The 115,343-nt window shown below is 41.4% G+C and carries 111 protein-coding genes and 1 riboswitch (1 of these 112 only partly in view); of the genes, 91 read left to right on the top strand and 20 right to left on the bottom strand.

Going from position 1 to position 115,343, the window contains the following annotated elements; all coding sequences use genetic code 11:
- Positions 1 to 871, bottom strand: the 5' portion of a protein-coding gene (locus Ga0466249_RS09625) for a LytS/YhcK type 5TM receptor domain-containing protein (protein ID WP_215829224.1). 821 nt of this gene lie to the left of the window's left edge; only the first 871 of its 1,692 coding nucleotides appear in the window; it begins with the start codon at positions 869 to 871; its stop codon lies off the left edge, out of view.
- Positions 872 to 1,138: 267 nt separating this feature from the next.
- Positions 1,139 to 1,328, top strand: a riboswitch (cobalamin riboswitch).
- On the opposite strand from Ga0466249_RS09625, the gene Ga0466249_RS09620 reads away from it, so the two are divergent.
- From Ga0466249_RS09620 to Ga0466249_RS09610, 3 genes are all read left to right on the top strand, one after another.
- Positions 1,286 to 1,429, top strand: a complete 144-nt coding sequence (locus Ga0466249_RS09620) for a hypothetical protein (RefSeq protein WP_215829223.1) — start codon at positions 1,286 to 1,288, stop codon at positions 1,427 to 1,429. Its footprint overlaps the riboswitch before it by 43 nt.
- Positions 1,430 to 1,485: 56 nt before the next feature.
- Positions 1,486 to 2,544, top strand: coding sequence for a nicotinate-nucleotide--dimethylbenzimidazole phosphoribosyltransferase (gene cobT, locus Ga0466249_RS09615; RefSeq protein ID WP_215829222.1), 1,059 nt, complete (start codon positions 1,486 to 1,488; stop codon positions 2,542 to 2,544).
- Positions 2,537 to 3,622, top strand: a complete 1,086-nt coding sequence (locus Ga0466249_RS09610) for a nicotinate-nucleotide--dimethylbenzimidazole phosphoribosyltransferase (protein WP_215829221.1) — start codon at positions 2,537 to 2,539, stop codon at positions 3,620 to 3,622. The genes cobT and Ga0466249_RS09610 overlap by 8 nt, the downstream gene beginning before the upstream one ends.
- Here the strand turns inward: Ga0466249_RS09610 and Ga0466249_RS09605 are convergent.
- Genes Ga0466249_RS09605 through aroA form a run of 3 tightly spaced genes read right to left on the bottom strand, consistent with a single transcriptional unit; the run spans position 3,619 to position 6,487 of the window.
- A complete protein-coding gene (locus Ga0466249_RS09605) occupies positions 3,619 to 4,161 on the bottom strand; it encodes a shikimate kinase (RefSeq protein WP_215829220.1) in 543 nt (180 codons plus the stop codon). The two genes, Ga0466249_RS09610 and Ga0466249_RS09605, sit on opposite strands and share 4 nt — an antisense overlap.
- Positions 4,161 to 5,228, bottom strand: a complete 1,068-nt coding sequence (gene aroC, locus Ga0466249_RS09600) for a chorismate synthase (protein WP_215829219.1) — start codon at positions 5,226 to 5,228, stop codon at positions 4,161 to 4,163. The genes Ga0466249_RS09605 and aroC overlap by 1 nt, the downstream gene beginning before the upstream one ends.
- Positions 5,225 to 6,487 carry a 3-phosphoshikimate 1-carboxyvinyltransferase gene (gene aroA, locus Ga0466249_RS09595; RefSeq protein ID WP_215829218.1) on the bottom strand — a complete coding sequence of 421 codons (1,263 nt, stop codon included), beginning with the start codon at positions 6,485 to 6,487 and terminating at the stop codon, positions 5,225 to 5,227. Before aroA ends, aroC begins: the two co-directional genes overlap by 4 nt.
- A 532-nt stretch (positions 6,488 to 7,019) precedes the next feature.
- Between aroA and Ga0466249_RS09590 the strand changes: the two genes are divergently transcribed.
- From Ga0466249_RS09590 to Ga0466249_RS09550, 9 genes are all read left to right on the top strand, one after another.
- Complete coding sequence (locus tag Ga0466249_RS09590; RefSeq protein WP_215829217.1) at positions 7,020 to 7,727, top strand: GntR family transcriptional regulator; 708 nt, start codon at positions 7,020 to 7,022, stop codon at positions 7,725 to 7,727.
- Between the two features lie 296 nt (positions 7,728 to 8,023).
- Positions 8,024 to 9,310, top strand: a complete 1,287-nt coding sequence (locus tag Ga0466249_RS09585; protein ID WP_215829216.1) for an MFS transporter — start codon at positions 8,024 to 8,026, stop codon at positions 9,308 to 9,310.
- Between the two features lie 28 nt (positions 9,311 to 9,338).
- On the top strand, positions 9,339 to 10,781 hold the full coding sequence (gene uxaC / locus Ga0466249_RS09580; RefSeq protein WP_215829215.1) for a glucuronate isomerase: 1,443 nt from the start codon (positions 9,339 to 9,341) through the stop codon (positions 10,779 to 10,781).
- A 1-nt stretch (position 10,782) separates the two neighbouring features.
- Positions 10,783 to 11,859, top strand: coding sequence for a mannonate dehydratase (uxuA, locus tag Ga0466249_RS09575; RefSeq protein WP_215829214.1), 1,077 nt, complete (start codon positions 10,783 to 10,785; stop codon positions 11,857 to 11,859).
- 35 nt (positions 11,860 to 11,894) lie between these two features.
- Positions 11,895 to 12,911 carry a Zn-dependent oxidoreductase gene (locus tag Ga0466249_RS09570; protein ID WP_215829213.1) on the top strand — a complete coding sequence of 339 codons (1,017 nt, stop codon included), beginning with the start codon at positions 11,895 to 11,897 and terminating at the stop codon, positions 12,909 to 12,911.
- A 173-nt stretch (positions 12,912 to 13,084) separates the two neighbouring features.
- On the top strand, positions 13,085 to 14,338 hold the full coding sequence (locus Ga0466249_RS09565) for an MFS transporter (RefSeq protein ID WP_215829212.1): 1,254 nt from the start codon (positions 13,085 to 13,087) through the stop codon (positions 14,336 to 14,338).
- Positions 14,339 to 14,485: 147 nt separating this feature from the next.
- Positions 14,486 to 16,102 (top strand): mannitol dehydrogenase family protein, encoded by a 1,617-nt coding sequence (locus Ga0466249_RS09560; RefSeq protein ID WP_215829211.1) that lies wholly within the window; start codon positions 14,486 to 14,488, stop codon positions 16,100 to 16,102.
- 210 nt (positions 16,103 to 16,312) lie between these two features.
- Positions 16,313 to 17,314 (top strand): TRAP transporter substrate-binding protein, encoded by a 1,002-nt coding sequence (locus tag Ga0466249_RS09555; RefSeq protein WP_246588595.1) that lies wholly within the window; start codon positions 16,313 to 16,315, stop codon positions 17,312 to 17,314.
- Positions 17,315 to 17,513: 199 nt separating this feature from the next.
- A complete protein-coding gene (locus Ga0466249_RS09550) occupies positions 17,514 to 17,933 on the top strand; it encodes a thioesterase family protein (protein WP_246588594.1) in 420 nt (139 codons plus the stop codon).
- A gap of 51 nt (positions 17,934 to 17,984) precedes the next feature.
- On the opposite strand, the gene Ga0466249_RS09545 is transcribed toward Ga0466249_RS09550, so the two are convergent.
- Positions 17,985 to 19,313, bottom strand: coding sequence for an acetyl-CoA carboxylase biotin carboxylase subunit (locus Ga0466249_RS09545; RefSeq protein WP_215829210.1), 1,329 nt, complete (start codon positions 19,311 to 19,313; stop codon positions 17,985 to 17,987).
- A 339-nt stretch (positions 19,314 to 19,652) separates the two neighbouring features.
- Positions 19,653 to 20,780: an efflux RND transporter periplasmic adaptor subunit gene (locus Ga0466249_RS09540; RefSeq protein WP_215829209.1), complete on the bottom strand. Its 1,128-nt coding sequence runs from the start codon at positions 20,778 to 20,780 to the stop codon at positions 19,653 to 19,655.
- Positions 20,781 to 20,955: 175 nt separating this feature from the next.
- On the opposite strand from Ga0466249_RS09540, the gene Ga0466249_RS09535 reads away from it, so the two are divergent.
- The 12 genes from Ga0466249_RS09535 to Ga0466249_RS09480 all read left to right on the top strand — a co-directional run bounded on the left by Ga0466249_RS09535 (position 20,956) and on the right by Ga0466249_RS09480 (position 33,584).
- Positions 20,956 to 21,402, top strand: a complete 447-nt coding sequence (locus Ga0466249_RS09535; protein WP_215829208.1) for a CBS domain-containing protein — start codon at positions 20,956 to 20,958, stop codon at positions 21,400 to 21,402.
- 237 nt (positions 21,403 to 21,639) lie between these two features.
- Positions 21,640 to 22,224 carry a TetR/AcrR family transcriptional regulator gene (locus tag Ga0466249_RS09530; RefSeq protein WP_215829207.1) on the top strand — a complete coding sequence of 195 codons (585 nt, stop codon included), beginning with the start codon at positions 21,640 to 21,642 and terminating at the stop codon, positions 22,222 to 22,224.
- A gap of 29 nt (positions 22,225 to 22,253) precedes the next feature.
- Entirely contained in the window at positions 22,254 to 23,432 is a 1,179-nt protein-coding gene (locus Ga0466249_RS09525) for an efflux RND transporter periplasmic adaptor subunit (RefSeq protein ID WP_215829206.1), read from the top strand.
- Between the two features lie 12 nt (positions 23,433 to 23,444).
- The gene (locus Ga0466249_RS09520; protein ID WP_215829205.1) at positions 23,445 to 26,600 is read left to right on the top strand and encodes an efflux RND transporter permease subunit; all 3,156 of its coding nucleotides are present in this window, start codon (positions 23,445 to 23,447) and stop codon (positions 26,598 to 26,600) included.
- Positions 26,601 to 26,798: 198 nt separating this feature from the next.
- Positions 26,799 to 26,996: an ABC transporter permease gene (locus Ga0466249_RS09515; protein ID WP_512699362.1), complete on the top strand. Its 198-nt coding sequence runs from the start codon at positions 26,799 to 26,801 to the stop codon at positions 26,994 to 26,996.
- A gap of 259 nt (positions 26,997 to 27,255) precedes the next feature.
- Positions 27,256 to 28,005: a sulfite exporter TauE/SafE family protein gene (locus tag Ga0466249_RS09510; protein ID WP_215829244.1), complete on the top strand. Its 750-nt coding sequence runs from the start codon at positions 27,256 to 27,258 to the stop codon at positions 28,003 to 28,005.
- A gap of 346 nt (positions 28,006 to 28,351) precedes the next feature.
- Positions 28,352 to 29,635 carry an FAD-dependent oxidoreductase gene (locus Ga0466249_RS09505; RefSeq protein ID WP_215829204.1) on the top strand — a complete coding sequence of 428 codons (1,284 nt, stop codon included), beginning with the start codon at positions 28,352 to 28,354 and terminating at the stop codon, positions 29,633 to 29,635.
- Positions 29,632 to 29,937, top strand: coding sequence for a ferredoxin family protein (locus Ga0466249_RS09500; RefSeq protein ID WP_215829203.1), 306 nt, complete (start codon positions 29,632 to 29,634; stop codon positions 29,935 to 29,937). The genes Ga0466249_RS09505 and Ga0466249_RS09500 overlap by 4 nt, the downstream gene beginning before the upstream one ends.
- A 225-nt stretch (positions 29,938 to 30,162) precedes the next feature.
- Positions 30,163 to 30,855, top strand: a complete 693-nt coding sequence (locus tag Ga0466249_RS09495) for a response regulator transcription factor (protein ID WP_215829202.1) — start codon at positions 30,163 to 30,165, stop codon at positions 30,853 to 30,855.
- Positions 30,833 to 31,981, top strand: a complete 1,149-nt coding sequence (locus tag Ga0466249_RS09490) for a sensor histidine kinase (protein ID WP_312889743.1) — start codon at positions 30,833 to 30,835, stop codon at positions 31,979 to 31,981. Before Ga0466249_RS09495 ends, Ga0466249_RS09490 begins: the two co-directional genes overlap by 23 nt.
- 144 nt (positions 31,982 to 32,125) lie before the next feature.
- Entirely contained in the window at positions 32,126 to 32,971 is an 846-nt protein-coding gene (locus tag Ga0466249_RS09485; protein ID WP_215829201.1) for a pyridoxamine kinase, read from the top strand.
- 73 nt (positions 32,972 to 33,044) lie between these two features.
- Positions 33,045 to 33,584: an ECF transporter S component gene (locus Ga0466249_RS09480; RefSeq protein WP_215829200.1), complete on the top strand. Its 540-nt coding sequence runs from the start codon at positions 33,045 to 33,047 to the stop codon at positions 33,582 to 33,584.
- A 210-nt stretch (positions 33,585 to 33,794) separates the two neighbouring features.
- On the opposite strand, the gene Ga0466249_RS09475 is transcribed toward Ga0466249_RS09480, so the two are convergent.
- Positions 33,795 to 34,736 (bottom strand): LysR family transcriptional regulator, encoded by a 942-nt coding sequence (locus Ga0466249_RS09475; RefSeq protein ID WP_215829199.1) that lies wholly within the window; start codon positions 34,734 to 34,736, stop codon positions 33,795 to 33,797.
- Between the two features lie 121 nt (positions 34,737 to 34,857).
- Here Ga0466249_RS09475 and Ga0466249_RS09470 point away from each other — a divergent pair, with 121 nt between their 5' ends.
- The 13 genes from Ga0466249_RS09470 to Ga0466249_RS09410 all read left to right on the top strand — a co-directional run bounded on the left by Ga0466249_RS09470 (position 34,858) and on the right by Ga0466249_RS09410 (position 48,171).
- A complete protein-coding gene (locus Ga0466249_RS09470; RefSeq protein WP_215829198.1) occupies positions 34,858 to 35,241 on the top strand; it encodes a CidA/LrgA family protein in 384 nt (127 codons plus the stop codon).
- Complete coding sequence (locus tag Ga0466249_RS09465) at positions 35,225 to 35,920, top strand: LrgB family protein (RefSeq protein WP_215829197.1); 696 nt, start codon at positions 35,225 to 35,227, stop codon at positions 35,918 to 35,920. The genes Ga0466249_RS09470 and Ga0466249_RS09465 overlap by 17 nt, the downstream gene beginning before the upstream one ends.
- A 169-nt stretch (positions 35,921 to 36,089) precedes the next feature.
- On the top strand, positions 36,090 to 37,805 hold the full coding sequence (locus tag Ga0466249_RS09460; RefSeq protein ID WP_215829196.1) for an ABC transporter ATP-binding protein/permease: 1,716 nt from the start codon (positions 36,090 to 36,092) through the stop codon (positions 37,803 to 37,805).
- Between the two features lie 42 nt (positions 37,806 to 37,847).
- Positions 37,848 to 38,537 carry an HAD family hydrolase gene (locus Ga0466249_RS09455; RefSeq protein WP_215829195.1) on the top strand — a complete coding sequence of 230 codons (690 nt, stop codon included), beginning with the start codon at positions 37,848 to 37,850 and terminating at the stop codon, positions 38,535 to 38,537.
- Positions 38,538 to 38,625: 88 nt separating this feature from the next.
- Positions 38,626 to 40,098: a CYTH and CHAD domain-containing protein gene (locus Ga0466249_RS09450; protein ID WP_215829194.1), complete on the top strand. Its 1,473-nt coding sequence runs from the start codon at positions 38,626 to 38,628 to the stop codon at positions 40,096 to 40,098.
- Positions 40,099 to 40,121: 23 nt separating this feature from the next.
- The gene (gene larAH10, locus Ga0466249_RS09445; RefSeq protein WP_215829193.1) at positions 40,122 to 41,414 is read left to right on the top strand and encodes an NPN-dependent 2-hydroxyacid racemase, LarAH10 family; all 1,293 of its coding nucleotides are present in this window, start codon (positions 40,122 to 40,124) and stop codon (positions 41,412 to 41,414) included.
- A 157-nt stretch (positions 41,415 to 41,571) separates the two neighbouring features.
- Positions 41,572 to 42,582 (top strand): ABC transporter substrate-binding protein, encoded by a 1,011-nt coding sequence (locus tag Ga0466249_RS09440; protein ID WP_215829192.1) that lies wholly within the window; start codon positions 41,572 to 41,574, stop codon positions 42,580 to 42,582.
- Between the two features lie 92 nt (positions 42,583 to 42,674).
- Entirely contained in the window at positions 42,675 to 43,478 is an 804-nt protein-coding gene (locus Ga0466249_RS26570; RefSeq protein ID WP_215829191.1) for an ABC transporter permease, read from the top strand.
- On the top strand, positions 43,478 to 44,263 hold the full coding sequence (locus Ga0466249_RS09430) for an ABC transporter ATP-binding protein (RefSeq protein ID WP_215829190.1): 786 nt from the start codon (positions 43,478 to 43,480) through the stop codon (positions 44,261 to 44,263). The genes Ga0466249_RS26570 and Ga0466249_RS09430 overlap by 1 nt, the downstream gene beginning before the upstream one ends.
- Positions 44,264 to 44,279: 16 nt before the next feature.
- Positions 44,280 to 45,449, top strand: coding sequence for a pyridoxal phosphate-dependent aminotransferase (locus Ga0466249_RS09425; protein ID WP_215829189.1), 1,170 nt, complete (start codon positions 44,280 to 44,282; stop codon positions 45,447 to 45,449).
- 115 nt (positions 45,450 to 45,564) lie between these two features.
- Complete coding sequence (locus tag Ga0466249_RS09420) at positions 45,565 to 46,323, top strand: tRNA threonylcarbamoyladenosine dehydratase (protein WP_215829188.1); 759 nt, start codon at positions 45,565 to 45,567, stop codon at positions 46,321 to 46,323.
- Positions 46,324 to 46,461: 138 nt separating this feature from the next.
- Entirely contained in the window at positions 46,462 to 46,659 is a 198-nt protein-coding gene (locus Ga0466249_RS09415; RefSeq protein ID WP_215829187.1) for a DUF3311 domain-containing protein, read from the top strand.
- Between the two features lie 30 nt (positions 46,660 to 46,689).
- Complete coding sequence (locus Ga0466249_RS09410; protein WP_215829186.1) at positions 46,690 to 48,171, top strand: sodium:solute symporter family protein; 1,482 nt, start codon at positions 46,690 to 46,692, stop codon at positions 48,169 to 48,171.
- Positions 48,172 to 48,276: 105 nt separating this feature from the next.
- Here Ga0466249_RS09410 and Ga0466249_RS09405 read toward each other — a convergent pair whose 3' ends face one another.
- Positions 48,277 to 49,449 (bottom strand): M20 metallopeptidase family protein, encoded by a 1,173-nt coding sequence (locus tag Ga0466249_RS09405; protein ID WP_215829185.1) that lies wholly within the window; start codon positions 49,447 to 49,449, stop codon positions 48,277 to 48,279.
- Positions 49,450 to 49,671: 222 nt separating this feature from the next.
- Here Ga0466249_RS09405 and Ga0466249_RS09400 point away from each other — a divergent pair, with 222 nt between their 5' ends.
- The 6 genes from Ga0466249_RS09400 to Ga0466249_RS09375 all read left to right on the top strand — a co-directional run bounded on the left by Ga0466249_RS09400 (position 49,672) and on the right by Ga0466249_RS09375 (position 57,239).
- Positions 49,672 to 50,085: a VOC family protein gene (locus tag Ga0466249_RS09400; RefSeq protein ID WP_215829184.1), complete on the top strand. Its 414-nt coding sequence runs from the start codon at positions 49,672 to 49,674 to the stop codon at positions 50,083 to 50,085.
- Positions 50,086 to 50,125: 40 nt separating this feature from the next.
- Positions 50,126 to 51,805: a glutamine--tRNA ligase/YqeY domain fusion protein gene (locus Ga0466249_RS09395; RefSeq protein ID WP_215829183.1), complete on the top strand. Its 1,680-nt coding sequence runs from the start codon at positions 50,126 to 50,128 to the stop codon at positions 51,803 to 51,805.
- Positions 51,806 to 51,808: 3 nt separating this feature from the next.
- Positions 51,809 to 53,023, top strand: a complete 1,215-nt coding sequence (locus Ga0466249_RS09390) for a metallophosphoesterase (protein WP_215829182.1) — start codon at positions 51,809 to 51,811, stop codon at positions 53,021 to 53,023.
- Positions 53,024 to 53,114: 91 nt separating this feature from the next.
- The gene (locus Ga0466249_RS09385; protein WP_246588592.1) at positions 53,115 to 54,101 is read left to right on the top strand and encodes a beta-ketoacyl-ACP synthase III; all 987 of its coding nucleotides are present in this window, start codon (positions 53,115 to 53,117) and stop codon (positions 54,099 to 54,101) included.
- Positions 54,102 to 54,121: 20 nt separating this feature from the next.
- Positions 54,122 to 55,537 (top strand): sodium:solute symporter family protein, encoded by a 1,416-nt coding sequence (locus Ga0466249_RS09380; RefSeq protein ID WP_215829180.1) that lies wholly within the window; start codon positions 54,122 to 54,124, stop codon positions 55,535 to 55,537.
- A 106-nt stretch (positions 55,538 to 55,643) separates the two neighbouring features.
- Complete coding sequence (locus tag Ga0466249_RS09375) at positions 55,644 to 57,239, top strand: ABC-F family ATP-binding cassette domain-containing protein (protein ID WP_215829179.1); 1,596 nt, start codon at positions 55,644 to 55,646, stop codon at positions 57,237 to 57,239.
- A gap of 55 nt (positions 57,240 to 57,294) precedes the next feature.
- Here the strand turns inward: Ga0466249_RS09375 and Ga0466249_RS09370 are convergent, their stop codons facing one another.
- Entirely contained in the window at positions 57,295 to 58,851 is a 1,557-nt protein-coding gene (locus Ga0466249_RS09370; protein ID WP_215829178.1) for an ABC-F family ATP-binding cassette domain-containing protein, read from the bottom strand.
- 184 nt (positions 58,852 to 59,035) lie between these two features.
- Here Ga0466249_RS09370 and Ga0466249_RS09365 point away from each other — a divergent pair, with 184 nt between their 5' ends.
- Genes Ga0466249_RS09365 through Ga0466249_RS09355 form a run of 3 tightly spaced genes read left to right on the top strand, consistent with a single transcriptional unit; the run spans position 59,036 to position 59,710 of the window.
- On the top strand, positions 59,036 to 59,230 hold the full coding sequence (locus tag Ga0466249_RS09365; RefSeq protein WP_312889742.1) for a spore coat associated protein CotJA: 195 nt from the start codon (positions 59,036 to 59,038) through the stop codon (positions 59,228 to 59,230).
- Between the two features lie 30 nt (positions 59,231 to 59,260).
- Positions 59,261 to 59,512: a spore coat protein CotJB gene (locus Ga0466249_RS09360; RefSeq protein ID WP_215829177.1), complete on the top strand. Its 252-nt coding sequence runs from the start codon at positions 59,261 to 59,263 to the stop codon at positions 59,510 to 59,512.
- 24 nt (positions 59,513 to 59,536) lie between these two features.
- Entirely contained in the window at positions 59,537 to 59,710 is a 174-nt protein-coding gene (locus Ga0466249_RS09355) for a manganese catalase family protein (protein ID WP_281422619.1), read from the top strand.
- Between the two features lie 13 nt (positions 59,711 to 59,723).
- Here the strand turns inward: Ga0466249_RS09355 and Ga0466249_RS09350 are convergent, their stop codons facing one another.
- Together Ga0466249_RS09350 and Ga0466249_RS09345 are read right to left on the bottom strand one after the other, a co-directional pair.
- Positions 59,724 to 61,193, bottom strand: coding sequence for a recombinase family protein (locus Ga0466249_RS09350; RefSeq protein ID WP_215829176.1), 1,470 nt, complete (start codon positions 61,191 to 61,193; stop codon positions 59,724 to 59,726).
- A 246-nt stretch (positions 61,194 to 61,439) separates the two neighbouring features.
- Entirely contained in the window at positions 61,440 to 61,976 is a 537-nt protein-coding gene (locus Ga0466249_RS09345) for a hypothetical protein (protein ID WP_215829175.1), read from the bottom strand.
- A gap of 188 nt (positions 61,977 to 62,164) precedes the next feature.
- Between Ga0466249_RS09345 and Ga0466249_RS27155 the strand changes: the two genes are divergently transcribed.
- Complete coding sequence (locus tag Ga0466249_RS27155; protein ID WP_281422618.1) at positions 62,165 to 62,296, top strand: hypothetical protein; 132 nt, start codon at positions 62,165 to 62,167, stop codon at positions 62,294 to 62,296.
- A 99-nt stretch (positions 62,297 to 62,395) separates the two neighbouring features.
- Here Ga0466249_RS27155 and Ga0466249_RS09340 read toward each other — a convergent pair whose 3' ends face one another.
- The gene (locus Ga0466249_RS09340; protein ID WP_215829174.1) at positions 62,396 to 62,542 is read right to left on the bottom strand and encodes a hypothetical protein; all 147 of its coding nucleotides are present in this window, start codon (positions 62,540 to 62,542) and stop codon (positions 62,396 to 62,398) included.
- A 239-nt stretch (positions 62,543 to 62,781) separates the two neighbouring features.
- Entirely contained in the window at positions 62,782 to 62,946 is a 165-nt protein-coding gene (locus tag Ga0466249_RS09335) for a hypothetical protein (RefSeq protein ID WP_215829173.1), read from the bottom strand.
- Between the two features lie 182 nt (positions 62,947 to 63,128).
- On the opposite strand from Ga0466249_RS09335, the gene Ga0466249_RS09330 reads away from it, so the two are divergent.
- On the top strand, positions 63,129 to 63,350 hold the full coding sequence (locus Ga0466249_RS09330) for a hypothetical protein (RefSeq protein ID WP_215829172.1): 222 nt from the start codon (positions 63,129 to 63,131) through the stop codon (positions 63,348 to 63,350).
- A 201-nt stretch (positions 63,351 to 63,551) separates the two neighbouring features.
- On the top strand, positions 63,552 to 63,938 hold the full coding sequence (locus Ga0466249_RS09325; protein WP_215829171.1) for a hypothetical protein: 387 nt from the start codon (positions 63,552 to 63,554) through the stop codon (positions 63,936 to 63,938).
- Between the two features lie 72 nt (positions 63,939 to 64,010).
- Here the strand turns inward: Ga0466249_RS09325 and Ga0466249_RS09320 are convergent, their stop codons facing one another.
- The 3 genes from Ga0466249_RS09320 to Ga0466249_RS09310 all read right to left on the bottom strand — a co-directional run bounded on the left by Ga0466249_RS09320 (position 64,011) and on the right by Ga0466249_RS09310 (position 65,501).
- On the bottom strand, positions 64,011 to 64,403 hold the full coding sequence (locus Ga0466249_RS09320) for a DUF2968 domain-containing protein (protein ID WP_215829170.1): 393 nt from the start codon (positions 64,401 to 64,403) through the stop codon (positions 64,011 to 64,013).
- A 51-nt stretch (positions 64,404 to 64,454) separates the two neighbouring features.
- Positions 64,455 to 65,093 (bottom strand): GGDEF domain-containing protein, encoded by a 639-nt coding sequence (locus tag Ga0466249_RS09315; protein WP_215829169.1) that lies wholly within the window; start codon positions 65,091 to 65,093, stop codon positions 64,455 to 64,457.
- Positions 65,094 to 65,288: 195 nt separating this feature from the next.
- On the bottom strand, positions 65,289 to 65,501 hold the full coding sequence (locus Ga0466249_RS09310) for a hypothetical protein (RefSeq protein WP_215829168.1): 213 nt from the start codon (positions 65,499 to 65,501) through the stop codon (positions 65,289 to 65,291).
- Positions 65,502 to 65,864: 363 nt separating this feature from the next.
- On the opposite strand from Ga0466249_RS09310, the gene Ga0466249_RS09305 reads away from it, so the two are divergent.
- The 10 genes from Ga0466249_RS09305 (at position 65,865) to Ga0466249_RS09260 (ending at position 77,104) form a co-directional block, all read left to right on the top strand.
- Positions 65,865 to 66,041, top strand: coding sequence for a hypothetical protein (locus Ga0466249_RS09305; RefSeq protein ID WP_215829167.1), 177 nt, complete (start codon positions 65,865 to 65,867; stop codon positions 66,039 to 66,041).
- Between the two features lie 59 nt (positions 66,042 to 66,100).
- Positions 66,101 to 66,604 carry a manganese catalase family protein gene (locus Ga0466249_RS09300; protein ID WP_215829241.1) on the top strand — a complete coding sequence of 168 codons (504 nt, stop codon included), beginning with the start codon at positions 66,101 to 66,103 and terminating at the stop codon, positions 66,602 to 66,604.
- Positions 66,605 to 66,785: 181 nt separating this feature from the next.
- A complete protein-coding gene (locus tag Ga0466249_RS09295; RefSeq protein WP_215829166.1) occupies positions 66,786 to 67,811 on the top strand; it encodes a LacI family DNA-binding transcriptional regulator in 1,026 nt (341 codons plus the stop codon).
- 336 nt (positions 67,812 to 68,147) lie between these two features.
- Positions 68,148 to 69,557, top strand: a complete 1,410-nt coding sequence (gene uxaC / locus Ga0466249_RS09290) for a glucuronate isomerase (protein WP_215829165.1) — start codon at positions 68,148 to 68,150, stop codon at positions 69,555 to 69,557.
- Between the two features lie 86 nt (positions 69,558 to 69,643).
- Positions 69,644 to 70,966 (top strand): S-layer homology domain-containing protein, encoded by a 1,323-nt coding sequence (locus Ga0466249_RS09285; RefSeq protein ID WP_215829164.1) that lies wholly within the window; start codon positions 69,644 to 69,646, stop codon positions 70,964 to 70,966.
- Between the two features lie 108 nt (positions 70,967 to 71,074).
- Positions 71,075 to 72,112 (top strand): mannonate dehydratase, encoded by a 1,038-nt coding sequence (uxuA, locus tag Ga0466249_RS09280; RefSeq protein ID WP_312889746.1) that lies wholly within the window; start codon positions 71,075 to 71,077, stop codon positions 72,110 to 72,112.
- Between the two features lie 19 nt (positions 72,113 to 72,131).
- Positions 72,132 to 72,989 (top strand): SDR family oxidoreductase, encoded by an 858-nt coding sequence (locus Ga0466249_RS09275; protein WP_215829162.1) that lies wholly within the window; start codon positions 72,132 to 72,134, stop codon positions 72,987 to 72,989.
- 60 nt (positions 72,990 to 73,049) lie between these two features.
- Entirely contained in the window at positions 73,050 to 75,539 is a 2,490-nt protein-coding gene (locus Ga0466249_RS09270; RefSeq protein ID WP_215829161.1) for a glycoside hydrolase family 31 protein, read from the top strand.
- Between the two features lie 83 nt (positions 75,540 to 75,622).
- Complete coding sequence (locus tag Ga0466249_RS09265; protein ID WP_215829160.1) at positions 75,623 to 76,894, top strand: MFS transporter; 1,272 nt, start codon at positions 75,623 to 75,625, stop codon at positions 76,892 to 76,894.
- Positions 76,895 to 76,930: 36 nt separating this feature from the next.
- Positions 76,931 to 77,104: an isochorismatase family protein gene (locus Ga0466249_RS09260; RefSeq protein ID WP_215829159.1), complete on the top strand. Its 174-nt coding sequence runs from the start codon at positions 76,931 to 76,933 to the stop codon at positions 77,102 to 77,104.
- A gap of 74 nt (positions 77,105 to 77,178) precedes the next feature.
- Here Ga0466249_RS09260 and Ga0466249_RS09255 read toward each other — a convergent pair whose 3' ends face one another.
- On the bottom strand, positions 77,179 to 77,904 hold the full coding sequence (locus tag Ga0466249_RS09255) for a gamma-glutamyl-gamma-aminobutyrate hydrolase family protein (protein WP_215829158.1): 726 nt from the start codon (positions 77,902 to 77,904) through the stop codon (positions 77,179 to 77,181).
- Positions 77,905 to 78,128: 224 nt separating this feature from the next.
- On the opposite strand from Ga0466249_RS09255, the gene iadA reads away from it, so the two are divergent.
- The 8 genes from iadA to Ga0466249_RS09215 all read left to right on the top strand — a co-directional run bounded on the left by iadA (position 78,129) and on the right by Ga0466249_RS09215 (position 88,343).
- On the top strand, positions 78,129 to 79,304 hold the full coding sequence (iadA, locus tag Ga0466249_RS09250) for a beta-aspartyl-peptidase (RefSeq protein ID WP_215829157.1): 1,176 nt from the start codon (positions 78,129 to 78,131) through the stop codon (positions 79,302 to 79,304).
- 351 nt (positions 79,305 to 79,655) lie between these two features.
- Positions 79,656 to 81,221, top strand: a complete 1,566-nt coding sequence (locus tag Ga0466249_RS09245) for a glutathione ABC transporter substrate-binding protein (RefSeq protein ID WP_215829156.1) — start codon at positions 79,656 to 79,658, stop codon at positions 81,219 to 81,221.
- A 69-nt stretch (positions 81,222 to 81,290) separates the two neighbouring features.
- A complete protein-coding gene (nikB, locus tag Ga0466249_RS27530) occupies positions 81,291 to 82,214 on the top strand; it encodes a nickel ABC transporter permease (RefSeq protein ID WP_215829155.1) in 924 nt (307 codons plus the stop codon).
- Positions 82,215 to 82,234: 20 nt separating this feature from the next.
- Positions 82,235 to 83,104, top strand: a complete 870-nt coding sequence (locus tag Ga0466249_RS09235; RefSeq protein ID WP_215829154.1) for an ABC transporter permease — start codon at positions 82,235 to 82,237, stop codon at positions 83,102 to 83,104.
- A gap of 13 nt (positions 83,105 to 83,117) precedes the next feature.
- Complete coding sequence (locus Ga0466249_RS09230; protein ID WP_246588590.1) at positions 83,118 to 84,116, top strand: ABC transporter ATP-binding protein; 999 nt, start codon at positions 83,118 to 83,120, stop codon at positions 84,114 to 84,116.
- Positions 84,103 to 85,074: an ABC transporter ATP-binding protein gene (locus tag Ga0466249_RS09225; RefSeq protein WP_215829153.1), complete on the top strand. Its 972-nt coding sequence runs from the start codon at positions 84,103 to 84,105 to the stop codon at positions 85,072 to 85,074. Before Ga0466249_RS09230 ends, Ga0466249_RS09225 begins: the two co-directional genes overlap by 14 nt.
- A 36-nt stretch (positions 85,075 to 85,110) precedes the next feature.
- Positions 85,111 to 87,180: a sigma 54-interacting transcriptional regulator gene (locus Ga0466249_RS09220; RefSeq protein ID WP_215829152.1), complete on the top strand. Its 2,070-nt coding sequence runs from the start codon at positions 85,111 to 85,113 to the stop codon at positions 87,178 to 87,180.
- Between the two features lie 47 nt (positions 87,181 to 87,227).
- Positions 87,228 to 88,343 carry an aminopeptidase gene (locus Ga0466249_RS09215; protein WP_215829151.1) on the top strand — a complete coding sequence of 372 codons (1,116 nt, stop codon included), beginning with the start codon at positions 87,228 to 87,230 and terminating at the stop codon, positions 88,341 to 88,343.
- A 179-nt stretch (positions 88,344 to 88,522) separates the two neighbouring features.
- On the opposite strand, the gene Ga0466249_RS09210 is transcribed toward Ga0466249_RS09215, so the two are convergent.
- The gene (locus Ga0466249_RS09210; protein ID WP_215829150.1) at positions 88,523 to 89,941 is read right to left on the bottom strand and encodes a GntP family permease; all 1,419 of its coding nucleotides are present in this window, start codon (positions 89,939 to 89,941) and stop codon (positions 88,523 to 88,525) included.
- A gap of 451 nt (positions 89,942 to 90,392) precedes the next feature.
- Here Ga0466249_RS09210 and Ga0466249_RS09205 point away from each other — a divergent pair, with 451 nt between their 5' ends.
- The 7 genes from Ga0466249_RS09205 (at position 90,393) to Ga0466249_RS09175 (ending at position 97,562) form a co-directional block, all read left to right on the top strand.
- On the top strand, positions 90,393 to 91,157 hold the full coding sequence (locus tag Ga0466249_RS09205; protein ID WP_215829149.1) for a hypothetical protein: 765 nt from the start codon (positions 90,393 to 90,395) through the stop codon (positions 91,155 to 91,157).
- Complete coding sequence (locus tag Ga0466249_RS09200) at positions 91,154 to 92,680, top strand: hypothetical protein (RefSeq protein ID WP_215829148.1); 1,527 nt, start codon at positions 91,154 to 91,156, stop codon at positions 92,678 to 92,680. Before Ga0466249_RS09205 ends, Ga0466249_RS09200 begins: the two co-directional genes overlap by 4 nt.
- The gene (locus tag Ga0466249_RS09195; protein ID WP_215829147.1) at positions 92,677 to 93,303 is read left to right on the top strand and encodes a hypothetical protein; all 627 of its coding nucleotides are present in this window, start codon (positions 92,677 to 92,679) and stop codon (positions 93,301 to 93,303) included. Before Ga0466249_RS09200 ends, Ga0466249_RS09195 begins: the two co-directional genes overlap by 4 nt.
- A 5-nt stretch (positions 93,304 to 93,308) precedes the next feature.
- Complete coding sequence (locus tag Ga0466249_RS09190) at positions 93,309 to 93,836, top strand: hypothetical protein (RefSeq protein ID WP_215829146.1); 528 nt, start codon at positions 93,309 to 93,311, stop codon at positions 93,834 to 93,836.
- A 14-nt stretch (positions 93,837 to 93,850) separates the two neighbouring features.
- Positions 93,851 to 94,180: a DUF4280 domain-containing protein gene (locus Ga0466249_RS09185; RefSeq protein WP_215829145.1), complete on the top strand. Its 330-nt coding sequence runs from the start codon at positions 93,851 to 93,853 to the stop codon at positions 94,178 to 94,180.
- A gap of 9 nt (positions 94,181 to 94,189) precedes the next feature.
- A complete protein-coding gene (locus Ga0466249_RS09180; protein WP_215829144.1) occupies positions 94,190 to 96,223 on the top strand; it encodes a contractile injection system protein, VgrG/Pvc8 family in 2,034 nt (677 codons plus the stop codon).
- A 670-nt stretch (positions 96,224 to 96,893) separates the two neighbouring features.
- Entirely contained in the window at positions 96,894 to 97,562 is a 669-nt protein-coding gene (locus Ga0466249_RS09175; RefSeq protein WP_215829143.1) for a hypothetical protein, read from the top strand.
- 60 nt (positions 97,563 to 97,622) lie between these two features.
- On the opposite strand, the gene Ga0466249_RS09170 is transcribed toward Ga0466249_RS09175, so the two are convergent.
- Both Ga0466249_RS09170 and Ga0466249_RS09165 read right to left on the bottom strand, forming a co-directional pair.
- On the bottom strand, positions 97,623 to 98,537 hold the full coding sequence (locus Ga0466249_RS09170; protein ID WP_215829142.1) for an alpha/beta fold hydrolase: 915 nt from the start codon (positions 98,535 to 98,537) through the stop codon (positions 97,623 to 97,625).
- A 157-nt stretch (positions 98,538 to 98,694) separates the two neighbouring features.
- Positions 98,695 to 99,258 (bottom strand): TetR/AcrR family transcriptional regulator, encoded by a 564-nt coding sequence (locus Ga0466249_RS09165; RefSeq protein ID WP_215829141.1) that lies wholly within the window; start codon positions 99,256 to 99,258, stop codon positions 98,695 to 98,697.
- Between the two features lie 431 nt (positions 99,259 to 99,689).
- Here Ga0466249_RS09165 and Ga0466249_RS09160 point away from each other — a divergent pair, with 431 nt between their 5' ends.
- The 17 genes from Ga0466249_RS09160 (at position 99,690) to Ga0466249_RS09080 (ending at position 115,258) form a co-directional block, all read left to right on the top strand.
- On the top strand, positions 99,690 to 100,007 hold the full coding sequence (locus tag Ga0466249_RS09160; RefSeq protein ID WP_215829140.1) for a DnaJ family domain-containing protein: 318 nt from the start codon (positions 99,690 to 99,692) through the stop codon (positions 100,005 to 100,007).
- A 317-nt stretch (positions 100,008 to 100,324) separates the two neighbouring features.
- Positions 100,325 to 101,077, top strand: coding sequence for a 2-oxo acid dehydrogenase subunit E2 (locus tag Ga0466249_RS09155; protein ID WP_215829139.1), 753 nt, complete (start codon positions 100,325 to 100,327; stop codon positions 101,075 to 101,077).
- Positions 101,078 to 101,168: 91 nt separating this feature from the next.
- Positions 101,169 to 101,540, top strand: coding sequence for a DUF1847 domain-containing protein (locus Ga0466249_RS09150; protein ID WP_215829138.1), 372 nt, complete (start codon positions 101,169 to 101,171; stop codon positions 101,538 to 101,540).
- 144 nt (positions 101,541 to 101,684) lie between these two features.
- Positions 101,685 to 101,942, top strand: a complete 258-nt coding sequence (locus tag Ga0466249_RS27760) for an RES family NAD+ phosphorylase (RefSeq protein WP_215829137.1) — start codon at positions 101,685 to 101,687, stop codon at positions 101,940 to 101,942.
- Positions 101,943 to 102,187: 245 nt separating this feature from the next.
- A complete protein-coding gene (locus Ga0466249_RS09140; protein WP_215829136.1) occupies positions 102,188 to 102,577 on the top strand; it encodes a secondary thiamine-phosphate synthase enzyme YjbQ in 390 nt (129 codons plus the stop codon).
- 75 nt (positions 102,578 to 102,652) lie between these two features.
- On the top strand, positions 102,653 to 102,952 hold the full coding sequence (locus Ga0466249_RS09135) for a nucleotidyltransferase family protein (RefSeq protein WP_215829135.1): 300 nt from the start codon (positions 102,653 to 102,655) through the stop codon (positions 102,950 to 102,952).
- A complete protein-coding gene (locus tag Ga0466249_RS09130) occupies positions 102,939 to 103,337 on the top strand; it encodes a nucleotidyltransferase substrate binding protein (protein ID WP_215829134.1) in 399 nt (132 codons plus the stop codon). Before Ga0466249_RS09135 ends, Ga0466249_RS09130 begins: the two co-directional genes overlap by 14 nt.
- A gap of 616 nt (positions 103,338 to 103,953) precedes the next feature.
- The gene (locus tag Ga0466249_RS09125) at positions 103,954 to 105,522 is read left to right on the top strand and encodes a sigma 54-interacting transcriptional regulator (protein ID WP_215829133.1); all 1,569 of its coding nucleotides are present in this window, start codon (positions 103,954 to 103,956) and stop codon (positions 105,520 to 105,522) included.
- A gap of 206 nt (positions 105,523 to 105,728) precedes the next feature.
- Positions 105,729 to 107,114: a tyrosine phenol-lyase gene (locus tag Ga0466249_RS09120; protein ID WP_215829132.1), complete on the top strand. Its 1,386-nt coding sequence runs from the start codon at positions 105,729 to 105,731 to the stop codon at positions 107,112 to 107,114.
- A 122-nt stretch (positions 107,115 to 107,236) separates the two neighbouring features.
- Positions 107,237 to 108,649, top strand: a complete 1,413-nt coding sequence (locus tag Ga0466249_RS09115) for an amino acid permease (protein ID WP_215829131.1) — start codon at positions 107,237 to 107,239, stop codon at positions 108,647 to 108,649.
- Between the two features lie 277 nt (positions 108,650 to 108,926).
- Positions 108,927 to 109,601 (top strand): CPBP family intramembrane glutamic endopeptidase, encoded by a 675-nt coding sequence (locus Ga0466249_RS09110; RefSeq protein WP_215829130.1) that lies wholly within the window; start codon positions 108,927 to 108,929, stop codon positions 109,599 to 109,601.
- 169 nt (positions 109,602 to 109,770) lie between these two features.
- Entirely contained in the window at positions 109,771 to 110,901 is a 1,131-nt protein-coding gene (locus Ga0466249_RS09105; protein WP_215829129.1) for an ornithine cyclodeaminase family protein, read from the top strand.
- A 20-nt stretch (positions 110,902 to 110,921) separates the two neighbouring features.
- Entirely contained in the window at positions 110,922 to 111,269 is a 348-nt protein-coding gene (locus tag Ga0466249_RS09100; RefSeq protein WP_246588589.1) for a (2Fe-2S)-binding protein, read from the top strand.
- Positions 111,256 to 112,845, top strand: a complete 1,590-nt coding sequence (locus Ga0466249_RS09095) for an FAD-dependent oxidoreductase (RefSeq protein WP_215829128.1) — start codon at positions 111,256 to 111,258, stop codon at positions 112,843 to 112,845. The genes Ga0466249_RS09100 and Ga0466249_RS09095 overlap by 14 nt, the downstream gene beginning before the upstream one ends.
- Positions 112,838 to 113,173 carry a (2Fe-2S)-binding protein gene (locus tag Ga0466249_RS09090; protein ID WP_215829127.1) on the top strand — a complete coding sequence of 112 codons (336 nt, stop codon included), beginning with the start codon at positions 112,838 to 112,840 and terminating at the stop codon, positions 113,171 to 113,173. The genes Ga0466249_RS09095 and Ga0466249_RS09090 overlap by 8 nt, the downstream gene beginning before the upstream one ends.
- Complete coding sequence (locus tag Ga0466249_RS09085) at positions 113,166 to 114,296, top strand: NAD(P)/FAD-dependent oxidoreductase (RefSeq protein ID WP_215829126.1); 1,131 nt, start codon at positions 113,166 to 113,168, stop codon at positions 114,294 to 114,296. Before Ga0466249_RS09090 ends, Ga0466249_RS09085 begins: the two co-directional genes overlap by 8 nt.
- Positions 114,297 to 114,418: 122 nt before the next feature.
- The gene (locus Ga0466249_RS09080; RefSeq protein ID WP_215829125.1) at positions 114,419 to 115,258 is read left to right on the top strand and encodes a helix-turn-helix domain-containing protein; all 840 of its coding nucleotides are present in this window, start codon (positions 114,419 to 114,421) and stop codon (positions 115,256 to 115,258) included.
- Positions 115,259 to 115,343 lie beyond the last annotated feature (85 nt).

Here is a 115,343-nt window from a genome sequence, read left to right as displayed (position 1 = left end):
CTCTTTCTTCTAGAGAACTGCTAATAAGTACCTGGCCCTCACTGATGGTTCGTTTTGTTGAACTTGTCATAATAGGTTCGCCAACCTTATGATGATCGTCACCAAGGCCGATATAGGCGAGAACGACTTCGCGATTGGTTATGGAGACGGATGCGACTTTGGTGAGGTTGAAAATGATTTCAGCTGTTTTCTGCGCCGATTCTGTTGTTAAACCGTGGCGCAAGTAGGGCAGGGTACGACTGGCAATTTCGAGAGATAGTTCGGCTGCGTTAGCACCGTAATTGTCTTGTTCCAATTTGATGTTTTCCGTAATAAGCATAAAAACGATAGTTCCTATAACCGTGACAAGTGTTGTTGGAACCGCACTGATTTTTTCGAAGGCCCAGGCTGTTTCAGCGGGTTTGGCGAAGGTAATAATCATGAATTTTTGTGTGATTTCAGCTATCAGAGCCACAAGAGCGCCTGTTTTCCAATTGAGATGATTTAATCCGTATTTTTGGCGGATCATTCCTGCGAATAAACCACCTAGTACCGTGGCAACGGCACAGATACTTGCTGTGAAACCGCCAAGAAAAAAACGATGGGTGCCACTAATGATCCCGGTACATAATCCGACAATAGGCCCTCCTATGAAGCCGCTCATTAATGTACCGATCAGCCGCGTATTAGCTAAGGCTCCGTCAATAGGGATTCCTGTATAGGTCCCAATGATGGAGAGCAGAGAAAAAGCGGCACTTAAGGTAACCCAGGAACGGGGCTGAAAAGGATGTTGAGCACAATGAATAATAAATTGGCTGCGTCCAATCAAATAGGCTGTCATGGCGATAAAAGACATGTGACTAATTAAGTGCAGGAGTAGATCGAGATACATAGTAAGTCCTCACAATCATGCAGAAACTTTTATAATTCACTGAATTTTACAAGTAAAGCCTAATTATTATTATAACATATTCTATGGTCATTTTTTTTATCATCCGTAATAAATACACGGATACATTGACTTCGTAACGTTTGTTAAAGTGGACAATCTCATTTGGAATAAACAAAAAGATTGGCTGAGAAGGAAAAATTTTACTGACTATTATAGATTCAGTCTGTATTGACGCATGTTTGTTTGCCTGCTATAATGACATCAATTAGATAAGTATACGGTTAAGGTGCCACCCAGAGTGATGGGGGGATAATAGGAAAGTCAGAGCATCTTTGTTATGCATAAGCGCGGGCCCGCCACTGTACTGGGGAGAACTTACAAAGCCACTCAATTAGGGGAAGGGGTAAGTTGTTGATGAGCCAGGAGCCAGGAGACCTACCTTTTACCGCTAAAATATCCTTCATGGAAAAGAAGGCTTTTCGAGCTATTTGCTCAAAAGGCCTTCTTTTTTTAATCTATGCAGATGTCTTTTTATCATTACAGGAAGAATATTTTTGATCCAGAGGGTAGACTAAAGACTAAATTTATCCGTTCATTTTATATTGGAGGTTGTCATGAGTTTATTACAAGAAACATTGCTAAAAATTACGGCTTTAGATGCAGTTGTTATGGAACAGGTCAAGGTTCAATTGGAAATTTTTAACCAAACCGGCCGAAGCCTGGGGCGTTTGGAAAGTATGATAGAACAATATGCAGGGATTTTGGGAAAATTACATCTGGAGCTGCCTCGTAACTGTATGATTATTGCCTCTGCCGATCATGGTGTTGCTAAGCAGGGAATTAGTGCCTATCCAGTGGAGACAACACTTCACATGACGGCGAATTATTGTATTTCGAAAGGTGGTAGTGCCAATGCATTTGCTAATTTTTGTGGCGCTCATTTAGTTGTTGTTGATATGGGAGTAGCCGGAGATTTATCACATGTCCCCGGACTTTTGCATAAAAAAATTGCTTATGGTACGCATGATTTTACTCAAGGACCGGCCATGACATGTGAGCAGGCTTTGTTGGCTATTGAAACAGGCATTGCCATTGTAAATGACTATGTACAGCAGGGTTATACCTGTTTTAGCCTAGGTGAAATGGGTATTGGTAATACGACAGCAAGCGCAGCCATTGTAGCCGCTTTTACGGGATTGCCTGCCGATGTGGTGACTGGACGAGGTACAGGTATATCCGATGCTCGATTAGAAGTTAAAAGAAAAATTGTTCGCCAGGCACTTACAGTCAATCAGCCTGATGTCACAGATGGTATAGACGTGCTGGCCAAGGTGGGCGGTTTTGAGCTGGGGGCGCTAGCAGGCGTTATTCTAGGTTGTGCTGCCAATCGCTGTGCCGTCATTATTGATGGACTGAATACAACTGCGGCGGCGTTAATTGCCAGCACGCTGCACCCACTTGTGAAAGATTATTTATTTGCATCTCACTTGTCGACAGAACCAGCCCATCAGATTGCTTTGCAGTTTTTACATTTAGAAGCCTGCGTAGATATGGGCGTTCGTCTAGGCGAAGCCATTGGAGCATCTATTGTAGTCGATATGTTAACACTTGCTGTAAAATTACTCAATCATAGTAGAAAATTGGGTCAGGCAGGAGGAATGAATCATGCTTGACCAGGTTATTACTTCGATAAAACCCTTAGATGAAGAAGCCATGGAAAAATGTCAGTTGCGACTGGACAACTTGACCAAGCCGCTAGGCAGTCTTCATTCATTTGAACACCTTGCTAAGAAACTAGCAGGCATCACAGGTACCCCACGGCCACACGATTTAAAGAAGAGTATTATTATTATGGCAGGGGATCATGGCATAACCGAGGCCATTCCCCCCGATTTACGTGAATCAACAGTGCAAAGAATCAATGATTGTTGTACAGGCCGTGCAGCTATCAAGGTTTTTGCGGATCATGCAGCGGCTAAGTGGGGTGTTGTTGACGTCGGTGTAGCTGCTGATTTGCCAACTTCTCAGTTCGTTTATCATGAGAAAATTGCCTATGGAACGAAAAACATTCTCAAGCAAGCGGCAATGACTCGAATTCAAACGGTACAGGCCATCGAGGTTGGCATCAAAATAGCTCAGATAGAAAGGAGGCAGGGAACGCATATTTTTGGCTTAGGTGACATCGGCAGAGCAAATAATCTGTCAGGAATGGCTCTTGTTGCTTGTTATAGTGAAAAACCGCTGAGTGATCTTGTAAACTCCAACACAGCAATCAATTTATCTGGAAACAGACAAATTGAGCTGCTAAAAACAGCGCTGACAGTCAATTGTCCGGATAAGCAGGATGCTCTTGACGTGCTAAGCAAGGTCGGTGGTTTTGAAATTGCTGGTTTAGTTGGAGTCATACTTGGTGCAGCTGCTGGCGGTGCGGCAGTTGTGCTTGATGGACTCGTAACAAGTGCCGCAGCGCTTATTGCCGTACAATTGGCTCCGACTGTTCAAGAATATCTGATTGGATCACAGTTTGCTATGGAGCCTGCACATCAGGAAGCGCTGGAATGTTTACATATACCAGCTTATTTACAGCTGCAGATGAATTTAGGTGAAGGAACAGGGGCAGCTTTAGGCATGTCTCTCATAAATGCATCTTTACATGTTTTAAATGATATGAAAACTTTTGGCACTGCGCAGGTAGCTGTTGCTCAAGATGGCCCAGGCGCTTTAAAACAAGACAAGAATGTTAAAGATTAACATTCTTGTCTTGTTTCTATTTGTATGTGCTCCAGTAACTTTGCTTGGATCTTTTCTACAGCCGCTTGGCAAGATTCGTTGTTTGAAATTCGATAGTGACCATATTTTTCGTAAAGATGTTTTCGCTGTTCATATAAGGTGTAAATGCGCTGAACATTGCCGGCAAGTAAGGGGCGATGTTCAGCTGCACCAAGGGAATCGATAATCATCTCAATGGAACGTTCAATATAAAAAATAATGCCTTGTTGTTGCAGAAGTACCATATTTTGATGTCGTGTCACAACACCGCCGCCTGTTGCGATAACAATCGAGGACTTGTTGTAAATGTCGAAAATGGCCTGACTTTCGATTTGACGAAAATGATCTTCGCCATGTGAAAAAAGTTCAGCAACGCTTTGCTGTTCTTTTTTTTCGATATAACGGTCTACATCATAAAATTTCATTTTGAGTGCCGGAGCGAGCAGCGAGCCTATTGAAGATTTACCACAGCCAGGCATGCCGATTAATACAACGTTATTTGCATACAAATTCATTTTCATTATATCATCTCCCAAAGCGCGAGTGCCGTTACAGCTTCTACAACAGGGACCGCTCGTGGAACAATACATGGATCATGACGGCCAATGGTAGAAAGAAGAATGTTTTCACCCTGCGCGTTGACTGTGTGCTGTTTTTGGCTAATAGAAGGTGTGGGTTTTATAGCTACGCGGAAAATAAGAGGCATGCCATTTGTAATACCGCCTGTAATGCCACCATTGTGATTGGTAGTTGTCTGAATCCTGCCATCTTGGCACTGCATGGCGTCATTTGCTGTACTGCCGTACATTGCAGCAAATTCAAAGCCTGCCCCAAATTCTATGCCCTTTACAGCGGGAATGGAAAAAAGTAGATGAGATAAAGTGCTTTCTAATGAATCAAAAAAAGGATCTCCCCACCCAGCTGATAAATGAATGGCTGCTGTTTCAATGACGCCTCCCACGGAGTCATTGTCTGCTTTTGCTGCGAGAATAGTATTTTGCATCTCTTCTCCGATTATTGGATCTAGTACAGCAAATTTTTGTTGGTTCAGCCTTAAAAGTGACTTTTCATCTACAGTAACAGCATCAAAGCGGGGTTCGGAAATGCTGCCAATACGTTCGATATGTGAGCCAATGATAATCTTTTGTTGGAGTAGTAGCTGTTTGATAATGGCGCCGGCAAAAACGAGCGGCGCCGTGAGTCGTCCGGAAAAATGTCCTCCGCCACGTGGATCATTATAACCTTTGTATTTGACATGACCGGCATAGTCGGCATGGCTGGGACGGAATTTTTGGATAGCCGTTTCATAATCTGCCGAGTGCTGATTGTGATTTTCAATCATAGCGCATAAAGGCGTGCCTGCTGTTTTTCCCTGGAATAAACCGCTCAAGAGGATAAAATGATCCGTTTCACGGCGTGACGTGGCAAGAGGACTGTTTCCGGGGGCGCGTCTCGCTAGTTCTTTTGTTACGTCATCCCAGTTAATCATGAGTCCCGGCGGTAATCCATCGATAGTCATGCCGATGCCTTTGCCATGGCTTTCACCAAAAATAGTATAACGAACTTTTCTACCCCATGTAGCACTCATTTAATTTTCCCTCCTAGCTCCGCAAAGTCTTTCCAAAAATCAGGATAAGATTTATTAACACAGCTGCTGTTTTGAATGGTTACTGACTCATGGCAGCGAAGCGAAGCAATGGCAAGGGCCATGGCAATGCGGTGATCATTCCAGCTATCCACAATGCCCCCAGTCAATTCTTTGCGACCCTGGATAGTGAGAAAATCACTGCCTTCATGAATATCAGCGCCAAGTTTATTGAGTTCTTGTGTAATGGCATGCAGCCGATCTGATTCTTTTAACCGCAGTCGGCCTGCTTGAACAATATGAGTCGTTCCCTCGCTGACTGCGGCTAATACAGCTAAAATAGGCACTAAATCAGGACACTGAGCCGCATTGATTTCGATTCCTGACGTTTTACTAGGTGTGGCGGTTATTGAATTTGTACCAAAAGTAATATTTCCGCCTAGTTTGTTTAAAATATCAATAATGACTTTGTCACCTTGCACGGAATGCGGATTTAGATCTAAGCAACAGACAGAAGAACCTATAAGTCCGGCTGCCAGCCAGAAGGCAGCTTGCGAATAGTCTCCCTCAACATGGTAATTTTGGCTAGTATAGCGCTGATTGCCTGGAATGATAAACTCTTGGTAGTCATTATTTGTTACGTGAATACCAAACCGTTCTAGCATAGTTAACGTTAAATCAATGTAACCTTGCGATTCTAAGGGCGTTGTAAGATTAATTTTTGAATTGCTTTCAAGACGCGGCAGGGTGAATAATAGTCCAGTAATAAACTGAGAACTAATATCTCCGCGTAACCGAAAGTATCCGGGTTTTAGTTGTCCTGTAACAGATAAGGGAAGGTTGCCTTGTGTCGTTTGATAAGCAATCTGTTGCTCGTCAAATATTTTGTAATAAGTATCTAAGGGGCGTTCAATGAGTTTGCCTCGCCCAGTAAATGTGATGGAATGGTTTGTCAGAGCAAGAGGAATGAGAAAGCGTAACGTAGAACCTGATTCACAGCAATCAATAATGTCTTTTTGCGGTGTTAGGCTTCCGTTGGAACGGATGAGGACACTGTCCTTTTCTTGGGAGATTTCCGTACCCAGGGCTTTCATTGCATCGATTGTTGCAGTAATATCATCGGAAAATATAAGACCTTTAATACAGGATGTCCCATTTGCCAGGGCGGCACAAATTACTGCACGGTGCGAAAGACTTTTGGATGGGGGAATGTGAATATTTCCGCTTAACAAATTGGGGATGATTGTTATAGTAGCCATCATAGAACCCTCTTTCTATCGTTCGATTATGTTATTATTTTCTACCATGAATATTTTATAGATAAAAAAAGAGACTCACATGAGTCTCTTTTATATAGCGCTTTTCTATTCTGTTTTGTTTACGCGTATATTATATTGCTGAGGCCTCACTTAACGACAATCTATTCAATTTTTTCCAACCAAAATAGCCAGCGCTAAAAAAGTAGCCCCAGCTAAAAAAGTAATAATATTGTTTTGTAATTGTTTTGTTTAAGTGAGTAATCATCGGGGAATAGCCTCCTGCACAGAGAAAAAATCAATTTATTCACCTTATTATATGAAAAGAAGCAATCTCTGTCAAGCAGTAACGAAACATTTTTTTATATAAACAGGTGAAATATATTAAAAAGTGTTAACAATTGTTCTAGAAAAAATATTTAAAAGAACAATTGTTGTCTGGTAGTGGCGTGCATATTTTGCCTGGAGCCGTTGGTTGACATATCGATGAATTCTATAGTACATTTGATACAAATATGTAAGGAATCGGGGAACAAGCATGGATGTGGATATGATTGAACCAGTAGCACATGAATCAACTCGCGAGTACGTCTATCGGGTTTTAAAAGCCAATATTATGCAGTTAAAACTTTTACCAGGTAGTGCTCTATCTGAAAAAGATATTGCTGTTTTATTAAATGTCAGTAGAACGCCGGTGAGAGAAGCTTTTATTCGATTGTCTCAGGAATATTTATTAGATGTCGTTCCCCAGAAAGGAACCTATGTATCGCTCATTGATTTGGAACATGTTAAGGAATCAAAATTTTTGCGTGAAACTGTTGAAAAAGAAGTGATTAAACTAGCTTGTAAAGAATTCCCCAGCGATCAATTAGTGAAGTTACAAGCGTGTCTTGCATTGCAAAAAGAATGTATTGAAGATCAAAATCCTTTGAAATTTTTTGAACTCGATGATGCATTGCATAGTACCATTTTTGAAGGTTGTAAAAAAACACGCGTTTGGTCTGTCATTCAGCAATTACATACCCATTATAATCGTGTACGAATGTTGAATGTGGCTAACGGACATGATATGCCGCGAATTTGGCAGCAACACAGCGAACTGATTCGTGCTATTCAAGAACAGGATGTTCAGCTTGGAAGTGAGATGATTTATCTTCACATTAATAAAGTGACTTTTGATTTAAATGAACTTTTAAAGGATTATCCCGATTATTTTAAACAGAAGAAATTGGTGGAAAAAATATAAGGAAAAATGAGTCGCAATTGAAGCTAGCTAGTCCCGATGGTCTACGTAGATCATCGGGACTATCTATAATATCTCGTTCGATAATTCAGATTTGATGAAATTAATTGAAAACAGTATTGATTACTACCATACTAGTATGGTAGTATGTAAAAAGAAAGATGATTTAACCCTTAATATTATCATATAAGTACGTTATTTTTAGCTCAATGCTTCAAGAAGGGGATGGTAATTTTGAATTGCTTAAATTCAATAAAATTGGACTAAAATGATTCTATGAATTGGAGGAGAGAAAAATTATGTTTAAAGGTTATCGATGGACTATTGTTCTTTTCCTTTTTTTAGCGAATGCTATTAATTATGTTGATAGGTCTGCGATGTCTGTAGCATTGCCAATTTTATCGAAAAAATTTGAGCTTAGTCATTTTGAGTCTGGGTTGATTTTGAGCAGTTTTTTTGTTGGATATGCGTTGTTTAATTTCGTTGGCGGATATATGTCTGACAAGATTGGACCTAAGAAAGTTATGGGAGCGGCTATGGGGGTATGGTCCATTTTTTGTGGCCTTACAGCTGGTACTTTCAATTTTATCTCGTTATTTCTTTGTAGGGTAATATTTGGTCTTGGTGAAGGGCCTATCACTGCGACAACTAACAAGACCATGAACAATTGGATTCCATTAAAAGAAAGAGCAACGGCTGTTGGTATCTGTAATGGAGGAGCTCCTGTCGGCGCTGCTATATCCGCACCATTAGTGGCATTTATATCATTATGGTGGGGCTGGGAAGCTTCGTTCATCATTTTAGCAGTAGTTGGGATAATATGGACCCTTATTTGGTGGAAAACGGTTACGGATAAGCCTAGCGAACATCCATCTGTAACTCCGGAAGAATTGGCATTGATCAATGAAGGTAAAGAAGAATTGATTACTGTAAATTCAACGATCCATGAAAAGGTTTCTTTACTGTCCGTTATTAAGCAGGGTAAAATATTAGCCTTATTAGTAGGTCTTTATGGCTATAATTACACTTTGTTTTTCTTTTTGACGTGGTTTCCTAGTTATCTAGTTGATGTTCGACAGTTGAGCATCAAGGAAATGGGAATTGCTGCAATGATTCCTTGGATTGCAGGTGCTGTAGGACAGATTGCCGGCAGTTTTCTTATCGATTATATTTACAAAAAAACAGGTAAATTATTATTTTCCCGGAAAGTTGTGTTAGTAGTCTGTTTAAGCTTTGCTGCAATTTGTGTTGCTTTGACTGGCTTGGCTAATACCTTAATGAGTGCGGTTGTTCTTATGACCCTGGGAATTTGTTTCCTATATTTGCAAGCAACAACTTATTGGGCTATCATTCAAGATATTGTTCCACCGGAAAGAGTGGGTGGCACTAGTGGATTTATTCATGGGGTAGCAAATATTTCTGGTATTATGGGCCCAGCAATTACAGGATGGATCGTACAGACAACCGGGCAATATACGCCGGCATTTTTATTGGCTGGCGGGTTAGCCATTATCGGTGCATTGGCAGTAGCGATCTTTGTAAAACAAGATAAAGTAATAAAAAAAGATAGTGAAATCTTGGCATAAAAAAATTTAGGAAGGATGTGTGATGCTCATGAAACAGTTTATGGATGATGACTTTCTATTAGAAAATGATTCGGCAGTAAGGCTTTATCATGAATACGCAAAGACGATGCCAATTATTGACTATCATTGTCATTTAGATGCGAAAGAGATATTTGAGAACAAACAGTTTAAAAACATTACTGAAGCATGGCTTTATGGTGATCATTATAAATGGCTGGCCATGCGTAGTAATGGTATAGATGAACGGCTTATTACGGGAGATGCCAATGATTATGACAAGTTTTTAGCATGGGCTCAAACGCTAGAAAAGTGTATTGGAAATCCGCTTTATCATTGGACACATTTGGAATTGCAACGCTTTTTTGGAATATATGGACCCTTGACTGTACAAAATGCGCCTGCTGTTTGGGAGAAAATAAATTCATTATTAGGACTTAAAGAATATAGTGCGCGAGCCATGATCTCAAAATCCAATGTCAAGGTCATTTGCACAACAGATGATCCGGTAGATTCGCTTGAGTATCATCGTAGAATTCGCGAGGATGCAACGATTGCAGTTCAAGTATTGCCTACGTTTCGTCCCGATAAAGGCCAGGAACTGGGTTCATCAGATTTTATTCCATGGGTGGAACAACTTGGTAAAGTAACGGGCTGTCACATTACTACGTATGGCGAGTTTTTAGCGGCTTTAGAGAGGCGCATGCAGTTTTTCCACGATATGGGCTGTCGGAGTGCAGATCATGGTTTACAACGAGTTCCTTATTTAGAAAGTTCACAAGATATAATTGCTGAGATTTTTCAACGCGCTTTACAAGGTGCAAACATTTCTGAGCATGATGTTGAATGCTATCAAACAGCTTTTCTTCAATTTTGTGGCAGAAAGTATGCCCAATTAGGTTGGATCATGCAACTTCATATTGGGCCTATGCGCAATAATAATAGTCGAATGTTTCGATGCGTGGGGCCGAATAGCGGTTTTGATGCTATGAATGATTGTTCTATGGCCTATTCGCTGGCTAAGTTGCTGGATTCTCTTGAGCGTGACAAATGTTTGCCCAAAATCATTTTATATGCGATTAATCCAAAAGATTATTATGTTTTAGGTACGGTAATGGGGAATTTTCAAACAGGAAACGTTCCAGGAAAAATTCAGTTTGGAACAGCTTGGTGGTTTAATGATAATAAAAAGGGCATGATTGAACAAATGTCTGTTTTGAGTAGTGTAGGGTTAATCAGCCATTTTATTGGCATGGTGACGGATTCTCGAAGCTTTTTATCTTATACACGTCATGAGTATTTCAGAAGGATTCTTTGCAATTTGTTTGGTGAGTGGGTAGAAAACGGCGAAGTGCCGGCTGATTGGGACATTATTGGTGGAATTATACAAGATATTTGTTTTAATAATGTTAAAAAATATTTTGGATTTCAAATAACAAAAATGAAGCAAGAGAATTTATTGGGAGGTAAATGATATGGAAATGACATTTCGGTGGTATGGTAAAGAAAATGATAAGATTACATTACAGGATATTCGACAAATTCCGGGCATGCGTGGTGTAGTGGGGGCTTTATTTGATATTCCTGTTGGGGAAGCTTGGCCGCTGGATAAAATTATGGCATTAAAGCAAGAAATAGAGAGTGTGGGCTTGTCTTTTGAAACAGTAGAGAGCGTGAATGTTCATGAAGACATTAAACTGGGAGTTCCAGCACGTGATGAATATATTGAGAATTACAATACTTCATTAAGAAATTTGGGAAAAGCGGGCGTTAAAGTAGTCTGCTACAATTTTATGCCTGTTTTTGACTGGACTCGGACAGACTTAGCGAAAGTGTTACCTGATGGTTCCACAGCGTTAGCATTTGATGCGCGAATTATTCGTGATAAAGACCCGCAAAAGTTAGTAGAAGAAATGAAAGCCAACTCAAATGGATTCGAACTTCCGGGCTGGGAGCAAGGGCGGTTAACGGAACTTCAGAATTTGTTCGATGCATACAAAAATGTGGACGAAGAACAGCTATTTAAAAACTTAGAATACTTTTTAAAAGCCATAGTACCTGTAGCGGAAGAATGTGGTATCAAGATGGCTATTCATCCCGATGATCCCCCGTTCTCCGTATTCGGACTTCCTCGTATTGTAACAAGTAAGAAAAATCTAGAAAGAATTATCAATTTAGTGGATAGTCCTAGTAATGGTCTAACTCTTTGCAGTGGTTCCTTGGGATCAAACTTGGAAAACAATATACCGGAAATTATTCGTTACTTTGGTAAGATGGGCCGCATTCATTTTGGACATGTACGAAATGTACAAGTGCATGAACCAGGCATCTTTAATGAGACGGCTCATAAGTCTGATGAGGGTTCTTTCGATATGTATGAAATTATGAAGGCTTTTTATGATATTGGATTTACCGGCCCCATTCGCCCGGATCATGGCAGAATGATTTGGGGAGAAGAAGGAAGACCTGGCTACGGACTTTATGACAGAGCTTTAGGAGCTAATTATTTATGTGGTCTTTGGGATGCCATTGAGCGAGGCGCGAAGTCGTAATTAAAAATATAGAATGAACAGTGGGGGGATTCAATATGAAAGCGGTAGAGATTGTTAAACCTGGTACAATACGTATTGTAGAACGGAATATCCCGAAAATAAAGGAAAATGAAGTATTGGTTAGAGTGAAAGCTGCAGGAATATGTGGGTCAGATGTTCATATTTATCATGGCAAAAATGCTTTCGCTACCTATCCTAGAGTTGTTGGACATGAATTTGTTGGTGAATTGGTAGAAATCGGCGCACAAGTGAATGATTTACAAGTTGGCGATCGAGTAGCCATTGATCCTGTAGTTTCTTGTGGACAGTGTTATCCTTGCCGTGTTGGACGTCATAATGTTTGTAAAAGTCTTAATGTATTGGGTGTACATCGGGATGGTGGTTATCAAGAATATATTGCTGTAGCGGGTACTCAAGCTCATAAGTTGCCTAATACTATTCCATGGAAAATTGCTGCTCTTGTCGAACCTTATACGATTGCTGCTCAAGTCATGGAGCGTGGTCGGTTAGTTGTGGATGATACTGTTCTGATTTGTGGTGCAGGGCCGATTGGGCTGATTATTTTACAAGCGGTCAAAATGATAGGGGCCCGTGTTGCTATCATGGATATTGTTGAAACTAGGCTAAAGTGGGCAAAGGAAATGGGTGCTGATCTTGTGATTAATGCTAAGACCAGTGACTTGGCAAAAGAAATGATGGCCTTTACTAATAATGAAGGTGCAAGTCTCATTTATGAAGCCACGGGAAATATCGAAATACTTGAAACGTGTATTCATAATATTGCTTCAGCTGCTGGCAGAGTGGTTGTATTAGGTTTTAGTACTGAGGTTGTTAAAATACCACAGGTGGATATTATGAGTCGTGAACTTGAAATTATAGGAACCCGATTAAATAATAATAAGTTTCCCCAGGTTATTGAATGGTTTACTAAGAGGCTTGTACAACCCGCGAAAATTCTTACTCATACTTTTTCTTTTGAAGAAACGCAAAAAGCTTTTGAATTGGCAGGTACAAATCCGCAAGATGTGTGTAAGATTGTTCTTGAATTTTAACAAGGTTTAGGACAGATTAATAGTAGATTTTTAATTTTAAACTTCGTGGAAATTATTGTAAAGTATATGGGGGAAGAAAAAGCAAGATAAATTTTCCTCCATAATATTTTTATATAAGATAACATAATATTTCGAATGATTATTACAATACAATATTTTAAGGAGGGTTACAAATGCTTCATAAGCGTCGATGGCAAATTATTTTGTTGATTTTCATGGCTAGTTTTATAAATTATATGGATAGAACTGCCTTTTCTGTAGCGGCTCCATTTATTACTCAAGAATATGGACTTACTCCTGCTCAATTAGGTATATTATTTAGCGGTTTTTTTATGGGATATGCAGTTTTTAATTTTGTAGGTGGCTATTTTTCAGATATTTACGGACCCAGAAAAGTATTTTCTGTTTCGATGAGTGTTTGGTCTGTTTTTTGTGGGCTCATTGCAGCTGCGTATAGTTTTGTATCTCTTTTTATTGTACGTGTTTGTTTCGGTATTGGAGAAGGGCCAATTTCAGCTACTACTAGCAAAGTTGTAAGTAGTTGGTTTCCGGCAAAAGAACGTTCCAGTGCCATGGGCATTGCTAGTTCTGGAACTCCATTAGGTGCTGCTGTTGCTGGACCGATTGTAGGAATTATTGCTTTATATTTTAGTTGGAAAGCTTCATTTATAATTATGGCTATTATTGGTTTAATATGGGCAATGTTTTGGTGGCGTATTGCCAGGGATTTGCCATCTGAAGATCCGAGAATTTCACAGGATGAATTAAATGAAATTAATCAAGGTAAAATGATGGCAAATTCCATTAGTAGTGATAGCAAATTACCATTGAGTTATTTTTTGAAACAACGGACAATATTATTAACGGCACTTGCATTTTTCGCCTACAATTATAATCTTTTCTTTTTCTTAACGTGGTTTCCAAGTTATTTGACCATGGCCAAGGGACTTAGTATTGCAACGATGAGTATTGTAACTGTACTTCCTTGGTTTACTGGTTTCATTGGATTGGCATCTGGTGGTTTTATTTCTGATTTTGTATTTCGTAAGACTGGAAAATTAATGTTTTCGCGTAAAATTGTATTGGTAGTTGGCCTAGGCGTTACCTCAATTTGTATTTGTTTGACTGGTTTTGTAGAATCTGTTGTATGGGCTGTTATTTTAATGGCGATTGCTATTTTTACTCTTTATTTAACTGGATCAACATACTGGGCACTGATTCAGGATACGGTTAGTGAAGAAAATGTTGGTGGTGTTAGCGGGTTTGTTCACTTTCTTGCAAATCTATCCGGTGTAATTGGTCCTGCTGTCACAGGTTTTATTGTACAATCAACGGGTGTTTTTACTAGTGCGTTTGTTTTAGCAGGTTCATTGGCATTGATAGGTTCTTTAGCGGTGGCATTCTTTGTTCGTCCTATTAAAGTATAATTTTTGGAGTGGTCATATTAAATACTGTACAAATATTCTTTGAAAAGTGTAAATTTATTATATTTTAATAGAAAAAATTTAAATCCGTTTTAGCTGTAGGGTCATTAAGTTTATTCCGTTTAATTAGTCAAGAAGGGGGAATTTATAATGTTAACATTAAGTCAGTCTAGTATCAAGAACAGCCAATTATGGAATCAAGCAGGGATTGAAACGCTGAATTTTGATTATGATCAGATGGTAGCTTCCACAAGAGAAAATCCGACGTGGGTACATTTTGGGGCAGGAAACATTTTTCGCGGTTTTATCGCGACATTGCAGCAGACTCTTTTAAATCAAGGTAAAGCAAGTACAGGTATTATTGCTGTCGAGACCTATGATCAGGAAATTATTGAAAAAATTTATGATCCTTATGGTAATTTGAGCTTGCTGGCCATTATGAACCAAGATGGCAGCTTGGAAAAAAAGCTGATTGGAAGCATTGGCGAAAGTTTAGTGGGCGATCCGGCGCGGGAAACAAACTGGCAACGACTCAAAGCGATATTTTGTAAGCCTTCCTTGCAAATGGCTAGTTTTACGATTACTGAAAAAGGCTACGGCCTAAAAAATATGTCGGGACATTATTTGCCTGCGGTGGAACAGGACATGAAAACTGGGCCCAAACAGCCTCAAAGTGTGATGGCGATTATTACAGCTTTAGTTTATAAACGTTTTAAGCAGGGTGAGCTCCCTATTGCTCTTGTCAGCATGGATAATTGTTCTCATAATGGCGAAAAATTGTATCAAGCTGTTCGGACAATTGCGCAAGAATGGCTTGAGAATGATTTTGTTGAAAAGGCCTTCCTTGAGTATATCAATAATCCAGACAGGGTTTCTTTTCCTTGGAGTATGATTGATAAAATTACACCGCGCCCTGCCGAAAGTGTCAAACAGGCTCTAAATGATAGCGGTTTTAGTAGCACAGAGTTGATTTGTACGACGAAGAATACTTATATTGCACCTTTTGTGAATGCTGAAAAGCCGCAGTATTTAGTTATTGAAGATCAATTTCCTAATGGACGCATGCCGTTAGAAGCAGCAGGTGTCATGTTTACGGATCGTCAGACAGTGAACAGAGTGGAAAAAATGAAGGTTTGTACTTGTCTGAATCCTCTTCACACGGCCCTGGCCATTTTTGGCTGCTTGCTGGGATATACGCTCATTGCTGATGAAATGAATGATCAAGATTTAAAAAAATTAGTCCAAAGGATTGGTTATGACGAAGGAATGCCTGTTGTCGTTGATCCGAAAATTTTAGATCCAAAGGATTTCATTAAAGAAGTCATTGAAGTAAGATTGCCTAATCCCTATATACCCGATACACCGCAAAGAATTGCGACAGATACATCGCAGAAAGTTGGTATCCGTTTTGGTGAAACTATCAAAGCTTACTCCGAGCGATCTGATTTGGATAGTAAGACATTAGTCTATATTCCATTGACTATTGCCGGATGGTGCAGATATGTAATGGGCTTAGATGATGAAGGTAAAGCGATGAAGTTAAGTTCTGATCCTTTATTGGAAACTTTGCAAGGGGCTATTTCTCAAGTCAGATTAGGCGAACCACAATCAGCTCGGAAAAGTTTACAATCAATTTTGTCGAATGAAGAATTGTTTGGAATAAATCTTTATCAGATTGGTTTGGGAGAAAAAATTGAAGGCTATTTTCAAGAAATGATTGCTGGAAAAGGTGCTGTGCGGAATACCTTGCACAAATATTTGGGCTAATAGTTAGAAAGTGCTTTTGAGTTATTTAGGAAGAGCATGATAGATGAATCAGGTGTTTACGGGCTGCGATGGATACTTCCATCGCGGCTTTTTTAGTTAGTTGGATAACACAAGAATGAATAATCGGATTTATTTATTCAAAATAATGGTAAAGATGATAGGCTAGTATGGTAAAATAAGGAATAGATAGTTAATATAAGGAGGATGAATATGAGAAGACTAAAATGGATGACCGTAGGTTTGTTAGGCTTATTTGCAGCTACCACTTTTCTTGTTGGTTGTGGCAGCTCCTCGCAAGCACCAGCGGCGAAAAAGGAGATTGTATTGAAAGCTGCTGATAATCAGCCAGAGGATTATCCAACTGTTATGGGACTAAAGAAAATGGCACAATTGCTTGATGAAAGAACGCAAGGCCGCATTAAAATGCAAGTTTATTCGGGCGGTCAATTGGGCGGTGAAAAAGAATCCATCGAAATGACACAAATGGGCACGATTGCTATTGATCGTGTAAATTCGGCACCTCTAGCTAGTTTTTCTCCTCAAATGGGTGCACTTTCCATGCCTTTTCTTTTCCGTGATGCCACTCATCTTTGGAAAGTTCTTGACGGAGATATTGGCAAAGGCATGCTTAAAGAATTGGAAAAAAGTAATCTGATTGGTTTGACTTACTATGATTCGGGCTCACGTAGCTTTTATACTAAGACAAAAGCCATTAATTCACCAGCAGATGCGCAGGGACAGAAAATTCGCGTACAACAAAGTAAAATTTTTGTCGACACAGTAAATACCTTGGGCGCTTCTGCTACAGCTATGGGCTATGGTGAAGTGTATAGTGGACTTCAAACAGGTATTATTGATGGTGCTGAAAACAATCCGCCGAGTTTATGGTCGGCTAAGCATTTTGAAGTATGTAAATATTTCGCGCTTGATGAACATGCTATGGTTCCTGAGACAGTTATCATGAGTAAAAAAATCTGGGACACACTGTCACCGGACGATCAGAAAATTGTCATGCAGGCTGCTATAGATTCCGGTGTATACCAAAGACAGGTTTGGGCTGAGTATACGACTAAATCGCTTAATGATTTAAAAGATAAAGGTGTCATTATTTCCAACCCCGATAAAGCAGCCTTCCGTAAGGCCGTTGAACCCATGTATGCCAATTATCCTGAATATAAGGATGTAATTGCTCAAATTCAAGCGGTTCAATAAGAAGGGCTGTGGAGAGGCGGCATAGAGTTAGAATAATTTAAGTTAAAAAAAGACTTCAAGGAAGATTTTCCTGGAAGTCTTTTTTTTATAGATTTAGTAGATAAAGTAAGAAATTCCAGCATAATTTTATTGCCAGGTACTAATAATAAGTGATATAATTAGGTCGTAAGTTTTAATTCAAGCAAGGAGGAAGAAAAAAATGATGTTTGACGTTAGGACTGTGTTAAATCCGGGGATGAGTTTTATTATCGATAGAATGTTAGATGAATCAGATACAGCTGCTTATTACGGTAGTAGACAATTAGGACAGTTGATTGCATCGCCTGCATATGTGGGACTGATGATTGATGCGGCTGTAAAAGCCGTTGATGAGCGTTTACCTGCAGGGCTTGTAACAGTTGGGCGTACCATGGAGTTTACTCATGATGCACCTACTTCTTTAGGCATGAATTTGCGTATCAAAGCTTCGTTAAAAGAGATCGTAGGTGACAGACTGTTTTTTGATATTACAGCTTGCGATGATTGTGGTGTTATTGGTTATGGAAAACATGAACGTGCCGTTGTGAACAAGCAAGAGTTGTTTGAACGCGCGAATAAACGTTTGTTACACCAAGCATAGGCGTAAGAAAAAGGAAGGGGCTGCCATTCATTAGGCATGCCCTTCCTTTTTTTATAAGGCCATTTTATTTTCTACGAATTGTGTATCAACATCTCCTGAGCAAAACAGGGGATTTTTCAGTATTTCCTTGTGAAAAGGAATGGTTGTGTGAATCCCTTCAATGAGGTATTCCGAGAGGGCACGTTCCATAATATGAATCGCGTCTCCGCGTGAACGGCCATGAACCATGACTTTGGCAATAAGAGAATCATAGTAGGGCTGAACAATCGATTCGGCCATGATGCCGCTATCGACGCGAACGGCGGGACCTCCTGGTTGGTGGTAACGAGAAATTTTACCGGCGGAAGGGAAAAAGTTATTATTTGGATCTTCAGCATTTATGCGGCATTCTATGGCATGACCTTGAAATAAAATGTTTTCTTGTATGAGATTTAGGGGTTTTCCTGCAGCAATTTTGATCTGATTTTTAACTATATCAATACCTGTGACTAGTTCAGTGATGCCATGCTCCACTTGGATACGAGGGTTGATTTCCATAAAATAAAAATTACCGCCGTGATCCATGAGAAATTCGACTGTTCCCACACTGGTATAGTGCAAGGCTTTCATGGCACGAACAGCTAATTCGCCTACTTTGGCGCGCAGCCAGGGTGTCAAGGCGCTTGAAGGACATTCTTCAAGCAATTTTTGATTGCGACGCTGCAAGGAACACTCTCTTTCCCCTAAATGAATGATTTGGCCATAATGGTCAGCTAATATCTGTACTTCAATATGGCGGGCTCCTGTTACATACCGTTCTAGATAGAAATTTTCAATGGATGCCAAGTCTTCAATACGCTTGTAGCTTTTTACAAACTCCGCTTGATTGTTGAATATGAGCATTCCCTGGCCACCACCCCCTGATAAGGGTTTTAAAATGACAGGATAACCAATTTCGGCGGCTAACTCGCAAGCTTTTTCTTTATTCGTCAGGGGCGGCGTTCCCTCAATAAGGGGAATCCCAATAGCCTTCATGGCGCTGCGTGCGCCATCCTTGTTGCCAACTTGCCGGATAACCTCGGCAGTAGGACCGATAAAGTTGAGTCCGGCCTTTGTGACGGCCTCGGCAAATTCAGCATTTTCCGAAAGAAAACCATAACCAGGGTGAATAGCATCAGCCTGGACAGTTTTAGCTGCGTGAATGAGTGCATCGCTGTTCAAATAACTGTCCGAAGCATCCGCAGAGCCAACGCGGCACGAGTAGTCTGCCAATTGAACGTGCAGTGAATCGATATCGGCGTCGGAATAGATGGCAACGGTTTGAATGCCAAGCTCCTGGCAGGCGCTAATAATTCTGACGGCTATTTCACCGCGATTGGCAATAAGCAGTCGATTGAACATCGTTTAAACCTCCAAATTTTAATATCAGGTATTAATACCTGATGTTAAATACAATTATATAACAAAAGTATAAATTTGCAACCCTCTTTTTTAATTCAAGTAAAAAAAGATGACAACCACAATTACAACTTATGGTAACCAGAGTGATTAGGGATTTTTTGAAAGGATAGCATTGTTTTCTATTTGGTATCGAAAGTCATAAAAAAAACTACAAAGATTTGATTGTAAAAGTCAAATCTTTGTAGTAAACAGCGCAGATTCTTTATGTCGAATCTGCGCTGTTTTTATAAAAAAGTAAATATTACAGAGCTCCTTACTTATTTATATTTTTGCGTCATATTATTGTGTGATGATGGCATCGCCATCATGCAGGCTGTCCATATTGCTTGTGATAACTAATGCCTGATCAGGCAAAGAGGTAGTGAGTTCAAGTAAGTCACCAATGGCTGTTCCAATATCGACTTGTTGACGAACGGCCTTGCCATCGACTGCAAGGTACACATAATGGAGTCCTTGATCCTCAAAAACGGCTGTAGCAGGAACCGTAGGCACAAAGGCTGATGTACCTGTATTGATGTGAGCTGTAATTTTCATGCCGGCTTTTAACATTCCGCTTGTGTTGTCAATTTTGATTTGTGTGCGAAATAACTGATTGCCGCCGGGATAAATGCTTTCTACTTGACCTGTAAGGATTGGATCAGTGGTGTTTTCAACGGTCACTTCGACAGGTGTTCCTGAATGAACAAGATAGAGATCTTTTTGTTGCAGTTGTACGCCAGCACGGACTTCATTGCCGCTTTCCAGCAGCATCAGTTGCTGGCCTGTTTGTACATCCATTCCAGGAGATGCAGCTAAGGCAGATACGACACCATCGGCAGATGCAAGAAGAGGAATAGCATCTGTCGTTGTATTAGGCTGTGTTATATCTGTTGTGACAGGTGGCGGCGTACCTGCGAGCGCATCCTGTGCTGCTTGTAGGCGCGCAGCTGACTCTTCTAATTTGCGGCGTGGAATGGCGCCTTGATCATATAGCTTTTGGTAACGATTGTATTCTTGAAGCAGGCTATCATACCGGGATTGTGCTGCGGGGTCATTGCTATCTGTTGGAAAAGCCGCTTTGCCGACGCTACTACTTGATATAAGATGCTTGATGCTGACAAGGGGCTGACCCGTTTTGACTGCCTGGCCTTCTGTTACATAAACTTCGCCGATACGTCCTGACATTGCCGTAGTAACAGCGGCGGATGCCTTGCGGCCTTCAACAGTACCGGTAAGGTTAACCTGAATTACTTTGTCTGTTAGCGCCACAGGTTCCACAGTGACAGTTACAGGCGGACGTGTATGAATGCCTGCAAAATGATTAGATGGCGGGCGAAGCAAACGGGCAACTAAAATGCATGTAAGTGCGAGGCCGATTGCTAATACGATAAGGATAATTTTTCGATGTTTTAGCCAATAATTTTTCATGTTACATCCTCTCCCAAAAGGATAAATTCATTTAATATTATGTTCCCACTTTTTTCTTTTTCCGTCAAGACAATAAGTTCATTAAGTTAACATAAAAATAAAGGAATTCAACCTGCTTGAAAGCGAATTATTAACAATAATGGAGAAGTTATACGATAAGTGAGGAGTGATGGTTATGAAAGCTCAAGACATTATGAAAAAAGAAGTCGTTACTGTGAATGAACACGCGACCATTCGAGAAATCGCCCAGATACTTCTTGATCAAAAAATTTCAGGTGTACCTGTTGTAGACAATGAAGAGAATCTTGTGGGGATTGTCACGGAGGGAGATCTTTTACATAAGGAGACAAATCCCAGAATTCCTCACTTTGTAAATATTTTGGGAGCCATTATTTATTATAATGGCGTACAGCGTTACGATGAAGATTTCAAGAAACTTATGGCTGGAAAGGCCTGCGAAATGATGACAGCCAAAGTGATTACGGTTGGAGAAAATGCTGATATGGATGAAGTCGTGAAGCTGATGATTGCACATGGCATTAAACGAGTACCTGTGGTGAAAGACCATAAGATATTGGGGATCGTTAGTCGTGCCGATATTATAAGAGCATTGCTTGGGTGATATCCTGTTGATTGAACAAATGTTAGACTACTTGTCGTTTTGTCCGGCGAGTAGTTTTTTTATTGTTTTTATCTTAAATAAGACCTATTTATGTTTTGCTTTCGAGATTAATTTATTTAATAATAAATTAAGTTGACATGAAATATTTTACATCGTACAATAAAGTCATTGGTACCAGAAGCACCGTTTTGGTATCACTGGTTTTATTTATAGCGGATCACAGGTGGAGGTGAGAGCATGAGAGAACGAATTATGATGGGTGCAGTGGAAGAGATTCGCGAAAAAGGAATGAAATTTACGATGAGTGCTTTAGCCCGCCGAGTTGGTGTAAGTAAGCGTTCGCTTTATGAACATTTTGAATCTAAGGAAGCCTTAGTTTATTCAATTATTGAGGCTATATTAGAAGATGCGAACAAAAAAAGATTGGCTGTGATTGCTGATGAGCAATTAACTTATCAGGAAAAACTCAAGAAAGTCCTTACTACACAGTCAACGTTGTTTTCTCCTCTCGATGACAAAAAATGTATTGAAATTAAACGATTTTTTTGTACGCGGTCTATCAAAAAGCTTGATGAAATTTTTGAAAAACAATATTTAATTGTTACGGATTTTCTGGAATTAGGTGTCAAGACGCGAGAAATTCGTTGGGTTTACTTACCGGTATTTGAGAAGATGATTAGAGGTACAATGAATGAAATTGTGGATTATCAGTTTTTAGCTGAGAATAATGTTTCTGTTGATAAAGCCCGCGATTATATGATTGATATCTTAATTTATGGTTTGATTCCTCACGAATCAAATAACATAGAAATCAATAATTAGGAGGGAAAGAGCACGTTTAGTGTGCATGAATGGAAGAAATTTTGGAGGTGGAGAAAATAGCTTACTTTAATTTCAATCGAAAATGGTATTTAGTTTGTTTGTTATTAGTTGTACTTTTAGTTAGTGGCTGTGGTCAGAAGCCTCAGATGGGTCCTAAGACAGTAGAAGTGAAGGCCATGCAGGTGATTCAACAGGATACGCCTATTACATATGATTTTGTCGGTCAAGTCGTGGCTAAAAACGAAGTGAAAGTTCAAGCCAAGGTTTCTGGTAACATTGTTGCCAAAATGGTGAATGGCGGAGATTTCGTGCAACAAGGTCAGAGTTTATTTGAAATTGACAATCGTCAAACAAATGCAGCTTTGCTTACGGCGCGTGCTCAACTGGCTCAGTCTCAAGCCGCGTTAAGTAACTCCCAATTAGATGCGCAGCGTTATCAGCAATTAGCCGCGCAAAACGCCATCTCGCAGCAAACAGCGGATCAGTCCGCCTCAGCAGCCACGCAAAATGAGGCAGCTGTAGAAGCCAATCAAGCCAAAGTACAGCAGGCTGAGGCTGATTTACAGGATTCAGTCATCGTGGCACCCATTGATGGCCGAATTGATACGAATGATTTAAGTATTGGCAGTTTTGTAACAGCCGGAGCAACGACGATGGCGACGTTATCATCTATTGATCCTGTTTTTGTACAATTTAGTATGAGTGAAAATGAATATTTGAAATTTGCCCAGCGTGGCAATGGCGGTTCACCAAGTGAATGGTTTGGTGAGCTTACCTTAGTGCTTAGTAATGGGACGCAATATCCCTTGCGTGGCAGAGTAACGCAAGTGGACAGAGGAATGGCACAGGATACAGGGACCTTGACGATTAAGGCAACATTTGATAATCCGCAGCATATGCTTGTTCCAGGCATGTTTGCCCGTATTGTTGCACAAGGTGAAACAATTCCCGGGGCTTTGCTTGTACCTGAGCGTGCTGTGCAGCAATTGTTAGGTAAATCCTTTGTAACAGTTGTCGGTGAAGGGGATAAGGCAGAGTCTCGTCCTGTTACCTTAGGACAAAAGGTCAATGGTTACTGGGTAGTTCAAGAGGGACTGACGGCCGGAGATCGTGTCGTTGTAGACGGAACCCAAAAAGCGCAGCCGGGAACTTCTTTAAGTATAACAATGATTGGACCGGAAGAATTACAGGCTCCGGCTCAACAGTAGGGGGCGTCTCATTTGTCGAAGTTTTTTATTGAACGTCCTATATTCGCTATCGTATTAGCGATTATTATCTCTGTCGCAGGTCTTGTTTCAGCGTTTAGCTTGCCTGTGGCTCAGTATCCGCAAATTACGCCGCCTCAGGCGACAGTCAGTGCGACGTATGTGGGGGCCAATGCTCAGGTAGTAGAACAAACGATAGCCCAATTAATTGAACTCAAGGTTAATGGTGTCGAAAACATGATATCCATGTTGTCTACCAGTACTGATAATGGTTCCTATTCACTCAATGTTAAATTTGATTTAGGGACCAATGGGGACATTGATGCCGTAGGAACACAAAATAGGGTGGCTCAGGCTAATGCGTCCTTGCCATTGTCTGTTACGCAGTACGGAGTTACTACAACTAAAGTATCACCGGATATGGCGATGGTCTTCTCACTTTATTCACCGAATAGTTCTTATGACAAGGTTTTTTTGAAGAATTATGCTAGCCTGTACATGATTGAAGATCTCAAGCGTATCAAAGGCGTCGGCGATATTACCGAATTCGGCACTGACTTTGGTATGCGTATTTGGCTCAAACCGGATAAAATGGCACAGCTTGGCTTGACTGCAACGGATGTTTCTAATGCCATTAACGATCAGAATGTACAGGCTCCGGCAGGAACCATTGGTCAGCAGCCTTCACCAGATGACCAACAATTTCAATATACCGCGCGGGTGCAGGGACGTCTGTCTGATCCGGAAGAATTCAAGAAAATCATTCTTCGGTCCAAAACAGACGGTACATTAGTTCGTCTGGGTGATGTAGCAGATGTCAATTTAGGTGGCAGGAGTTATTCCTTTGATTCAGAACAGAATGGGAAACCAGCTGCAGCTTTTGCGATTCGGCTGACAACGGGTGCGAACATTTTGGATACTGTTACCGAATGCAAACGGGTTATTGCCGAGGCTGCTAAAAAATTTCCTAATGATTTGCAGTATAAAGTGGTTGTTGATACTACTGAATTTGTTCGCGAATCGATGAAGGAAGTAGCCATTACTTTTGTTGAAGCCATGTTGCTAGTATTGATGGTAGTCTTTCTGTTTTTGCAAAACTGGCGAGCAACGCTTATACCCATGCTGGCTGTGCCTATTTCGTTAATTGGTACTTTTGGTGCCTTCGTGGTGTTAGGCTTTACTATTAATACCTTAACTTTGTTTGCCATGGTGCTTGCAATTGGACTCGTAGTGGACGATGCCATTGTTGTCATTGAAGCGGTGGAACATCATATTCGTTTTACAGGACTGAGTCCCCGTGACGCTACGATTCGAGCGATGGAGGAAGTTTCCGGACCGGTTATTGCAATCGCCTTTGTTTTGGCTGCGGTGTTTATTCCGGTGGCTTTTTATGGCGGAACAACGGGTGTGCTTTATAAACAATTTGCTTTGACGATTACTGTGTCCATGGCTTTATCAGCACTGGTAGCAATATCTTTAACACCAGCTCTGTGCGCTTTAATTCTGAAGCCTTATAATCCAGATGCTCATTCAGGACAATTAGCGAAGTTTTTTGATAACTTTAATGACTGGTTTGAACGGCTTGTCGAGAGTTACGGTAACGGCGTCACTCGACTGTTGAAAAGGTCGATACTGGGTCTTGTATTCGTAGGAATCCTGTTTGTCTGCATTCTCGGGCTTTATCGTGTAATTCCTTCATCTTACGTTCCGAGTGAAGATCAAGGTTACTACATTTCGCAGATTAATTTGCCTGAGGCGGCAAGTTTGAACCGTACTCATGACGCGGGTACTAAAATTGCTAGCCTTATTCGTTCGCAGCCAGGTGTTGAGGATACGATGCTTGTTGACGGCTATGATATTTTGGCCGGTGCAGGTAAGTCCAATGCGGCGATAGTTTTTACTCGACTGAAGCCGTGGGCTGAACGCCAAACAGCCAATTTAAAAGTGGATCATCAAATCTTAAATACCATGATAGAGGGCAGTCATGTTCCAGAAGCGACGACAATGGCATTTGATCCACCCGCATTGCCTGGCATTGGATCAACAGGTGGTTTTACTCTGATGCTGGAAGATCGCGGCGGACATACGGACGAAGAGATTGATCAAATATCTAAAGCCTTTATTGCGGCGGCGCATCAGCGGCCGGAGATAGGAATGATTTATTCGAACTATAGCATCAATACTCCTAGCTATAAATATGTCGTTGATCGTGAAAAGGCTAAAACATTAGGGATTGCTGTTGATGACGTTTATAATGCTTTGCAGGTTTTCCTTGGTGGGATGGAAGTCAATGATTTTAATAAATTTGGCCGAACCTATAAAGTGACTATTCAAGCTCAACCGCAATTTAGAAATAATGCTGAAGATATTCGTTACTTCTTTGTTCGGACGTCATCAGGAACGATGGTGCCATTAAATACTTTGGTTAAATCCGAAAAAACAACAGGTCCTTCTGTTATTCAGCGGTATAATGGATATCGGGCCGTTAAGCTTGGTGGCAATCCGGCATCAGGCTATAGTTCCGGGCAGACGATGACGGCATTAGAAGAAGTCGCCGCTCAAACGCTGCCGGCTAATTTTAGTTATGAATGGGAAGATCAAAGTCGTGAGGAAAAAATTTCCGGCGGCCGGGCTCCAATTATTTTTGGTTTTTCGCTGTTTTTCGTATTTTTGTGTTTGGCAGCGCTTTACGAGAGTTGGAGTGTTCCGCTGGCGATTCTTCTTTCCGTACCGACAGGAATATTTGGAGCCTTCTTATTCCAGTATGTTCGTCATTTAGAAAATAACATTTATATGCAGATTGGGTTAATCATGCTCATTGGATTGGCTGCAAAAAATGCCATTCTTATTGTTGAATTTGCCAAGGTGCGTGTCGATAAGGGAATGAATCCGGTTTCAGCTGCTATTGAGGCGGCGAAGCTTCGTCTCAGACCGATTATTATGACATCGTTGGCGTTTATTATCGGATGTATTCCTCTGGCAATTGCAACAGGTGCTGGTGCTGGGGCAAGAAATTCTATGGGTACAGCGGTTGTCGGCGGTATGCTTATGGCTACGACCCTTGGTATATTTCTTATTCCAATGCTTTTTGTTTTCGTAGAACACTGGATTACGGAAAAACTGCATAAACCGAAGAAAGATGTAAGTCCTTCCGAACCTTCTTCACTGTAAAAAAACAAAGATAACCGGACGAAAACGATTTTGTTTTCGTCCGGCTATTTATATATGAACAGTTAGTTGTTGTACATCGCTTGCTTGTAATGTTGTTGGTACCATGACGACGACAACACTGCTTCTTGCTTATTCTGGATCGTTTACGGCACTCATGATGATTTTTATGGTTCAAGTGAAGTCATTCCCATTAGTGGTATGCTTGTGGGTAATTCCATGGTTGCGCTGGGATTACTTTATAAAAATCTGTACAGTACCTTACCTGACGCAGCGATTAAATATCAGATAATGGTCGCTTTTATGTTGGCAGGTAATGTATCTGCTACGGTTCTTTTCGCCAGTTATTGGGCTTATCGTAGCTTTTTTACCAGATTAGCTCAGCTGAAGGATATTTAGCATAACAGGCGGTTTGCAAATAAAAATTGAAAAAAAATAACCATTTTTAAAATGACCATGTATAATAGAAATGTCTGTGAAATCTTTAAGAATTCTTGTCGAAAGCTGTTATCGCAATAAGACTAGGATGTTCTGAGTGTCTGAAATGTTTTTAGGTTGGTTTAGCTAGTTTAATTATGCGGAAACTGGAGGCGACAGGCATTAGGAGAAAGGAAAATATTACGCTGAACGGATTTTAGGAGGGTTATTTGTGGTATCGATGTTAGCATATCTTGTTTTAGGTTTTGCAATAGGGACATTTGGAACGCTCGTCGGTATTGGCGGAGGAGTTATTTTAATTCCTATTTTTTTATTGATTTTTAACTGGGCACCGCAGCAAGCCATTGGTACGTCGCTCACTGTCGTATTTTTAAATGCCCTTTCGGGGTCAATCGCTTATATTAGACAAAAAAAAGTATATTATGATGCAGCCATTCGGTTTAGTTTGGCTACTCTGCCAGGGGCTATTATTGGTAGTTATTTAGCAGAATATTTTACTGGCTCTGGTTTTCGTATTACTTTTGGTATTCTTCTGATGATTATGGCACTTTTGATGTATTTTCGCCCGTCAAAGAAAGGTGAGCAAGAGGATTTTGATAAGGCTACCTTTACTTATAATCGAACTTTGGGTGTTATTCTTAGTGCTTTTGTCGGGTTTTTATCGAGTATTTTAGGAATTGGCGGCGGTATTATTCATGTGCCTGCAATGATATTCCTGTTGGCTTTTCCTACACATATTGCCACAGCCACCTCGCATTTTGTTTTGGCCATATCTAGTTTCTTTGGCGTGGCTGTACATTTTTTTCTTGGAAATATTTTAATGGGACCTGCTTTATTTATTGGCGGTGGAGCTGTAGCGGGTGCACAATTCGGCGCCTTTTTGTCTGTCAAAGCTAAATCAAAGCTGATTTTGACTTTGTTGTCACTAGCACTTTTTGCACTTGGAGTGCGCTTGCTTTTTGCAGCTTAGCAGGGCTATAGCTGAAATTATGATAAAAAACAGACTGAATTTATCTTGTAAGATAAATTCAGTCTGTTTTTTATCATGAGTAAATTCCTCAATCTTAAAAATTGCATAATTTCTTCACGAGATATTCATAGTTTAATGTTAAATTAATATTGTACAATAAAAATTTAAAAAGTATTTTTTGGATTGGTTGCTATTTAGGCGGGATACGATCTGCGATACAAGTAAAAGCGTTTGAAACGTTTAAGGTTGGAACCATCATCTTTGATGAAGTTGATAGAACATTATCTGGTTTTTGATTACAGCAGGTAATCAAGCGGGCATAAACCACAAAGGAGATTGATTATTTATGAGCGATGAAGAAAAACTGGACGTCATCATTGTTGGCGGTGGACTAGCTGGACTGGCTGCAGCTTATGTATTGGCGAAGGCGGGTAAAGAGGTTGTCCTTATTGAGAGAGGTACAGCTTGCGGGAATAAAAACATGACAGGTGGAAGATTATATGTCTATTCCTTGCTCAGCTTGCTCGGTCCGGAATTGCTGGCTGAGGCACCTCTTGAACGGGCCATTGTGAAAGAACAGATTACCATGGTCAGTGCAACAGGTGGCATGACGCTGGATTATACAGACTATAGCTTTAAAGAAGGAATTCCCCAGTCTTACTCAATTTTACGTTCTGTTTTTGATGATTGGTTGGCAGGAAAGGCAGAAGAGGCGGGTGCGATGATTGTCACAGGAATCCATGTGGATAAAATCATGGAGAAAAATGGTAAAATCGTCGGCGTTGATGCGGCTGGTGAAGAAATGTTCGCTGACACAGTTATTGCAGCCGACGGTGTGAATAGCTTTATGGCCCAACAGGCCGGACTCCGCAATGATTTAACCAGTCGTGAAGTCGGCGTGGGTGTGAAAGAAATGATTGAACTGCCTGAAGAAGTCATTAATTCCCGCTTTGGACTGCAAGCGGGTGAAGGTGCGACCCGTCTCTTTGTTGGTGTTTCCAATGGAATTAGTGGCGGTGGCTTCCTTTATACAAACAAATCCAGCCTATCATTAGGACTGGTAGTTAATTCCCGAGGACTGGGTAACCAGCGGAAAAAACTTCATACTCTGATGCAAGAATTTAAAATGCATCCTGCTGTCTACCCGCTCCTGGACGGTGGGAAAACGGTCGAATATGCAGCTCATCTTGTTAACGAGCTGGGCTTTGTTGGTCTTCCCCAACAACTATATCGTGACGGGTTGGTCGTCATTGGTGATGCCGCAGGCTTTGTGATTAATATGGGAAATACCATACGCGGTATGGATCTGGCTATCTGGAGTGGGATAGCAGTGGCCAAGGCGATTCTTGAAGCGCGTACGTCCGCCGAAGTAGGACCGAGATATATGGAAAATATTGAACGAGATCTCATCCCCACTATGAAGGTGTATCAGAGCTATCCGAAGTTACTGGAAATTCCACGGATGTTTACGGAATACCCTAAGTTAGCAAATGATATGATGCATTATCTGTTTGCTGTGGATGGAAGCGTTCCCCCAAAATTGTCGAAGGCTATGCTTGGCATCGTTAAAAATAACGTCAGTTTAGGCTCTCTGCTATCTGACGGCTGGAAAGGAGTGACATCTCTATGACAGTAAAAAAACAAAGTGTGGAAGATTTACTAGGTTATAATAAATTTAACGCGGATGAAAAAAATCCCCATATTGTTATTGATAAGGCCCTTTGTGCTCAGTGTACGGATAAGCCCTGTCTTGTGGCTTGTCCAGCTGTGCTTTATCGGCAGAAAGGCGAAAATTCTGAAGTAACTTTTGATCATCTTGGTTGTCTTGAATGTGGAACCTGCCGCATTGTATGCCATAATCACGGGAATAAAGGCATTGTCAAATGGGACTATCCTGTTGGTACATTTGGTATTAGCTACCGCTATGGTTGAGGGGAAGATAAACTAGCATGGGCTTAGTAGCAGTAGCACGAACACGTAATGTGAAGATAATATTTGATAGTGAATAGATCAGATTTATCCTATAGCGATAATAATCTGGTCTTTTTTTATTTTTTTGATTCATCCAGCTGGACTTTCCCCTCTATTCTGGATTTTGTTAGCGAAAAATGGTATGGTGTAGTTGTAATTTGCTTGTTTTAGTTGGGAGGCAAGTGTATGGCTTATTCTGTTTTCATTGTGGATGATGATGTAAAATTGGCGGCTTTGTTAAAAACTTATTTTGAACAGGATGGGTTTGTTGCTCATGAAGTGCATGACGGCAGTCAAGTTCTTTCACTTGTAAAGCAATTGAAACCTGATATTCTTGTGCTTGACGTCATGTTGCCTGGAGCGGATGGTTGGGAGATTTGTCGTAAACTGCGTAACGAAAGTGATATCCCTATTATTATGCTTACAGCGCGCGACGAAGAGGCTGATCGATTGAATGGTTTGGCCATTGGTGCTGATGATTACGTGACAAAACCATTTAGTCCACGTGAAGTTGTGGCTAGGGCCAGAGTAATTCTTCGGCGCACAGGCAAATTGTCGAAAACAGAGCCACTCTTGAAATATGGCGATTTGACCCTTTCTAGTGAACGTCACCAGGTACAAAAGGGAAGTGAAACACTTGATTTGACCCCCACAGAGTTCAAGATACTTGAGCTGTTTTTTGAAAATCCCGGTCGTGTATTTAGCCGTTTACAAATCGTTGAGCGAGTACAGGGATATGCTTTTGAAGGTTATGAACGGACCATTGATGCTCATGTGAAGAATTTGCGTCGTAAAATCGAAGAATCTCCGAAAAATCCGCAGTATGTCCAAACTGTGTATGGGGTGGGATATCGCTTTGCTACAGCAGAAATTCAATAGCATTACTTATCGCATTACGGGGCTCATGTTTCTATTAGTTGGTTTCACAGTTGTTTTGCTTATTTATCTGGCGAATGTGCAAATGGCGCATATCTTTCAGGAATATCTAACAGGCCAGAGTCAAGGCATGAATGGGCATATGATGGGGATGGTCTCGCGTGGCATGATGGGAGCTCATGAAGAGTGGTTTTTGTCTTCTGTTCATGAATCTTTAAAATGGGTTGGCTTCGGAATTATGATTGGAGGACTAGGTATTAGCTATGCTTTTGCGCGTAGCATTACCATTCCCTTGCGAGAGCTTGGTCAGGCCGTGAAAGAAATTGAACAAGGCCATTTGGGCAAGAAGGTAGCCGTGAAATCAAAAGACGAAATTGGTCAATTAGCTGCAACCTTCAATCATATGAGTGAAGCCCTTTCTGTTAATAACCGACTTCGTCAGCGATTTTTGGCTGATGCCGCCCACGAATTGAAAACGCCGCTCGCTATTATTCAGGGGCATTTGGAAGGTATGCTTGAGGACGTTATTGCGGTGGATAAGGAGCAACTTTCTTCTCTTTATGATGAAACAGTTCATTTAAATGGATTAATTAAAGATTTACGTGATTTGTCTTTGGCAGAGACAGGGCAACTTACGCTTGAAAAATGTCCAAGTGATATCAATCAGTTAATAAGTAAGATTCTTTACATGATTCAACCCCTTGCTGATGAAAAACAGATTGTTCTCCAAGCCGTTCTGGAAGGTCAGCTTGAAATTTCCGTTGATGTGGGTAGAATAACACAAGTGTTGTATAATTTGCTGACAAATGCCTTGCGTTATACGCCTGTTAGTGGTCAGATTAAGATTGCAACAAGCAGCATCCAGTTACCTGATCAAGGCGGCGTGAAAATCACTATCGAAGATAGTGGGCAAGGAATTTCGTCCGATGATTTACCGCATATTTTTGATCACTTTTATCGGGCCGATTCATCGCGTGATCGGCGGAGTGGTGGATCGGGTATCGGACTCGCTATTGTTCGACAATTAGTTGAAATTCATGGTGGCAAGGTTGAAGTGGACAGCATTCTTGGGCAAGGAAGCCGTTTTACTGTTTATTTGCCTGCTCATGAATCGATTACGAAAGCATAAATTTACAGGCTTGATTCTTATTGACAAGGCTTAGCATTTGTTATATCATTTAAAAAACTTTCCAATTAGGATTTTGATGAGCTTACTGAAGGCAAAGGAATTATTATGCTTCCTTGCTTTCGTTTTTTTATGAGGAGGAAAAAAATGAAATCCTTTGTGCCACGCGTTGCGGCTATTCAAGATATTTCCTGTTTAGGTCGCTGTTCGTTAACAGTTATTATGCCGATCTTATCTGCCATGGGGATACAAGTTTGTCCTTTGCCAACGGCAGTGTTTAGTACTCATTTAGGCGGATTCGGAAGACCAGCCTGTTGTGATTTTACAGATTATATGGAAAGTTTTGTTCAGCATTGGCAACAACAAGGCATGACATTTGATTGTATTTATAGCGGTTTTCTTGCTTCAGAGCAGCAAATTGACATAGTCGAAAGAACAATGAATGTATTTTCAGCGAATCATCCATTTGTTCTTGTTGATCCAGTCATGGGTGATGGTGGAAAATTGTATACAACCTATACAAAGCATATGCAAGAGCGAATGAAGCAGCTCGTTGCTAAGGCCGATGTGATTACACCCAATTACACGGAAGCCTGTTTTTTATTAGGAGAACCTTATGATGAGGCTGTTTGCGATCTGGGAAAAATGACGGATTGGCTTGCTCGGTTAAGCGATCTTGGCCCTGAAAGAGTCGTGATTACTGGTATATTCATTTCACAAGAAAAGCTGCTTACCCTAGGTTATGATCAAAAAAACGCTGCTGTTTATCAAGTGTTTAGTGATTATATTCCGGCCAAGTATCCAGGCACAGGCGATGTTTTTGCCAGCGTGTTATTAGGTTCATTATTACGCGGTGCTAGCTTGCCTTGCGCCATGGAACAAGCAGCAGATTTTGTGGCAGAGGCTATTCGAGTGACATTAGCTTTCAATACACCGCCAAGGGAAGGCATATTATTAGAAACAATTTTATCCCGATTATGTCTTAGTGAATGAGTTGCCTGTTAGCGACGACACTGAGCCTTTATTGGAGGTCTAATAAGGACCCATTATATGAGGAGGATTTATAATGAAGAGACAACGCAATTTTACAACTAGAGATATTATTTTTATTGGTGTATTTTCTGCTTTATGCGTCATTGCAACAACTGTGAAGATTCCCTTAGTAACAGGAGGAATGGTGCATTTAGGCACAGCCTGTTTGTTTACGATTGCTATTTTATTCGGCGGCGTTTATGCGGGGCTGTCCGGAGCCATTGGTTCGGCTTTTTTTGATTTGCTTATAGGCTTTTCGCCTTATACCATCTGGTCTTTTGTTATTAAGGGAATTGCAGGGTTTATTGCCGGTATCGTTGTTAAAGGTCTATGGCCCGAGACGAAAGTCGGTCAGCATCCTGTGACAAATAAGGTGTGGATGGTCAAAGCTATTTTTGGGTGTCTCTTAGCGGCTCTTTGGACACTTGGCGGTTATATTTTGGCTTGGTGGCAAGTGACTGGCAGTCTGAGTGTGGCTATTGGCAATATGCCCAGTTCTTTAATTACATCGGGCGTAGGAATGATTGTGGCATTCTTTTTAACAGTCAAGTTACATAATGTCATCAAAATGTAAATTTTGGCTTTGTATATGAAAAGCGGCTTGAAATTCTATCAGATAGGGTTTCAAGCCGCTTTTTTGTGTATTATAAGCAAGTAACAGTTGAAACGGTACAAAAATCGTATTACTAACGCTTCACCGTTCTACTTGACTTCCGCTTATAGTAATACGATTCCTGTACCTGCTGGGTGTACACCAAGATGCATTAGCGGTTTTTCTTATTTATCATATCAGAGTGTGATTATTGAACTCTTTTTGTTTAAGTTTTTGCTCTGTGTCATAAGAAACTTGAAAAAAGTTTTTGGTGAATTTGATCCATTCACGGGCAGCAAAGGATAGATATTTATTTTGTTGCCAGACGACTGCTAAATTCCAGGGGATAATAGGATCAACAAGGGGAACGAATTGAAAACGCTTCGGCTCCAGTTCGTGGCAGATTGTTTCAGGTAAGAGAGCAATACCCAGCTTCGCAGAGACCATTTCGGCGATAAAGTCCCATTGGGAACTTTGGCAGACGATGTTTGGCATAAATCCGGCTTGGTCACATTGACTGAGAATAGCATCGTAGAGTGAAAAATCATTGCGAAATAAAATAAAAGGTTCATTTCGCAAGGTATGTAGACTTAATTGGGATTGGCTGGCCAGGGAATGGCCGGGATAAAGTACTACTTGGAGAGATTCTTTCATAATGGGGAAAGAATCAAAGACGCCATTTTCCACAGTTTGGGCGACGACACCTAAATCAAGTGTACCTGCTTCGATGCTTGATTCGATTTGTTTGGAACCAACTTCAATAAGTTTTAGTTCAATACCTGGATAACTTTTTTTAAAGTCACCAATGACTTTTGGAAAAAATCGGGAGCCAATCATCGGGGGCAAACCGATAATGAGCCGTCCTGTTTTGAGACCCACAATGTCGGACAGTTCAGCCGTAAGATTTTCCATTGCCAAGAGAACGTGCTGTGCCCGTTGAAAAAGAGCGTACCCAGCGTCCGTAAGTTCGACGTGTTTTCCTGAACGTTCTAAAAGCAGGACATTTAACTCGTTTTCCAAAGTTTTAATCACTTTACTTATCGAGGGTTGCGAAACATGAAGTGTTTGTGAGGCTTTTGTAAAACTTTTCTGGCGGGCTACTTCGGTAAAATAGGTTAAATGAAGAATATCCATGCATAAACCTCGCTTTTTTTTGTTTTGTAGCATAACTTTAGGGAATAGAACTTATATACAACAAGTATTGTTGTATTCCTGCGAAAAGTTGTAAACTAGTACAAATAACGGAGGTGAGGTTGTGAGAGCGTTTACAATTGTGTTGCAGATTATTTTACTATGTGGTGTGAGTATGCTTGGCAATGAACTTTCTAGGTACTTTCGCCTGAATATTCCTGGTAATATTTTGGGGCTTATCTTGTTGCTTTTCCTTCTGCAATGCAAAGTCGTCTCCGTAAAATGGGTTGAACATGGAGCGGATTTTTTGATTGCTGAATTATTGCTGTTTTTTATTCCCTCAGCTATTGGTGTTATGCAATTTCAAAGTGCACTGATAAATCAATTCTTCCATCTGGGGGCCGTCATTGTTTTAAGTACAATAGCCGTCGTTTTGTTCGTTGGCCTGCTTACAGAGGGAATTTTAAATGTTCATCGGAAGGAGCGGGAACATGACAGCATTGTATAGTTTGTTTTTAACACTCTGTGTTTATTTTATTTCACAGCGGTTTTATCGTTATACGGGAAATGTTGTCTCGTCACCGCTCATAGTTTGTCCAATTGTGTTAGTTACTTTGTTGCTCCTCTTTCATGTTTCTTATAATACGTATAATGAAGGTGGGCAAATTCTGAGTTTTATGCTTCAGCCGGCAACGGTCGCTTTGGCTGTACCTATTTATAAATATCGGGCATTGCTCAAGAAATATGGTTGGGAGATTTTTATCAGCATTACCTCAGGAGCGGCGCTGGCTGTTGTTACTTCCATGGGGTTTGCTAGTTTACTGGGATTAAGCCCGCAAGTTATCGATAGTTTAGCTCCTCGCTCGATTACAACGCCCATGGCAATGAGTATTTCAGAAATGCTTGGCGGCAATCCCGCGATGACAGCTGTATTTGTTATTATTACAGGAATTGTCGGCGTTGTCATTACGCCCTTACTGTTTAAAATCCCTATGATTCAGAATCCCGTTACAAAGGGACTGATGCTTGGTGTTGGGGCTCATGGTACAGGGACAGCCAAGGCTTATGAGATCGGTCCATTAGAAGGAGCGATGGCGAGTTTGGCTATGACTTTTATGGGAATCGTTACGACACTGATAGCGCCGCAACTGGTCCCTTTTTGTTTTTATATGCTGAGTACGATGTAACTGTTTTGATAAAACAAGTAAGTCACTCATCCTTTGGGATGATGCGGGCTTACTTGTTTTTCTATTTGGAAGAAATGGATGCAATAAGTAAAAAAAAGTGGTATTCTGAAATGAATACGATATAAAAAACTTCATGTGAAGATGAAACTGTTACATAGGGGAGGAAAAAATGCCTGGATTACGTTTGCTTTTTTTGAAAGAAGTTTGGAAACTTACCCGCGCTTATTGGTATTCTGAAGAAAAAAAAATCGGAAGACTCTTACTTGCTGTCATTATTGGTTTAAGTCTTGGTCGTGTTTACCTTCTTGTATTACTGAATCAATGGAATAATGAATTTTATAATACTCTGCAAAATCATGACAAGGATGGCTTTTTTAGTGCTTTCGGCGACTTTACCATCTTGGCTACTTGTTTTATTATTGTTGTAGTTTATGAATTTTATTTACAGCAGATGCTAGAAATAAAATGGCGACGCTGGATTACAGAACATTATCTAAAAACCTGGCTTAAAAAACGGACTTATTATCTTATGGAACTTAAAAATGATAGCACCGATAATCCTGATCAGCGAATTAGTGAAGATTTAAAACTATTTGTTTCGTCGACGTTACAACTTTCGCTGGGGCTTCTGAAAGCGACGGTTACACTGATTTCTTTTGTATTTATTCTTTGGAATTTATCAGGAGAAATATTACTGCCGTTTGGTGAAAAAAATATAACTATTCACGGCTATATGGTCTGGATGGCCATCATTTATGCTGTTATCGGGACCTGGTTGACGCAAAAAATCGGTCATCCTCTTGTCGGTCTTAATTTTATGCAGCAACGTTATGAGGCCGATTTCCGGTTTAGTTTAGTTCGTTTGCGCGAAAATAGTGAAGGCATTGCTTTTTATCATGGTGAAGCGCAGGAGCAGACGAATCTGCTCCTGCGCTTCAAAGGGGTTTTTGAAAACTTTATGGCCCTGATGAAGCGGCAAAAAAAGCTGACGTGGTTTAGTTCAGGTTATGGTCAGGCGGCGATCATTTTTCCTTATCTTGTTGCAGCGCCACGCTATTTTAGCAATCAAATTCAATTAGGCGGACTCATGCAGACGGCATCCGCTTTTGGACGCGTGCAAGATGCTTTATCTTTTTTTGTTGACAGCTACTCAGCATTGGCGGAATGGAAGGCCGTAGTCAATCGGTTGACTGGCTTTTCTGATCATATGGAACGTATCACTGAGGTTGAAAAGACCGCAACAGTCAAAGTGAATTTTATGCCAGACTCCACACTTACTGTTCAAAATCTCTGTGTTAATTTGCCAACAGCAAAACGTTTAGTAACGGATTTAGAACTTCAGATTCATGCTGGGGATACTGTGCTCATTACCGGTGATTCTGGCTGTGGAAAAAGCACGTTAATGAGAACTTTAGCAGGCATTTGGCCTTTTGGCACCGGTCACATTGTGATTCCTGAAGGGAAGAGCAGGCTGTTTTTGCCGCAGAAATCTTATTTGCCTTTGGGTACTCTGCGGGACGCACTTCTTTATCCTTATGGTGCGGCTATGATAACTGATGAAGCGATTCAAGAAGTCATGGTTCAGTGTAAATTAGATAGCTTTAGCGATAAACTGCATCAAACAGAAAATTGGTCGCATATTTTATCGCTTGGTGAACAGCAGCGCATTGCTTTTGCCCGGGCGATTTTACAACGGCCAGACTGGTTGTTTCTTGATGAAGCAACATCGGCCCTTGATGAAGCTACAGAACAGGTTCTTTATCAATTACTGCGGGCATTACTGAAAGACTCCACGATTATTAGTGTCGGACATCGCAGTACACTTGCTCAGTATCATAAGAGAAAGCTCCATCTTGAGTCTACAGGCAGTTGGCAAATGGAATAGAATAGTAAAAATTAAATAAAACAAGCTAAAAGGAGAATGAATTTGAATATACTTTTTTGGGATATTGATGGAACGTTAATTAGAACTTCACGAGCAGGATTATTTGCTTTTAATCAGGCTGTAGCAGAGCAATGGGGAACGCAAGTCGATTTTCATGACATCAAAACATCGGGTATGACAGACTATTCTATTGGGGCTCAAATTATTCAAAAAATAACAGGTCGTGAGCCTTTATCACAAGAAATATCGGCTCTTACAGATCGCTATGAGCAGCTTTTGCCAAGTCATCTGACACAAAGAGAAGGTCGAGTTATGCCTTCTGTTTTTACTGTTTTAGATGAACTAAAGCAGCGACCGGATTATCAGTTATTGCTATTAACAGGGAATAGCCGCCGCGGGGCAGAAATCAAGCTTAAGTATTTTGATTTGATGCAGTATTTTGATTTTGATCAGAGCGCTTTTTGCGAGTGTGCTTTAAAACGTACGGATATTTCTAAGCTGGCTGTTCATAAATTATCATTAGCCTATGAGCAAATGAGTGATTTGCGTATCTTTGTTATTGGCGATACGCCCAACGATATTCATTGCGGCAAAGATATTGATGCCTATACCATTGGTATTGCTACAGGCAATTATTCTGTGGAACAATTAAGTTCTTATTCGCCTTGGTGGGCAGTAGAACAACTTCCTGCAGTGGATGTTTTTACGAAAAAGATTGCACAAGTCTGGTAAAAGAGTAGGAAGAAAAAGCATCTTTGTGTAAGCAGGTGGATGATAGACAAATACTTGAATTTGAAGGACAACAAGAGGAGGTCGACTGATGCATAGGAAAAAAATATTCTTAAGAGTATCAAGTAGCAAAGTATATGAACAATTGATGGTCGAACCACTGTTGATTCAATTGATTCAGGAGAGTTTACTACCTGTTCAGGTCAATGAAGTTTATTATGATACGCCGCAGGGTGATTTGAGTAAACAGGGAGTATTGTATCGTGCTTGTCGGCTTAGGACGCTTAAGAAAAGCAACAGAATAAGCAGTACGAACGGGCAAGCTAGGCCACGCATCAAAGCTTTTCGCTTTTCGTGTTTAGGCCGGAGGTTAGCCGGAATTTCTGGAGAGCATCGTTTAGTGAGGTCCTTTTTGACCTGTCATGTGGAGCGCAAGGCGTTTCACTTAGTCCTGCCTGAGGGTACTTTAGCGGATCTTGTCGCGGAAAACGGCGTATTTGTTGCCGAAAGACGGAGACGACCTTTTTTTCTAATCAGTCTTTCCTTGCGACAGGGGGATATAGCAGCTGTTTTTCATTTGGCAACAGCATTATCGAAACTCTATCCCTTGATGCTTGAAAATCAAGGACGACCTATTTGGGCATTGAATTTTTCCTGTCCCATTGAGGAAAAAAACTTACAGCCTATTAGGGGAATTAAAAGTAAGGATGAAGCAACTAAGAGTTTGCGGAGCATTTTATTGTTTTATTTGCAGCTCGTTCTTATAGCTCAGCAGTCATTTCTAGGGGCTCCTGATAATTTCGAAAGTCTTCATCAATTGCGTGTGAGATTGCGACAGCTTCGGTCAATTTTATCCTTTGGCAAGCCGTTGTTTAACCAAGTCGTTTTTCTTGAGTGTCAGAGTGGCTTGCGTCAAATGGGACGCGAATTGTCTTATGTAAGAGAACTCGACGTTTTAGCTTCTCAATGGGAGGAAGTGTTGGCAGATTACTCACAGCAATTTCCAGGTCAGACACAACTTGCTGATCTTTTGGCACAGGAAAGAACGAAAGGCAGAAAACGCTTACTCACGAAATTGCGCAAAGGTAAGTTTACACCGGTCTTGCTTACTTTGTGGCAAAGACTATTGGAATCACCTTGGAATTATCAATATCAATCTCTTGTGTCCACAGCTGACTTTACAGAGCGCCGGCTTGTTTTGTGGCTGAAAAAATTTCATAAGGCTTGGCGAAATACGCCTTTGGCTGATAAAGAGTCCTTGCATAAATTGCGCATCAAGGGAAAAAAGCTGCGCTATGTTATAGAAGGACTCGCTTGGCATACTAAACGGGATAACAAGCGTGTGCAAGCTAGGCTCAAGAAAATTCAAGAACTGTTAGGCTTATTAAATGATGCCTATCGTTCGAATATACTTATTAAAAAATTAATTAGTCACTTAGATGGAACTGCTTTGCATGTTGAAGCAGGCGTTTTGATGGGGTGGCAGGCTGGACGCGCTGCTCACGTACAAAAAAAATTGCAAGAATATCAAAAACAGTCGCTGCTAAAGAAAACCTGGCAGTAATGATTGTTATGGGGGTACAAATCATGGATAAAAATTTTTCACTTGCTTTTGGTGAAGAGCAGGTTACATTTGCTATTCCTGAAGAACAAATGCTTGATATTGTTGAGGGAAAAGAGATTTCTCCGATTTTTGATGTTCCGGGAGCCATTCATCAGGCTTTGGCGAAGCCGATTGGTTCACCGCCACTGTCCAATGTTGTAAAGTCTGGTGACCATGTGGTTATTGTTGTCTCGGATATTACGCGGCAATGGATTCGATATGATTTAATTTTGCCGACTCTCATTGCCGAGCTCAATGCAGCGGGTATAGCAGATCAGGATATAACCTTGATTGTTGCCCTTGGTGCCCATCGTCCGCATACGGACCAAGAAAATGCTGAAATCTACGGCAAAGGAATCGTGGATAGAATTGTTATTAAACAAAGTTATGCCTTAAATGATGAAGACTTCGTGTCTGTCGGCAATACGACGCGCGGTGTCAATGTGCGCCTTAATCGTAAGGTAGTTGAAGCAGACAAAGTTATTCTAACGGGTGGGATTATTTATCATTCCATGGCTGGATTTGGTGGCGGGCGTAAGTCTGTTTTGCCGGGTATTGCGGCCTATGACACTATTCAAGGGAATCATCGGTTTTGCTTAAATAAGATTGAAGGTCAGGGCTTAAATCCTTATTGTTATGCAGGAAGCTTAGAACATAATGAGATGCATCAAGACATGCTGGAAATGGCGGAGAGGCTACATCCCGATTTTTTGTTGAACGCCGTTTATACGTCGAAAGGGGAATTTTGCCGTTTCGTGGCAGGTCATTGGTATGACGCTTGGCTAAGCGGGTGTAAGACAGTGGAAGAACTTTATGGTATTCCCATTTCGGGGAAGGCAGACATTGTTGTCACGTCATCAGGCGGTTTTCCCAAGGATATTAATTTTTATCAAGCTTCAAAGGCTATTGAAAATGCCTATGAGGCTGTCAAAGACGAGGGTGTCTTGATTACGCTTATGGAATGTCGTGAAATTGGTGATCCACCGGATTTTAGTCAGTGGTTTGATTACTCTTCCCTTATTGAATGCGAGGCAGAGCTGCGTAAAGCCTTTACTGTACCGGGATTTGTGGCACTAAAAATGGGGCTGATTGCTAAGAAAATGAAAGTTATTGTCGTTACTTTACGGGAAAATCGGGCGTTTATTGAGAAAATGGGCATGATAGCGGCGGAAAATATGACGGAAGCTTTTGTTTTGGCGAACAAAATTGTTGGTAAGAAACTGCCGAGTGTAACGGTTATTCCTCATGGCGGTATTGTTTTTCCTATTGTAAAATGAATTTTTAATGCATATTTTATTATGATAAAGTAAAAAAAGAAAGTCGATTTTTATTAAAAAAAGCGGTATTTTAGCAGGGATTTTGCGTGCTCTACTGAATATATAATAATTATTGATGTAGAGAAATTTATATTTGTGTATGAACAGGAGGATAATTATGCATAAAAGAATCTTGGCATGCTTGCTTATTGCCATGTTTGCTGTCAGTGCCGCAGGGTGTGGTTCGAGTACTTCCAATTCGTCACAGCCCAAGGCTGAGAAAAAGTCGCTTGTCATTGCTTACACGCCGTGGACAGGCTATGGTGCATTATTTATTGCGAAAGAAAAAGGAATGTTTAAGAATAAGGGCATAGATGTGGAATTGCAATCCATTGAAGGCGTCGGTGACCGTAAACAGGCATTTGTGGCTGACAAAATTCAGGCTATGGCAACTTCTATGGATGTTTCCGTTTCGGCCATTGGCGAAGGGGTGCCAATGAAACTACTCTGGGCCTTTGATTCTTCGAATGGTGCCGATGGACTCATTGTAAAAAAAGGTAAGGGAATTGAAAAAGTTGCTGATTTAAAAGGAAAAGAAATTGCTTTTCATAAAGGGTCGACATCACACTTTTTCCTATCGAACATATTAGAAAAAGAAGGCCTCAGTGATAACGATGTGAAAGCCATTGATATGAAAGCGAGTGAAGCAGCATCGGCATTTATGGCTGGTAAAGTGGATGCCGCTGTAACGTGGGAACCTTATTTGAGTAAAGCCAGCGCTGCCGGGGACATCGTTTTATCAACAACGAAAGATACACCCGGACTGATTGCGGATGTCTTAGCTTTTCGTGAGGATTTTGTAAAAGATAATCCTGAAACAGTGCAAGCTATTATTGCAGTTCTTGCTGAAGCTACGGATTATATGAATAAAAACCCTGAAGAATCTAATAAAATTTTAGCTGATGCTTTTAAAATGAAACCGGAAGAAATTTCATCTGATATTAAAACAATTAAGTTTTATGATTTAGCTGGCAACTTAGAATTCTTCGGTACGAAAGATCAGCCCGGTCCTATTTATGATATTGGTAAAAAAGCCGGAATCTTTTACGTGAACCTGAAATTGTTATCGCAGGCTCCCGATCTTACCAAAAGTATTGATGACTCTTTTATGACGAAATTAAAAAAATGATGAAGTCATAAGTCGTAAAGAGAGGCTGTAAAGAAGCGTAGGCTTCTTATACAGTCTCTCTTTACAGATTTTTAAAGTTGGATGGTGTTATTGTGGTAAAATACAAATTTTTAACGCCCAAAGCGGAAATTCCCAAGGGACTACATTGGACCTTATCAATTTTGGCTTTTGCGGTGCTGATTGCCGTTTGGTCGCTGCTCACATATACTGAATGGATTTCGCAGCTTTTTTTGCCTACGCCTGATAAGACCGTTCGCGATGGATGGTTGCTATTTACGAATTTTGGCTTGCTGCAAGATGTTTGGGCCAGCGTTTTCCGTGTGACAACGGGATTTTTGATTGCGGCTCTTGTAGCTGTGCCGTTAGGTATTTTAATGGGGAGTTTAAAAATATGTGAAGCTTATGCTGAACCTATTATGAGCTTTATTCGTTACATGCCTGCGTCTGCATTTATTCCGCTCTTTATCTTGTGGTTAGGAATAGGTGAAAGTGAGAAAATTGCAGTCATCCTATTTGGTACATTTTTTCCGCTGACCCTCATGATTATGGATGTTACTAAAAATGTTGCCCATGATTTAATTGATACAGCCTATACGCTTGGTGTATCACGGCTGGGTGTATTCCGGCGGGTTATTTTACCGGCCAGTTTGCCTGGTATTGTAGATAGTCTACGCATTGCTTTTGGTTGGGCCTGGACTTATTTGGTTGTGGCTGAAATTGTTGCGGCTGGCTCGGGTCTTGGCTATATGATTATGCAGTCGCAGCGTTTTTTGAAAACATCTCATATTATTGTTGGGATTATCGTCATTGGTGTGATTGGAATTATTATTGATCTGGTGTTCAAGTTTTGGTATGCCCGGATGTTTCCCTGGATGGGGAAAAGGGGAGGTCGCTGATGGATAAATTAATCATTGAGGGAGTAAGCAAAATTTATGCCGATAAAAAGCGCCAGGTGACGGCGCTGCAAAATACGAGTTTTACTGTAAAACCGAGTGAATTTGTGACTTTACTTGGACCGTCAGGCTGTGGAAAATCAACATTGCTCAAAATTGTTGCCGGCCTCGAGGAACCTTCATCAGGGCGTGTTTTGCTTGATGGACAAGAAGTAGAAGGGCCGAACCGTGATCGAGGCATGGTTTTTCAGACCTATACGCTTTTTCCATGGCTTACGGTCAGACAGAATATTGAATTCGGTTTAGATGTTGCTGGGCGGTCAAAAAAAGATCGTCACGATGTCTCACAGCACTATATTGAAAAGATTGGCTTAAAAGGATTTGAACAGGCCTATCCCAGTGAACTGTCAGGTGGGATGAAACAGCGAGTCGCCATTGCACGGGCTCTTGCCAATGATCCGAAAGTATTGCTTATGGATGAACCTTTTGGCGCCCTTGATGCTCAGACCCGAACAGTTATGCAGGAATTACTGCTTGATGTATGGGATGAATCGCATAAGACCATTATTTTTGTGACCCATGATGTAGAGGAAGCCGTTTTTATTGGCGATACCATTTATGTTATGACTGCTCGGCCCGGAAAAATCAAAGCCCGTATTTCCGTTGATTTGCCGCCCAAACGGACGTATGATTTAAAAGTTTCGGAAAAATTTCTTGATATAAAAAAAGACGTATTGGCACTGATACGTGAAGAAGCTTGGAAAGCAGCTAATGCTGTAAACATCTAATTGAAGGAGAAATACGATGAAAAAATTATCAAATGTTACCGAACTTTTTTCAGAGTCCGTTATTCGCGAAATGACGCGGATTTGTGATAAAGTAGGTGGCTATAATTTATCTCAGGGGTTTCCTGATTTTGAAATTCCTAAGGCCATTCAAGAAGCAGCCAACCGTGCTGTCACAGCTGGTTACAATCAATATCCTGTTACATTTGGCGAACCTGTCTTGCGCGAGGCGATTAGCCGTAAGGCTTATGAATATAACAAGATTGACTGTGATCCTGTGACAGATATTACAGTCACATGCGGCGCTACAGAAGCCATGATTGCAACGCTTAAGTCGCTCATTAATCCAGGCGATGAAATTATTATTTTTGAACCGTTTTATGAAAATTACGGTCCTGATTCCATTTTGTCAGGCGCAGTACCTCATTATGTGACACTGCATGCACCTGATTGGCATTATGATTTCGCTGATCTTGCGGCGGCTTTTAATGAAAAAACGAAAGCGATTATTATTAATACACCTAATAACCCGACAGGAAAGGTCTTTACGCGGGACGAACTGGCTGAGATTGCTGCTTTGTGCGTCAAATGGGACACTTATGCTGTAACAGATGAAATTTACGAGCATATCCTATATGATGGCACCAAGCATGTGTCACTGGCATCGCTGCCGGGCATGGCTGAACGTACCGTTACAATCAATTCGATTTCTAAGACCTATTCGGTGACAGGCTGGCGTGTCGGCTGGGCTATTGCTCCGGAAAAAATTACGCAGCGTATTCGTAAAGTCCATGACTTTTTTACAGTCGGTGCGCCTACACCTTTTCAGCATGCTGCAGCAGAAGCACTTCAATTTGATGAAGTCTATTATGATTCGGTACAGGAACATTATCAAAAGGCGGGACATTTTATGTATGATGCTTTGCATCAGGCGGGGTTTGAATGTAAAATGCCTCAGGGTGCTTATTATATTCTGGCTGATGCAACGAATTTGATGGATCGTTTAGGCATGACAGATGATACGTCTTTTAGCCGGAAGCTGTTGGAACTAACCAAAGTAGCCACTGTTCCAGGATCGTCCTTTTATTCAGATAAACAAAAAGGCAATCATCAAGTAAGATTTTGTTTCTGTAAAAAGTGGGAAACCTTGTATGCTGTAGAAAAAGCCTTAAAAACACTTGCAAAATAGAGTTGGTTTTGATTTTAAAGACCAAGCATGGGAGAGCCTAGTAATAGGCTCTCTTTATATTGACTGAAACACTCGATTTTGGTAAAGTGAATAAAAACTAAAAAAAGGTGAGAACATGTTACATAAATTTTCGCGGACAGAATTATTGATTGGTACGGAAGGCTTACAAAAATTGGCTCAGGCGAAAGTGGCTGTATTTGGGATTGGCGGCGTGGGTACCTATGCTGCGGAAGGCTTGGCCCGCAGTGGTGTTGGTCATATCGTGCTTATTGATGATGACCGGATTTGCCTTACCAATATTAATCGGCAGATTCACGCTACAACGAAGACTGTTGGCAAGTTCAAGGTGGATATGATGCGTGAACGTATCTTAGACATTAATCCTGAGGCCGATGTAAAAACTTTTCAGACCTTCTATTTGCCTGAACAGGCAAATGAATTGATTGCAAATGATTATGACTATATTGTTGATGCCATTGACACAGTAACAGCAAAAATTGACCTTGTGATGCAGGCCTATGAGAGACATATCCCCATCATTAGCAGCATGGGGGCAGGCAACAAATTAGATCCTACCCGATTTGAAGTAGCCGATATTTATGGTACATCTGTGTGTCCTTTAGCGAAAGTCATGCGCAAGGAACTAAGAAAACGCGGCATTCCGGCTCTTAAAGTAGTTTATTCTAAGGAACAGCCTCTGGAACCGATCGTAACGGAAAACTCCAGTTGTGCGACAGGATGTATTTGTCCTGCCGGTACCACACGAAAATGTACGGCGCGTAATCAAATTCCTGGCAGTATTGCGTTTGTTCCCTCTGTTGTAGGGCTGATTATGGCGGGTGAAGTTGTAAAAGATATTGTATATAATCGTTAATGTTTATTATACAGAGAAAAAAATTCGTTGTGATAACATACGTTTTTATAAAATAACTTGCTTGGAATGTAATAATGTAATAAAATAGACGGAAATAGTAGGTGGTAGCTATAAATCCATTACACAGAAGGAGGTGCAATGATGTTGGCAAAAATTATTTTAACGGCCATTCCCTTTATATGGACGATTGGAATGGTTCCTTTTGTTAATCAGGTAAAACCGCTTGTTCTTGGTGTACCTTTTTTTGCTTTTTGGATGATCGCGGGAATTTTTGTTTGTTTTCTTTGTATTCACGGCTTGTATTATATTGATAGTAAAAAAAATAGAGCAGGATAGCTCCATAAAAAAATAACGAGGTGATTTGTTATGTCGGATCAAACATCAGCCCTGCTCATTATTTTTTTGTTTGTTATAAGTGTGACCATTCTTGGCATGATTCCGGGTATGAGAGATAGTACCAAAGGCGGGATGAAATTAGAAGACTGGGCTGTTGGCGGCCGAAATTTTGGACGTTGGCTCAATTGGTTTATTTTAGCTGGTGAGATTTATACAGCGTTCGCTTTTCTCGGTGCCAGCGGTTGGGCCTATGCGCGTGGCGGTCCAACTTTTTATATTTTAGGTTATGGTGCTCTTGCTTATTTAGTTGGTTATTATATTTTGCCAGCCATGTCGCCTGTTGGGCGTAAGTACAATCTGATGACTCAGCCGGATTTAATTGAGCACTTATATAGTAGTAAAACATTGGGTATTTTAACGGCAGTCATTGGTATTGCCTTTTTGCTTCCTTATCTTCAACTTCAGCTTACTGGGCTTGGCTTAATTATTGAGACTTGTTCTTATGGACAAATTACCCGCGTTCCGGCCATGCTCATTGCTTTCACGATGGTTGCTGCTTTTGTTTATTTAAGTGGTCTGAAAGGTGTGGCAACAACAGCAGTCGTGAAAGATGTCATTATGATTGTTGCTATTATGTTTTTTGGTATTTATTTGCCTACCCATTATTTTGGCAGTATTGGAGGTATGTTTGAGGCTCTTGATGCCGCCAAGCCTGGGTTCCTATCCTTACCAGGGGGCACAAAGAATCTCGATGTGTCCTGGGTTATGTCCACGCTTGTCGTGACAAGTCTTGGGTTCTATATGTGGCCCCATTTTGCAACGAACAGTTTTAGCGCGAAAAATCCCGAAGTATTGCGGCATAATGCTGTTTATCTTCCTCTCTATCAAATCTGTTTGCTATTTCCGATGCTTGTTGGATTTACAGCACTTTTAGTATTGGCTACACCACTCAAAACACCGGATATGGCCTTTATGGTTATCGTTCAGCAGCTTTTTCCAGGCTGGGTGTTAGGCTTAGTCGGTGGTGCAGGTGCTTTGGCTTGTATGATTCCTGCCGGGGATTTACTGCTTTCTACATCCATGTTGTTTACACGGAATGTCTACGGGCGGACTTTGGGTAAAGAGCTCACTGCTCATGAACAGGGACGTATGGCGCGATTTGTTGTGCTGGCTCTTACGGCCATTGCCCTCAGTTTGGCTATTTTCCTGCCGAATATGCTGGTCAATTTGCTTCTTACTGGTTATTCTGGTGTGACGCAATTTTTCCCGATGATTGTTTTAGGATTATTTTGGAAAAAAGCAACTCGCATTGGTGCCTATAGCGGACTTATTGTGGGCGAAATTCTTGTGTTTGGTCTAATCTTAGGAAAACTGGATCCTTTGGCTGTGGGCGGAATGAATTTAAATGCTGGTTTTGTAGCCTTGTTTTTCAATCTTATTACTTATGTTGCTGTTTCTTTGGCAACTTGTTCAGCTGAACATCCCGTAAGTGCTAAAGCACGGGATTTATAAGGAAAACAATTACCTTGTAATCGTTTATTAAAAAAGTTCTTGACTGTTCCATAAGGAATAGTCAAGAACTTTTTTGTGTATCCTAGTATAATTAGGGTGAATGGATTATTTTGTTGCAGCTAAGTGAACAGCTGCGCGGGCCATGACTTCCGTGCCATAAGCTAAGGCATCTTCGTCAATATCATATTTGGGATGATGTTGAGGATAGATAATGCCCTTGGTATCATTGCCAACACCAACGAACATGAAAGCACCCGGAACTTTTTCAAGATAATAAGAAAAATCTTCGCCGCCCATACTGGGATTAACGACAAAAATTTTGTCTTCACCAAGCGATTCTTTTACAGCTCTCATGACGGCATCTGTGCAGTTCGGCTCATTAATAACCGGGGGAAAACCGAAAATTTTATCAAATTTATAGGTGGCGCCTGCCGCTTCGCAGATACCCTTAGTAATGGTTTCAATGCGCTCAAAAATAAGCTGCCGAACACTTTCTTCAAAAGAACGCACCGTTCCTTTGAGAATGGCCGAATCAGGAATAATATTAAATGTATCACCACTATGTAAGTAACCAATAGACAGCACAGCTTGTTCTAGGGGGTCTATGTTGCGACTAATAACTGTATTTAAAGCAACCGCTATTTGTGAAGCTGTAAGCAGGGCATCGACTGTTTGGTGGGGCATGGAACCATGGCCACCCCGCCCTTGAATAACAATAGAGAATTCATCAGGTGAAGCCATGAATCGTCCGGATTTAATTCCAATGGTACCTACTGGAACCGGCTGCCATAAGTGGGCGCCTAGGATGGAATCAACTCCATCTAAAGCACCGTCTTCAATCATGCTTAATGCGCCGCCAGGAAAACGTTCTTCTGTTGGCTGAAAGAGAAAGCGGATGGACCCTGCTAGATGCTCACGATAGTCAGTAAGGACTTTCGCTACGCCCAGGAGCATGGAAATATGACCATCATGCCCGCAGGCATGGCAGACACCCTGATTAACAGATTGATAGGGTTTCCCGCATTCATCTTGCAATTCTAATGCATCAATATCAGCGCGGATGGCAATGCGTTTTCCTGGTTGGGCGCCTTCTAATTCGGCCATGACGCCTGTATTTGCAATGGCTTTGGGACTTAAGCTTAAGGCAGTTAAAAATTCCATGATTTTTCTTTGCGTGTTAAATTCTTTTTTACTTACCTCAGGGTAAGTATGGAAATAGCGGCGTAGATCAATGACTTCTTGCTGATGTTTGATTACTAAATCATGTAATAAATCCATAAAATTAACCTCCGTAGTTGATAATCAACAGTATGTTTATTTATGTTGCTAGCCTTGACAGGTCTGTCTTGTTATTACAATACTAGATAGGAATCTTTTTTCCTGCCTATAAATTGGCATTTATCCACTTCGCAGGCAGGGAAAAGGATTGTTTCTACAGAATAAAATTGTATGGAAAAAATGAAACATGAAACGGAACCATTGTTTTTAGGAGGGTTACAAATGAAATTGAAGCGTGTAGATACGACGATCAGTACGGATAAGTTGCAAGAGTCGAAGGAATTTTATATTAAGCACTTTGACTTTAAGTTAGTTTATGAAAGTGATTGGTATATTGAATTAGTGGCGGCTAAGTTGCCATCCGTTGGCATTAGCTTTACTTTGCCGGAACGCGAAGAAGGCATGTATTTTAATGGTCAGGGTCTTGTTCTGTCTTTTGAAGTGGAAGACGTGGATGCTGAATGTGAGCGTTTGGAAAAGGAGGGACTTCCCATTTATCAAAAGATACAAGATAAGCCATGGGGAGAAAGAAGCTTTGTGGTCGATGATCCCAATGGTGTTCATCTTTATATCTATACAGTCATTCCGCCGACACCCGAATATAAGGCAATTTATGATTCTTTTAAACAATATTAAGCAATAATAAGTGAAATATTTATAAGGGGCAATGTGTATTATGACAAACAATCCTGCTTTATCAACCAATTTCATCCAAAGTATTATTACGGACGATTTAAAAAATAATGGAAATGCAAGTTCTGTTCATACGCGGTTTCCGCCTGAACCGAACGGCTATTTACATATTGGTCATGCGAAATCAATTTGTCTAAATTTTGGTTTGGCACGGGACAATCAGGGTTTGTGTAATCTGCGTTTTGATGATACTAATCCAAGTAAGGAAGATGTGGAATATGTTGATTCCATTCAGGAGGATGTTCATTGGCTTGGATTTGATTGGGACGATCGCAAATTTTATGCTTCCAATTACTTTGATAAATTATTTGATTGTGCAGTAACGCTGATTAAAAAGGGCAAAGCCTACGTCTGTGATTTATCAGCCGATGAAATGCGTCAGTATCGCGGGACTTTAACGGAGCCTGGTAAGGATAGTCCCTATCGTAATCGCAGTATTGAGGAAAATCTTGATCTTTTTGCACGTATGAAGGCCGGAGAGTTTGCTGATGGTTCACGTGTACTTAGGGCTAAGATTGATATGTCGTCATCAAATCTGAATTTGCGCGATCCCGCCATTTATCGGATTTTGCATGCCCATCATCATCGTACAGGAGATAAATGGTGTATTTATCCAATGTACGATTTTGCTCATCCCCTCTCTGATGCTTTTGAAGGGATTACGCATTCCATTTGTACGCTGGAATTTGAAGATCACCGTCCGCTTTACGACTGGCTTATTGAGACGCTTGCCACGGAGTGCCGCCCCAGACAGATTGAATTTGCCAGACTAAATCTGACGCATACCGTCATGAGCAAGCGCAAATTGCGGCAACTTGTGGAAGAAAATCTTGTAAGCGGTTGGGATGATCCCCGCATGCCTACTATTTCCGGTCTCAGAAGGCGTGGTTATACACCTGAATCCATTCGCGATTTTTGTGAACGCATTGGAGTTGCCAAAAGCAATAGCTTAGTAGATGTGGGCATGTTGGAACATTGCGTTCGCGAAGATTTGAACAGCAAGGCGGCACGGGCCATGGCTGTGCTTAGACCGCTCAAGGTAGTGATTGACAATTATCCGGAAGGTCAGATTGAACAGCTTGCCGCGGAAAATAATCCGGAAAATCCTGAGATGGGGACACGGACTATTCCATTTGCTAAAGTCATTTATATTGATCAAGAAGATTTTCGGGAAGAGCCGCCAAAAAAATTCTTCCGTTTAGCACCAGGCAGGGAAGTACGTTTAAAATATGCCTATATTATTCAATGTGTAGAGGTTATTAAAGACGAAGCAACAGGTGAAATTGTCGAACTTCATTGTACTTATGACCCGGATAGCAAAAGCGGTGGGGCGACAGCAGGTCGCAAAGTAAAAGGCACACTTCACTGGGTTGCAGACGCAGGGGCAGTAGCAGCGGAAGTTCGCTTATATGATTATTTGTTGAATGACGAAAATGCTGCCGATGAGGACGACTTTAAGGCTGGGCTCAATCCTCATTCACTGGAATGTCTTACGAACTGCATTGTGGAGCCGAGTCTAGCGAATGCCGAACTGGGCAGCCGTTATCAATTTTTGCGTCAAGGATATTTTTGTGTGGATACGGTAGATTCTAAGCCAGGTAAGCTTGTATTTAATCGCATTGTGTCGCTGCGCGATACGTGGGCCAAGCTGCAGAAAGCTTAAATAATGGCAAGCGATGTTGTTCATAGTGCGCCGACGTTTTTCTTTATTCTTCTCTTGTTGTTACCACTCGGTGTGACTTGGGTGAATGATATTCTTTGTCGTCGTCATTTTCCCGAGCATTTTGGCATGTTCCGTTTTGTTTTTTGGCTTTTCTCGCTGAGTAGTACGGGGCTGTTGTTATATAGTCGGCTGTTTCGGTCAGTCGGTAGTGAGTGGTCAGAAACTTTTCACTTTTTTGTTAATCTATCCTATGTCTGGGCGATTGGACAAATCTTTTTGCTGCTACTACTTATCCTGTCGTTTTTAATGTCATTTCTAATTGGAAAGTGCCAGCGACTTCTTTCGTCCCCGAGCAGTGAGGCTAAGACAGGTTTATCACGTCGAAATTTTTTTAAAATAACGGCAGGAGCCTTGCCTGTTGTTGCTTTTGGATTGAGTGCTGAAGGGGTTTATCAGGAAAGTCAGGAACTTACCTTGGCTCGTTATAATGTGCCTTTTCCTAACTTGCCTGAGTCGCTTCACCATTTTAAGATTGCCCAAATTAGTGACGCCCATCTGGGGCCGTTTTTCATGCTGGATAAGCTTGATGAAGCCTTTGGGCTTGTTCGTCAAGAAAAACCACAGCTATTAGTCATTACAGGGGATCTTATTGATGATCTAGGCTATCTTGAAAAAATGATGATCAAACTGGAGGCTTTGAGCGAATTTATTCCCTATGGTATTTACTTTTGTTGGGGGAATCATGAATATTTTCGTAATAAGCCACGCATTGCAGCAGCTTTTAAAGATAGTGCAGTGACACTCCTTGATAATAGCAGTCAACTGCTTTTTTCAGGGAAGCGGCCCGTCTATTTACTTGGCGTGGATTATCCTTGGAGTAAAAATAAAGGAGAACAGCAGCAAGTCATTCAGGCTGCTTTAGCCCGCGCGAGAGAAAATGTGCCTAAAGAGGCTTTTAGCATTTTGCTTGCCCATCATCCCGATTTTCTTACTGAAGCTTTTCAGGCGCGTATCCCGCTGACCTTATCAGGTCATACTCATGGCGGGCAGGTTGCTTTGTTTGGACATTCTTTACTTCCCGTTCAGTATAAATATATGCGCGGCATGTATCAGGAACAGGGCTGTTATGGTTATGTCAGCACAGGCGCTGGTCAGTGGTTGCCTTTTCGACTAGGTTGCCCAGCAGAAGTTGTTTTTTTTACCTTGCTACCTGCCTAAAGTAAGGCTTATCTTGTCATTTATTGTTTGTCTAGGAAACTTGTTTAATGGAAAATTAGTAAAACATACTATGAGTACAAAGGAGAATGGTATGATTCAAGCTGTGATTCAAGGAACAGGAAGCTATCTTCCAGAAAAAAGGTTAACAAATGCTGATTTGGAAAAACTCGTGGAGACGACGGATGAATGGATTTTAGAGCGAACAGGTATTGCAGAGCGGCCCATGGCAGCAGAAGAACAGGCCACATCTGACTTGGCTTATTTGGCGGCGCAGCAGGCTCTTGCTAGTGCAGGCGTTACACCGGAAGAAATTGACCTTATCATCGTGGCAACAGTGAGCGGTGATTTTCCCTTTCCTTCTGTGGCCTGCTTATTGCAGCAGCGTTTGGGCTGTACCAAAGCCGGAGCTTTTGATGTCAGTGCAACCTGTGTAGGCTTTATTACAGCCGCACAAATTGCAGAGCAGTATATTAAGGCTGGCAAGCATCAGCATGTTCTTGTCGTTGGAGCCGAAACGCTTTCTCGCATTACGGATTATACCGATCGGACCACTTGTATTATTTTTTCTGATGGAGCGGGTGCTGCTGTATTATCAGCACAAGAGCAGTTAAATGACGACATTCACGGGATTATTGGTTCCGATATTGGAGCTAATGGTGAACATTTTGACCTCCTTTATGTTCCTGGCGGTGGCAGTCGTTATCCTGATACAACAAAACCGGAAAATAAACCGAAAATTGTTATGAATGGCAATAAGATCTTTAAATTGGCTGTTCACGCTATGACAGATAGTGTACGCAAACTTCTTGAGCAGACGGGATATAATGCCGAGCAAATCAAGTGGGTTGTACCCCATCAGGCGAATAAACGGATTATTGACGCTGTGGCGCGGAACCTGAAAGTGCCTGATGAAAAACTGATTGTTACTGTGAAAGAGTTTGCCAATAATTCTTCAGCAACCATTCCTATCGCTCTGGATACGGCTGTCAAAGCGGGGAGAATTCAGCGCGGTGATCTCGTATTGATGACCTCTTTTGGCGGTGGTCTTGTGTGGGGTTCTTTGCTTGTAAGGTACTAGGGCGAAAAGGAGGTTAGAAAATGAATGGCTATGTCTGGGTTATCCTTCTTTACGCCCTGTTTTTAATTATGATTGGTTTCTTTATTCGAAAATACGTAAAAGGCGTGGCTGATTTTTTTGTGGCAGGTCGCAAGCTTGGACCTGCTTTGCTTTTTACGACCCTCATTGCGCCGAATATTGGCGCAGGTTCAACTGTGGGAAATGCTGGACTGGGTTATAAATTTGGTATTTCAGCAGTGTGGTGGATTGTCGCTTCAGCAATTGGTACGTATATTTTAGCCTTTTTTGTAGCTCCAGCCATTTGGCGCATTGCCAAAGAACATAACTTATATACTTTAGGCGATTATCTGGATTATCGCTATCATAAATATTTTCGAGGTCTTATTTCTGTTTTGATGGCAGTAGGGACGATTGCCATTTTTGCCGGTCAATTAATGGGCATTGCTTGGATTATGACGGCTGTTGCAGGTACAACAAAGTTTGTTGGCGTCCTTATTGGCGCCATTGTTGTTGTACTCTATTTTGGTGTAGGCGGCTTACTTTCTGCGGCTTATGTAAATATTATTGAAATCGTTGTGAAGTTTTGCGGCTTTTTTCTTGCCGTGCCTTTTGCCTTTTCTTTTGTCGGCGGATGGGATGGACTGCATACCCTAGTGGCACAGAATCTGGGGAATATCGCTCAGACTGAGGCGTATTTTCGCTTTGATGGTATGGGATTTGCGATGATTCTCGGCTATTTATTAATGTTAACGCCCTCATTTTTTATTTCACCCGCCCTGATAGGTAAGGTCTATGGCGCGCGTGACGTGAAAACTGTTCGATTGGCAACAGCTTTGTGTGCTACAGTGATGTTGCTTTTTGCTATTGTACCGACGCTGCTTGGTATGATTGGCTTCGCCGCTTTTCCAGGTCTTACAGAACGAGAATTGGCGCTGCCCATGATTATGAAGGAATGTATGCCTTTTTGGGCGTCTGCTGTGGCGCTTGCGGCAATTTTTTCAGCCGAAGTCAGTGCTGCAGATGCTGTACTCTATATGATTACGACGTCGTTTACACAAGATATTTATAAAACCTTTATTAATCCGGCGATCTCTGATAAACGTCTGTTGTCCCTCAGTCGCGTTGTTACAGCGGCGGCAGGACTGATTGGTGCACTGTTAGCCTTGTTACTTCCTGATATTATCACAGCACTATCTATTTTTTACTCTCTCATGTCTGTCTCACTCACGGCGCCACTATTGTTTGGCTTATTTTCCAAGCGACCTTCTACAACGGCTGCTTTTGCATCGGCTTTATCAGGGATTGTTTTAACAGGTGTTTTACAATTTTTTAATGCTGGCAAGGGTTGGGGAATTTTAAATGCCCAATCGACAGGCATTGTTTTATCCATTCTTGTGATGATTGTCATGATGGCCTGGCGGCCAGATAAAAATTGAGTGGAAAATGTCCACTCCTTTTTCTTTTGTTCGACTTTGCTCTGGTTATATGATATAGTTAGATATTACTGTAAAATGAATATATGTATGAAAGATGGTAGATTGTATGATTAGCACAAACAACCTGTCCTTGCGATTTGGCAAGCGCGTTCTATTTGAAGATGTCAACATTAAATTTACACCAGGAAATTGTTATGGGTTAATTGGTGCCAATGGTGCTGGAAAATCAACGTTCCTTAAGATTCTCTCTGGTGAGGTTGAATCCACTTCTGGTGAAGTATGCATCACGCCAGGTGAGCGGATGGCTGTTCTTAAGCAAGATCACTTCGAATTTGATGAATACGAAGTGCTCAAGACCGTCATTATGGGGCATGCCCGTTTATATGAAATTATGGAACAAAAAGATGCCTTATATGCTAAACCGGATTTTTCTGATGCGGATGGTTTGCTTGTAGCCGAGCTAGAAGGCGAATTTGCTGAAATGAACGGCTGGGAAGCTGAGACAGAAGCGGCTCAGCTGCTAAATGGTCTTGGTATTAGTGAAGAGTTGCATAATAAACAAATGGCTGACCTTACAGGACAGGAAAAAGTCCGTGTTCTGCTGGCACAAGCTTTGTTTGGTAATCCGGATATCCTTTTACTTGATGAGCCGACAAATCATTTGGATATTGCATCTATTAACTGGCTGGAGAACTTTTTAGCTGATTTTAAGAATACTGTCATTGTTGTTTCCCATGATAGACATTTTTTAAATCAAGTGTGTACGCATATTGCTGATGTTGATTTTAATAACATTACTCTTTATGTCGGCAATTACGACTTTTGGCAGGAATCCAGTGAATTGGCACTTAAATTAGCTAAAGAGGCCAATAAGAAAAAAGAAGATAAAATGAAAGATTTGCAAACTTTTATTCAACGGTTTAGTTCCAATGCATCGAAAGCTAAGCAGGCGACATCACGCAAAAAGCAGCTTGAAAAAATTACGCTCGACGATATTAAACCTTCTACGCGTAAGTATCCTTACATTGATTTTAAGGCGGATCGCGAAGCGGGCGATCAATTGCTCAATGTAGAGAATTTGAGCCTCACGATTGACGGACTTCCTGTTTTTACGGATGTCAGTTTTATGGTTACAAAAGGTGACAAGATTGCTTTCGTTGGTCCTGATGAACAGGCGAAAACAGCCCTTTTCAAAGTACTTATGGGCGAACTTGAACCAGATTCAGGCGAATTTAAGTGGGGTGTTACGACATCGCAAGCCTATTTTCCTAAAGAAAACTCAGCCTACTTTGAATCGGATGAAAATCTTGTAGATTGGTTACGTAAGTTTTCACGTGATCCTGATGAAACTTTTATTCGCGGTTTTCTCGGACGTATGCTCTTTTCTGGTGAAGAAACCCAAAAATCGGCCAATGTTTTATCAGGCGGTGAAAAGGTACGCTGTATGTTTGCCAAGATGATGTTGAGCGGTGCTAATGTGTTACTCTTGGATGAGCCAACGAATCATCTGGATTTGGAATCCATTACGGCCTTAAATAACGGGCTGATTAACTGCAAGGGTACGGTGTTATTTGCTTCCCACGACCATCAATTTGTTGAAACAATTGCCAACCGTATTATTGAAGTTACGTCTGACGGCTTGTTTGACCGTCGCATGACTTATGATGAATATCTTGCAGAAAAAGATAATAAAAAATCATAAAAATAATTGAGCCGCGCCTTCAGGCGCGGCTTTTTTAATTTAATTCGTTTTGTATTTATACAATTTTTGTAGTCCAGTTTTCGACATTCCAAATATCGGTTACCCAGTCTTCATAAAATTCTGGTTCATGAGAAACAAGCAAAATAGTTCCTTTAAAATCTATGAGAGCTTTTTTTAGTTCATCTTTGGCATCTACATCAAGATGATTTGTTGGTTCGTCAAGTACAAGCCAATTGAATTCTTTTAGCATGAGTTTACATAAACGTACTTTGGCACTTTCACCCCCGCTTAACACCATCATCTGACTGGAAATATGCTCATTTGTCAGGCCGCAGCGGGCGAGGGCGGAGCGTACTTCGTAATTCGTCAATCCTGGGAACTCCTGCCAAATTTCTTCAATGGCTGTGTTATGGTTATCGCGACTTGATTCCTGTTCGAAATAACCTGGGAACAGAAAATCTCCTTGTTCAATGTTACCGGAAAAAGCGGGAATGTTGCCAAGCAGAGTTTTGAGTAGCGTACTTTTACCCAGACCATTGACACCGCGAATGGCTATTTTTTGACCGCGCTCCAGGCGAATGTTGACAGGTTTAGTGAGCGGTGTTTTATAACCTAGCACAAGGTTGGTTGCTTCGATAATGATGCGTGAGGGTGTGCGGGCCTCTCTAAAACCAAAGGTTGGTTTTAGTTTTTCACGGGGTTTTTCAATAAGTTCCATTTTATCTAATTGTTTCTGGCGACTTTTTGCGCGGCCTGTCGTAGAAATGCGAGCTTTATTACGGGAAATGAAGTCTTCGAGTTTGTCCACTTCTTGTTGTTGGCGTTCGTAAGCCTTTTGTTCCTGAACTTTTCTTACGGCATGAAGGGCTTGAAATTGTTCATAATTGCCGGTATAACGGGTTAAAACGGTATTTTCAACATGATAGATGACATTGACTACTTCATTTAGGAAAGAAATGTCATGAGACACAAGAATAAAGCTATTTTCATAATTTTGCAGATAACGCTTGAGCCAGGTAATGTGTTCGACATCAAGATAATTTGTCGGCTCGTCCAATATAAGAATACTGGGATTTTGCAATAAAAGTTTTGTTAGGAGAACTTTCGTGCGTTGTCCGCCGCTTAGGTCACTGACATCTTTATCAAGTCCGATTTCTCTTAAACCCAGTCCGCCAGCAACTTCTTCAATTTTCGTATCAAGAATGTAAAAACCATTTTGTTCTAAAATACTCTGAATCTCGCCGACGTCTTCCATCATTTTTTCCAGTTCCTCTGGCGAGGTATCGCCCATTTTATCGTAAAGAGCAAGCATTTCTGTTTCAAGGTCAAACATACTTTGAAATGCTTCGCGCAAGACGTCGCGAATGGTCTTTCCTGGTGTGAGGGCTGTATGCTGATCAAGGTAACCCACCGTCACCCTACGGGACCATTCTACTTTTCCTTCGTCAGGCGTTAACTGCCCTGTAACAATATTCAAGAAAGTGGATTTTCCTTCACCATTGGCACCGACGAGGCCAACATGTTCGCCTTTTAACAAGCGAAAAGAGGCATCTTCTAAAATTTTCCGAGCGCCAAAGCCATGCGTAACATTTTCAACAATTAAAATACTCATATCATCGTAACTCCTATTTCTATAATATTGGTCTCATCTAATAGATGATACAGGAGAAAAGGTCATAGAGCAATGCATTTAATGAAAAATATTATGTGAAAATAGTCTGCGCAGGGACACTTATTTCGTCCTTCACATAAAATAAAGCAAGGAGTAAGGCTAGTAAACAAAGGAGGTTATTTGTGTGGCTGAAACGAGGATGGGAGAATTTTGCATGAATGAAGAATTTAGTGAGCCCCCGTTACAAGGTAAGGTGCGGTTATTAGCTCATTCTTATACACCTTGGCAATATTACAAAAAAGCTTTTAGTCCTGCTGAAGCTTTGATGAAGGGGACTTTATTCCCCGAATTATATGGTGTTTATGAGATCCCCAATTAAAGATCATCTTTATGGAGGTGGAAAAGGCTTATGGATAATGCACAATGTGCATTGATGAAAAAAATTTGCGAGATGGAGTTTGTAGCGATTGAACTCCAACTTTATTTGGATACACATCCTTGCGATTCTGATGCACTGAATGATTATAATTGTGCTGTTGACGTACTCAGAAAATATCAGCTTAAATATGAAGATGAGTTTGGTTCGATTATGGAGATTGGTCATCATGGTGTAAACGGAAAATGGGATTGGGTGAATAGTCCCTGGCCATGGCAAATGTAATTTTTAATGAAAGGATGAATGGATATGTGGGTCTATGAAAAGAAAATGGAACATCCTATCCGGGTTTGCCGCCCGGATGTTGGTTTTGCCAAACTTGTGATTACCCAATACGGCGGACCTGATGGAGAACTTGGGGCTTCGCTTCGTTATCTGAATCAGCGTTATTCCATGCCTACTGGAGTGGCTAAAGCAGCGTGAACATATTGATATACTAATCGGTTATAAATTCTATTTTTATATCGTTGTTCTTACTAACATGGACAGATTTAATTGTATTTACGATGATACCGCGACGTTCTTCTGGCGTGGCTTTAGGCCAAATTTGTTTAAAGTTTTTTAATGTTTTTACAAGTAATTCTATATTAAGTTTTCGTTCGTCTTGTGCTTCTAATTCGTTTTTGTATTCTTCGAGCTTTTCTTCTAAATATATCTTTTTTTTACGAAGGTCTTGCACCCGGTCCATTAATTGTTCAGGATCAAGTGATTCCAGTTCAAAAGCTGTATACCAGCGATCCATTTTTCCTTTTATTGTATCAAGTTCTTTCTGATGTTTTTCGATCATCATTTTTGCGTGTGAAGTTTTTTTATTACTTAGGAGCTTTTTAGATGTCTTGAATAGTATTGTGGTATTTAGACTATAAGACATTAATTGATCTACAACTAGTTTATCAATATCGTTTGCAACTTTATAACCACATTGACACTTGGAATATTTTATCATATAGGGGGTGCTGCCATCTTGTGAATAGCAGACGTAATAGCGTGTTATATGCTTTGGATCTGTGCATGGGTGATTTTGCCAAACATTTTTTGTTCGCATTCTAGCACCGCATTCGGTACAAAATATTAGCCCGGAAATTAATCCGCTATGTATTTTGGACGGTGTAGAATTTTGTCGTGAACTTATTAGCTTATGTGTGCTTTCCCATTCTTCTATTGATACAATCCCTTTGTGTTTACCTTCATTTAAAACTCCATTATGTTCCCTATAGCCAGCATAGACGGAATTGGTTAGGATTTTTAAAACAGTAGATCGATTCCAATGCTTTGCGCGCGGTGCAGGGATTTTTTTGGATTCTAACCAATTTGTTATTGCTTGATAACCCATATCTCCATGTAAGTATTTAGCATATATCGTTCGGACTACTTCAGCGGTAATTTCATCAATTTCGATTGATTTTGTTACGGGATTGTGTTTATAGCCATAAGGCGGAATTCCTCCCATGAATCGTCCTTGTTTGGCAGCTTCATTTTTGGCCATAATGACACGTTCAACGATAGTTTCGCGTTCCAATTGCGCAAACACCGCCATCATGCCAATGGCAGCTTTACCAAATGATGTTGTCGTATCAAATGGCTCGGCTACAGATTTAAAGCCTATATTTAAGGGCTCAAAAATATCTTCTAGTAAATATAGAACATCTTTTTGCCGTCTAGACAGTCGATCTAGTTTAATAACTACAACAACGTCAAAGGGCCTAGATTCACTGTCGCGAATTAGAGTTTTTATATCTGGGCGTTCCAGGTCTTTGCCAGAATAACCATCATCTATATAAAATTTATATAAATCCCATCCCTGGGAATTACAATAGGACAAAATTCTTGATTTTTGTGACGGTATAGAAATACCGTGCTCCGCTTGTTCATCTGTGCTGACACGCAAATAACCTGCTGCAATCACGGTATAGCTCCTTTCAGTTATTTACTCTTTTACCCATTCTGACGCTATAACTCTACTCTTATTATATATGTTGCAAAATGTTACCTAGCCCTGAATTAGCTTAAAAATGGATAAAGTAAAAAACGGCGAAAGCCACAAGGCCATTCGCCGAACATGTTTCAAACACGCTAATCCACTCATCGGATATAACTGGGTGAGAGGATTAACTATTAATGATGTTAATGTAGATACTGTTTGCCGTAATTATTAATCTTCTGATCCATGATTTTGACTACATATGTTAAAAATCTCAGTAAGAAAAGAAAATATATTACGCTTATTTCCCTTTTTTACTCTTTCGCCGTATTCGTGCTGCAATTGATCATTATTATTCTGCGAATATCTCAAAGCTGCTGCATATCCTTTTTCGGATAATGTTTCTGGCAAAATTTTCGACCAAGAAGTAGGCTCATATTTGTTGGCTATGGTACAAGTGATGTGTTCATGCGCATTATATTCAACCACATCCGTTTGAAGCATCTCACGGTCGTGAAGTCGGAATAAATAATGAGTCAGGCTATAAACTCCTTTATTTGAGTCGGAAAAAGTTTTAATCCATACGCTCAATAGTTGTTCATCATGATAAGGGTCTTTTTCATACCGTAACGTTTCTTTGTCGAATTGAGCTACGACAGTGTCTCCCACGACAATATCTTCATAACGGGAATCTGCTGCCAGTCCAATTGTTGGACAATAAGCAAACAGAAGTAAAGCAAAAATCAGTAAGTATCTTGTATACCACATAGTTTCACCTCCTCTTCTATTTATCGGATAAGTTAAGGAAATAGTTTAGAGGGTTTTATTCAACGTGGATAACCTGCCGAGTGCGCAGCGAACCTGGATGAGGGGTGTTAAAAATTTAGCTTATAAAGTCGTTTGCTATCAATGAGACAATCATCAGTTGCATATGTTGTAATGGGGGGGTGGTGATCATGGGGCAAGCGAAGGCAATCGAAATCATGTACGGTATTATTCAGCGCATGACATATGAAGAAATTGTTGCGATTGCCAAAGAAACAGATAAAATTGAAGAACAAAACAAGGAGAAATCTAAAGCCGGATAATCCGGCTGTTCCGAAGGTAGACAGGCAGGGCGATAGATGTGCAAATGGCTAAGTGGTACGGCAAAAAATATCAGTGGCAGCTTTCTGCCACTGATTAAATTAACTGTGTTTACCTTTTTTAATCCATTGTTGATGTCCATCAGATGAGGTTTTAGGAGCGGGATCTTGAGTGTCTTTGACATCTCTTACATTTGTATAATGAGATGCTTGTGGATGGGATGGAATATTGTTTTTGTCAGTCATCATATCACCTCCTCATCTTAGATTTCCCAGAAGAATTAAGTTGAATTCAGCGTAGAAAAAGCCAGGACCTGATTGGCCCTGGTAGGAGAGAGAAGTAAATTATCACTTATAGGATACTCTTGAAATCCGGATTTTATACATGAAAATGCCAGAGACATCTGGACGGGTGAAGGCTCTGGCATTTCATTAGGAAAACGGATGGTATTTCCTGCTTATAGGATATCCGAAAATAAACAGTTTATTCAACAATCACTTTTGTTGATATATCCAGAAATAGCCTCCAGAGCGTCGTTATCCGAATCCTTTTTTTTACTTGAATTGTTCAATTGTGCTTTTTCGTGATTGTTTGGATTGTATCCAACCTTAGCATTTGCTTTTTCTGCTTCAGTTTTTATTGAATCTTTCATGCTTCATCATCACCTCAAAATTAGTTTCTCCGTACATGAAATTTTTACACCATCATAAATAACAGAAAAGCTATCTTGCTAGCACAAAACTACGAATACCTGAAATTTTTATTGCCAATTTTAGCAGGACAATAGTCCTGATTTGCCGAATATTATACAAAAATGCCGAATTGGGGATGATTATGCTGAATGATGAATTGTTAAAAAATGAAATAGCTTCATGGAGTGAAAAAGATGCAGGAGTTTTAGAAGTTTTAAGAATTGTTTCACGATTTAGTTCTCACCGCAACAGGCAAATTGATGATGCGTATTATAATAAATATAAGCATCTCGGAATTTTTTCTGACGATAAAAAACTTAATGATAAAGGATTTGCTATCATACGAATTTTACAAAACCACTAAGCTATTAGCGTCCTCCAAAACAAAGACGCTCCCAGCGCTGGTAAGCAGCGGAAACGTTAAGCCGTCTATATGAAATGACGGCCTTTTTTATACGCAAATTATTGATTTAGATCCTGCCATATAATACCAATAATCAGACGATTAAGGATATTTCTAAAGGGGAATTATAAACTCTAGTAAACTATAAAGGAGGAATTCTAAATGAGTCTAGACACATTGATTCAAGATGATTTAGTCAATTTTCGACGTGAAGTAATTGGGTGTTTTAAAGAACAGCATCCACATATTTTCTCGATTTTGGAACACATGTTTTCAGGGCGTAAAAATAGGATCGGGATACAAGTTACTGAAGACGGGAGCATTGCGGGACGATACACGCTCGTGATGGATGGAATTAATGTTGTTGAGGTTAAAAGTGGTACATTGGATTCTGCTTTGCATCATCCTTTATTAGGTGTTATAAAACCTTATGTAACCATAGAGCGTAGTGCCATTGAAACGATGGTTAAGGATGAACAATTTAAGACGGAAATTTTTACTTCAATTGTTAAATATTTGCCGGATTTTACGATCAGATTTATGCGTTAGATCAGTGCCTAACATAAAATAGCCACTTATCATGAGGATAGGTGGCTATTTTATGTTGAAAATTTCAACATTTTAGAAACAATTTAATTTACTGTTTAATTTATTTATGTAGTTTAGCATGTCCTTATTTTGTTGTTGTAGTTCTCGAATTTGTCGCTGCATTTTTTCTAGTTCGCTTTGCAAAGAATCTTTTTTATCAAGTTCGGTATCTTTCTGTGAGGCTGATTCATTATTGTTTGTAGTGGTCTTGTTTTGTTCCTCTTGATGAACATCTAGATAAGAGCCGATAGTGGTTAATATACCTCCTATGTTCGTTATAAAATTACCGAGTAGATCTTGTTCATCGGCATTTAAGCCTTCAGATAATAAAATAGCGATGACGCTTTGGAGGAGAGAAAGGGAAGTAATATCTAATGAAAGTAAATAATTTACTAAATCCTTATTAAATGTTTGCAATGGTGGCATGACTGAAATCACCTTCCCTAAAACATACATCATAAGATATAGATATATTCATTACCTAAGTTTATTTTTGATACTATACATCATTTTATCAGCAACTACAATTAAATCATTAAAATTTGTTGCGTTTTGGGGATAAATTGAAAATCCACTTGCAACAGAAATGGAAATCTGCAATTTTCGAGATAATTCGTGTAACTTTGTTTCAATTCTACTTATGACTATTTTTATCTTTTTTTCATCCGTATTAGGAACAATAATTAAAAATTCATCCCCGCCCCATCTGGCAACTAAATCTGTTTTTCTTGTTACATTTAAGAGGGAAGCTGCAACTTCCCGTAATACTAAATCTCCCTTGATATGTCCCTGGGTATCATTTATGGTTTTAAAGTTATTGCAATCAAGTATTAATATTCCTAAACTTTCATTTTTTCTATCTGTCTGCGCTAATAAAATTGGAAAAATTGTATCGATAACTCTTCGGTTATAAAGTCCTGTTAAGCTATCCCTTTCTGAATAGAACTTAACTTGATCATATTTTTTGCCAACCCAATATACGAATACTAAGGAAAAAATCCCAGCTATAGGCAAAGCAGTAAGCGGGTAATCCAAATAAATATAAGCATATATTCTTATTGCTATAATAGTCATCAGCATAATGATTAAGCCTATAATTCTTCCTGTATATTTCATTCGCTCACCTTTACCTAATTGTTTATCCTCAAAATTAAAGAAGTATTACTAAATATTTTACACTATTAACAATGAAAATATATCGTGCTATAAGATTTTTTTGTTTATGAGATGGCTAATTTGTGCTCCGGCAAAAGAGTGGCCCCCAATCGGGTTTTATTTCGATTGGGGGCTTTTCGTTTATCAAAAAAAATTTTACTTTTTTGTTGAAGAACTGCATTTCGATGAAAAATTAATGTAAAATTTTAATGATGAAATTAAATAGTCAGCGCGAGAGGAATTGATATTTTCAATATTAGTTGTACCCGTTGCATCTTTGATAATTTCATCAAGCTGAAAGGGGTAATATCCTAAAGTGAGTAGCTGATTTTTTAATTTTTCAATAAGAACAATGTGAGAATTATTCATAATAACCGTTCTCCTAATGTTAAGTAGTCGGTTACACTGTGGCTTCCTGTTATTCTAACTGCCGAATAAAAGAATAGTCTATTTTCGACCCATTAAATTACTATTTTTCTATTATATGTATATCATAGGTAGTTTTTTAATAAAAGTCAATATGTAATATGGATAATTATCATTCGTTAGACTGTTAAATTGGTAATTAGGTGGAAAAATGGTTGCTCTTATTTGGACTTAAAAAACTATTTGATAATAGGTATACTTATTTTTACCAATTTTGTTAAAATATTAAAAGGGAAAATTTGTTTATTAGCAGGAATATTTTTACATAAAATCGAATACCATTAAAAATACACTTTGGAGGTTGGTATGAGTACTAGTCTAAGAGTTAGCTGTCTTTGTGGCAATACTGAGCGATTGTCAAATAAAATGGAAAAATTTAATATTTGTTTAAGCAAGTTTATGTCTGATAGTCAGACAGGTAAAATTAAGCTTATTTGCAAAGCTTGCGGTCAGGAAACGGATGAAATATTAATTGGCAACTGACTATGCACCGTAGTATACGGTTTAGGTCGATGAGGTATGGGAGAATTGCTTGAGGCTCTATTTCGAATAGTTTCGTTGTAGAGTCTGTTTTTCTATATCAATATAACCACATCGCTAAAGCAGTTCTTACCGATATCGGAACAGAAGAACTAGCACATATGGAAATGATTGCGGGACTGGTTTATAAACTGACAGATGGCGCCGATCCGAAGGATTATGACGAAGCAGGCTGGGGAGGACAATATGCTCAGCATAATCATGGTATATTCTGGACGGACGCCAATGGAGTTCCCTGGTGTGCTTCTTACATTGCCTGTCTGGGCGATCCCCTTGCCGATCTGACCGAGGATATGGCAGCTGAGCAAAAGGCCCGTGTTACCTATGAACATCTCATTGCTCTGACAGATGATGAGAAAGTAAAAGATACGCTCCGGTTTTTGTGGGAAAGAGAAGTGGTACATTATCAGCGATTTGGTGAGACGCTCAATACGGTGCAAGATTATATGGCAAGCGGCAAGCATATATGGTGCGGCGTAAGCCGTGAAGAAGAAGAGAAGGAATAGTGTAAGAATAGATAGTAAGGGAAAGACACTCGGTATTCATCTGCCGGAGAGCTTTCCTTTTAATTTTTATGCTGTGAAATATCAAGGTAAATGGATTTTCTTCACAGTTAGAGGATATCCTACTTAAATATTCGAATAGCTACTTAGTAGATTTAAAAAGTTCGCCAAAGGGGATTCTGTAGTGAAATCAGAAAAGCAAAGGGAAAATATGAACGTTACGATCAAGGATATTGCACGGGTCGCAGGCGTATCCCATATTACGGTATCGCGCGCACTCAATGATTATACATCAGTGAAGCCCGAAACTCGGGAACGTATAATAAAAATTGCTGAAAAAATGAATTACGTTCCTAATTTTAATGCCAAGAGTCTAGTGCTTGATAAATCATATATTATTGGACTGTTTTTTTCTACTTTGAAACAAGGGACATCATCCGATTTTTTTTACCAGGCAGTTACAGGTGTCAATAGCATTATAAAAGAGAAGTATAATGTGGTCATCAAGGGAATAGATGAATATCGAGATTATTCTGTTATCAACCGCCGGAATTTTGATGGAATACTGGTCGTAAGTCAGCGGGGGGAAGATGATGAGTTTATATCTCATGTTCTACGAAATAAAATTCCTATTGTAGTAATGAATCGTGAAACATCTGGCCTAGAAATTGTTAATGTCCTTGTGAATGATTGTCTGGGTGCATATGATGCTACTCGCTATTTGTTGGAGGCTGGTCATGAGAAGATAGCAATTATTGGAGGAAAAAGAGATTTCCAATCTGCTGTAGCCAGAAAGCAAGGATTTGCTAAAGCCATGTCAGAGGCCGACAAGTCAATAGTGCCCCAATATATGCTACAGGGCGATTATGGTTTTGAAAGCGGATACTATAAGATGAAGGAGCTTTTGCTCGAGACGGATAGACCTACGGCTGTTTTTTGTTTCAATGATGATATGGCTTTAGGTGCAATAAGAGCTGTTTTCGAATCCGGGTTTAAAGTTCCGACGGATATATCGATAATCGGCTTTGATAATACAGTTTTTTCACGGTATGTTACGCCGGCATTGACGACTGTACACCGCCCTATTGAGAGAATGTGCCAAGAAGGCGCGTGCAGGATTATTGATATTATTGAAGGGAACGATAGTGGCACGGGAGTATTTTATATTAATGCGGAATTGAAGATCAGAGATTCAGTGAGATTTATTTAATGAATGATTCTAAGATAAACTTGATATTAACATGATTAAGAACGGTTACGTAATTTCTTTTGTTATTTGCTGTGTTAGAATAAACGTAAATGTCGTTAGCAATTTACAACGGTAATAGATAAACAATAAGAGTAATTATCATCACGATCAACAGTCTTGATGAGGATTACTCTTTATTTAGTTTTAAAAAAATGTTCACGTGAACATTAATTGTTGAAATATTTTATAATATATGATAAAATTACAAAAGATGAAATGTTCACGTGAACATTTCAGAATGTAACAAATTCGCTTAATATTTGCGAATTTAAAAAGATACATAAGAGGGCGATTATTTTGAAACAATTTATGAGCGAAAATTTTTTGTTAGAAACCAAATCGGCAATAAAACTTTATCAAGAGTATGCAGTTGATATGCCCATTATTGATTATCATTGTCATCTATCAGCCAAAGAAGTTTATGAAAATAAGAAATTTACTACCCTTACTGAGGCTTGGTTGTATGGAGATCATTATAAATGGCGGGCCATGCGTAGCAATGGTATTGATGAACAGTATATTACCGGTAATGCCAGTGATTATGAAAAATTTATAGCCTGGGTTAAAACAATAGAAAAATGTATTGGCAACCCGCTATATCATTGGACCCATTTGGAACTTCAGCGTTTCTTTGGAATTCATGAACCCTTAAGTGAAAAAACTGCGCTAGCTATTTGGGAGAAGGTCAACCAGTTGCTTGAGAGTGAAGAATGCAGCGCCAGAGGTATGATCGCGAGATCCAATGTGGCTGTTATTTGTACAACAGACGATCCGACTGATTCATTAGCGTATCATCGGAAAATTCGGGAGGATAGCAGCATTGAATTTAGTGTACTGCCTACGTTCCGGCCAGATAAAGGTATGGCTATTGATGATTCTGGTTTTATTCAATGGGTAGAACGGCTGGCAGAGGTAACAGGCAGTAAAATTACGAGTTATGTTAACTTTTTGTCCGCATTGCAGCAGCGTATGGAGTTTTTTCATGAACTGGGCTGCCGAGTTGCTGATCAAGGTGTGGAAAGGGTTCCCTACATGGAAAGTTCAAAAATGACGGTAGAGAACATTTTTGCCCAGGCTTTACAGGGAAAACGGATTGTCCGAGAGGATGTCGAATGTTATCAGACGGCACTTTTACAATTTTGCGGAGAGCAGTATGCCAAATTGGGTTGGGTAATGCAGCTACATATTGGGCCTATGCGTAACAACAACAGTCCTATGTTCAGAAAACTGGGACCAGATAGCGGTTATGACTCGATTCACGATCATCCGATTGCGTTTTCGTTGTCAAGGTTATTAGATTCGCTGGAAAGTAAAGGGTGCTTACCAAAAACGATATTATATGCGCTGAATCCGAAAGATTATTTTGTATTGGGGAGTATGATCGGCAACTTTCAATCAGGCAATATTCCGGGGAAAATTCAATTTGGCACAGCCTGGTGGTTTAACGACAGCAAAACAGGAATGGTTGATCACATGATTACCTTAAGCAACTTGGGGTTGATTAGCCGGTTTGTAGGAATGGTTACCGATTCCAGAAGCTTTTTATCCTATACCAGACATGAGTATTTCAGGCGCATTCTCTGTAATTTGTTGGGAGAGTGGATGGAAAAGGGTGAGGTTCCGAATGATTGGGATATGATAGGAGGTATTGTCCAAGATATTTGTTTTCATAATGCCAAGACATATTTTGGCTTTGAAATAAAATAACGATAGGGAGGCGAAGAAAATTTAAAAGGTAAAGGTGTGCAGTGGATGGGGCTTACAAAAATATAACAAGCAGAGGAGCGAAAAGCATGAAAAAAAATCTTATCGTAACATTTGCACTTATGTTTATACTAAGCGTGGTTAGTACAGCTTTTGCAGCAGTAAATCCTTTTGATGATGTACCAGCAGGAAACTGGGCATATGATTCGGTAACAAAGTTGGCGCAAGCAGGTATTATTGATGGATATAGTGATGGCACTTTCCATGGTGACAAAACTGTCACCCGTTATGAAATGGCGCAAATCGTGGCCAAAGCTATTTCTAAAACAGCAAAAATGAAGACGGTTGATGCTTCAACGAAAGCCGAGGTTGACAAGCTGAGCAAAGAATTCGCCGATGAATTGCAAAGTCTCGGTGTACGTGTGACTAAAATTGAGGCTAAGCAATCGAATGTAAAACTTTCTGCCGACTTGCGTGTACGTTGGAATAACTTTTCAGGCAAGGCCAATGCTGATCAGTGGAAAGATCGTTATCGGTTGAACATGACTGCTGATATTAATGATACCACTTCTTTATATGCGCGCTTTGTTTTCCAAGACGATAAATTCAATCAGGATAGCGCGCAAAGATTATCCGACATGGCTCTGACTACCAAAGGCTTGATTGATAAAACGAATGTGACAGTAGGCCGGTATTCTCTAAACATGGGGCCAACAGGCTATTTATCCGGTACTACGGGTGACCTGGATGGCATCATGACTAATACCAATATCGGTAACTTTGGTTTGATGCTTGGTTATGCTCAAGTGCGGCAGACAAATGGCAATACGCTTGTTACCAACAGCCTTTGGATTAAAAATATTGATTTTGCCGAAATGACGTACAATATGGGCAAAGCAAAAATTTATGGCGACTACTTTAAAAACCTGAATGCCGGACAAAGCGATGGTAACGGTAATACGGTGCTTGATGCTTATAACATTGTTGGCGGCGGTGTAACGTATAAGTTTGATTCCGTTTGGAAATTAATTGGTGAACATTATGTAAATCGTGCTCAGGCAGTAAAAATGTCGGACGGTTCATCACCTACAGCGACGATTGTCCAGTTGGACTATAAAGGAGCAGATGCTTCCAAGCCGGGGTCATGGGGTGCACTCATAGAATACAATAAATTTGAGGGAAACTCACTGCCATATCAATTTTCTGGCCCTTATACTCGGTTCAATCCTAATGATTTTGGTATTAATCCATCTACAGGTGGCGTAAAAAGTTATGCCGCCGAGATTGACTACACTTTAGCTAAAAACATTACTTTCAACGGTATATATCAATTTGATGCCGAAAATACAACTACTGGCCAAGCGGCTCCTTATCCAAAATGGATTCGTGCTCAAATCAACTATTACTTCTAAAAAGCAATTGAGGTAGTGACAGTAGGAATTAAAAATTTCAGAATATAGATAAAGTAACGAATAATACATGCAATATTTATAAAAATTCTGGGGGGAATAGCTTTGCAAATGACATTTAGGTGGTATGGCGACAGTGATCCGGTGACACTGGACAAGATTAGGCAAATACCTGGACTCACAGGAATTGTTTCAGCCATTTATGATGTTCCGGTCGGAGAAGTTTGGCCCATAGAGCGTATTTTGGCGCTTAAGCACACAGTGGAATCACATGGATTTCAGTGCGAGGTTATCGAGAGCGTGCCGGTACACGAGGATATTAAACTTGGACTGCCAAGCCGGGAACGTTATATTGCTAATTACTGTACAACACTTAGTAATTTAGGACAAGCAGGATTTACGACCGTATGCTATAATTTCATGCCTGTTTTTGACTGGACTCGGTCCGATCTGGATCACAAATTGCCCGACGGATCCTTAGCGTTGATTTATCGCCAAGCGACAGTAGAAAATATGAATCCGTTGACAGGTGAATTATCATTGCCTGGATGGGACGCAAGTTATACGAAGGAAGGCATGAAAGCCCTGCTAGAACAATACCGGAATGTTACCGAAGAGAAATTATGGGATAATTTACAGTACTTTTTAGAAAAGATTATCCCCGTGGCTGAACAAGCGGGTATTAACATGGCTATTCATTCGGATGATCCACCGTGGTCTATTTTTGGCTTGCCGCGTATTATTAAAAATAAAGCTGATTTGGAACGGCTCATTCACCTGGTGGATAGTCCTAACAATGGTATTACCTTGTGTTCCGGATCTTTAGGAGTAGACCCGGAAAATCATATTCCAGACTTAATCCGCTATTTTGGGAAGCTGGGGCGAATTCACTTTGGTCATTGCCGTAATATCAAAATTACAGGTAATAAATGCTTCGAAGAGTCATCCCATCGGAGTGCGGACGGATCACTGGATATGGTGGAAATTATGAAAGCTTATCATGAAATTGGTTTTAATGGGCCTATACGTCCAGATCATGGACGCATGATTTGGGGTGAAGCAGGCAAGCCTGGTTACGGGCTGTATGATCGTGCGTTGGGGGCTGTTTATTTAAATGGTATTTGGGAAACGTTGAACAAAATAGAATAATGCGGAGGAACATAAAAGAATGAATTTACCCTTTAACATTGATTTACAAGACAAAGTAGTTGTGATTACCGGTGCCGGCGGAGTGATTTGCAGTACCTTTGCCAAAGCATTGGCAGCTTGCGGAGCGAAAGTGGCAGTACTTGATTTGAATAAAAGTAGTGCTGATTTGGTTGCACAGGAGATCACGGAAGCGGGTGGACAAGCTGTTGGCGTAGAAGCCAATGTTTTGGAGGTGGCCAGTTTAAAGGCCGCCCGGCAATTAGTGCGTGATCAACTGGGGCCCTGTGATATGCTCATCAATGGTGCCGGTGGGAATCATCCGAAAGGTACAACAAGCAAGGAATATCTCTATCGTGAAGACCTTGAGGATGCGAAAGAAGGGGAAGTAACCTTTTTTGATCTGGACCCGAAGGGAGTTGAGTTTGTCTTTAATTTGAATTTTCTTGGTACGTTGTTGCCGACTCAAGTATTTTTAAAGGATATGATCGGAAAAAAGGATGCAGTTGTCCTAAATATTTCTTCCATGAATGCTTTTACACCTCTGACGAAGATTCCAGCCTATAGCGGTGCCAAAGCGGCTGTATCAAACTTTACGCAATGGTTGGCAGTCCATTTGTCCAAGGTAGATGTTCGGGTGAATGCCATTGCGCCGGGTTTTTTTGTAACCAATCAAAACCGGGGATTGTTATTTCATGCTGATGGCAGTGCCACAGAGAGATCGGCCAAGATTTTAAATGCCACTCCCATGGGACGATTTGGGGAATGCGAGGAATTGATCGGTACCTTGTTATGGCTGGTGGATCATAAGGCATCCGGTTTTGTTAATGGTATTGTTGTGCCTGTTGATGGTGGCTTTTCCGCTTATTCGGGAGTTTGAGGATCGATTTCCGAATAGCGGCGTTGTGGATAGGATAAAGCCTGTATGGAGGTCTTTGAAATGCAAGTGAGCAGAAAACTGATGAATGTAGAGAATCATCATGATTATTTGGATATTACCGCGGGGGTGGCAAAATATCGCATCATCTTGTTAAATGACGATATTGTAAGAATTCGTTGCACTTTCGCCGAGAAATTTAAACCGGAAGCTTCTTATGCACTCGTGATGACAGCTTGGCAGGATCATATGGATGATTTGTTGCAAGGGGAAAGAAAAAGAGTAAAAGCCATTGCTACGACTTATAAAGATTGTGATGCTTTTATTTTAGTGGCTACGAAAAAGCTGAACATCAAAATTTACAAAGAGCCTTTTACAATCGAAATTTCAGATCAAGACGGAAATATATTGCACTCCGATCTAAAAGGCCGGTCCTATGTACAAGATGACTTGGGACGTCTTTATCATTATTCTTGTATGGATGATCAGGATTACTTTTACGGATTTGGTGAAAAAACGGGGTATTTAAATAAGAAAAAACGCCGAATGAGAATGCATAATGTGGATACCATTGGCTATGATTCTGAGTTGACAGACCCACTGTATAAACATATTCCGTTTTATATTAAGTTAAACAGCAGAAATAATATAGCAAGCGGTTTATTCTATCATAATTCTTATGACTCCGTCTTTGATATGGGTTGTGAACGAAGTGGGTATTGGGATAAATATAGTTATTTCTGTGCGGATGGCGGAGAATTAGATGTGTTTTTTATTTATGGCCCCAGAATAAAAGATGTCATAAAAAATTATACTGATTTAACAGGTAAAACGATATTTCCGACAAAATATTCCTTGGGATACATGGGTTCTACTATGTATTATACAGAATTAGAGCATGATGCTGACAAGGCTATTCTGCAATTTTTAGACAAATGCAAAGAAGAACAAATTCCTTGTGATGGATTCTTTTTGTCCTCAGGTTATACTACGGGTCAGGATGGAAAGAGATATGTATTTAACTGGAACAAGGATCGCTTTGAGAATCCTAAAGAATTTATCGGAAAAATGCAACAGAAGGGCGCTGATTTAGCACCGAATATTAAACCAGGCATGTTAACAACCCATCCTTTATATAAAGAGTTTGATGAAGCCGGGGCTTATGTAAAAGACGAAGATGATGAAAAATCACAAACAGACAGATATTGGGGAGGACAAGCTTCTTTTGTAGATTTCACAAATCCTAAGGGGCGTGAATTGTGGAAAAAACATTTAAAAAAAGCGATTGTTTCCCTTGGGATCACCTCAATCTGGAATGATAATAATGAATATGAAATTAACAATTTGGCATCGGTTTGTCACTATGAGGGGCTAAAACAAGAAGTGAGTGCTTTACGTCCTGTCATGCCTAACATGATGGCTTTTATGGCCCAAGAAACGGTTTTAGAGACTTATCCCAATAGTAGACCTTATATTGTTAGTCGAGCCGGTTTTGCCGGTATACAACGTTATGCCCAAACATGGGCCGGGGATAATAATACCAGTTGGAAGAGCTTAAAATTTAATGTTCCGGTGATACTCGGCATGGGATTGTCTGGGGTGGCCAATCAGGGTTGTGATATTGGAGGATTTTATGGACCGGCACCGGAGCCGGAATTGTTTGTCAGATGGGTTCAAAACGGAATTTTCCAACCGAGATTTTCCATCCATTCTTGTAACACCGATAATACCGTTACTGAACCGTGGATGTTTCCTTCCTATACACAATATATCAGAGAGGCTATTGGGCTACGATATCGGTTAGTTCCATACTACTATTCATTGCTTGCTGAGGCAGCTACCGAAGGCTCGCCGATCATGAGACCGTTAGTGTATGAATTCCAAGCTGATCCCCATGCACTTGAAGAAAGTTTTGAGTTCATGATTGGCAGTTCTCTGTTAATTGCGAATATTTTAGATAAAGGCGCAAAAACCCAGCGGGTTTATTTGCCGACGGGAGCAACTTGGTTTGACTGGTATACTAAAGAATGCCACGAAGGTGGACAGACGATTGAATTAGATGTATCTTTAGGCTCCATTCCGATGTTCATTAGAAGCGGTGCTATTATACCGCTGAGTGAAGAATTAATGAATATTCATACGGATGTAGTGGAAACACTTCATCTCCTTGTGGAGCCTTCACAGGAATCGGAATTCGTTTTATATGACGATGATGGCATGACCAACAATTATAAAAAGGGTGAGTATTTAAAAACCACCATTTGTATAAAGAAAAATGTCGGAACAGACATTACTTTTACCTATGAGGGAAGTTATTTGACGCCGATTAAAGTAGTGAATGTAGATCTCATCTGCCAGGAAGTCGCGCCAGTTCAAATTAGATTGCAAGACAGAAAACTTCCTCTGTTTCTTAATAAACAAGAATGGCAAGTAAGCAGTGCCGGCTGGTATTATGACATGGAACAAAAAACAGCCAAAATTAAATATAATCATATTAGTGAAAATCATACGCTGCATGTCGATTTTGATGTGAAAGATTTAATTTCCGTATAATCCTAAATATAAAAATATTTCATTAACCGTGATGCGGTAAATGCAACACGGTTAATGAATAGTAGAAGGGTGAGAGAGAAAATATGATGAAATTTAAGCAGTTGCGTTGGACAATGCTCGTCTTATTTATTGCAGGCGTAACATTGAATTACGTTACACGCAACACATTAGGGGTATTGGCACCTGAACTGAAACAGATTTTTAATATTTCTACCCAAGAATATTCTTGGATTGTAGCCTCTTTTCAATTTGCTTATACGATTGCCCAGCCATTTTGCGGATGGATATTGGATTATATTGGATTAAAAATAGGCTTCTTGTTTTTTGCCCTGATTTGGGCGATCGTCTGTATGCTTCATCCGTTAGCTACTAGTTGGGTAGGACTGGCAGTTCTGAGATTCTTTATGGGAGGAACTGAGGCTGTAGCAACTCCGGCCAATGTAAAAATCTTAACAGACTGGTTTCCAGCTAAAGAAAGAGCGGTTGCTGCCGGATGGTCAGGCGTGGGATTTTCTTTTGGTGCTATGCTGGCACCCCCGTTAGTTGTTGCTATTCATCTTAATTTTGGTTGGCAGGCGGCATTTTTTGTAACTGGTTTAATGGGGTTACTATGGGCGGGGATTTGGAAATTTTATTATTATCATCCTTCGGAACATCCGATGATTTCGTCCGAAGAAAAGGCTTATATTTTAGGAGATCGCACAGGTAAACAAGAAAAATTGAAAATGAATCTGTGGGACAGCTTTAAAAGTATTTGCCGGGTTAAAAAGTTCTATGGAATTGCGATACCAGCTTTTTTGGCAGAACCATCATGGCAGACATTCAGTTTTTTTGTTCCTTTATATTTGGCGACTGAAAGAGGCATGAATTTGAAGGAGATTGCTATGTTTGCCTGGCTGCCATTTTTAGCAGCCGATATTGGCAGTGCTCTAAGCGGATATTTAGCAAAAGGATATATGAAACATTTTCATTTTTCCAATAATAATGCTACAATTTGGAGTTCTGTATCAGGGGCATTCCTGATGATTTCTTTGGCCATGGTTCCCTTTGTAGATAGCCCTTATGCAGTTATTGCATTAATATCCATTGGTGGTTTTGGACATGCAATTATTTCAGCAATGCTGGGTGTTTTGATTATGGAAAATTTTGAATCAGATCGAGTGGCTTCAGTTAATGGTTTGCGCGGTTTTTCAGCCTGGACAAGTGGATTTTTATTCTCTTTATTAATTGGCGTTGTTGTTCCTAAAAGCGGATATTTGCCGATCTTTGTTAGTATGGGCTTTTTTGATCTTATTGGTGCAGTATTCATGATAGGATTTATTTATGATAGAAGTAAAAAAATTATCCAAGGTTAGAGAGTAAGCCTTATTTATGGGCTACATATTTTCGCGATGTTTTGTGCGGAATATTGTGTTCTTTCTACCTACCGTGGAGCGCTTGATCAGGATTTCACACCCATTATTATTCGTAATGCAATTGCAAGTGGATCAAAAGAGAATATTCATTTTGTGGAAAGCATCCATGAACTGATATCTTTGGGTGCATTAAAAGCAATGTTGGTATAAAGAATGGTTTCAACAAGAGTTCTAAGAATAAAAATCCCGCAGATTTGCGGGATTTTTTATTTCTTCTTTCCTAGTTATGTTTGCTTGACTAAAGCCTGAAATAGTGACAACATCGCTGCATATTTTTCTGCAAGTAGTTCCGGGTGCCACTGAACACCTAAAATAAAATGATTTCCCTGGCGTTCGATAGCTTCGATGACAGGATCTTTGGCATGAGCAGTCACTGTAAAGCCGGGAGCAATTGTTTTTAAGGCCTGGTGATGATAGCTGTTGACCGCAAGCTCATTTTTGCCAATAATTTGGGCTAGTGTTGAGGTCGGTTCGATATCGATGGAGTGCCATAAGGTGTTGAACTGACTGACACTTTGGAAATGTTTGATGTTGCAGCCGTCTATATCGGATAGGTCTTGATATAGCGTTCCGCCATAGGCGACATTGATCATTTGTATGCCACGGCAAATTCCGAGTAACGGTTTTTTTAGTTTCTCGGCCGCTTGGACGACTTGTAATTCATATTGATCGCGGGCGTGATTGACTGTTCCAATGTTTGTTAAAGGCTCTTCCTTGTATAACAGAGGATCGATATCAGGACCACCCGACAGGATGAGCCCGTCAACGGCACGAACCTGATCGAAGATGAGCGCAGAATCTGTGACAGGCGGTAATAATAGGGGAATTCCTCCGGCTAAGGCTACGGCATCGATATAAGGAGTATTGACAAAAGTTCTGGTTATTCCCGGCTGTACGGCGCCATCGACAAGTAACGTGTTGCAGGTTATTCCGATCATTGGTTTACGCAATGTGATCACTCCCATAAAAAGTTATCTTCAATTTAGAGTAAATTTTGCCTTCATAAGCAGCGTTGTTTTGGGACAAATAGATTTTTCCATCGAATAATGTTAATAATTACTGAGTAAATAACATAACTCCTTTATTTATTTTTAAAAAAAGAGCTATTGTTGGCATGAATATTGCTTGTAATATTCATGCCAACAATAGGAGATATAAAGGGGGAAATGGATTTATGTCAGTATTGATTAAAAATGCTAATGTGTACGCACCGGAAAATTTGGGTTTACAGGATATTTTAATTATTGGCAGTAAAATTGTGCAAATGAGCAGTAAAATTGATTCGCAACCGATTGTCGAATATTTGCCTGATATAGAGGTGTTGGATGCAAGGGAGAAAATAATTGTACCCGGTTTTATTGACCAGCATGTTCATATCATTGGCGGCGGGGGCGAAATGGGATTTGCTACTCGGACACCGGAGGTCATGCTGTCAAAAGTGATTGAGGCCGGTGTGACTACAGTAGTAGGTCTATTGGGAACGGATGGCGATGCCCGAAGTGTGGAAGCGTTATTGGCCAAAGCCAAAGGCTTAGAAGAGGAAGGCATTACGACTTTTATCCATACCGGCTCGTATAAGATACCAAGTGTTACAATTACAGGGAGTGTCATCAAAGACATTATGTTTATTGATAAAGTAATCGGTGTAAAAATGGCCTTATCTGATCATCGCTCTTCACATATTACGGTGGACGAATTAACCCGTTTGGCGTCAGATGCACGTTTGGCAGGAATGCTGAGCCGTAAACCAGGTCTGGTTCATATTCATATGGGAGCTGGTAGGGATGGATTAAATCAGGTTATGAAAGTGGTGGAAGAAACGGATATACCGGTTACACAGTTTATTCCTACTCATGCCACGCGTACAAGAGAATTGTTTGAACAGGCGAAGAAATTTGCTAAACTTGGCGGACGAATCGATATTACTTCATTTGCCGAAGAAAATCCAAAAGAGAAAATACAACCCAGTAAGGCGTTGATAGAGTGTATTAAGGAAGGAATCCCACCGGAAAATGTAACAATCAGTTCAGATGGAAATGGAAGTATGCCGAAATATGACAGTGAAGGCCGTATAGTTGGTATAGGTGTTGGCAGTCTGAATACATCCCAATGCGTATTTAACAATCTGGTTAAAAAAGAAGGACTGGATATTAGTACGGCTTTGCAGTTTTTTACTGCTAACGTGGCTAGGGTTTTGTCCGTCTATCCTCGTAAAGGCTGTATTCAAAAGGGAAGTGACGCTGATCTTGTCATCATGGATAGAAATCTCAGTTTAGAAACCGTCTTCGCTATGGGCAAAAAAATGCTGGATCAGGGAAAAGTCATTTATAAAGGGACATTTGAAGAGTAAAATGAAAATGAAAAGTATTTAGCCTAAACTTGATGAGGATTCTTGCAATAGGTTCACCTAATGCGATATAATAATGGTTAATAGGATAACCTATCCAGTTATAAAAAAGCTGTTTTAAGAATGTCAGAAAAAGTTTACCTTAGAGAAAGCCGGATGTTTGTTAATTTTTATAAAATTTAATTGGTTGGCATAAAACTTGCAAGTAATAAAAGTGTGAGCAAAGAAGCTCCTGTCATTTTCAGGATCTTCTTTGCTTTTTTTTATAGAAAAAAGCAAAGAGGGGGAAAGAAGTTGCTCTAAAAGAATCGCAGGCCTAAATGCAATGTACTTTTAATATAGGGAGGCAAGGATATGAACAAAGGAAAATGGATAAGTTTGCTGTTGATCGGTATGTTATCGCTCAGTATGGCGTTGACAGGCTGTTCTAAATCAAGTCAATCAGGTAGCGCTAAAAAATCGAACGAGCTAGTTGTGGGGCAGGCAGCCAATCCGACAACCATGGACCCTCAAGATACACAGGACACGTTAGCCTATAGTATTCAAAGAACAATTTATGAAGGACTCCTTAGTTTCGATAAGGATATGAAGGTCATACCGGTTTTGGCGGAAGCATTACCGGAATTGGCTCCAGATGCCAAAAGTTTAACATTTAAGTTAAAACAGGGAATCAAGTTTCAGGACGGAACAGATTTTAATGCTGAAGCGGTAAAAGCCAACATTGACCGTTTAAAAGACCCTGCGAATAAATTGAAAAGAGCTTCATTGTATTCAGCCATTGATCATGTGGAAATTATTGATCCTTATACAGTAAAAATTGTGTTGAATAAGCCATTTTCCCCGATTGTGCAGGCTTTTGCTCATCCAGCGGGCGGCATGATTTCGCCAAAAGCTATTAAAGAATATGGCAAAGACCTGGATCGCCATCCTGTTGGCACAGGCCCTTTCCAATTTGTTGAATGGAAAGACGGGCAGTCTGTTGTGGTGAAAAAGTTTGACGGCTATTGGGATCAGGCGCACGCTGCCAAGGTAGATAAGATTACCTTTAAGCCGATTGTGGAAGCCAGTTCTCGGGTAGCTATGCTGAAAACAGGTGAGGTTCAGTTTATCTGGCCGTTACCTTCGGAACAGGTCGACAGTGTCAAGGGTGACAGCAAGGTAACTATTGATAAAAGCCCATCGATTATTGAACGGTATGTCGTGTTAAATGTTACGCAAAAACCGTTTGACGATAAGCGTGTACGGCAGGCTCTAAATTATGCAATTGACAAAAATGCCTTAAATAAAGTGGTGTACAAGGATTATGCCGCTGCTCCCGAATCAGCCATCGCAGGCAATGTGTGGGGATTTCAAAAACAGCAGATGTATACCTATGATGTAGAAAAAGCCAAACAGTTACTGGCTGAGGCCGGTTATCCGAACGGACTTGAAATTACGCTTTGGACTCCGAATGATACAGAGCGGGCTAAAATCGCCGAATTTATTCAGCAGCAATGGGCGGCAATTGGCGTTAAAGCTAATGTTCAGCAAATGGAATTTGTTACTCTTACCAATTTGCTGTCAGCAAAACCTGCAGACAGTCAATTGCAGGCAGCCGTGAGCGGCTGGTCGCCTTCAACGGGTGAAGCCGATTGGGGGATTCGTCCGCTTTTGACGAAGGCGATGTTCCCGACTGCCGGATTTAACAGCGGTTTTTATTCGAATGATCAGGTGGAAAAAGGTATTCAGACTGGCATGGAGTCAGCGAATGAACAAGAACGGCTTGCGTCTTATGGTGAGGCACAAAAGGCCATTGTTGAAGATGCGCCTTGGGTTTTCTTGACAGTACCGGATATTGTAGCAGGTAAACGTAAAAATCTTTCCGGTGTTTATGTGCTTCCTGACGGAACTTTGGATGTTGCTCACGCCGAGTTTCAATAATTCGCTGGTCCAAGGTCCGACCTTGGACCAGTCATTTATCTTTGAACGAAGGGGAAGGAGGAAACAGACGTGCTCGTATATATTACACGACGGTTAGGCGGAATGATTCCGATTTTATTGGTTGTGGCTGTAGTTGTCTTTATGTTTCTTCATCTAATTCCGGGTGATCCGGCACGAATTGTGGCCGGTCCTGAAGCTACCTTGCAGGATGTGGAAAATACACGAGCTCTGTTGGGACTGGATCGTCCTTTGCCGGAACAGTTCGGCCATTTTATTTCTGGATTAGTGCACGGGGATTTAGGACAGTCCTACCGTACCCGTGAACCTGTTGCTGAGATGATTGCAGACCGGATTGGACCGACACTGGAGCTTAGTTTTCTCAGCATGGTATGGGCGGTTGTCGTCGGTATGTTTTTCGGCGTAGTGGCGGCAACAAAACGGGGCAAATGGCAGGATCAACTGACCATGTTTTTTGCTGTAACAGGTATTTCAATGCCTTCATTTTGGTTCGGGCTGATGCTGATTGAACTGTTTGCCGTGCAATTGGGCTGGCTGCCGTCGGGTGGTAATGACTCCATTGAAAGTTATATTTTGCCTGCTATTACGCTGGGGTCAAGTGTGGCAGCTATTATTGCCAGATTTACCCGTTCCAGTTTGCTGGAAACGCTGGGGGAGGATTATGTTCGTACTGCCAGGGCAAAAGGTGCCAAAGAATGGCGTGTTGTATGGCTGCATGCTTTGCGCAATGCGCTGCTGCCGGTTGTAACGATGACTGGCTTGCAGTTTGGCTTTTTACTGGGCGGCTCAGTCGTTATTGAAGCGGTATTTTCCTGGCCTGGATTGGGTCGGTTGTTAATTGATGCCGTTAACATGCGGGATTACCCTGTTATTCAGGCCGAAATGCTGTTATTTGCTACTCAATTTATGTTAATCAATTTATTCGTGGATGTGCTGTATGCTTTGCTGAATCCACAAATCCGGCTTGATAGCTAATAGAGAGGAGAGGAAGAGCTATGCCAAAATCTAGTATTTGTGTTAATGTTGATTCCCCAGTGCGTCAATTTATTCGCCGTTTTCTTCGACAGAAAACAGCTATTGCCTCGTTTGCGGTAATTATCGTGCTTTTTTTATTAGCCCTTATTGGGCCGGCGATTGCTCCCTATAATCCCGTTCAACCGGATTACAGCGCTGTTTTACAGCCACCGTCAGCCGAGCATTGGCTGGGAACGGACGAATTTGGCCGTGATGTATTGAGCCGTATCATCAATGGGACGCGTATTTCCATGTCCGTCAGTTTAAGTTCGGTTTTGATTGGATCCTTGTTAGGCACGGTCATTGGCCTTACTGCCGGATATTATGGCGGAAAGTATGATATGTTAGTTATGCGGACCTGCGATGTCATGTTTGCCTTTCCTGGCATTTTGCAAGCCATTGCCATTATTGCTATCGTTGGTCCGGGACTGCAAAATGTTGTTTTTGCCGTTACCATTTATTCCATCCCGATTTTTGTCCGTATTGTTCGTGGCAGTACTTTGGCATTGAAAAATATGACTTATGTGGAAGCGGCCAGAGCGATGGGCATACCGGACAGGCAAATTATTTTCCAACATATTTTTCCCGGCACATTTTCTATTGTATTGGTCTATTTCACGATGCGAATTGGCACGGCCATTTTGATCGCCGCCTCCCTGTCTTTTTTAGGGCTGGGCGCTCAGCCACCTTTGCCAGAATGGGGAACGATGTTAAGTGCAGGCAGAGAATACTTAACATCGGCACCTCATGCCGCGTTATTTCCGGGATTGGCCATTTTGATTACTTGTTTGGCCTTTAATTTGTTTGGTGATGGATTGCGGGATGCATTAGACCGTAAGATTGTAGACTGAGGGGAGATTTAGGATGATGGAAAGACGAAAATTATTGGAAGTGCAGGATCTGAAAATTGCTTTCCGTAGTCTCGATACAACCATTACGGCTGTATCCGGGGTTTCCTTTCATGTAAATGAAGGAGAGACCCTTGGTATTGTAGGCGAGTCAGGTTGTGGAAAATCAATCACCTCGTTGGCAGTGATGCGCCTCCTTCCTCAGGCTACGTCACAAATTGGCGGCAGTGTTAAGTTTGACGGACAGGAACTGCTTACTTTGCCAGAACAAAAGATGTTTGATATACGGGGAAGACAAATTTCGATGGTTTTTCAGGAACCCATGACTTCGCTTAATCCCGTCTATACTATTGGCAAGCAAGTGGATGAAGCCGTTTTATTGCATAATAAGCTATCAGCTCAAGAAGCGCGAAATCGTACTCTGGAAATATTAAAAAAGGTCGGAATTCCCAGAGTCGAAGACATTAGTCGGGAATATCCCTACCAATTATCGGGAGGCATGCGGCAGCGCGTGATGATTGCCATGGCCCTTGTTTGCGGTCCAAAATTATTGATTGCCGACGAGCCGACTACAGCGCTTGATGTAACGATTCAGGCCCAGATTCTTGATCTGATGCGGCAAATGCGTCAGGAGACAGGTTCCTCGATTATGATGATTACGCATGATTTAGGTGTTGTAGCTGAAATGTGCGAACGGGTCATGGTGATGTATGCGGGGCAGGTCGTTGAAGAAGCCGATGTTGTCAGCCTATTTACCCATCCTCAACATCCGTATACGACGGGGTTGATGAGATCCATACCACAGCATGATGGCAAGGTATCCCGGTTAGTACCAATTCCCGGACAAGTGCCGCCACTTGCTAGTATGCCGGCGGGCTGCCGGTTTGCTCCTCGTTGTTCGCAGGCCGAAAAACGGTGTTTGACTGACAATCCTGAGCTGTTGCCAGTCGCGGATGGCCACCTCTGCCGATGTTGGTTGTACCCAAAAGGAGGTGAGCCAGATGGCGCAAGATAATATTTTGGAAATAAAAAACTTAAAAAAATATTTTGCAATACATGGCGGTCTGCTGAAAAAGGTAGTAGGTTATGTAAAAGCGGTTGACGATGTATCTTTTACGGTCAGGCAGGGAGAGACGTTGGGCATTGTCGGCGAATCAGGCTGCGGCAAATCGACAACTGGCAGAACGATTTTGCGTCTGTTGGAACCTACTGGCGGCCAGGTGCTTTTCGGCGGAGTTGATCTGGCAAAATTGGGGCGGGAAGCCATGCGGCAAAAACGGAAGGATATACAGATGGTTTTTCAGGACCCTTATGCTTCCTTAAATCCTAGAATGTCAGTGGCCGATATTATTGGCGAAGCACTGCCTTTTCACGGTGTAACGGACCGTGAGGAAATAAAGCGGCGCGTTAAGGAAACCATGGAACTTTGCGGACTAACAGCTGAACAGGGATATCGTTATCCTCATGAATTTTCCGGTGGACAGCGACAGCGTGTCGGAATTGCCAGGGCACTTGTTTTACGACCGCAAGTTATCATTGCCGATGAACCGGTTTCCGCATTAGATGTATCCATTCAAGCTCAAATTATCAATTTGCTGCAGGATTTACAAGAGCAGTTTGGGCTAACATATCTGTTTATTTCACATGACCTTTCTGTTGTACGTCATATTAGTAAACGTGTAGGGGTTATGTATTTGGGCCGAATTGTCGAAATTGGTGCTGTTGAAACCTTGTATAATCATCCGCAGCATCCTTATACGCAGTCATTACTTTCAGCTATTCCGCTCGCAAATCCGCTGGCCAAGCGAAAAAGAATCATTTTGCAGGGGGATGTTCCGTCGCCGGCCAATCCACCTTCGGGATGTGCATTTTATCCCCGGTGTCCGAAAGTCATGGATATTTGCAAGTCCGTTAGGCCGGAAATGGTACTGGGGAATGATGGACATCAGGTGGCCTGTCATCTTCATGCCTGACGACTAAGATGGGTGAAATAGTAGGGGAGTTGTGCCATGGGGGAAAAGACAATTACCTTTATTACGTTACATGATAATACGCTCCGGGACATTATGAAACAGTGTTATGAGCTGGGAATTATGGATGATTTTAATGTTGAGGGCCGAACGATTACTCAGCTTGCTTATCAACCGATTACAGCCAGTTCCCTGATTGTAGTATCGAGTGATCGGATTATTCCGACCCTAAAATTGCACTGCCCGGAAAGTGTTCATATCATCGTAGCCAAGCGAACGATTAATTATGCGAATCTTCGCAGCGTCCTTGACGTACCCCGCGGGGTCAAGACACTTCTTGTTAACGACAGTAAGGAGCGGGCCATTGATACCATCGAGTTGCTGAAGAATGTAGGAATTCAGCTTGATTTTTATCCATTTTATCCCGGAATGACGTCTTATCCAGAGGATATCGTGATTGCTGTGACTCCCGGAGAAGCCAATTTGGTTCCAAGTACGATTGCCAAAGTGATCGATATCGGTTCAAGAATTATTGATATATCCACCTGGATTGAAATCTCAGCTTATTTTCATTATGAAGCTCCGGATTTGAGTAAATTAGCGGCACAATATATTTGTTCTGTCGTTTATATTACGCAGGAATTGAGCCGTGAAATTCAAAAAACGCATCTTCTTCACAAACATTTGGAAGTCATCGTTAATCGAATTGATGATGGCGTTTTGGCCATTGACGAACAGGATATTGTGCGGATTGTCAATGATAAAGCGTTGGCAATACTTAAGCAGGAAAGTCAGCAAGTGATTGGTCAGACAGCTTCTGAATGTATTCAAGCCTATTTTTATCAGCTTATTTATCAGCTTCCCTTTGAAACGGAAGAGGTTTTGAACTGGGAAAATCAAAGCTTTTTCTTTCGTAAAACGCATATTGTCATTGAAGGAAAAAATTACGGTTTCTTAGTTATTTTTCGCCGTGCTTCGGAGATAAACAAATTGGAACACGATTATCGTCGTAAACAAATGAGTAAGGGACTGGTAGCAAAATATATGTTTCATGATTTGCTTGGAGTCAGCGCCTCCTTTAAAAAGCTATGTCATATTGCAAAACAAATGGCTAAGGGGAATTCGACGATTCTGTTATTGGGTGAAACAGGAACAGGCAAAGAGTTATTGGCCCAGGCGATTCATAATGTTTCTCTTCGGCAGCGAGAACCCTTTGTCGGCGTGAATTTTGCTGCTATATCTGAGTCCCTGTTGGAAAGTGAATTATTTGGTTATGAAGAAGGCGCTTTTACAGGAGCGAAAAAAGGCGGTCATATTGGGTTATTTGAACAGGCCCATAAAGGAACGATCTTTCTTGACGAAATTGGTGATGCCTCGGCTGCCATTCAAAACAGATTACTCAGAGTGCTGCAGGAAAGAGAAATCATGAAAGTGGGTGGCAATCGGATTATTCCCGTCGATATTCGCGTCATTGCGGCAACAAATCGCAATTTGCAGGAGATGGTGCAGTCCGGTCAATTTCGGTCGGATCTGTATTACCGTCTGAATGTTTTACCTGTGTATGTCCCTCCCTTACGTGATCGCAAAGAAGATATTCCTGTTTTAGCGCAAAACTTTATTGTAAAATTCTGCCGTGAGTTGCAGCGGCCTGTTTTTCGGTTTTCGCAGGAAGCTATGAATTGCATGCTTAGCTATGACTGGCTGGGCAATATTCGTGAACTGGAAAATGTGATTCAGTATTTGGCCCACGTTGTCGAAGAGGTTGTTTCGCCGCAGCACCTGTTGTTTAATAAAGAGTCAAGCAGGACTGTGCAGGACTCAGTTGGGATGGAGCGGGATTGGGAGCTCCTCTGTCAGTCTTATGTTGCCAAGGGTTTTATGGACGACATAAAGGTGATTTTACAGATTATTCGCCAGGCACAACGTGCGGTGGGACGAAATTACGTGATGAACCAATTGCAAGACAAAGGCTGGAATATGACAGAACAGCAACTGCGCTACCGAATGCAGCTTTTAAAGCAAGACGGGTTCATCGAGGTCGGGCGCGCCAGGCAAGGCAGCACTATAACTTCAAAAGGGGTGGACCTTTTGCACTATTTTCTCAAATAGTCACTTGGACTATGGACTTTAACGAATTTTTACGGGAGTGATTGGGTATGTCAGAGGAACGAGTGAAAATTTTAGCGGAAAATCTTATCAATTATTCCGTACGTTTAAAGCAAGGGGAAAAGGTACTAATTGAAGTGATTGATGATGGCTTTGAACTTGCCAGAGAATTAGTAGCGGCGGCCTATCAGGCAGGTGGAGTGCCGTTTGTTACGGTAAAGAATAACGCTTTACAGCGAACTCTATTATTGGATAGCCATCAAGAACAAATTGATCTGATTGCCGGCTGGGAAGGCGACCGCATGTCTCGCATGGATGCCTATATCGGAGTGAGAGCCAATAGTAATAGCAGTGAATTATCGGATTTACCGGCTGATAAAGCAAAATTATATCAGCAGAATTGGTGGAAAACCGTTCATACCGATATTCGCGTTGCAAAAACGAAATGGTGTGTGTTGCGTTATCCTAATCCGTCGTTTGCGCAAATGGCCGGCATGAGTACGGAAGCGTTTCGTGATTTCTATTTTCAGGTGACTAATCTGGATTATGCCAGAATGGCGCAGGCGGAAGAACCATTAGTAAAACTGTTTGAACAAACCGAAAAGGTTCACATCGTTGGGCCTGACACGGATATAACTTTTTCAATACGGGGTATTCCAGTAATGAAATCATGCGGCCTTCGTAATATTCCCGATGGGGAAGTATTTACCGCTCCTGTGAAAGATTCGGTCAATGGGTATATACAGTACAATTGTCCGACGATTTTTCAGGGAACATCATTTGATCATGTGCGGTTACAGTTTGAACACGGAAAAATTGTGGATGCTTCAGCCAATGATACGAAAAAATTAAATGAAATTCTGGATATTGATGAAGGTGCCAGATATCTTGGCGAATTTTCCTTGGGGTTGAATCCTTATATTCATCATCCCATGCGGGATATTTTATTTGACGAAAAAATTTGCGGCAGTTTTCATCTGACGCCGGGAAATGCTTACGCAACAGCATTTAATGGCAATTGTTCCGCTATTCATTGGGACTTGGTTTCTATACAAACACCTGCATACGGTGGAGGCGAAATCTGGTTCGATGACCAGCTGATTCGTAAGGATGGGAAATTTGTTCCCGAAGAGTTGAAGGGACTGAATCCGGAAAGCTGGGAATAGGCAGTAAGTTAGACACAGCGTCGGACTCTGCCCAATTGGTTTTCATTTATGCGGCTGTAGTCTTACTATTATAAATAAATGATTATTAAATGACGCCCACGAAGGCTTATTCCTATGAAAGGGATAAGCTTCGTGGGCGTCATTTTAAACATTGAGGCGTCTTTCAGGTAGTTCTTAAGTTATAAAAGTCCCGTCGTACTATATAGGGCAATACAGAGAAAAGGGACAGCCAACTTAAAAACACTGAGCATAAAGATATCATAGTATGATTGTTTATGAGTTAAGCCGCAGATTGCAATCAAAGTAACAAGAGCCCCGTTATGAGGCACTGATTCAAAGCCAGCCGAACTCAAGGAAACAATACGGTGCAAAATTTCCGGTGACATCCCCAGCGAATTGGCCCAAGTAAGCCAGTTAGCTCCCAGCATATTGAGAGCAATTGTCATACCGCCGGAAGCCGATCCGGTAAAACCGGACATGATATTTGTCGTAATCACTTCCGATACTAAGGGGCCAGAACCAATATGGATTTGAAGAAGTTGATCTTTAATAATTTGAAAACCTGCCAAACTGCTGATTACTGTACCAAATGCATATCCCGAAGCCGTATTCATAATAGCCGATACAGAACCAATCGTTCCGGCATTTAAGGGCGCAATAATCCCTCCTGACTGTAAAAGCTGCTTACGGCCAATGATAACAGCTAACACAATGCCCACAGTCAAGCCAACATCAAGAGACCAAATCGCCTGTACTTTATCGACGGAGGAAGCGAGTAAACTTAACTTGAGGAGCTTAAAGGGCTCTAATAGCTGTTCGCCCCAATGATAAGCCCAAGACCAATGAAAGGGATTGCTCATCAGTAAATTAACAATGACAACAGTTGCCAGTGGAATCAGCGACTTTTTCCAGGAAGGTAGTCCTGAGTTATCCATCATTTCTGGCTCATTCAATGTATGATTGCCATAGCCTTCGCCTCGCGCCGATAGTTTCTTGTAACGATACGTAATCCAAAACCAAGTTAAAACAAAATAGACAACCGAGGCAAAAATTCCTGTAATAGGGGCCGCCCAGGTCGTTGTGCCAAAAAATGAAGTCGGAATGATATTTTGAATCTGTGGCGTACCAGGCAAAGCTACCATCCCGTAGGTACACATGCCTGTCCATATTGTGGCCGGAATAAGGCGCTTAGGAATGTTAGCCTCCCGAAACAAAATGGCTGCAAAAGGATACATTACAAAAGCGACAACAAAAACGCTGATCCCGCCATAAGTTAACACTCCACAAGCAAGAATGACCGATAATATAGCCCGTTCTTTACCCAAAACTTTAGCAATAACCGCTGCGATTGAACGGGCCATACCGGCTTCTTCCATAACCTTAGCAAAAACAGCTCCCAGTAAAAAAATCGAATAATAAACTTTCACGTATTCTGCTGCCTTTGTCATAAATAATTCGCTGTACAAAGGCATGAGCGAATAGTCGCTCATCGCTGCAGCTAACATAGCACAAAGCGGCGCGAACAAAATCAGAGAATAGCCCCGAAAAGCAAATACCATAAGTAAGCACAAACTGATGAGAATTACGATTAGTTCCATAAAAAGGTCCTTTCCTTCAGTGCCTATAAAATAAGCCACAATTATTTGCATACCGTATACAGGATCATTTTATAACACTTAAGAAAAGTAATACAATACATGTTGTTTATTTGAACTATTCCCGTAAGCTATAGAAAGTCAATTGGGCGGCCTTCATTTGCAGCAGGATTTACCGTTCCAAAGCACGGGTGTAACTGAGAATCCATAGGCATTTTTTACAATTGTAATCGTATAATGATAAGTGCTGGTTAACTCGTTTTGCTAAAAAATACTTCAATTGTCACAATTTGGTCATATATTTTTGGTATTATGTGACATGTATCTAAAGTCAAAGGAAGCAAACCTTTTATTGTCAATGGAAACTACACCTATTTATACGCCAAAAGGTAACTCAGGAGCCGATATATTTGAACGAACCCAATTTGGCTTGAGGATAAGGGAGAGAAAAAGTTTGGGAAAAGGATATATTTTAAATCAACCAGAACGCGTAGCAAAAGAGGAAAATAATATCAATAGGCCTATAGAGGAACAAACCTATAAGACGAGTGAAGAAGAGGCAAGCTTATCAAATGGAAAGGTAGCAGAAAACCCTGAATATATGGATGAACAAATCCGTAGAGTAATGAACCAAATTGAAGAACAAGAAGAATTAAGCAGCCAGAATATCTATGAAGGGATAACCATTAATGATAAACACTATGAGTTTCATGAAGTGGGATTTTTTGAGGATAGGCTAAAACTGCACATTCCTACGACTTTCGTGGACATGCCAGTTAATCTGGCTGCAATAAAATATCCGTCAAGTGACAGACCGCAGATTATCAGAACGGATGACACCGGTGGCGTTAACATTACTTTAAATCTCATCCCAAACAGTATTGAAGATGAACAAATTCCGGCGGTGAAAGAAGGCATGAAGGCCATTCTTATGCGTCTGAATCCTTCTTATTTATTTTTTGAAGAAGGCGTAGAAATCCTTGAGGAAAAATCGGTAGGTTTTTTTGAATTCAAAAGTCCTACTCTTGGCGATCCGCTTTTTAATCTCATGTTCTTTGTTGAAATGGATCATAACGTCATCATGGGAGTCTTTAACTGCATGTACAGCGAATATAGGGCCTGGCAGCCCATCGCCAGGCAAATTATGCAATCCGTGCGGGTATGTCCTAAAGTGCCGGAACAAGCAGACATGCCCAAGGCAGGAGGAAAACAGTCATGAGTGCTGATCAAGAAACAGTTAATCAAGCCTTGCAAAGTCTGGGTAAAGCCATCAATTGGCATAATGTTACCTTTAAGCCTTATGAATTTAAAGACATTTTGGCCATAAGATTGACTCAAGGCATCAATGAGCATGCCCGACTGTTTATCAGCGGTACTCTTACGGATGCCGCGGATAAAGAGAACAAGGATTATGTGCAAACAACGGATCAGGACACTTCAGTGTCCTTAAAATACACTGACGCCACAGGTGCGGAAAAATGCCTGTTTCAAGGTATCGTAACTAATATAAAACAGCGAACAACAGCAGGTCTGAAACATCTGGATATTGAAGCCGTCAGCTTTAGCTATCAACTTGATGTAAAAAAACACAGCCGTTCCTTCCAACGGCAAGGCGAGCCCTACAGTTATATCTTTCAGCGGGTAAATGACTTGGCCCGTCAATATGTACCCAACCTGAAAGATGATGTAGTGAAGGCTGAAGGCGGCCAAGACGAACAAATCACAGGTCGACTGATCGTACAATATCAAGAGACCGACTGGTCTTTTTTAAAGCGACTTGCCTCTCATTTCAACATCGGTTTGACGCCGGACACTACTTTGGACAGTCCCAAAGTCTATTTCGGCCTGCCGCCCGAGCTCCAGCAGCAGGACGGCCAGGCTGGGCCGGAATTTAACGTATCGGCCTATCAAATCCGGCGGGATACGGCAGCTTATGCTACTGCAAGCAGCAACAGCCGTAAAAACAGCGGTGTAACCTTTAGTGAAAATGACTTTACCTATTGTGGAGCCCAATCATTGGATATATTGCAGTTAGGTCAACAAGTAACCTTCCTGGGACTGACGTGGTATGTTAAAAACATCTGTACCATCATGGAAAAAGGCGCCGTAAACAGCACCTATACTTTGGCAACAAAGCAGGGATTAATGCAGGACGACTTATACAATACCAAGTTGGCAGGAATATCTTTGCATGGCATCGTCAAGGAAGTAACTAAAGACCAGGTAAAAGTACATATCACCGATATTGACGAAACCTGGGATGACGGTGCAACCTGGTACTTTCCCTACACGACAGTGTACTCCTCCCCCGACGGCAGCGGCTGGTATTGCATGCCGGAAGTTGGTGACAATGTACGCGTCTATTTTTCCAACAACAGGGAAGAGCAGGCCGTAGCAGCAAGTTCTGTCAATCTCACCCCCTACAAGCGAGGCCAGCGCTCAGATCCAGATAGCAAAGTTCTCAGTACGGTATATGGAAAACAGGTACTTCTTACGCCAGGCGGCATTCAGGTCATTGCCAATGACAATCTCTTGATGACTCTGACGGATGATGGCGGCGTGAGTATCAAAAGCGATAAAAAAATCATCCTTGAAGCCGAGAAAGATATCGAAATAACCAGCAAAACAAGCAAGGTACTAGTAACGGGTCAAGAGGAAGTAAGTCTTAAGCAAGGCAGCAGCGAGATAAATATTCAAGAAGATATCAATATCAAAGGGAACAAGGTGAAAATACAGCCGTGATCCAGGAAAAGTTGGTGCAGCACTTTATAGAAAAACAAACTGAAGGCTGGTTGGAAGAAGATATGCCGGTGATGCAGCAGAAATTTCCCGCCCATCAGAACCAAATAACGGAAAGTTTATCAGCTGTTATCAGTAAGCTATGCCGCCAAGCCAGCCGACAGCAACAAGTAGGCCGTAAAGGTCCGGCCGCTTATTTATGTATTTCATTTCTTAGAACCAATATTCTTGACGATCGCTGGCAATACCGCCTGGATATTTACGATGAAAAATTCTATTTAGACAGGACAGAATGCACAGGCTGCTGGGAAATAGACTTTGTCTGGGATTACTTAAAAGCCAGATTGGTTCAATTGAATAAAGCGGTCCGTTCCGGTATGTATGTTAATAAACTTCACCAGGGGCACTTGAGCCGGGTCAAATTAGCCATGGCCAAGCAATACCATCAGCTAGCGATGGTTTGTACTAAGCTGGTGATTGAAGAAGCGATTAAGACACCGGAATATATCCTTTTAAGCAAAGTGCCAAACTTTAAAATCACCATGGGTGGATATTTGGACAAGAGCATGCTGTTATATGAAGAACAATCGGAAATTCAAGCTATGTCGAACAGTAAGAAGGAATAAATACCATGGAGTATTTTCGAATAAAACAAGACCCTGAATACTTTGATGCGCTAATCATTCCTGACGTAATAAATCAAATTGAGCGTCGGTATGTTACGCCCGAAGCGGCGCACAGAATTAATGAAATAACCATCTTTAAGCTAGCGGGAAAAGCTACCCCGAAGTTCATAGACTTATTAGACAGGCAGCTATTTTTGATATCAGCTCCTCTCAGACAAACCTTTGAATTATACGTTCCTAAGCTCAAGTATAAAACGGTCATCGTCGTCAATTCCTCGAAAAATCTGCAGCAAACTTATTATTTGCCAATCTTTGTGCCGGTGGACTGCCTGTCTGAGAAAAGCAGCTTGACGCCTGATAAAAGGGGCGTCAAACATTTGGTGCTCAACCAGGCGGCGCTAGGACGTCAGGCTATTTTTAAAGTACAGCATAACTATGAAGATATCATCATTGCCCGCCTGGATGCAGCCGAAAGTATTCTGCGGCGGCAACTGAGTGGAATAAAAATGTACCGGGTAGAAATCGATGAATAGTAGGAGATGATGAAATGGATACAAGATATGTCGTCAGGGGTGCAACAGTAAGATGTAATAAGGGAAGCACTGCCAGTAGATTAAATTTGCCTAAAAGCCATGGAGTTTACGTCAATGAAAAAGCCGTATTAAACGATCATGATTGTATTTCGGGCAGCAACGTCATGCCCTTTGGTACATGCAGTATGATTCATAAATGTTCCCCTTTCTTAGCTCTCAAATGGGAACAAGCAAAAGATACGACACTTGTAAAAGGTCAGCCCGCATTATTAGCGACTTCAACATTAAGCTGTGCTGTTGGCGGGGTCATAACAGTAGTAGATGACGGGCAGCGAGGATGGTAGTGAGCATGGATGTCAGCAATAACCTATGATCAAATAAAAATAGCTAGCCCATGGAAAATTCAGACGATTTATCAACTTTCCATAAGGAAAACCCTTAACAATCATGCCGAACTTTATCTTAGCGCACTCATCAATGAAAGCGATGCAAGCAAGGCAGGGCTTCAGGAAACAACCGAAGACATGATAAAAGTCTATACAGATGACGGGGCGACTAAAAGCTGGCTGTTTAAAGGATATCTGAAGGATGTCAATATCAGCGTCAGCGGCGGACTGTATAACTTGACAGCCAGGTTTCTTTCTGAGACAGTCATTCTTGACAAGGAACAGAAAAGCCGCTCTTTTCAAAATACCAATCTGACATATAGTGATATAGTCAATCAGTTACTCAGCGACTATCCCAATAAAAGTGCAGAAATGTCAGCCGCTAAAACTAAAATAGACGGTCCGCTCATTCAGTACCAGGAAACAGACTGGCAGTTCATCAAACGTTTGGCCTCCTTACAGCAAACCGTAATCGTACCCGATGTTACAGTCGATGATCGGATATTTTCCTATGGTTATCCCACGGGCTATGGCAAGACACTGCCTGATGACATTAACTATAGCAGTGGCAAAGATATTAACGCCTATTTTACTGATAGTGAAGCTAATCCAAACCTTATTGAAAATGAATATGCCTATTTTGAAGTGGAAAGTTATGACGAACTAACCTTCGGTGATAAAGTTACCTTTCACAACTACGAAATGGTCGTGGGTGAAGTGACGATTGAACTAAAACAAGGGTTACTAATCCATTCGACAAAACTAGTTAGGCCCATGACCCTTAGGCAGAATCCCATTTATAACGAAAAAATCCAGGGAATCAGCCTGGACGGAAAAGTGCTTGATGTAAAAAATCAGGAAGTAAAGCTGCATCTGGCCATAGACAAAGAACAAGACGAAGGCACCGCCTATTGGTATCCCTTCGCACCGCCGACAGTGGATATGATGTACCTCATGCCGCAGATCGGGACCAACGCCAGCCTGTACATACCAGGATTAAACGAACAAAACGCCGTCATTACCGGCTGTGTTCGAACCAATGGTGAGAGCTGCGAAAAGACCGGCGATCCGAGTACCCGTTATCTGGGCACTGACTACGGCCAGGAAATGAAACTGGCGCCGGGAGGTATTTATTTTACGGCAGGCCGCAATGACCTAATCCTCACCTTTGACGATGAAGAAGGCGTAAAAATCGCCAGTCATGAAGGAATAGTGCTGGAGGCTAAAGAAGAAATCATTTTTGATTCCAAGACAAAAGTGATAGTGAATTCTCCCAATCAAATTAAAATGACTACGCCAACCGGCGGTCTTTCTGTGGAAAATGAGATTCATTTTAATGATATAAAAACGATTATTGAGTGTGCGGATGAGAGCGAATTGCCGTTGGTTGAGCAAAAATTAGATCCTAAAGTTACGTGGACAGAAAATACACAAGTGAATTGGGGCGGTCTAATATCGGCTGCAAAAGGTGCGATAGCTAAATGGTGGAATAATATACAATGGAAGGAAGTAGCGTTAGGTGCTGTACAAGCGGGTGGTGGTTTATTTCAGATTGGTTTAGGTGTAGAAATGTTTCAAATTGGGGCGGTAGCAACTATGCTGTCAAGCGGACTTGCAGCAGTCCCTGGTATGGCCTTTGCTGGTGCGGGAGCATATGTTGCTGTAGATGGTGTAAACAGTTTTATGGGAGGAATATCCCGAGTGGGGAATGGGTTTATGGGCAATAAGGATGGCGATACTTGGAATGTACTAAAAAAACTAGAGGGAGAGACTTTTTATAATGGCACTCAGTTGGTCATAGGGGCATATTCAATTAAACAGGTAGTGAATGCTGGTTTTAAAAATGCTCCCAATGGCGCAGATGCACTTATAAAATATGGGTATTATCTAGATAAGGTAACCGAGAGTGCAAAATCATTTGCCTCACATAATTTTGATTTGATTAACTTTGAGGAGACCCTTAGGAGTATGCTTCCTAAGAAAGAGAACCCTGCCAATTGACGAAGTGCATAGCAGTGTAGAGAAAGTTATAGTAAGTTGTGATTAGATTGATTTAGAGAAGATTAATAGGACATGCTTACCCTAAAACAAGAAGAAAAACCGCAAAAGATCGTGCGAGAGAGGTAGAATAAAGGGGAGAGCTCGAGGAAAGGTTGAAAAATGTATACAAAGTCTAAAAAAATGATAAGAAAAAGATGGAAATTCTTGATTATAGTATATTTTTTAGTATGTGCGTTTTCAGTATATCAAACTGGTGTTCCTAATATATATTATCTAATTCCGATCAAGGCTATTGCTGTACCCTCGGCTTGGGGAATAACGAGGGCAGTGTTTAACGGTTTTACTGATGGAGTAACAAAACTTATTGACTCTATTGAAATTATAATTACGTCATTTATCTTGTGGGCAATAGCCAGCATACTAATCATAATAGTGTGCTTTATTTTGGGTATAGACTCTACCCCATTTTTTGACATCACGGTTCGTAGGTAACTGAAGATGCAATGAGAGAAAGCGGCATGTTTAGAGATCAGTAGATTAATCCGGTGTAAACAGACAGATATATAGTGTTAGCGATACAAAAAAAGCAATGGTGCTTGAGGCTAAAGAAAAAATCATTTTTGACTAAGGATGCGCTGTCCTTAATATTAAAGTTATAGAGGGAGATAGTATGGTTCAGAAATACAGTTTTGAAAAAATTAAAGATTATTTATATCCAGAACATCCTTCCTTAGTAAAAGAACAAACTGTGGTAATGATATTGATGCTTAATATTATAGGACTACCTACGGTATTGGTTGGAAATCCTGGTATTATAATCAAATTAATGCTTGTTCCGATTATTTTCGTTAATATATGTAATGTTGTAATAAGACTTAATGTGGAAAAATATCAAATAATACATACCTTATTCCAGGGTATTTCTTGTTTAGTACTCTCGATACTTTGTATAATAGCTGGATACAGATTCTTTATAATGTACTATGAGGAGTATGAACTCCTATATATTTTTGTAACGATGACGTTATATGTATTATTCTTAGTGATATGTTTCAGATATCATCGGAATGCTCTGCAAGTAGGTAAGTATTCCTCCAAATATAAGAAAAAGAAGAGTAAGCCTAATATATTCCTGAGTGCGATTATATTAGCCTCAGGCTGTGGATTATGGATTGGTAAAATTCTTCTTGCAGAATTAAACGGTAATCAAAGTTTAATAACGTTAGGTCTTGCTATTATATTCGTAATTTTGGGATATTTGTTTTCCTTAGGTGGTAATTGTATCCATAAATATTATTTGATGAAACAGTATAGACCGGAATTGTTTCGAAAGCAATAGGTTTTCTAGAAAGCTATTATGGCATCAACTACCCGGCAGGCTTCTGTTCACCATCAAAGGCTATTTGGACTGTTGTGGGAGCGTAGGGGGTGTGTTGGCCTGTTTTATATGATGGGAAATAGCGGCTATCATTTCCGACCAAACTCCCGTGGGGAGATCGTGACCCATCCCGTCAATGATCAATAAATTTGCCCCAGGAATTACGCGGGCTGTATCTTTCCCCGCTTCGACTGGGATCAGCGGATCACCGGACCCGTGTATTACGAGTGTTGGGGCTTTAATGGATGAAAGTGATGCTGTTCTATCGCCGCAGGAAAGAATGGCCATATTTTGTCGCGCCATTCCCTGTGGGTAATAGGAGCGGTCATAGCTCTTCTCTAGGTATGTTCGAGCTCTTTCTTCCTCAAATGGAAAACCGGGACTCCAAATTTTTTGCCATACATTCATATTGTGTTCAATATATGCTTTGCGCTCCGTTGGCGGCGGTGCCACAACGGCGGCTATCGCGTCCGGCTTTCCCTGCGGAAGATGGGGATTCCCCGTGTTTGACATGATTGAAGTCAGACTCAGAACGCGCTGTGGATGCCTATAAGAAACAACCTGGGCTATCATACCACCCATCGAAGCACCGCAGATATGCGCTTTTTCAATGAACAAAGCATCAAGTAAACCCATACAATCATCTGCCATATCGTCTAGGGAATATGCCGCTGCAACATCCTTACCTTCCATAGCGGCTTTGATCGCAGCCATAATATCCGGGAATCCAGCTTTATCAAATTTGGTCGAAAGACCAGCATCGCGATTGTCAAAACGAATAACAAAAAGCCCCGTTTTCGCTAATAATTCGCAGAACTCGGTGTCCCAGAAGAGTAGTTGGGCACCATTACCAGCGATTAGTAATAAGGCTGGAGAAGACTTATCACCGAAAGTATCATACTCAATCTGAATTCCATTGGCCATCACATTAGTCATTGTTTTTCCCCTTTCCTGCATCGCTTTCTAACGATGTCTTTTAATTTTTTTTTCTAGTGATGTATCTGTACTATATTTTCATTTTTGGTACAAGTAGTACAAAACGGTATTTTTAAATCGCACTCTTGTGCGATTTAAAAATACCAGATGAAAGATCTTACTTATTAGGGGGGAGCAACACGTACATGATGATATCGGCCATTGCTGACAATGCATCCGCATGTGTCATGTTGCTTTCCTCAAGAAACCGATAGTTGAACAGATCATTCATCGCACTGTTTACGACTTGCCTGAGAACCGGTACATTGACGGGGCGAAGTGAGCTATTTTCAATTCCCTGAACGATAAGGGACATCAGGTGATCCAGACGTTCCTGCTGGAAATCAGATACCAACTGCCATTCTTCCGGATAGTAATGCCGAAGATCATCAAAAATACTATGATTGTGTATCGGACCGAACACGTGTTGCGAGACCCGGAGTAAAGCCCGAACTTTTTCGGCTACGGAAAGATCAGAATTATTATAGATTTGCTGCTCCTGTTCTTGTACATCCTGAATAGCTATAGATAGTATATCATGAACAAGTGCGTTTTTGGAGGCAAAGTGCTCATATAAAGAAGTTTTGCTGAGGCTAAGCCGCCTGGCAAGGTCGCTCATTGTAAATTTTACGCCGCGAGTTTTTATCTCGTCAGCAGCGGCCATAAGAATGCGATTACGCAAAAATAAGTCACCTCAATTGAGTGTGCCGGAATGACATAACGAGTACTATATAATCAAGATTTAGGATATACCACTTTTTAGCACGTGTCAATCACATAAAAAAAGCAAAATGACAAACAGTCTTATCTGATGTTGTTGAGTGCTGGAGTAACTAGTCTAAGTCGTGAAGATATGCTCAACTATTTATCGGGCAAATTAGTATTGACAGGTGGAAAAGAAAGGAATATTATTTCAATGTAATGCTTGTACCTGTTTTGTCGCTGTAGTACAAAGAGATAGAGTAGTATAATCGGTTCCAAACAATTGTTTTTGCCTGAACAATGGCTGGACTTGGACCCAGTAGGGATGGCAGGCAGTAAAATAAAAAAACCAAAAATGTGTTGACGAACTATATTATAATGTGAAACGATAATGCGAAGGGGAACATGAAAATGAATGACGGACTAAGTAGAATTATTGAACGGAATATTAAAAAGGCGATTAAAGAAGGCGCCTTTGATGATCTGCCGGGAAAGGGTAAGCCGCAAAAGCTTGCCGACTTAAGTTTTGTCCCCAAAGATCAGCGGGCAGCTTATTTGGCATTGAGAAGCTTGGGCTCTCTTCCGCCAGAAATGGAACTGCGTAAAGAAATCGCTGGCTTGGAAGAAAAATTACAATATGCCAGTGAAGAGAATAAGGCTACTATCCAAAAGGAAATTAATGAAAAGAAAATGTTTTACAATGTCATAATGGAACGCCGGAAACGGTAAGGCAAGCGGTATAACGCGATAAATTATGTTGTTGAAGAAGCTCTTCCCTTAAGTGGGAAAGGGCTTTTTTATAGTCGGTGGCGTTTAGGGCTAGTCCGGTTTGATTCGTCCCTTCTTTACAGAGGACTGGAAAATGGAATATATGGTCTGGTGTCAATTTATATGACAAAATTTTATTGCATATACGTTCGTTATATCAAATAAACACTATTATCGTGCGAGCGATGTCTAATATCGTGATGTTATTAAAAGGATAATTGGAATTTATCTATAACTTGTAATTTTAGTATTAAGTTATATATTGAGGAGGGGTTACATTGCAATCAACAATGACACAGAGAGATATGCTATTTCGTCAGTTTCAAATACATAAATTTAAAAGGGAAAGTATGTTTCCGACAGTTACGTTGACAATCAACATGAATGTTACTCATCTGTCAGAATTAAAAAGAAAATGGAATGAAACGCATCGTACCGCACATTTAACTTTTACACATATTGTAATTAAAGCTGTAGCAGATACATTAATGAATTATCCGGTATTGTATAGCCTTTCTGAGGGAACTAATATTATTCCAAGCACTGATTTAATATTAAACATTCCTGTTGATGTAGAAAAACATGTTGAATATATAGTCCTTCATCAACCGGAATCAAAGACTATTTTGGATATTTCGCAGGAATGCCAAAGTGAAATAGAAAAAATTCGTAACGGTAATGGTGAGTTTATGAATTTCCTTATGGAAATGTTCCAAGTTCCCGCTAAAGCAGCCAATCACAGTCCTCTTGAGTTTATGCAGCATTATGGAAATTTTGTAATTTCAAATATGGGATCTTTCCATATTGATAGTGGTTCGCTGGCAATCACCGAGCCCTTGATTGCCGGAATCTGCCTAGGCGCTATTACACCGATTGTAAAGTGTCAAGCAAATAGCTTTATAGAAGCTATGAACCTTCCTATGACTATTTCATTTGATCATCGGGCAATTGACGGAGCCTATGCAGGAAATTTCTTGAATGATGTGAAAGAACTATTAGAAAAGCCAGAACAAATTTTTCAGTTAACTTAAACTAGAGCGGCGGCCGATAAGAAAATCTTATGTGAAGAACAGATATATTATCAAAAGAAACTGAACTAAAGTTAGGTGAGGAGGAACTACTTTGTATAATTGTGCTGTATGCTCTGTACACGTCTGTAGCAATGGCGAATTTAATAAGGCTCCTAAAAATTGTCCATCCATCAATGAAAAAATGGAAGCAATAAAAGAATTATATAAACAGGAAGATGTATATAAAATAGCTCATGCTTCGTCCTTAATAACAAGTCAAGGATATTGCAAAAATACAAGATTGGAAGAAATCATGGATTTTGCAAATGAGTGTGGCTACAAAAAGTTAGGTCTTGCGTTTTGCATCGGGTTAGTTAATGAAAGTAAAATGCTGAACAAAGTACTTTCCTACAATGGTTTTGAAGTAGACTCAGTGATATATCAAGCAGAAGCCTACTATAAAGATAAACTATTTAAACGATAAAAATACAATTCCGTCCGGTAAAAGGGCATTTGTTTATGCAAGCATTATCGTGATTGGCGGCATTGTTAATGCCACGTTAATTTAGCCGCTATTGATAAGATTAGCCCATTTCAGGAAATTGATAGTAGTCTGCTAGCAATTAATTTGCCGCACCTTAGAAAGATTGGTGATGAAATTTCCAAACCGCTAAGGAGACATGACAGTGCATTAGATTATCTTCCTACCCAATATATCAGCGATTACATAAAAAGTGCTGGGTTTGCCGGAATAGAATATAAAAGTACAATGTGCAAAAGTGGTGTTAATTTTGCGATTTTTGATGATACTCTACTTGAATGCATCGAAACCAAATCCTATGATATAGAATCCCTCGCATATGAGTATAATCCTTTTGAAAAATAAACAGGTGACAGCAGCGGGGAAGACATCTCGGAACGTGGATTGTGTTGTTCAGCAATTGTCTCATTTGTAATTAATTAAGCGGAGGTTTAGAGTTAGATACCAGAGAAGTTATTCGCCAATGAACGGAGACGGAGAGCAAGCACCAGTGAAATTAAATTACGATATAGGTGAAAGTTGAAAAAAATCGGCTATTCCTGGTTTTTAAATAGTCCAGTGCTAAAAGAGATTATACAGAGGTGACAAACATGGAACAGTTCTGTCTCGATACGCCTAAAGAAGGATTTATTGATATTACGGCTAGGGTACGGGAATTTGTCCGGAGTAGTCCTATTAAGCAGGGGATTTGTCAGGTATTTGTTCCCCATACGACTGCCGGAGTAACCATCAATGAAAATGCCGATCCGGATGTAGTTACCGATATGCTGGCCGCACTTGGGCAGATGGTTCCCAAGCTTTCATACCGCCACAGGGAAGGCAATTCTATTGCTCATGTTAAGAGTTCACTTATGGGCTGCTCCTTAACGATAGCTGTTGAGGACAGTGATTTAGTCTTGGGTACCTGGCAGGGAATCTATTTTTGTGAATTTGATGGACCTCGCAAACGTAAAGTCTTTGTTCAAGTTGTTGGCGCTTAAATAGTAAGCGCGATTTGTACATGTGTTACTTTATTTTACGCATACTTAATTTCAAAAGGAAAGTGGGCTGTATACATGAACTGTGCACTACCAAATAAACTTGTTTATGAAATACGGGCGGTTGCTAAAAAATATGCAGTCAAGCGGATTGTACTTTTTGGCTCCCGGGCAAGAGGAGATAACAAATTCAATAGTGATATAGATATTGCTGTATATCCCTTACCGGAATTTATGAGCAGAGGATATTTTTTCAGCGAAATTGATGATTTGGAAACGCTATTAAAAATAGATGTGGTATTCATTGATTCTCATACCGACACTAAATTATTAGAGAATATAAGTAAAGAAGGTGTGGTTATTTATGAGCGACTGTAACCAAAAATTTAAAAACTATCAAAATGCATTACGCAGATTACGTGAAGGCGTTGTAAAAGTTGACCAAACCAATGATTTGCTGCGTGATGGCTTAATTCAACGTTTTGAATTTACCTTTGAGCTTGCTTGGAAAACATTAAAAGCTATTTTTGAGGATGAAGGGCTGGTTGGTCTAAATTCTCCCAAAACAGTATTTCGCGAGGCTTTTGCGGCAGGGCTTATCAAAAAGGATGAATTATGGCTTGCAATGTTAAGTGACCGAAATATAACGGCCCATATTTACGATGAGCAATTAGCACGCGAAATATGTAGTAGAATTATCAAAGATTATACATACGAGCTTATCGAATTAGAATCGCAAATTAAAATGAGAATGGGAATATAGCTATGTTATGACGGCCATTCTACTATGTGGGCTTGACTTGACGCTTACTGAAGAGTCGGCGCAGAATGGCTGTATTTATGAGCAACTGTTGTGGACATAAAGTGGTAAAATACTGTCCTTCCGGCAATAATAGTGTTTTCTGTAGTTCGAAACATGGAATGATCCAAACATATGTTTTACTTGCATTTCCATTACAAAAGGCTATAATTAGAAATAGGTGGAAATTAAAAGTCGCCGTGTCCTGAAAGTGCGGGTAACACTTTCAGGCACGAGCAGGTGGTTACGTACCTACACGCAACAGTTAACTGTCCACGACGACACTACTATTATACCCTGTTGCCGCTTGGGTTACAAGCATTGGCAGCCGGTTAGAAGAGTAAAGTGTCTGTTGAGGCGGAAGCTGTTCGGCTGCGCGCAATATTTGCATAAGGTAACAGGCGGTCAACGGATTCTTGATCAAAAGCGCCTGATTACAGATAGAAGCAAGCGATAGCGAAGCGCATGTGTAGGTTGAAAGACCTGCCATGCGTTTTTAATTTCCTCCCAAACCAGGTTGTCTGCAGGTTCCCCATGGGGGAATCTGTAGTTACAGCCTGAATAACGGGAGGGACTTGCTATGCGTTTGCGGCTGCCCTGTGTGAATCGGGTAGGTCTTATTCATGATATTACCCAGTGTTTGGCTAAACGGCAGGTCAATATTGTTTCGCTGGAAGTCGAACAGGGTAATGTATTTCTCGAATGTCCCTGTCTGGAACAGGAGCGAGGACAAGCTTTAATTCAGGCCCTGCGGAAAATCGGCGGCATCTATCAGGTCGAAGCCGTCGCGTCGATGCCGTCTAAAGAACGGGCCGAACAGTTGGATGCCATCCTGGGTTCGGTGCAGGATGGCATTTTGACAATCAATCAGGATTACATGCTGACGCAGTGCAATCTTGCGGCGGCCCGCATCTTGCGGTTATCCCTGGCTTCCATCATGGGAAATCCCATCGATGATAGTCTGGCCGGTAATTTGTTCGTGTTGGAAACCTTGCGTACCGGCAAATCCTTTCGCAATCGCGAGGTATTTGTCGACAGTAAGGGCGGCTATTGCATCGTCAGCACCTTGCCGCTGCGTAACACGCAGCAGGAAGTAGTCGGCGTCGTGGCCGTTGTCCGGGATATTCGCGAGGTACGGGAGTTAGTCCATAAAATCACCGCTTCACGGCCCGTGACTTTTGCCGATATCCCCTTTACAAGTACGGTCATGGCCCAGGTAGTGGAACAAGCCCGTCTGTATGCCTGCAGTGATTCTACCGTACTCATCCGCGGCGAGACCGGCACAGGCAAGGAACTTTTTGCCCGGGCGCTCCACAGTGGATCAGCAAGAGCCAAGGCCGCTTTTGTACCCGTCAACTGTGCGGCCATTCCCGAAACCTTGCTGGAAAGCGAGCTGTTTGGCTATGAAGAGGGAGCCTTTACCGGTGCGGCCAAAGGCGGCAAACCCGGCTTGTTTGAATTGGCCAACGAAGGTACGCTGTTCTTGGATGAAATCGGGGAAATGTCCGTTCATCTGCAGGCGAAACTGCTTCGGGCCCTACAGGATCGGCGGGTGCGCCGCGTGGGCAGCAGTCGTGAGCTTACCGTGAATGTGCGGATTATTTCGGCAACCAACCGCGATCTGGAAAAGCGGGTGGCCTGTGATTTATTCCGGGAAGATTTATATTATCGCTTGAATGTGATCCCCTTGTTTTTACCGCCGCTGCGGGAACGCCAGGAAGATATTCGGTTATTAGCCGAATATTTTTTAAAACGTTTTGCCAGTAAGCTGCAGCGTCCGGTGCAAGGGTTTACCCCGGCGGCGCTGGAATGTCTGCAATATTACGACTGGCCGGGCAATGTGCGGGAATTGGAAAATGTGGTGGAACGGGCCGTCAATCTGGTGGCAGGATCGGCAGTAGAAGACAAGCATATTTTGTTGGGACGCCGTCCTCCGACGCAGTCTGTTCCGGTACCAACCGTCCGCTTTGAAACCTACGAGACTTTGCATGAGCGCTTAGCCCAAGTTGAAAAAATTATTTTACGGGAAACACTGAAGCGATTTCGCTCATCACGGCGTGTCGGATCGGTCTTGGGTTTGTCGCATACGGCGGTGTTAAAAAAACTCAGAAAGTATGGTCTGCATCAGCCGGTTCAAGCGGATAACTGAACAGAAGGGTGTGTGGAAACTTTTTGACGATTTGGCAATCCTTTTGGCAACCTTGTTTTCCATAATCAATGATTTCTTACGAAAAACAGCCTTTTTCTTGTTGGCATGCTTATTGCACTAATAGAAAAGCATGGACGGTCGCCCAATTAACATCGATTTGTTAACGGCAAAACAAAACCGTGCAATATTGAGGAGGCTTTATTATTATGGGACACAAGTATGCCGCAGAACCATTTAAAATCAAATCGGTTGAACCTATCCACATGACTACGCGGGAAGAAAGGGAAGCCGCCATTGAGCGGGCAGGGTATAATACATTCCTGTTGAAATCGAAGGAATGTTATATTGATCTTTTAACGGACAGTGGTACGAATGCCATGAGTGACAATCAATGGGCCGGGTTAATGATCGGTGATGAAGCTTATTCCGGCAGCGTAAATTTTTATGCCCTGGAAAAGGCGGTACGTGAACTCTATGGGTTCAAATATGTTGTGCCAACTCATCAAGGGCGTGGGGCGGAAAATATTCTGTCACGAATTGCTATTAAAAAGGGCGACTATGTGCCTGGAAATATGTACTTTACAACAACCCGCACCCATCAAGAGATGAATGGTGGTATTTTTGAGGATGTCATCATTAATGAAGCCCATGATCCGCAGGCGGAACATCCTTTTAAAGGCAATATCGATTTAAAAAAACTACAGGCCCTCATTGATCGTGTTGGGGCGGACAAAATTCCCTACGTTTGTCTGGCAGTAACCGTGAATTTGGCAGGTGGACAGCCTGTAGCGATGCAAAATATGCGGGAAGTCAGAGCATTAACAAATAAATATGGTATTAAAATCATGTTTGACGCCACCCGCTGTATCGAAAATGCTTTCTTTATCAAAGAACGGGAAGAAGGCTATCAGAATAAAACCATCCCCGAAATTGTCAAAGAAATGTTTAGTTATGGTGATGGAGCAACAATGAGCGGCAAAAAAGATTGTCTGGTGAATATCGGCGGCTTTTTAGCATTGAATGACGAAAAGATGTATCAAAAAGCAACGCAAATCGTGGTTGTCTTTGAAGGTATGCCAAGCTACGGCGGTATGGCTGGCCGCGACATGGAAGCCATGGCGCGTGGAATGTATGAGTCTGTTGATTATTACTACATTAAGCATCGTGTCGAACAAGTCCGTTATTTAGGCGAACAACTGGATAAGGCCGGTGTGCCGATTGTAAAACCGGTTGGCGGTCATGCCGTATTTTTAGATGCCCGCAGATTTCTGCCTCATATTCCTCAAGATCAATTTCCTGCCCAAATGCTGGCAGCGAAGCTTTATGTTCATTCGGGTGTTCGTTCGATGGAACGTGGCATTGTATCGGCCGGGCGCGATGCGGCGACAGGCGAGCATCATTATCCTAAACTGGAATTGGTGCGGTTAACAATACCCCGTCGTGTCTATACCTATGCGCATATGGATGTGGTTGCGGATGCAGTTATTTCGCTTTATCAAAAACGGGATAGTATTCCTGGCTTGGAAATGGTCTATGAACCGCCTGTACTGCGCTTCTTTACCGCTCGGTTTAAACCGCTGCCGCTTAAGTAATAGGGTCGATTATTTCTAATGCGCTAGGCCATCCAATCTCTTCGCCCATAAGTCAAAATTGTTTTGGCTGGCCTAACGTATGATGAGTGAATTTGAGATAAGCTATATAGGAGAGATGGGCGTTGAATATTTTTCGCACGAAGTCGATTGAATTGTTGAAAGAAGAGGCAAGAACCCATTCCCTGCGGAAAGAGCTAGGGGCTGTCGATATTATCATGATGGGGATCGGGGTTATTATTGGTACGGGAATTTTTGTTTTAACAGGCATCGTTGCTGCTAAATATGCCGGTCCGGGACTGATATTGTCATTTATCATTGCGGGTTTGACGTGTGCCTTTGTGTGTTTTGCTTATGCGGAGCTGGCGTCGATGGTTCCGATTGCCGGCAGTGCCTATACTTATACCTATACCTCGCTGGGTGAATTTACTGCTTGGATTGTTGGCTGGAAATTGATTCTGGAATATTCAGTAGGAGCTTGTGCTGTTGCCGGTGGTTGGTCGGCCTATACGGTGGGGCTGTTAAAATCCGCGGGAATGGATCTTCCCCTTGCCTTGACTACTGTGCCGGCAGAGGGGGGGATGGTAAATCTTCCGGCTGTGCTTATTACGTTGTTTTTAACCTACCTCTTAGTGTGTGGCATCAAGGAAAGTACGACCGTGAATAAAGTGTTGGTTGTGATCAAACTTGCAGCAATTTTCCTGTTTTTATTTTTGGCCGGACCCAGGGTCAACCCCCTTAACTGGGAGCCCTTCCTGCCTTTTGGCTATTCCGGAGTTTCGGCTGGGGCGGCGGTGATCTTCTTTGCTTATTTAGGCGTTGACTCCATTGCAACTTCAGCGGAAGAGACCAAAAATCCCAGTAGGGATATGCCGATTGGCATCATTGGCTCCTTAGTGATTTGTACGGTGTTATATGTTGCAGTAGCTGCTGTTTTGACAGGCGTAGTGCCTTATGATCAATTAAATAATGCTGAACCCGTAGCTTATGCGTTGCGTACTCTCGGCTATCAGTTTGGTTCGGCGCTGGTAGGTACAGGGGCTGTTTGCGGTTTGTCCACTGTACTCTTGGTTATGATGTATGCACAAACCAGAGCCTTTTTTGCCATGTCTCGTGATGGGCTGATTCCGTCCGCAATTTGCAAGATTCATCCCAAATACGGAACTCCCCATATTATTACCATCCTTGTTGGCATGGCTGTCGCACTTGTCAGCGGTTTTACGCCGATTACGGTTGTGGCCGAGATGTGCAGTGTGGGTACACTGTTTGCTTTTCTTGTCGCAACAGTTGGTGTCGTTGTCTTACGCAAAACCAGACCTGATGCCGAGCGCCCGTTTCGCTGTCCGGCAATCAAAACTGTTGCTACACTGGCCATACTTTCCTGTATCTATATCATGTGCAACCTGGCTTATGCAACTTGGGTACGGTTTATTGTCTGGACGGTCATCGGTCTTATCATTTACTGGGCCTATGGCTATTCGCACAGTGTGCTGAACAAAATGGAACAATTAACACGAAAAACTGGTAAAGCGTTTTAGGTAATCTGGGGTCGATTGCATAACAAGAGAAAACGGCTGTTTGTCTAAAAATGGACAAACAGCCGCTTTTGTCATTATCGGCAGGGGAGCGAGTTTGAATTATTTACTCTCAACTTGAAGTTGGATGTAAAGATTATTGCACAACTGACATTTTTTGTTTACTTTGAAAGCTGACAAAGATAGAATTTAATTATAAAATATTAGTAATCAAAAATAGGGGATGAAACCGTGTTAAATAGCAGCACCATCAGTTTCAAAAGCCAGGGGGGAATCGGAATTGAATTTTGTAGAAACAAGTAATCGCTACAGTCTCTTAAAGCATATTGTTTTCTTTTACATGATTTGGGCGCTTTCAGAAGTTGTTCTTTTTCCCATTTTGAGAATGAAGGGAGTTATTTTTAGTGATACGTTTGGACCAATTTGGAAAATAACGGTCTGGCTATTCCCAGTCGTTGCTATACTGAAGGCTGGTCGATATCCGGTATTGACTTATTTGAAGTTGAATTCCGGCAAGTGGCCGGCCATGCTGTGGAGCATACTGGGTGTTAGTTTTATTGCAGGCTATAATATCTTTATGCATGTGCTGTTTTATGGCAATAGGATGTTTTTGCCATGGCTTACGTTTACGCAGTGGCTGAATGCTGTATTTATCGCCGGAGTCGTTGAGGAGATATTATTTCGGGGATATTTCTTGCAAAAAATAGCGGAACATTTTTCCTTCTGGCAAGCGAATCTTTTAGTGGGCGTGTTGTTCGTGGGTATCCATTTTCCTATTTGGTATGTGAATGCTGATAAAATTGCGAATAATGCAGCTGCTTGGTCGCAGCTTATAGCGTTTATTTTCGGTTTTTCGCTCTTACAGGGCTGGTTGTTTCGGAAATCTGGCTCTATATGGCCGTGTATTATGATGCATATGACGAATAATTTTATGGCATTAGCGCTTGTTGGATAATAGCTAATTGATTGAAATCGAGTTGATGCTATCTTTATCAGCGAGTAGTTGAAGTTCCGTTTTTTACAATAAAATTACCGTGTTTTATTTTACAATGAGCTTAACGTTAAGACAGCGGCGTCTGATTCGTATGAATTAGGCGCTAATTTATTTTTAGGAGGTATGGATCATGGGAACGGCAATTGATTTTTTATATTTAAGTGAAACAGATATGATCAAAGCAGGCGTCATGGATATGCAAGGCTGTATTGATGCTATGGAAGAAATGCTGAAAACGATGGGTTCCGGCGACTATGTGATGGGTGGAGCTAATCGTAACTCCCATGGAGTTATGGTTACTTTTCCAGAGAGTTCCTCATTTCCGAACATGCCTGTTAACGGACCGGATAGAAGATTTATGGCAATGCCGGCTTATTTGGGAGGAAATTTTGATATGGCTGGCGTTAAATGGTATGGCTCGAATGCAGCCAACCGCGCTAAGGGACTGCCACGGTCGATTCTTATGCTGATCCTGAATGACAAGGATACCGGTGCACCGATAGCTTTCATGTCCGCTAATATTTTGAGCGCTTATCGTACCGGTGCCATCCCTGGAGTAGGTATCAGGCACTTGGCCAGAAAGGATGCCAGGGTAGTGGCTATTGACGGGCCGGGCGTAATGAATAGAACGCTTTTAAAAGCTTGCATGTGTGAGCGTCCTCAGGTTGATACCTTAAAAATTCACGGCCACGGTCAGACTTCAATTGATAAGTTTATTGCCTATGCTAAGGAAAATTTTCAGCAAATCAAGACTATAGAAGTGTGCGATACGTTGGAAGCAGCAGTCAGAGACGCCGATATTATCAGTACTGCCACTTCTGGCACTGTAGGTTCAGCGTCCTATCCTTATATCAAAGAAGCCTGGCTGAAGCCAGGAGCAATGGTATGTCTGCCTGCCAACGGACGCTTCGATGATGAATTTGTCTTAAACCGTGCTAAAAATGTAGTGGATAATATCCAATTGTATAAAGCATGGCAAGAGGAAATTCCCTATCCGGCCTATGAGGAAATTGGTATTATGGGTGTGCGGTATATGGATATGCTTCACGAAGGAAAGATGAAGGACGGACAGATTGATGATCTGGGTGATATTTTGATGGGTAAAAAACCGGGACGCAGGGATGACGAGGAAATCATTCTGTATTCGGTTGGGGGCATGCCGACAGAAGACGTGGCTTGGGGAACAATCATTTACCGCAATGCATTGAAAAAAGGCATTGGCGTCAAGCTCAATTTGTGGGATAAACCGGCGATGGCGTAACGAGGATGGGAGTCAATGGTATGAACATGAGAATAACAGAACACCCGATACTGGGTAAAATCGAAAAAGGACAATTAGTGAAGTTCACCTATAATGATACGGAACTTATGGGGTATGAGGGCGAGCCGATTTCGGCCGCCCTCCGGGCTGCCGGTGTCATGGTACATCGCCATACGGCAAAATTAGGCGAGCCGCGCGGTGTATTTTGTGCGATTGGCCGTTGTACGGATTGCGTCATGGTTGTAAATGGAAAACCTAATATAAGAACCTGTATAACACCACTGACAGCGGGGATGAGCGTGCAAACACAATATGGTAATGCCGTAAATCCGAATGGAAAGCGGAGGGAAAGGTATGAAAAGATATGATTTAATTGTTGTGGGCGCAGGTCCAGCCGGTCTTTCCGCCGCGATTGAAGCTGCTCAATGTGGCTTAAACACTGTGGTGTTTGACGAAAATGCCAACCCGGGCGGGCAGCTTTTTAAGCAGGTTCACAAATTTTTCGGTTCTAAGGAGCATAAGGCCAAGGTACGCGGGTTCCGCATCGGCAGCGAGCTTCTGGCGGAAGCTCAGAAACTTGGGATCGAGGTTGTTTTAAAAGCTACCGTGGTAGGGCTCTTTCCTGATAAGGAGATCACTGTACGTGTTGATGACACCATACGCCATTACAAAGGGGATACGATTGTTGTAGCTACTGGTGCAGCAGAAAATGTCGTACCGTTTCCGGGCTGGACCTTGCCCGGTGTCATTGGCGCGGGTGCCGCGCAGACTATGATGAATCTGCAGGGAATTGTTCCCGGCAAAAAAATACTGATGCTGGGCTCTGGCAATGTCGGATTGGTAGTTAGTTATCAACTTATGCAAGTGGGCTGCGAGGTGCTGGCATTGGTTGATGCCGCGCCTAAAATAGGCGGCTATGGCGTGCATGCCTCCAAGCTTGCGCGCATGGGCGTACCGTTTTACGTGTCTCATACGATCATGAAGGCGGAAGGCACGGATCATGTCACCGGTGTTACGATTGGGGAAGTAGATAAAGACTGGAAGATAGTTCATGGAACGGAACGGCATTTTGATGTAGATACCATCTGTATGGCTGTCGGCCTTTCACCGATGGCGCAGCTTTTCAAAATGGCTGGTTGTCAAATGGAGGATAGCGCTTTAAAAAGTGGCTATGTTCCGGTTTGCAATGAATATGGCGAAACCAGTATACCTGGGGTTTTTGCGGCAGGCGATGTGTCCGGCGTGGAAGAAGCAAGTTCCGCGATGCTTGAAGGCCGTATGGCCAGTGTGGCGGCAGCGGAGTACTTGGGGTTTATTACTAAGGCAGAACTGGCGGAAAAGGCTCGGAAATTGAAAGGTGCTTTGCAGAGTTTGCGCGAGGGAATGTTTGCTGTGGAAAATCGGGATAAAATTCTCGATAAAACTGAAGAAGGCTATGATATATCCAAACATCTCTTAAAAACCGGCTTTTTCCTGGAAGAGGAGTTGGCTAAGTATCCAGGTGTCACAAAACAAAACGGTATTCATGCGGTCATTGAATGTTCGCAGAATATTCCCTGCAACCCCTGCCAGGATGCCTGTCCGAAAGGTTGCATCCAAATCGGGGCCAAGATTACTTCTCTGCCGGTTATGGATGAAGGAAAAACCTGCAATGGCTGCGGCTTGTGCGTGGTATCCTGTTCCGGTCAGGCTATCTTCTTGGTGAATGAAGAATATGAGGATGGCTATGCCAGCGTTACTATGCCATATGAAATTTTGCCGCTGCCAGCCCGAGGGGATAAAGGCTGGGCACTTGACCGCAGTGGAGAAAAGGTGTGCCAGGCTGAAGTAGTAAGTGTGAAGACAGCACCAGCTTTTGATCATACACATTTACTTACTATCAAAGTGCCTCAAGACATGGCCATGAAAGCAAGATTTTTTAAAGGAGGCAGCTTTTATGCCTAAGATGCAGGATAGGTCGCGGAATATTGGCGCATTTGTGCCAGCAGGCGATGATGATTTGCTGATTTGCCGTTGTGAAGAAATTACTAAGGGGGAAATCCGGCGTGCCGTGCATGACGGCATGTTTACTTTGACGGAAATTCGGCGGTATTTGCGTACTGGCATGGGGCTTTGCCAGGGACAGACCTGCGGCAGGCTCGTCAAGGGTATTGTAGCCAGAGAACTAGGGATATCTCCGGCGGAACTGGAGCCGGCTGTTTCCCGGGTACCCATGCGCCCCATAGAAATGAAGGTATTCGGCAGTGAAACGGAGGCGGAGGGGCATGCATAAAACGGCGGATACGATTGTCATTGGCGGTGGTATTATCGGAGCGGCAACGGCCTGCTATTTAGCGCGTAAAGGTGCGGATGTGCTCGTTTTAGAGAAAAATGCCCATATCGGTGACGGCGGTTCCAGCCGGAATGGGGGCGGCGTCCGCCAGTCCGGGCGTGATCCACGCGAACTGCCGTTGGCCATGTATGGCATCCGGAATTTGTGGCCGTCACTGTCTGATGAGCTTGGGATAGATGTGGAATATGTACAGGAAGGCAATTTGCGGCTTGGAAAAACTCCAGAACATCTCCGGATTTTGCAGGGATTGACAGAACGCAGCGTGGCAGCCGGCTTGGATGTCCGCATGATTGACGGAGCAGAGGCAAAAGAAATTTGCCCGTATCTTTCGGAAGAGGTAGTTGGTGCCAGTTGGTGTCCGACGGACGGACATGCCAATCCGCTAGTGACTACGCTTGGCTATTATCGTAAAGCCCGGCAGCTTGGTGCCCGGTTTATTACTGGGGAAAAGGTGCTGCAGCTTAAGAAAATCAAGGGCAGGGTGCGTCAGGTCGTTACTGAAACTGGGGTATATGAAGGTAATAACATAATTGTAGCGGCTGGCTTTGAGAGTCGTGAAATCCTGTCCAGTGTGGGCATTGATGTGCCAATGACCCGAATTACGCTGGAAGTGCTGGTAACAGAAGCGCAGCCTCAGATGTTCGGGCAAATGCTGGGGACGGCTATGGCCGATTTCTACGGGCATCAGTCCAAGCATCATGGTTCGTTTGTGTTTGGCGGAACATCCGGCTTTGAGCATACCAACAAAGATCATGGCATGCCGGTGACGGCCAGTATTTCGGCACCTTGTATTTGCCGCGGGATTATAAAGTATGTCCCGATCTTGGAGGATGTCAAGATTGTGCGTACGTGGGCCGGCTGGGCGGATATTTCCGTTGACGGTATTCCGGTGATCAGCCATGTCGAAGAGGTGCCGGGGTTGATTGCCGCCTGCGGTTTTACCGGTCATGGCTTTGGCATTGCGCCGATAGTAGGACTTTTGTTGTCACAAATGGCCAGTGGCGAGAACCCGGTGTTGGATATAAAGGAATTTCGCTACGATCGTTTTAAAACAAAAATTTAACAGAACGCATAGTTTGCTAGGCTTATTGACAGGGCGGCAGCGGCTAACTATAATGAGTTTACAGGTACGCAAAGAAGCGGTGCAGCTTTTGCGTACCTGTTTTATTTTAGGAGGAAGTTATTATGCGAGAACAGCTGGACTTTATCAAAACCATTCAGCCATACTTTGTTATGGAAACATCCCGCTTTACTCAATTTGTGCTGGGGCAGTATGGTATTTCCCATTTTTATGAGTATGCAGCCGATCGGAATGGTCTGGATAGAGTGGTTGTTCCTGATGGCTGCATAGATATTATTTTTTCTTATGGCCGAAATGTTCTTGATTCCGACGTCTGCGGCACTGTACTGGAATATCGGCGGATGACAAGGAAAGCGTCTCAGGTTTATTTTGGCGTACGTTTTTTTTCGGGCTTTTGTCCACCGCTTATTGATGGCCGGTTTAAAGAGTTTGTGGGACGTGAAGTTAGTTTGCAAGAGGTTATAAAAGAACCAGCATTACTGGTAAATATGGTTACAGCGCGTAATTTTTCATCCCGCATTCAGACCTTTATGAAAGTTTATCAAAACTTTGCAGTAAAACCTACAGATAGCAGCATGGAAAGGCTGCTGCAGGCTGCAACAGCCATGATTTACAAATCGCACGGTGAAATCCGCATTAAAGAGTTGGAGGAACGCACGGGTTATACCGCGCGCTACATCAACAAACTATTTGATGAAGAAATTGGAATCAATCCTAAGAAACTTTGTCTGATTATTAAATTCCAGCGTCTATTGACGGCTTTGCATTCTCCGAAAGTTGGGACGATTGCTAAACTTGCAGCAGAGCATGGTTATTTTGATCAAGCGTACTTAATTAAGGAGTTTAGCAGATACACAAATATGACGCCGAAACAGTACTTTAGAATGATTCATGATTCGGGCTATAATGAGCGCGTAATCACCATCGGCGGCGTTGCAGGCTGATGCATGGGTAAATTGGCTATACTGCAGAGCTGTGAGCATGGATGCTTTAATAGCCATCCTTTTGTTCCGATTTTTACAATATAAA

The organism is Pelorhabdus rhamnosifermentans, from assembly GCF_018835585.1.
GTDB classification, from domain to species: domain Bacteria; phylum Bacillota; class Negativicutes; order UMGS1260; family UMGS1260; genus Pelorhabdus; species Pelorhabdus rhamnosifermentans.
The sequence above is the reverse complement of the archived record's forward strand: the minus strand, read 5'-3'. Positions and strand labels throughout refer to the sequence as shown.

Bases quoted from the DNA above. Each gene is read 5' to 3' on its own strand.
- Ga0466249_RS09620 (WP_215829223.1), top strand. From the start codon at position 1,286: ATGAGCCAGGAGCCAGGAGACCTACCTTTTACCGCTAAAATATCCTTC.
- cobT (WP_215829222.1), top strand. From the start codon at position 1,486: ATGAGTTTATTACAAGAAACATTGCTAAAAATTACGGCTTTAGATGCA.
- Ga0466249_RS09610 (WP_215829221.1), top strand. From the start codon at position 2,537: ATGCTTGACCAGGTTATTACTTCGATAAAACCCTTAGATGAAGAAGCC.
- Ga0466249_RS09605 (WP_215829220.1), bottom strand. From the start codon at position 4,161: ATGAAAATGAATTTGTATGCAAATAACGTTGTATTAATCGGCATGCCT.
- aroC (WP_215829219.1), bottom strand. From the start codon at position 5,228: ATGAGTGCTACATGGGGTAGAAAAGTTCGTTATACTATTTTTGGTGAA.
- aroA (WP_215829218.1), bottom strand. From the start codon at position 6,487: ATGATGGCTACTATAACAATCATCCCCAATTTGTTAAGCGGAAATATT.
- Ga0466249_RS09590 (WP_215829217.1), top strand. From the start codon at position 7,020: ATGGATGTGGATATGATTGAACCAGTAGCACATGAATCAACTCGCGAG.
- Ga0466249_RS09585 (WP_215829216.1), top strand. From the start codon at position 8,024: ATGTTTAAAGGTTATCGATGGACTATTGTTCTTTTCCTTTTTTTAGCG.
- uxaC (WP_215829215.1), top strand. From the start codon at position 9,339: ATGAAACAGTTTATGGATGATGACTTTCTATTAGAAAATGATTCGGCA.
- uxuA (WP_215829214.1), top strand. From the start codon at position 10,783: ATGGAAATGACATTTCGGTGGTATGGTAAAGAAAATGATAAGATTACA.
- Ga0466249_RS09570 (WP_215829213.1), top strand. From the start codon at position 11,895: ATGAAAGCGGTAGAGATTGTTAAACCTGGTACAATACGTATTGTAGAA.
- Ga0466249_RS09565 (WP_215829212.1), top strand. From the start codon at position 13,085: ATGCTTCATAAGCGTCGATGGCAAATTATTTTGTTGATTTTCATGGCT.
- Ga0466249_RS09560 (WP_215829211.1), top strand. From the start codon at position 14,486: ATGTTAACATTAAGTCAGTCTAGTATCAAGAACAGCCAATTATGGAAT.
- Ga0466249_RS09555 (WP_246588595.1), top strand. From the start codon at position 16,313: ATGAGAAGACTAAAATGGATGACCGTAGGTTTGTTAGGCTTATTTGCA.
- Ga0466249_RS09550 (WP_246588594.1), top strand. From the start codon at position 17,514: ATGATGTTTGACGTTAGGACTGTGTTAAATCCGGGGATGAGTTTTATT.
- Ga0466249_RS09545 (WP_215829210.1), bottom strand. From the start codon at position 19,313: ATGTTCAATCGACTGCTTATTGCCAATCGCGGTGAAATAGCCGTCAGA.
- Ga0466249_RS09540 (WP_215829209.1), bottom strand. From the start codon at position 20,780: ATGAAAAATTATTGGCTAAAACATCGAAAAATTATCCTTATCGTATTA.
- Ga0466249_RS09535 (WP_215829208.1), top strand. From the start codon at position 20,956: ATGAAAGCTCAAGACATTATGAAAAAAGAAGTCGTTACTGTGAATGAA.
- Ga0466249_RS09530 (WP_215829207.1), top strand. From the start codon at position 21,640: ATGAGAGAACGAATTATGATGGGTGCAGTGGAAGAGATTCGCGAAAAA.
- Ga0466249_RS09525 (WP_215829206.1), top strand. From the start codon at position 22,254: ATGGAAGAAATTTTGGAGGTGGAGAAAATAGCTTACTTTAATTTCAAT.
- Ga0466249_RS09515 (WP_512699362.1), top strand. From the start codon at position 26,799: ATGCTTGTGGGTAATTCCATGGTTGCGCTGGGATTACTTTATAAAAAT.
- Ga0466249_RS09510 (WP_215829244.1), top strand. From the start codon at position 27,256: ATGTTAGCATATCTTGTTTTAGGTTTTGCAATAGGGACATTTGGAACG.
- Ga0466249_RS09505 (WP_215829204.1), top strand. From the start codon at position 28,352: ATGAGCGATGAAGAAAAACTGGACGTCATCATTGTTGGCGGTGGACTA.
- Ga0466249_RS09500 (WP_215829203.1), top strand. From the start codon at position 29,632: ATGACAGTAAAAAAACAAAGTGTGGAAGATTTACTAGGTTATAATAAA.
- Ga0466249_RS09495 (WP_215829202.1), top strand. From the start codon at position 30,163: ATGGCTTATTCTGTTTTCATTGTGGATGATGATGTAAAATTGGCGGCT.
- Ga0466249_RS09485 (WP_215829201.1), top strand. From the start codon at position 32,126: ATGAAATCCTTTGTGCCACGCGTTGCGGCTATTCAAGATATTTCCTGT.
- Ga0466249_RS09480 (WP_215829200.1), top strand. From the start codon at position 33,045: ATGAAGAGACAACGCAATTTTACAACTAGAGATATTATTTTTATTGGT.
- Ga0466249_RS09475 (WP_215829199.1), bottom strand. From the start codon at position 34,736: ATGGATATTCTTCATTTAACCTATTTTACCGAAGTAGCCCGCCAGAAA.
- Ga0466249_RS09465 (WP_215829197.1), top strand. From the start codon at position 35,225: ATGACAGCATTGTATAGTTTGTTTTTAACACTCTGTGTTTATTTTATT.
- Ga0466249_RS09460 (WP_215829196.1), top strand. From the start codon at position 36,090: ATGCCTGGATTACGTTTGCTTTTTTTGAAAGAAGTTTGGAAACTTACC.
- Ga0466249_RS09450 (WP_215829194.1), top strand. From the start codon at position 38,626: ATGCATAGGAAAAAAATATTCTTAAGAGTATCAAGTAGCAAAGTATAT.
- larAH10 (WP_215829193.1), top strand. From the start codon at position 40,122: ATGGATAAAAATTTTTCACTTGCTTTTGGTGAAGAGCAGGTTACATTT.
- Ga0466249_RS09440 (WP_215829192.1), top strand. From the start codon at position 41,572: ATGCATAAAAGAATCTTGGCATGCTTGCTTATTGCCATGTTTGCTGTC.
- Ga0466249_RS09430 (WP_215829190.1), top strand. From the start codon at position 43,478: ATGGATAAATTAATCATTGAGGGAGTAAGCAAAATTTATGCCGATAAA.
- Ga0466249_RS09425 (WP_215829189.1), top strand. From the start codon at position 44,280: ATGAAAAAATTATCAAATGTTACCGAACTTTTTTCAGAGTCCGTTATT.
- Ga0466249_RS09420 (WP_215829188.1), top strand. From the start codon at position 45,565: ATGTTACATAAATTTTCGCGGACAGAATTATTGATTGGTACGGAAGGC.
- Ga0466249_RS09415 (WP_215829187.1), top strand. From the start codon at position 46,462: ATGATGTTGGCAAAAATTATTTTAACGGCCATTCCCTTTATATGGACG.
- Ga0466249_RS09410 (WP_215829186.1), top strand. From the start codon at position 46,690: ATGTCGGATCAAACATCAGCCCTGCTCATTATTTTTTTGTTTGTTATA.
- Ga0466249_RS09405 (WP_215829185.1), bottom strand. From the start codon at position 49,449: ATGGATTTATTACATGATTTAGTAATCAAACATCAGCAAGAAGTCATT.
- Ga0466249_RS09400 (WP_215829184.1), top strand. From the start codon at position 49,672: ATGAAATTGAAGCGTGTAGATACGACGATCAGTACGGATAAGTTGCAA.
- Ga0466249_RS09395 (WP_215829183.1), top strand. From the start codon at position 50,126: ATGACAAACAATCCTGCTTTATCAACCAATTTCATCCAAAGTATTATT.
- Ga0466249_RS09390 (WP_215829182.1), top strand. From the start codon at position 51,809: ATGGCAAGCGATGTTGTTCATAGTGCGCCGACGTTTTTCTTTATTCTT.
- Ga0466249_RS09385 (WP_246588592.1), top strand. From the start codon at position 53,115: ATGATTCAAGCTGTGATTCAAGGAACAGGAAGCTATCTTCCAGAAAAA.
- Ga0466249_RS09380 (WP_215829180.1), top strand. From the start codon at position 54,122: ATGAATGGCTATGTCTGGGTTATCCTTCTTTACGCCCTGTTTTTAATT.
- Ga0466249_RS09375 (WP_215829179.1), top strand. From the start codon at position 55,644: ATGATTAGCACAAACAACCTGTCCTTGCGATTTGGCAAGCGCGTTCTA.
- Ga0466249_RS09370 (WP_215829178.1), bottom strand. From the start codon at position 58,851: ATGAGTATTTTAATTGTTGAAAATGTTACGCATGGCTTTGGCGCTCGG.
- Ga0466249_RS09360 (WP_215829177.1), top strand. From the start codon at position 59,261: ATGGATAATGCACAATGTGCATTGATGAAAAAAATTTGCGAGATGGAG.
- Ga0466249_RS09355 (WP_281422619.1), top strand. From the start codon at position 59,537: ATGTGGGTCTATGAAAAGAAAATGGAACATCCTATCCGGGTTTGCCGC.
- Ga0466249_RS09345 (WP_215829175.1), bottom strand. From the start codon at position 61,976: ATGTGGTATACAAGATACTTACTGATTTTTGCTTTACTTCTGTTTGCT.
- Ga0466249_RS27155 (WP_281422618.1), top strand. From the start codon at position 62,165: ATGGGGCAAGCGAAGGCAATCGAAATCATGTACGGTATTATTCAGCGC.
- Ga0466249_RS09340 (WP_215829174.1), bottom strand. From the start codon at position 62,542: ATGATGACTGACAAAAACAATATTCCATCCCATCCACAAGCATCTCAT.
- Ga0466249_RS09335 (WP_215829173.1), bottom strand. From the start codon at position 62,946: ATGAAAGATTCAATAAAAACTGAAGCAGAAAAAGCAAATGCTAAGGTT.
- Ga0466249_RS09330 (WP_215829172.1), top strand. From the start codon at position 63,129: ATGCTGAATGATGAATTGTTAAAAAATGAAATAGCTTCATGGAGTGAA.
- Ga0466249_RS09325 (WP_215829171.1), top strand. From the start codon at position 63,552: ATGAGTCTAGACACATTGATTCAAGATGATTTAGTCAATTTTCGACGT.
- Ga0466249_RS09320 (WP_215829170.1), bottom strand. From the start codon at position 64,403: ATGCCACCATTGCAAACATTTAATAAGGATTTAGTAAATTATTTACTT.
- Ga0466249_RS09315 (WP_215829169.1), bottom strand. From the start codon at position 65,093: ATGAAATATACAGGAAGAATTATAGGCTTAATCATTATGCTGATGACT.
- Ga0466249_RS09310 (WP_215829168.1), bottom strand. From the start codon at position 65,501: ATGAATAATTCTCACATTGTTCTTATTGAAAAATTAAAAAATCAGCTA.
- Ga0466249_RS09305 (WP_215829167.1), top strand. From the start codon at position 65,865: ATGAGTACTAGTCTAAGAGTTAGCTGTCTTTGTGGCAATACTGAGCGA.
- Ga0466249_RS09285 (WP_215829164.1), top strand. From the start codon at position 69,644: ATGAAAAAAAATCTTATCGTAACATTTGCACTTATGTTTATACTAAGC.
- uxuA (WP_312889746.1), top strand. From the start codon at position 71,075: ATGACATTTAGGTGGTATGGCGACAGTGATCCGGTGACACTGGACAAG.
- Ga0466249_RS09275 (WP_215829162.1), top strand. From the start codon at position 72,132: ATGAATTTACCCTTTAACATTGATTTACAAGACAAAGTAGTTGTGATT.
- Ga0466249_RS09270 (WP_215829161.1), top strand. From the start codon at position 73,050: ATGCAAGTGAGCAGAAAACTGATGAATGTAGAGAATCATCATGATTAT.
- Ga0466249_RS09265 (WP_215829160.1), top strand. From the start codon at position 75,623: ATGATGAAATTTAAGCAGTTGCGTTGGACAATGCTCGTCTTATTTATT.
- Ga0466249_RS09260 (WP_215829159.1), top strand. From the start codon at position 76,931: ATGTTTTGTGCGGAATATTGTGTTCTTTCTACCTACCGTGGAGCGCTT.
- iadA (WP_215829157.1), top strand. From the start codon at position 78,129: ATGTCAGTATTGATTAAAAATGCTAATGTGTACGCACCGGAAAATTTG.
- Ga0466249_RS09245 (WP_215829156.1), top strand. From the start codon at position 79,656: ATGAACAAAGGAAAATGGATAAGTTTGCTGTTGATCGGTATGTTATCG.
- Ga0466249_RS09235 (WP_215829154.1), top strand. From the start codon at position 82,235: ATGCCAAAATCTAGTATTTGTGTTAATGTTGATTCCCCAGTGCGTCAA.
- Ga0466249_RS09230 (WP_246588590.1), top strand. From the start codon at position 83,118: ATGATGGAAAGACGAAAATTATTGGAAGTGCAGGATCTGAAAATTGCT.
- Ga0466249_RS09225 (WP_215829153.1), top strand. From the start codon at position 84,103: ATGGCGCAAGATAATATTTTGGAAATAAAAAACTTAAAAAAATATTTT.
- Ga0466249_RS09220 (WP_215829152.1), top strand. From the start codon at position 85,111: ATGGGGGAAAAGACAATTACCTTTATTACGTTACATGATAATACGCTC.
- Ga0466249_RS09215 (WP_215829151.1), top strand. From the start codon at position 87,228: ATGTCAGAGGAACGAGTGAAAATTTTAGCGGAAAATCTTATCAATTAT.
- Ga0466249_RS09210 (WP_215829150.1), bottom strand. From the start codon at position 89,941: ATGGAACTAATCGTAATTCTCATCAGTTTGTGCTTACTTATGGTATTT.
- Ga0466249_RS09200 (WP_215829148.1), top strand. From the start codon at position 91,154: ATGAGTGCTGATCAAGAAACAGTTAATCAAGCCTTGCAAAGTCTGGGT.
- Ga0466249_RS09190 (WP_215829146.1), top strand. From the start codon at position 93,309: ATGGAGTATTTTCGAATAAAACAAGACCCTGAATACTTTGATGCGCTA.
- Ga0466249_RS09185 (WP_215829145.1), top strand. From the start codon at position 93,851: ATGGATACAAGATATGTCGTCAGGGGTGCAACAGTAAGATGTAATAAG.
- Ga0466249_RS09180 (WP_215829144.1), top strand. From the start codon at position 94,190: ATGTCAGCAATAACCTATGATCAAATAAAAATAGCTAGCCCATGGAAA.
- Ga0466249_RS09175 (WP_215829143.1), top strand. From the start codon at position 96,894: ATGGTTCAGAAATACAGTTTTGAAAAAATTAAAGATTATTTATATCCA.
- Ga0466249_RS09170 (WP_215829142.1), bottom strand. From the start codon at position 98,537: ATGACTAATGTGATGGCCAATGGAATTCAGATTGAGTATGATACTTTC.
- Ga0466249_RS09160 (WP_215829140.1), top strand. From the start codon at position 99,690: ATGAATGACGGACTAAGTAGAATTATTGAACGGAATATTAAAAAGGCG.
- Ga0466249_RS09140 (WP_215829136.1), top strand. From the start codon at position 102,188: ATGGAACAGTTCTGTCTCGATACGCCTAAAGAAGGATTTATTGATATT.
- Ga0466249_RS09135 (WP_215829135.1), top strand. From the start codon at position 102,653: ATGAACTGTGCACTACCAAATAAACTTGTTTATGAAATACGGGCGGTT.
- Ga0466249_RS09130 (WP_215829134.1), top strand. From the start codon at position 102,939: ATGAGCGACTGTAACCAAAAATTTAAAAACTATCAAAATGCATTACGC.
- Ga0466249_RS09125 (WP_215829133.1), top strand. From the start codon at position 103,954: ATGCGTTTGCGGCTGCCCTGTGTGAATCGGGTAGGTCTTATTCATGAT.
- Ga0466249_RS09120 (WP_215829132.1), top strand. From the start codon at position 105,729: ATGGGACACAAGTATGCCGCAGAACCATTTAAAATCAAATCGGTTGAA.
- Ga0466249_RS09105 (WP_215829129.1), top strand. From the start codon at position 109,771: ATGGGAACGGCAATTGATTTTTTATATTTAAGTGAAACAGATATGATC.
- Ga0466249_RS09100 (WP_246588589.1), top strand. From the start codon at position 110,922: ATGAACATGAGAATAACAGAACACCCGATACTGGGTAAAATCGAAAAA.
- Ga0466249_RS09095 (WP_215829128.1), top strand. From the start codon at position 111,256: ATGAAAAGATATGATTTAATTGTTGTGGGCGCAGGTCCAGCCGGTCTT.
- Ga0466249_RS09090 (WP_215829127.1), top strand. From the start codon at position 112,838: ATGCCTAAGATGCAGGATAGGTCGCGGAATATTGGCGCATTTGTGCCA.
- Ga0466249_RS09085 (WP_215829126.1), top strand. From the start codon at position 113,166: ATGCATAAAACGGCGGATACGATTGTCATTGGCGGTGGTATTATCGGA.
- Ga0466249_RS09080 (WP_215829125.1), top strand. From the start codon at position 114,419: ATGCGAGAACAGCTGGACTTTATCAAAACCATTCAGCCATACTTTGTT.